Here is a 113,831-nt window from a genome sequence, read left to right as displayed (position 1 = left end):
ACTCGGACGTCGACCGAGCCTTCGAAGAGTTGGACCGTGACCCGCTCGTCGCGAGCCAGGCCAACGTCGAAGCTTGTTCCCAGCGCGGTTATGGTCCCATTTCCCGCTGCCACGACGAACGGCCGATTGTCCTTCTCTACATTGAACCGGGCACGACCGCGTACCAACCGAACATCACGCAGGTCCCGGTCAAATTTGGTCAGCACAAGGCTATCGGTATCGAGCGTCACGTGCGATCCGTCCGGCAACTGCACTTCCCGGATCTCACCGAGCTTGCTCTGCAGCTGGCTCGAGGTCCCACCGGTGGTACTGCTATTGGCGATCTCGGGACCGTCCTTCTTGAGCTTGCCGGGCGAAACCACGCCGAGATAGAGCGCCGCCGCCGCGCCGACGAGGCCCAGTGCAAGCCCGGCCATTTTCAGTTTTCCGGGCTTCTGACTGGTAGGACTCGGCGCGGCAGAGTCAGCGTCGTCCGGCGCATCCTCCTTCAGCCCCTTCCCGATACTGAACGTCTCCGCGATCTTGTTATAGGCTGTTCGATGCAGGGCACCTCGTGCGAGCCATGCTTCGAACTCTTCGCGGCGCGCATCGGCATCCGGGCCGCGCATGATCGCAAACCATTCAGCGGCCTCGTCCCTCAGATTACCGGGCCGCTTTGGCGTATCATTATCTTCGTTCATTCCCGCTCCAGGGCCGCGTCAATGTGGGCGAGAGCGCGTGCGACATGATATTGCACCGTGGGAATCGAAATCCCGAGCTTTTCCCCAATCTCTCTGTAGGCAAGCTCTTCAACACGGTGAAGCAGAAATACTTCTCGCGTGCGATCGGGCAGCTCGGCCAAGGCGCGGCGATAAGCGCGCATCACGTCCTCAGCTTCGATACCGTGATGCTGATCGGGCGAGACAGCCGGCTCGCATCCTTCGCCGATCGGCACATGAAACGATGCCAGTCGCACCTCCGCGCGCTTGCCGCGGTCGTAAAGCAAATTGCGGGCGATGCGTTGCAGGTAGGCACCGGGTGTCGGCATCGCCCGCTGCGCCAACGAGCCCACAAGACGAACGAAGGACTCCTGGACGAAATCGCCTGGGTCGTCGCCATCGCGAAGCCGCGCGCGGAAATACCGGGTGAGGCGCGGGGCTTCCTTCCGGAACAGGGACTCAATGTCTTCCTCGATCGCGGATTTGCCTTCGGCGATGGACGAGTCTTCTGCATTCAGCCCGCCCGTCGGGCTGCGGAAATCGCGGTTCGGTGGCATGAATGCACTTGGCCTCTCGGGCCGACAGATGTCGGGCGCCCGGGATAGCCGGTGCCAAACTGATGCAAGGTGCGTCGCCTCGATGATTTCGACCGCGACCGCTCGACGCGAACAACGAGCGTAGTGATACCCGGCAGGATAATCCTATGGAGCGATTGCCGGCTCTGTCCACCCCACAGCCATAATCATAATAGATCGGCGTGATGCTTCAAGGCCTTGGTTGATTGCGACCAGCACTGCCGACATGTGGATTCTGAGCAAAGGATAATGCCGCGACCCCGAGTCGCATTCAAAAAGATACGCAGATGCAAACGGAATACGCTCGCCTTATGAACCTGATAATAAGTTCAATTATCTCGTAATGAGATGATACATGTCAATGTGGGGATAATATTTATGTCCCGCAGACTTGAGGTTTAAGGGAGTTTACTGCAGCCTGTTACCGATTCTGAAGGCCTGAGGGGGAACGGGCATGAGAAGACACCTTGTGATTTCATCACTCCTGATCGCTGCCGCCTCTTGTCCGAGCCAGAGCAGTGCTCAATCGGCCAATGAAAATAGCGCGCAGGAGGTCGCCGAAACGGAAAAGGCGCGATCAGAGGCTCGCAAAGCGGCAGCCGACGCACGAAAGGCTGAAATCGAGGCCGAGATTGCCCTCGAGAAGGCTCGCTTTTCGTTTTTGCCGCAGTCGCCAGCAGAAGGAAAAGTGACCCTCGGAGATGGGGCAGGCAAAGCGGAAGCCGCGATGCTGACGACAAGCGCTATCCGCAAAGCCGCAGAAGAAATCGTAAAGAAGGCGAAGCCGCCTGCGAAAACAATCCTCATCGCTGGCAGCGACCAGTTCGACCTATCCGCGTTGCTGACCTTCCGGGCCGAAGCAATGGGCGTGGAAGCGCAATTGAAAAGCGCCTTAGCCGTCGGCGATCTTGCGTCATGCACAGACGGAACCATCGGAGTCGAAATTGTCGGTGCGGGCGTTAGTACGCTCATAACAGGCGTCGCCGGTATGCTGCGAACCGACACCGAACTACGGGGCATAAAGACCGAGCTCGATGCTCAACTTCTCGCGCGGGCCATTGCCGCCATCGAGCCTGGATTGGTAATACCAAAGTATCGGATTAACCCTGCCGTCAGCAAGAATAACAGCGTCCTGTGCCAATTAAATCGCCTCGACCTGGCACGTGGCACAGCGCAGGCGAAGCTCACGGCGGCGCCTCCTCCCTCGGCCGACAGTAAGGCACGCCTGGAAGGCGCCATCAAGCGGTTCGACGACTTTTATCAGAGCTGGACGAAGCCCGGGGAGGGTGGAACGGTTCGTCTTGCCGCCGCTATTGCTCAAGCAGAATTTCTCGGCGCAGACACTCGCGTCTTGCGCGTCCATCTCGACAGCCAAGGCGGGAGCTTGCTCACGCGCAGAAACCTCTGGACGGCTCTGGGGGCAAAGGCGATCGCTGTCTCGGGAGGTGTGGTTGCCAGCTTCACCCTGGACGACCCGGCAACCGGAGCAATCGAAAAGAGCGGCGTATATATTTGCGGTACTACGCTTACCGATTTCCGGAAAGTCCAGAAACTCAAAGGTCTGGAGGCATTCTGCGAGCCCACAGAGCCCACTGATCCCGCCGAACCGAAGGGAGGACAAGTTGCCGAGTGAAGCAGTGCTAGGGCAAGAGTTGCTCGATGAGCGTCGCACGGAAACCCGTCGGTACAAATTGCGCTTCCCCACGCGCGAAGCGCTTGAGGCATCGCTTGCGATCGAGGCGGTTGGGGGCGCCGTTGCCGTCGCCCTGCCCGAGCGCCGCGTTATCAGTCTTGATGTGCCTGCCGCGCAAGTCTCATTTATGGCGGAGAGCTTTGAGGCCGCTCGTCAGCACTATGGTGCCGAGATTGTCGAAGACTATCGTTACTCGCTCGAACAACTGGATTTCTATAATCCGTTGGCCTTCGCTCCCGAAGGCGAAGCGCAGCAATCGCTCGATGACGTCATCGAAGCGATTGGGGCCCCGCAAGCGTGGAGCCACTCTCGTGGAGAGGGTGTGGTCATAGCGATCGTCGACACCGGTATCGATGGTCTGCGTCCCGAATTTCCTCATTACAAGCGGCATCCGCGCTCTTGGGCAGCCAATGGTGAAGACCCCTGGACCGACTGGCAAGGGCATGGAAGCATGTGCGCGGCTATCGCGGCCGGTACCCGCAGTCAGGGCGGTGAGTTCGACGGGGTCGCGCCCGATGCGATGATTATGTCGTGTCGCACGCACTTCTACGATACCGAACTCGCGGCCATTTATGATGAGCTGACTTCGCTCGCTCGTGAAGGTGCCACTGTCATCGCGAGCAACAGCTTTGGTGTTCAGAGCGGGAGCCCGCCACCCGTCCCCGCCGACAGCGACTTCATCCCGGCGCTCGATGATGCGATCGCCGCAGGTGTTATCGTCTGCTTCAGCGCAGGCAATTATCACCATTTGGCAGGAGGAACTCCGGATGGCCACGAGCCGAACTCGATCTGGCTCCACAAGGGCCGTTCGGATCTATTGACGGTGGGTGCGGCCAAGCCAGACGGATCTATGTGGTATTATTCGAGCCGCGGGCCTGGCCAGTTTCCGGGACAGCCCCTTACGTCACCCAAACCCGATCTTGTTGGGATCACGCCCCCCTTCGGGCGCGTTGTCTATGGCAGCAATGTTTCCGTGTTGAAGGACGGATGGGGTACCAGTGGTTGTTGTCCCCAAGCCGCAGGTTTGATCGCTTTGCTGCAGTCGAAGCGCCACGCGGAGGATGAGCCGCCGCTCAGCCGAGACCAACTGTTTGATGTCATTCGCAAATCGTCTGTGAGTTTGGGCCATCACGGTCATTCTCAAGGCGCCGGACGTCTTGATTGCGAGGCGGCGGTCAATCGGATATAAGGCCCCAATGGATGCGTTAACCTTACGCTCAAAATTCGCCGCTACGATGGTGGGCGGAGACTGTCATGCGTTATAAGATCAAAGCGCCTTCATTGGTCAGCTTTCGCAAGGCTGAGAAAATCGCCCGTGCCGATACGCAGGTCTTTGTGGCGCTAACAGCGCGACGCGTCCTGTCGGTTGGCGATCTATCTGAGAGTGCACGCCTCCAGTTGATCGACTTGGGCGCAACCATTCTGCCGGATACGCAGTATAGTCTTGCATCATAACGCTTTTCGTCATTGCCGTCCCGCCAGGGAGATCGGGCCTAACTGAGCTGCCCGGAGTGCACGAGATACGGCAGTTTCTGTCATCGAAGCTGAGTTTGTCACCGCGGATGACATGGCGGAAGCCCCGATGATATCGGCGATCCAAATGTCGGATGGTCCTTAGCCTTCCCGCCTGATCAAAATCGAAATGGCGTAGTTCGGCATCGCGCTCACCCCGCTGTCCGTGGAACGAACAACAATACCATCAGCGGGCTCCTCATATGGGATTGATCCGATCGATTCGACACGGAACGGCTTGTCTTCCAGCCAGTCGGAATAGTCGAGGCGCATGGCATGAGCGACCTGATCGATGTCGATCGCACAAGCCCGAACCACGAGATGAAGGGCGCCACCGGGCCGCAATCGTTCGCCTGCGATGGCGAGCGCTCTGTTCTCAATCAAGGTACGGTGCTCAGCGTCACTCTTGATCTTGAAGTGTCGCACGATCTCTGTCGCGCTCCGTGCCTTGTGCACGCCGCTGAACCATAGGGTCAGCGCATCCAACGGTCCCAACGTGTCGAGAACTCGCTCAACCTCTGGGTCTTGAACGACGACATCCGATTGAATCAGCGTGATGCCGTTCGATCCGATTTGCACGGTACCACGATAGGTCGATACGTATCGACCGCCTGTCACAATCTCGTCGCGCCCCCGCCGGATGTTCGAACGCGGCGCCTTAATCGCGAGCAAGCTTGCGGCTGCCTCCAGACACTCGGGATTCTCGTCAACCCCAATCAGATGGGCCGCCGCAGGGAAGGCGCTGCGCAGGGCTGCGAGGCCATGCCCGCGGCCACAGCCGACATCGAGCAATGCTCGCACATCGCCCGCCTGGGCTAAATGCTCGGCGAGCATGCCGTAGAGCCCCTGCTCCTGGTAGGCAGATGCATTGCCGGCCCATTCCTCGGCGTAGACAGTTCGGGCGATTGCGAGCATTTCCCCCTCGGGCGCATCGACGATGCGTTGGTGACAATCGCGATATCGTCTGCCGTTGCCGCATCCACAGGGGTCGTCGGGCCCAAGATGGTGTTCGGGGTTCATCGTGCCAGCATAAATTCAGACCAGAATTGGGGCAATCTTGGATTTTCAGTAGTGCTGAAATAGCGCAGACGATGGTTGACACTGGCGCCCGATCAAACGACTCCGCTGGTCGACAATCCCACCCGAGTTGCTTTCGATGACCGCATCTGTTCCTGCCCCCCTCAAAAGTTCCGCCGCGCGTGAGGCCGTCGATTCATTACGTGGCTATTCGTACCAAATACTGCGCAGCATCGAGGCGTGGATTGATCTCCAGGAGGGAGCGGTCCTTGTTCTGGAAGGCGCCGAAGATCTTGATGTCATTGAGGAGACTGGTGCCGCCACAGTTGAGCAAATCAAGGATACCTCGGGTTCCGGTAACGTCACGTTGCGGTCGGGAAGCGTCCTCGAAGCCATCGGAAATTTCTGGGACCATCTCGGACGAAACCACGGCGTTGCGATCCAGTTCAGGTTCCTCACGACGTCCGGAATAGGACGCGAGAAGAACCAGCCATTCGGGTTCGATACTCCCGGGCTCGAAGCGTGGCAACGTATCCAGTTGGCTCCAACCGACCCCAAATCGCTCGAAATGGCGGCGGGAATAAAAGCCTTTCTGATGAGCAATGAAACGCTCAGCGAACCCTTCAGGCTGTGGCTCACCAACGCGTCGACGGAAGAATTCATCACTCGCATCGTCCTGCCGATGCAGTGGGTCGCCGGCTGGCCCACATCGACCGACCTCTATGATAGTATCACCGCCAAGCTCGTCGAGTTGGGCGAGACGCGCGGCGTCGGTTCCGCCGATGCGGTCAAGGCGCTCGACGCGCTGCACACCGAGGCGTGGCGCGTTGCAACGACCAAGGGCGGCCGCATGCTCAGGCGCGGCGATCTTCTCAGGATATTCGACCAGGCGGGCACGACTGCTGTTCCGAACAGTCAGCTGCTAGCGCTTCTCGGGGTTGTCACTGGCGCTCATGCCGGCACCACTGCCGTGGCGGTGGCCCCCGAGGCCTTCTCGCCGCCCCCAAGAGCAATAGCCGGACGGCACGCACGTCCCGAGTTCGAGGCTTCCATTCGTGAAGCGCTCGATACAGGAACCGTCCTCATTCATGGCGGTACCGGCATGGGCAAGACCGCCCTCGCGCTCGCGGTAATCGGGAACCCTGACCAGTGCGCATGGCTGGACCTGCGCGACACACCGACACCCGCCGCAACCTCGCGTATCGATGCTCTCGCCGCCCGGCTTGCCGAGACAGGCCGCGCATATGACGTCGTCTTGGACGACCTGCCCGCCGACGGCGACGCCCGCTCGCTTGAAGGCGCACTCGGCCGGCTGCGTGCTGTTCAGGACCGTCTCGCTGGCAAGCTGCTGGTGACATTCTCTGACCGCCTGCCAACCCGACTAGCAACTCAGCTCACCCTTGGACCAGATCATGTTTTCGCGGCTCCCGCGTTCGAGATCGAGGATATAGTCGGCTATCTGGCCGCCTGCGGCTGTCCGACCGCTCACGTCGAGACATGGGCGAAGCTTATCCACGCCTCCACGAGCGGACATCCTCAGCTTGTGGACGCCCGCGTCTCGGCCCTCACCGACGACGGGTTTCCCAAGCCTGACATATCTGAACTGCTGGTTGTGTCGGAGGGTGTACTCGATGTCCGATCCGAAGCACGTCGGCTGGTCGCCGCGCGGCCGGCAGACGACCGCGAACTCCTGGCCCGGACTAGCCTTCTTCTCGGAAGGGCGTCGCGGGAGAGGCTGATGACGATCGCGCAGATACGGCCATCCATCCTTGAACCTGGAGATGTTATCGACCGGCTCACCGGGCCTTGGCTCGAGCGCCTGGAGAGTGACAATCTCCGGGCGTCACCCTTGCTCCGCAATCTGGGCGTCGACACGCGCGGACAGGAGTGGGCCACCGGCATGCACCGGGAAATTGCAAACTCCTTTCTGGGGGGCGGCACGTTGCTCGCCACTGACATTTTCGAGATCGCGACCCATGCGATGCTGGGCGGCAGTGCCGCCGCCCTTATCTCGATCTTGCCCGGCCTCCTTCAGGCATCGCCCGAAGTATGGGAGCAGGTCGCTCAGACTGCCTCGATGCTGATCTACATGGGTCTTGATGGTGCCACGCTGCCTTTTTCCGACCCGGTAGACACAGCTGCGTTCCGCATCCTGCAGGTTCGGATTGCAATCGAGATGGGCGATCACGCCCGCGCATCTGACATCGTGGCGCAGGCTCTCGAAGAATTTGACGCTGCGGACAAGTCCGCCGTCCCGGGGCCGGGGCTGTTCGAGGTCGTATTCCTTTGGCAGGTCCTGCAGCGGCCGGGAAATGCTTCGCTCGAGGAGCTCCTTCGTCTCTCGCTCAGGCTTGTGAAGGCCGGTGCACGGACGACGGAGGTTCTCCGCAAGGCGGTGCCGCCAGCCGACCTGGATGCCGACGACCTGCATTTCCCCGATCTCTCGGCCTTCGTGCCCATGACGCTCGCTCCTGCGATCTCCGATGTCGAAGACTTCGCCAAGCTGCTGGATTTGATGGAAAGGCTGGACGAGGCCGACCGTGTCACCGCGCTCGGTGGCTACGCCGCCGATAGTGAGGCCGCCGCTCTTGCCCTCGATCGGATATGGCTCGGCGAAGCGTCGCGTCCCGATCCTCGCTGGCCGGAACTCGAACGCGAACTCAAGCGCGCGATAGCCCTCGCCGATGAGCTGTCGATCACGCAGCTCGGTGCGGCAGCCGCACCGCTCCTGATCCGCGTGATCGACGAAAACCTCAAGCAGCCCGAGGCGGCTCTGGCGCTTGCCGATGCTATGATCACCGATGTCGCTCGACCCGCACGGGTGCTGACAGCCAAGGCGAAGGTCTTGTGGCGAAGGGGGGAAGCCGCCCAGGCTCTGCCACTCTATGAGGAAGCGCTTCCGACCTTCCCGCTGGGCCTATCCTGGAAGACCGACGCACTGCGCGAAGCCGCAATGGCCGCCAGCAAGGTGAAGGACTGGCCGCTCGCCGCTCGCCGTCTCACCGAAGCCGTCGCAAGCCTCTCCGAAGACGAACCACTCGTACGGCACGTCGGATTTCGGTTCGATCTGGCGATCGCATTGCATCTCTCGTCCAGAACGAGAGAGGCCGTCAACCGACTGGGCGAGGCGATCGACCTGCTTGTCGACGATGGTCAGGAGACACCGCCGGAGCCGCTGCTCTCCGTCCGGCAGGTCGGCTCCCAGGCGATTAAATCCATCGGTTTCTCGCTCGGGTTGAAGGGGCTGGTCGGGGATCCGCAGATGCCGCTCGAGAGGCTTTTCGGTTCGACGAGCAGCCTTGAAGAGCTGCTTTGGGGAGATCAGCAGCCGGCGCCGCTTGACGTGGTGGCCCTGGTCATGGCCGATCTTGACGTCCAGCTTCCCGAATATCCGCAAATCGCCGAGAGGCTGGCGCGAAGGCTTCGTGAATCGCCTGATCTCCTTGCCCAGAGCACACAGGGTGATCTTTTGACGAAGCTCGCCGTCCGCACACTCGATGTCACTAGCGGGGCTGATGATGCGATCCGCGAAGTTCGCGCTCTGGGTTTTGCGGTTGCTGAGAGGGATGCAGGCCGTGACACGGCGGGTCAGAGATTCTCGTCGGCTTCAATCGTAGTCGAGCCGCGGTGGCAGGAGCTCGTCAAGTACCGGCTCCTCGCCCGCATCGTTGCGATGATCGCGGCGGGACGGGCGAACGCCATCCCGATCGATATCTGGCGAGCGGCCGCCGAAAAGGAGCAGCTGAGCGACGTCCTTGCAATGGTGGACGATCTTGGACGGATGATCGACGGATCTGAGGATGCATCACGCCGCATTATGGGCGGCAACATCAATTGGAATGGCCATCTGCTGGCAGCCTTGATGGCACCTGTCCAACGCCCGATCAGCCCGGAGCAGCAGTTGGTCTGTCATGCCGTCGCAGCGCGATATCTCAGTCAGGCGAAGCTTGGAGAGTTCTGCGCGCAGCCCTTTTCGTCCCTTGTAACCGAGGCATGGCTGGACCGCTGCGACAGCCCGGCCCAGCTTGTGACACCGCGCTTGACGGTTCCCGCAATCCAACGCGCAGTCACCAGTACGGCTACAGGTTGGCCGCGTGTTGTAGCAGTGCTGGAAGAAGCCAAGCATGCTGTATCGGCTTCAGCAGCATTGTCCGTGAATGAAGCGCTCCACGAGCTCCGGAAGGCCGTGGTCACTTGAGGCTGTTGCCGACGGGAATTTCGACACTGCGCCAGATGGCGGGTTTCCTGTCTTCTATCGTGATGCAAATCGGGACGATCTCATCGGTCATATAGCGTCGGGATCCTTAGCTGAAAGGACCAACGGTAAGCGTGATCAGGAAGCGGCGATCGATTAACTGTCGCGAGATTTGGCGTCGGCGTAGGCTGCTCTTCCTAGTGCCCGGCGCTTGGCGAGGATCGCCATCCGTGCGTTGACCTCGTCGGGGCTAGTATCGGCGGGATCGAATATGGCGCCATACCATTGGACCATGGACGCGCGCTCAGGATGGCGCGGCTTCGCCATAGCCTTAAGAAATTCTTCAAACCCCGGCGTGCCGCCGACATCTTCGGGCGGGGCTCGCCGTTCACCATCGACGAACCGCGGATAGTCCGTCGCGGGAATTGCTGACGTCACCTCTTCGATCTCCACACGATGGCGCCAATTATCCCCGAAGTCATAAGTGTAGGTGAAGCTGGTGACGCCGCACTCGACGAGCTTGCCGATACGCATATTGGCGGCGTCGCGGGTGCGGATCATGAAAGCATCATCATCGTCGAAGCGGATGCCATAGGCGGCATCGCCAATCTCGAACCGAAACAGATGGTAGTTCTCGAAGAGCATGCAGGCTTGGATCGCAAGATGCAGCGTCTTTAGGCTGTTGGTCACGGGCAGCTCGACACGGCGCCAGATGGCTGGCTTCATGTCTTCGAGCGTGATGCGAATCCGGGCGATTTGATCAGTCATATTGCTATCGAGCCAACCTTAGTCGAAGAATGCAGGCTTTGTCGTATCGGTGGCATAGGCAAAGGCGGCGTGAATGTCGGCCTCGATCGTCCGCCCTCTCGACAAGGGCGGCAAATCGTCGATCCCGAAGAAACGCGCCTCGATGGTTTCGAGACCCGGTTCGGGAAGCGCGTTATCAGTCCGGTCGCAGAGGAAAAACATTTTGTAAAAGTCGCGGACGTCGGCGGGATAGCCTGAACTGGCTTTGTGTCGAACGCCGAAGAGGCGCCGGGCTGAAACCTTCAACCCTGCCTCTTCTCTCATCTCCTTCTCGATATTGCGAGCAGGGGAGAGACCAACGTCGGCAAAGCCGCCCGGGAGCGTCCACAATCCATCGCACTCCTCGCGCACGAGAAGTATCATGTTCTCCTCGACGAGCGCCCCACGCACGTCCACCTTGGGCGTCGCATATCCACGCGCAAAATCCGGTATGAGGTCTGAGATGCGTTCGATCGGGACATCACCGAGAGCGGACAGCATTTCGTTGGCGATCGTGGCGATCTCTTCATATCGTTCCCGGTCGAACCGATCACGCGTGAAGTGAAGCCCCGTCGAAGCGATGCTCTGAAGCCGTTTCCCGTAGGTGAGCCATTGTGGTTCCAAGGACCGGTCCCCTTTTCTCCGCTAGGCAGAAATCTTGGCTAGGCTAGCGCCAACATGCCGAGCAGACAACGCCAAGTTGTGGAGCATTTCGGCAGATGTCTGCGTTCTCGACAATTCTCACGCGGAGCAGCGATGTTGGCTGGGGAGGGGCGCCTCCCTTCGGGATCGCCGCTCTATCTCCGCTTCGCTTCGACCGAGCCCCGTTCCGGGTCTCGTCCGTTCCGGCAACGATCGGCTGGCGGGGCACGGCGCTGACCCTATGCCTTCGCTTCGGCCTCCAGCGCGGCGATCCGTGCCGAGCAGATCTCATGAACGCGCTGACCGAGGGTCTCAACGCGACCCGACAGCCAGTCCAGCTCCTCGCGCGAAATCTTGTAGTGACGCGAATAGCGCGCCTTCCGATAGGCGTCCTTGAGCTTCTGGTACATCGCGCGCTCCGCGCGGGTGCCGCGGGGCCAGGCATCGTACAGATGGCGATCCAGCTGTTCGGCCATTTCCCGCAGGAACAGGATATTGTGGTCGTAGGGCGTGTAGAATTTGAGGACCAATAGCAGGCCCTGATAGAGGTTTTCGACGACCTGATGGAGGAGGAAGGCCGCTTCCTTATTGTATTCTTTCTCGACCGCTGTCCGGTAAAGATCGAAAAATCGTGTCGCATCGCCCATGTATTCCTCGAAATAGTCCTGCGCTGCCTGCAGGGCCATCTCGGGCGTCTTCGGCTTTGGCTTGCCAAGCTCCTTGTCGTCCGACTGGTAGAGGATGACGCCATCCTTCACGATCTCCATGAAGAAGACGCGGCCATGGGCGAGCGCGTCATTCACTTCCTGAAGCGAATGGACGATGAAATTCGCCGGCGTCTTGATCACCTTCTCGAGCAGATAGGCGTCGCTGATTCGGCGCTCGGCATCCTCCCAATAGGTCGCGCGGTCTGCGAGCTCATTCTGGTTGACGATGACGAGGATGTCATAGTCCGAGCGATACTGGTTGGCGTCCTGCGGCGCCTCGACCCAATCGCCGCGGGCATAGGAGCCGAACAGGATGACCTTGAGAATCCTGCCGTTGCGGCGCGCGCCAACGGCATTCTCCGTCGCGGCGCGCAAGCCCTGAAACAATATCTCGACGATAATATCCAGCTCGCGCTGCTTGCGATGCGGCAGGAAGTCGATCTCGGTACGCATCATGCGGTTCCGTGTGCGTTATAGGTGTGCTGCAGTCTCATCACCGGGCAACTTCGATGGCGACGCCGATTTCGAGATCCTTCCACGCCCGGTCCATGGTGATAGCCGTCGCCCCGAGGGAGTGTGCGAGTGCAAGGCAAGCCCGGTCGCCAAGCGAAAGGCCGGCGACCTTCGTGGATTGCCGCAGCTTGCCCATGAACACCGCACCATCCTTGTCCAAAATGCGTGTGTCGAGGTCGAGCAAGGCAATCAGTTCATCGATTTCGTTGTCGCCAAGCCCCCGATCTTGCAGCTTGCCCACAACTTCGGCCAGATTCACCGCGCTGATGCAGCCGGTGTCTAGATGCGCTTCGATCCGCTCCGCTCCAGGCTCTTCCTGAATCACGGCGAGAACGGCGGAGGCATCAAGCACATAATCAGTCACGCGCCGCCTCCGACCGGCGATCCGCGATCAATTCGTCGGCCAGCGAAGCGCTGGCCGGGACATGGTGGCGGACAAGAGCTCGCACACGGCCAAGCGCTGTCTGGAATGATCGGACGCGCAACTCTCCGTCGACAACCTCGAGGCGCACATCGTCCCCATCGGCGATCCCGAGCGCCTTACGCACGTCCGCCGGAATCTGAAGCCTGCCGCCCGACACGATACGAGCCTTGTGAACGCTCATGACGAAACCCCTAGACGATGTTCAAGGATGCCAACATTGTCGCTTAGCCGCAGCCTGTAGGCAAGCTAAAATAGTCCATATCTGGCCAATCATGTCTTAAACTTCCAAATTGGCACCATTAAGCCCCGACCGCCGGTTTGCGGATATGGCCTTCTTGCCCTATTAACAGAGATGTAGAGATGTCCGGATCAACCGCCTCGCGCGATGTTTCGGACCATAACGATCGAGTGTCGATCGAGGGGAGCGAGCGATGTTGCGCGCTAATGGTCCGTCCCATTCCGGTGGGGCGGCAACGCTGTGCCGTGGCGCGAGAGGGACCGTCGCGGGATGTCCGGCTCGCCAGGGTGCCGGGTGCTGTCGTGAGCGATGAGGCCGACTTCGAGCGCTGGTCGCGGTTGACGAGCAAGCACCGCGCCTGCCTCGACCCGCTGCTCGAACGAAAAACTTCGAAGGAGATCGCGCGCATGATCGGCCTGGCGAAGCCGACGGTCGACCAGCGCCTTACAAAGGCTCGATCCATCCTTGGTGTCGATACACGCGATCAGGCAGCAGTCGAATATGCGCGCCTCAAGAAAAAGTATGATCGGATCACATATGATCCAATGCACATTCCAGACAGCGCGGAAATCGTGCCATCTGACTTCGCGGAGGGAGACCCCTCGACCGTAATCCACCTGACCGACATGGCAGTCGCCGCTCGGAGCACGGATGGACCGGTGGAAGGGCTTTCTGATCCGCTCGGGCTCATCTGGAGACGGGATCATAAAGGTTTGGCGCGCCTCGCGCTCATGATGACAATGCTGGTCGCTTTGCTGCTTGTCGTTCATGCAAGTCTGGGAATTTCCGAGACTCTGACCCGGCTCGTCTCCGGCTGAACTTTTGAAAAGCAACGCCAACAAATGCTCGGAAGTCCTTCGCTTCCGGGGAAGGAGAAGTTATGCCTGAGAATCTCAATGCAATGACCCTGCGACTTCAGCAGGACGTTCCCCTTGCCGAAGCAAGCCTCGACAGCGCCCTCATCGCCGTCTCGACCCTTATGACGAGCGTCGTCACTGCCCGGCAGCGCGTTGGCGTGGCGCCCAAGACTGGCCAGGCATCGATCATGCGTCTCGCAAAGGCTCAGCTTTCGCTGGTCGAGGTAAGCGGTGACGTCTTGCGTGTCCATGGCGAGCTCGCGGACATCGCGCAGGAGACCGCGGGTCTCGATGTGCACCGATGCCCAAATCAGGCCAAAGCAACCGGCGCGCAGCTTGCCCTCGTCGCCTGAAACTTGACTGGGAGCCATCAGCATGATTTCGGGGAAGAATGTTGCGGATAGTCATATTCTTGATCTTGCTGCTGATGGCTTCGGCCTACGCGCTATGGAAGGGAGGGGGCCCCGAACGGATGATGGCGACAATCCTCCTGGGCATGCTCGTCGTCGACCAGCTGGTTCATCTTCTGATCCCTGCGCAGTTCGCGAGCGTCGATACCGCCCATCTGGCTCTCGACCTGATTGCGGCACTTTTGACCTTCATGTTGGCGATGACAGCACATCGCTTCTGGCCGATGGTGGCAGCTGTCCTGCAGACTTTGCCACTTCTGGCGCACTTCAGCCGGCTGGCGGACGTGGGGATGCATCCGATTGCCTATTTGACGATGCAGGTTGCTGCCTCCTGGCTTCTGCCGCCGCTCCTCGCCGCCGCAACCTGGAGGCATCAGACCCGGTTGCGGAGGAGCGGCAGCGATCAGTCCTGGCAGCCCTCATCGCTGCAGTCGCACCTTCCGAGAGTCTTCAGATAGCTGACCGGCTGCTCTGCGAATTCCGCAGCCTCGACCGCGTCCTGACACAGAAGCCCGAGGCTCTCCGGCGAACCCTGGGAGGCCGAGACAGCGTTGCGGCCCTCATATTCGCGGCACGCGCCGCCAGTGTCGAAGCACTACGCTCCAGCCTTATGGGCCGGACTATCACGCCGACTGATCCGAAACTCATTGCCTATCTCAAGACCTCGATGGGGAGCCTTCCCGAAGAAGTACTTCGGGTTCTGTTCCTCGACGGAGCCTGCCGTCTCATAACGGACGAGCAGCTGCAGCAGGGCAGCCTGGCCCAGCTCATCCTCTATCCACGCATCATATTCAAACGAGCATTGGAGCTCGATGCGGCATCGATTGTGCTTGTGCACAATCATCCCAGTGGTGATCCGACCCCAAGCGAAGCGGATATCTCGTCTACGGAAAGACTCGCGGCTCTCGCCAGCAACTTGGGAATCGAGCTCACCGAACACATCGTCGTCAGCCGATCGGGCCACGCTCTGATCGGACAGCGGCCACATGGTCGCGGCCTCCGGGAAATGGTCAAAAATCATCTTCTCCGGGATTCTGGTCGTTCGACCGGATTTCCCGATCGTGACCTGGCGCTGTCGAATGCACGGCGTACGGCACGTCGCCGGTTGCTCCGCAGGCATATTGTTGGATCAAAGAGATATTTGGGGGAGCCGGCTTGGGACATGCTGATCGATCTCTTCATTCAGCATTGCGAAGAGAAAAAGATCTCCACAGGCGATCTATGCGTTTCATCCCCATTGCCGCTGAGCACGGCTCTCCGCCTTGTTCAGCGAATGTGCGATGACGGCCTCATTCACAAAACAGCCGACGATACCGACGGGCGTCGACAGTTTGTCGAACTGAACCCTGACCTCGCGTGGCGTCTCCTTGCCTACTTTGGCACGCCCACGGATGACTGACGCCACACTGAGGCTGCAATGCCCGTCGTAAGGGAGTGAGAGAAGGGGAGGGGCTTTCGGGGCCAAGATTGGCCCGAAAGAGGAGACCCTTCCATGATCATCGAGACCGACCAGGCGCCTGCTGCGGCAGCGCGCCAATACGCTGCAGCGTGCCAGATTGCACAGTCGCTTCAGGATAATAATGCGCCGCTCCCGAGAAGCCTGGCGACGAAGGCAATGACCGCGGCATATGGCATCACCGCGGCCGACGGAACCTGGACGCAGCGCGATAGCTTCGTCGCGATTGAGGTCGGATCGGTACTCGCGCTCCGCTCGTTGATGCTTCCCGACACGCCAACCCGGATCGTCGAGGCGCTTGAGGAATTCGAGAAGCGGCTCCCCACGCAAACGGTCCGAAGCGAGGAGCAAATCTCGGCCCAGCATTTTTCCACTCCATTGGCGCTCGCATGGCTCGTGTCGCACCTCGCCGTGATCGGTGGCGACGATATCGTCCTTGAACCCAGCGCCGGGGTGGGAATGCTCGCCATGTGGGCGGAGCGCGCCAAAGCTCTCCATATCAATGAGCTCGACTCGGTCCGCGCAGGGTTGCTCCGGCACCTTTTTCCCGAAAGCAGCGTCACGTCATTTAACGCGGCGCAGATCAATCAGCACGTATCGGATACGCCGACCGTCGTGATCATGAATCCGCCGTTCGCCCGCAACGCCGCCGGCGCCGTGGACCCGTTCGCCGCTCACCGCCACTTCGCCGCGGCGCTTGCTGCACTTCAGCCCGGCGGCCGTATCGTCGCCATCATGCCGGACAGCTTCAAGCCCGGCGGAAAACACGGCTCGCTGTTCGATCGCGCAACTTCGGGCGCGAACATCCAGTTGATGCTCCGGCTCGACAAGGGCTTTGCAGGGAAGGGGACAGCCGTCGCCGTGCGGATTATCGTCGCCGACAAAGGACCCGCGAACAGACGTCCGCCATCGACAGTCAACAGGGCATCTGTGCGCAGCCTTCTTGAAGCCATTCGCGAAATCCCGCCTCGCTCGAACATTCCGCCAGCTCCCGTACCACCTACGCCGTGCGGATCGACAAGACCTGTGTCGCTATTCGGCGCATTCCGAGCAGTTCCAGCCAAGTCCTTCCCGCGGGCCGCGCGACCACTTCCGAGCTTCGAGTTCGCGACCGTCAACTATCGGGTTCGCGATCCCATTGCCGCAGCCCACGACGATACTGCGCTCTACGTTCCATGGCGCAGCCAGCGTCTCGAATTCGATAATCCTTCGGACCATCCGAGCCCGCTGGTCGAGTCCGCCGCGATGGCGGCCGTCGCGCTGCCGGCGCCGAACTATCGACCGCAGCTTCCCAAGCGGGTGCTCGACGACAAGATTTTGAGCACGGCCCAGCTCGAGACGATCGTCCATGCTCTCGCCGCGACGGAAATCGACCTCCCGGGCCGATATCGCCTGCCGGAGAAGGGCCTTGCTCTCGTTCCCCATCCCGAAGGCCAAAGTTACCGCCAAGGCTTCTTCCTTGGTGACGGAACCGGAGCAGGAAAGGGGCGTCAGATCGCCGGAATCATCATGGATCAATGGCTGCGCGGTAAAAGGCGCCATATCTGGTTGAGCGATAGCAGCGCCTTGATCGAAGATGCCCGTCGCGACTGGCAGGCGCTCGGTGGAACGCCGCTCGATATTCAACCCTTGGGCCGTGTCCGCGCGGGCGCGGGGATCGAGATCGGCGATTCCATCTTGTTCGCATCCTACGCCACCTTGCGGAGCGAAGCCGGTGGCGATCGCCGCCTTGATCAGATCCTGAATTGGCTCGGCGGCGAGTTCGACGGTTTGCTCCTGTTCGACGAAGCGCACGCCATGGGCGGGGTTGCCGGAGGAGAAGGGCGGTTCGGCGCGACATCGGGATCCCAGCAGGGCATTGCGGGCGTTGAACTTCAGAACCGCTTACCCCGCGCACGTGTCATCTATGCTTCCGCTACCGGCGCGTCCGATGTCAACAATCTGGCCTATGCGACCCGGCTTGGCCTCTGGGGCGAAGGCACAGCCTTTGTCGACCGGGAAGCATTCACCGCGCGTATTCGTGACGGCGGCGTCGCCGCAATGGAGCTTGTCGCGCGCGAACTGAAAGCAATGGGGGTCTATACCGCGCGCGCGCTTTCATACGCCGGCGTCGAATATGATATCCTCGAGCACGAGCTTACGCCCGCGCAGATCAAGGATTTCGACACCTATGCCGACGCTTGGGCGATCATTCATCGAAATATGGAGGATGCACTTGCCGCAGCCGGTGTCGTTGATAGGCTGACCGGCTCCACGCTCAACGGACAAGCCTTGTCGGCCGCGAGATCGCGTTTCGAAAGTGCGAAACAGCGTTTCTTTTCCGCGCTCCTTCTCGCGATGAAATTGCCAAGCCTGCTACCCGCGATCGATGTCGCTCTGCAATCAGACCAAAGCGCCGTCATCCAGCTCGTGACGACAAGCGAAGCCCTGCTCTCGCGCCGCCTCGCCGATCTCGATGCCGCTGATCGGGCGGAGCTGGCGCTCGACCTGTCGCCCCGAGAGTACGTGTAATGTTGAGCTCAACATTAGATGTATTCTTTGCAGTCGCAGTTTATGTCGAGCGTGGCGGCGCGAGGCGCAGGTTTCCTTCGGTTTTCCATGATTTCACTCCAGATAATTACGGTTCCCTCGACCTGAACAAGTCGAAGGAACCACCATGAGAACAAGATCATCAGAGCTGTTTTGTCCGGCACAGCTCCGGATCGAAGATCCGCCGAGCTCAGATGCCCTATTCAACGCCTTCCTCTCCTCTCTGTGGGTCAAGGAGGAAGCGGCCTGTTCGATCCTGTACAGTGCAGCGATCCGTCATTTCCTGCATTGGCTGGATGTGCATGCCATCCCGGTCAGTACGCTCGGCGATCAAGTCGTCCGACGGTTCGAGAAGCACCGTTGTCGGTGCCACGGATACTCGGCTCAGCAAGCCGCCTATAAGACTGATCAGGCTGCGCGGGTCCGGCGCTTTGTCCGGTTCCTCGAAGATCAAGGGTATATCGAAGTCGACGATGGGATCGACGATCTCCCCCGTCACCTCACCGACTACTCCGATGCAATCGACAGCCTGCAACTCGCCCCTGGAGTGGCACAGGGCTACCGGTCGGAAGCCGAGCATATTGTGGCTTGGCTTCGCATCAAGCGGCAGTCGTGGGCCGATGTCGATGACGCGATCCTCGACCAGTACGCGGCGCATGGTTGCCGCTGTCCGGTCTGGCGCAAGCGGGGCAAGCTCGTCGCCTCGGGCGCGAAGCGGCGGCGGCGTGGCGCTCGGCACTTCGTCGAGTTCTTGCGCGGCCGGGGTGTCATCCCTTCAGTCGAACCGGTGTCGGATGACGACCCGCACATGGCGGCATATCTGGCATGGCTCAAGCAACACCGCGGCGCGACCGATGAGACGATCCGGCGCTACCGGGCCGATATCAGGCGGCTCATGCCTATGCTCGGCGACCCTTCACAATGGGATGCAGCCGTCCTCAGGCGTGCGTTTCAACAACGAAGCAAGGAGACGCCGGGTTCTGCATCACTGCTCGTCACGATAATGAGGAGCTATATTCGGTTCCTGGTCGTGCAGGGTGTTTGCCGTCCAGCTTTGTTGCACGCGATCCCATCAGTGCAACGCTACCGTCTTTCGACGCTGCCCCGGCACGTCAACCCGGCAACGATCGAGCAGATCATCGGCGCATGTCCGACTGATCGCCCGGTGGAAGTTCGGGACAAGGCCATCATTCTCCTGCTCGCCCGGCTTGGCCTGCGTGCCGGTGATATTCGGGATATGCACCTCGACGATATCGACTGGCGCTCGGGCCACCTGACGGTCAAGGGCAAGGCGCGTCGGCCTGATCGCCTGCCATTGCCTCAGGACGTCGGTGACGCGATCCTGGACTACATTGCCACGGCGCGTCCCAAGACCGCCGATCCGCATCTGTTCGTGCGCGCGCAAGCCCCGTTCCGTTCGTTCCGCTCATCGGCGGAGATCGCCGGCATCGTTGCACGCACGCATGAGCGCGGCGGGATCGAAGGCGTGCCGACCGGATCGCACATTTTCCGGCATTCGCTTGCCACCAACTTGCTGCGCGCGGGCGCAGGGCTGGAGTCCGTTGGAACGATCCTGCGCCACAGCTCGCCCGAGACCACCGCCATCTACGCCAAGGTCGACCTGCCGATGCTCATGAAGATCGCGCAGCCATGGCCGGGAGAACCGTCATGCTGAACACGCACATTGCCAGATACGTCTCGCTGTATCGCGGCTTGGGGCGGAAGTTCTCGGAACAGGAACGACTGCTGCGCCAATACGCCGCTTTCGCCGAACGCTTCGGTGACCGGCACACCCGAGTGCAGCGCATCTACGACTGGTGCCACACGGCAAGCTCGCAGAACGTGGCTCGCCATAGGTACGACGCTGCTCGTAATTTCAGCCTTTTCGCTCACGCCGAGGACCCAGACCACGAAGTCCCGCCTGTCGGCGTTTTCGGCCGGGGGAAGCGGCCACGTCCCACTCCGACCATCATCGAACCGGACCAGGTGCGGGCGATCATGGCGGCGGCATTGAACGTTCCGCCCCATGGCACGATTAGCCCATACACGTACCATTACCTGTTCGGCCTGCTCGCGGCGACAGGTCTCCGGATTTCCGAGGCTCTCGCCCTACAGTGCGACGATCTGGTCGAGGATGGGCTGGTCGTCCGCAACGGCAAGTTCGGCAAGCAGCGGCTGATCGCCTTGCAGCCATCGACGCGCCAAGCACTCGAAGCCTACATTGCGATCCGCGCGAAGCACCCGGCCAAGTGTAATGACCTGTTCGTCACTATCCGGGGGCGGGCGCCGCACAAGGTGCGCGCCCACGTCGTGTTCGTCAGGTTGGCCCGGCTTCTCGGATATCGTGGAGCAACCGGTACGGCAGGCATGCGACTCCACGATCTGCGACATACGTTCGCTGTTCGCTCGCTTGAGTCCTGCCCGCGTGACAGGGAGGCCATTGCCCACCACATGGCCGGTCTCAGTGTCTACCTGGGGCACGCGTCGATCGCCAACACGTACTGGTATCTCGAAGCCACGCCAGTGCTGCTGCGCGACATTGCGGCTGCAAGCGAGCAACTTTTTCAAGGAGAAGCGGCATGACGGCGCTTGCTCCCCATCTCTCGGCATATCTGCGGGAACATCTGCCGCGCGAACGCGCCGTCAGCCCGCACACGGTGAAGACCTATGCCAACTGCTTCGTCCTCCTCGTCCAGTTCGCTGCCGATCGGCTGAAGCGCCGACCGACCGATCTAGAGGTTGAGGATCTCGACACAGACATGATCATGGCCTTCCTCGATCATGTCGAGATCGGCCGCGGCAGCTGCGTGCGGACCCGCAATGGCAGGCTCGCCGCGATCCGATCCTTCTTCCGATACATCGAGTACCGGATTCCAGCCTGCCTCGATCAGGCACTCCGTGTCAGAGCAATCCCGACCAAGAAGACAGACAAGGCGCTGATCGATTATCTCGACCGGGCCGAGATCAAGGCTTTGCTCGATACACCCGATCCCCGGACACGCCTCGGCACCCGTGATCGCGCGATGCTGCATCTTACCTATGCTGGCGGACTGAGGGTGTCGGAACTCGTAACGCTGCAACTGGGCGATTTCCCGGACCGCTCCCTGTCCACCATGCACATCATGGGCAAAGGGCGACGTGAACGGGTCCTGCCGCTGTGGAAGGAGACCCAGATCGCATTGCGCGCATGGCTTGCGATCCGGCCTCAAGTTGAGGTCACCGAGATATTCCTCAATGCCAACGGGCAGCCGATGACCCGCGACGGATTTGCGTTCCGATTGGCCGAGCACGTCAAGACGGCAGCGACGAAGCAGCCGTCGATCCTTGGGAAGCGCGTCACACCCCACGTGCTTCGTCATTCTTGCGCGATGCACACGCTCGCGGCGACGGGGGACATTCGCAAGGTCGCATTATGGCTCGGCCACGCCAGTATCCAGAGCACCGAGACCTACTTGCGCGCCGATCCCGAAGAGAAGCTGCAGATTCTCGCAGCCCACGGTGCCCCTGCGATCAAGCCGGGGCGCTTCAAGCCGCCTTCCGACGCCTTGATCACAATGCTCACTGACGTTCGAAGGCGGGCCTGACCCGTCTCCGAACACTCTCTCTAACCCTCATAATATCTGGAGTGAAATCATGGAAAACCGAAGGAAACCTGCGCCTCGCGCCGCCACGCTCGACATAAACTGCGACTGCAAAGAACTCGTGATGGACTATCTTCAGGCGGCGTTTCCCACACGGGCCATGGAAGTAGTCAGCGATGAGGATGGCAATGAACGCTCGCGCCCGCTATCCGACGCCGACGGGAATCCGGTACATAGTCAAGAGGCGTTGCGGATTCGCGAGGACACGCTCGAACTGCTTGGCGCGATGCCGCCGATCGCGCCCGCCCTCGATGCCGTTATCGAGCGATTTGGGACCGACGCGGTTGCCGAGGTGACCGGACGAACGAAACGCCTCGTGCGTCTGCCGGACGGCAGCCAGAAACTGCAGTCGCGTTCGCCTTCGGCCTGCATGGCCGATGCCGACGCGTTCATGAACGGCGCCAAGCGCATTCTCGTCTTCTCGGACGCCGGTGGAACGGGTCGATCCTATCACGCCAGCCTCGATCACCAAAACCAGCAGCGCCGCGTTCACTTCCTACTCGAACCAGGCTGGCGCGCCGATCGCGCGGTCCAAGGGCTCGGCCGAACCAATCGGACCAACCAGGCACAGCCTCCGATCTTTCGCCCGGTGACGACCGATTGCCGCGGAGAACGCCGTTTCATCTCGACGATCGCGCGTCGGCTCGATGCGCTCGGCGCGCTTACCCGGGGACAGCGCCAGACTGGCGGGCAAAATCTCTTCGATCCGATGGACAATCTCGAAAGCGACTATGCCAAAGATGCGCTGCTGACCTGGTATCGACTCTTGCATCACGGTAAGCTGAAGAGCGTCACATTCGGCGATTTCTGTCACCGTACCGGGCTGCGCCTCGAATATGAGGGTGAGCTGGTCGACAAGCTGCCGCCCATCCAGCGGTGGCTTAACCGCATTCTTGCCCTGCCGATTGCGATCCAGAATGCGATCTTTGACGAGTATCTCGGGCTTGTCGAAACTCGCATCGATACCGCGAAAAAGGCTGGCACCTTCGATGCCGGAGTCGAAACCATCCGCGCCGACAAGCTGACGATCGCCGACGAAATAATCCTCCGCGGCGGGGCGGACACCTCGACCTCGACACGGCTCCTCACTGTGGAGGCTGAGTGGCAGCGCGACGTGCGCTCGCTGGCGGATGTGTCCGCACTGGCCGATCGTTTCGGCAACCGGGCGCTGCGCTTGCGCAACGGCCGTTCGGGTAAGGTTGCGCTGCAGACGCCGGCACGGACGCGCGTTACCGATACGGGCGAGGCCGTGGCGACTTGGCAGCTCACACGGCCCGGGCATCGCCAATACATCACTGCCGGTGACCTCGAAGAGAGCATGTGGGAGCCCGCCGACTTCGGGACATTCGAAATATGCTGGAAGGCCGAGTGCGATGAACTCGTCCAGGAGCCGAACCGCGAACGCTTCTTCCTCGCGGTTGGCCGCTTGCTTCCAATCTGGAATCTGCTGGGCGATGATCCTGAAGTTCGTCGCCTCGTGACCGCCGACGGGCGTGCGCTGCTTGGGCGTATTGTCCCGCGCGGCGATGTGAATACATTGCTCGGCAAGCTCGGCATAACTGGCGCCATCAGTCTAACACCGGAAGAAATTGTTGCGGCCGCCTGGGAAGGCAAGACGGTGGCGATCGGCAACAACACCGGTTTGACGCTCCAGCGAAGACGCGTGAATGGGGAATCGCGCCTCGAGCTCAGCGGATTTGATCCCCGGTCTTTGCCGACGCTAAAGGCTCAAGGCTGTTTCACGGAGATCATCCAGTTCAAGACCCGAATGTTCATCCCGGTGTCACGAGCTGCCGACATTGTCTCGGCGCTCTCTGCTAAATGAACCAGCAATCCGAAGGTAGTCCAGGAAGCAGTGGCGGCCAACAATAGAGGCATATTGTCGGAGTCGTCCGCGGTAGTCCTTGAAATGTCAACGTGTCTTCATTTGATAGCATTATAGACTTACACCCCTGTAAATTGTTGAAGTGTCAAATCATGGCACTTTCCAGCAGGCTCTCTCGCAGGTATAATGCAAAAACTGCTTGCAGGACGGCTCGCCAGTGGGGATTAGGGCACCGGTCGCAACCTAACCAGGAAAAGTCAAATGAACGATGTTCCCCAGGACACGGGTGATCTTCTCACCCTCACCGCAGATATTGTTGCCGCGCATGTTGGGAACAATAGTGTCGCAATATCAGATCTTTCCCTTCTAATCACCAACGTGCATGCCGCACTCTCCGGACTATCGCATCCCGCTGAAAAGCCGGAAGAGCCGCTTGTGCCGGCGGTTTCAATTCGGTCGTCGGTGAAACCCGACTACATCGTATGTCTTGAAGACGGAAAGAAGCTTAAAATGCTTCGCCGACACCTTATGACTCATTATGGGCTGACGCCCGAAGACTATCGGGCAAAATGGGGCCTGCCTGCCGATTATCCGATGGTCGCACCAAGCTATGCCGAGAAGCGGCGGGTGCTGGCAAAAGAAATCGGGCTCGGCACGAAGGGACGGGGTGGCGGCCGTAAACCTGCGCGCGGTGCCGCCAAACCGGCTGCAAAGCGCGCCTGATCACCAATCTGGCTGGCGAGGCGGCCTATGGCGCAGCCTCGCCACCACTTCCTGCCATTCCGCCTCATCGCGCGGCCCAAATTCAACCGTCGGAGCTTCCGACGTTGCCCCGACCTCGACCGGTCGGCGCCGGCAGATAGTGCAGCGCATATGCTCGATGACGTCTGTCGGCCGACTATCCCATCGGTGAAGAGCAAACCAACGCCACAATATTCCGCCGTCCACGACGCCCTGATGGCCACAGAATCCGCATCGCACCGCGACATTTGAGCGGTTTCGCCTGATCTCTTCGAGCGATTCAAAACTCCCAGCCACACACTCTTCCATAGGGGGACAGCGCCAGCGCGCAATGACCCGCGCTGCGCGGAACTATGGCGCGCCTTTGGCACGCCAAGGATGAGAGGGGAGGGGGAAGGAAGGGGGCGAGGCCCCTTGGGAGTTAAGCCCATGAACCGGGTCTCGGTTGTCACCGGAGATTCATCATGCAGAACCAGCCGATTCCTTTCAACAAGCTCCGCCTCTCGCCGGCCAATGCCCGCAAAACCTTTACCCAAGCCGGTATCGATGCCCTCGCGGTTTCGATCGACGCATATGGACTTCTTCAACCGGTCATCGTCAGCCCGGCTACCGACAAGAAGTCGTTCTTCGACGTTCATGCGGGCGGCCGACGCTGGCGCGCGATCGCGCAGCTCATCAAGAGCGGCAAGCTGCCAAAGAATGCGATGGTCGATGCGCGTGTGTGCAATGACGAAGCCGCCGCGCTCGCCGAAGAGATCAGTTTGGCCGAGAACATCATCCGCGAAGCCATGTCTCCCGCCGATGAATGCCGCGGTTATCGAGCGGCCATGGACAAGGGCGAAAGCGAAGAAGAACTCGCGCGGCGCATGGGCGTCACGGTTCGTCACGTTCAGGGGCGCCTCCGCCTCGCCGATCTTGCAGAGCCGATCTTCGACGCCCTTGCCGAAGGGAAAATCACCCTCGACGTCGCCAAGGCTTACGGCAGCACCTCCGATCGGGACACCCAGCTCGCAGCCTGGAATGTTTTCAAGGATAGCTGGCAAGGCGACCAGCCGCACACGATCCGGCGCTATGTCAACGACAGCGCGATCGAGGCGAACAGCGCGGTTGCTAAACTGGTCGGTGAGGAGGAGTATCTCGCCGCCGGTGGCCGCATCGAACGTGACCTCTTCGCCGGCGAGGGCGAAGGTCAATGGCTTGATCGCCCGATCGCCGAAGACATCGCACGCAGGAAGCTCGAGCAAGCTGCAGACGCCATGGCCGTCGGCACACTGGGATGGGTTCGGGTTCTCCTAGCCCAGCATGTTCCCCATTCGGCGACCGAAGGCTTGCACGACTATTACATCCGGCGCGGCGAGCTGAGCGAAGAAGACCAGGCCCGCATGATCGCGATCGAAGAGCGTCTGCAGTCGATCGAAGAAGAACTGGAGGATGCAACCGATCCGGACGTGATTTCACGTCTCGAAGCGGAGAATGAAGCGCTGGACGCCGAGCACACCGAGATCGACAAACGCAGCTATGTCATTCCGGAAGACGAACGACCGCATGTTGGAAAGTTCGTGGTGCTCGCCAGCGATGGCACCCCGAAGGCGTCGCACCGCTACTTTTCGACGAAGGCCCTCAAGCGCGAAAAGCAGTCGCAAAAGGTCACCGGCGGCGGTGCTGACCGCGCTGCCCTGGAGGACGCTCTTCCCCGGTCGCTCGAGGAGCAGCTTGCCAAGGAACGGCGTGACGTGTTGGCGTTGCACATCGCCCATGATCCCGCACTCGCGCTCGATCTGACCATCTTCCGCCTCGCGCGGAAATTTACGGGCCACGCCGCTTACAACGACACGGGCGTCATGGTGACGATCGGCGAGCTCTTTGACCCCGCCGGCGTCCCCGCCGCCCATTCAACGGCCGCACAAGATGGCCTCGACGCGGTCCGCTCCGGTCTTCCGTGCGATTGGGCAGGCGCCGACGACAGTTTCAGCGCGTTCATGGCGTTCCGCGAACTCGACGAAACGGACAAGGCAGCATGGCTTGCGTTTGCCGTCAGTCAAAGCCTTCAGGCGAGCCTCGCCAGCGGCGATCGCGCTAACCGCTTCCAATCCGAGCTTGGCGCGCTGCTCGAAATCGATACCGCCGAACACTGGCGGCCGAGCGCGGATGTCTTCTTCGACAAGATCCGCAAGCCGCAGATTCTGTCGATCCTGGGCAAGCTCGATCCCGAGCTTCCGGGTCGCTACGCCAGCGAAAAGAAGGCCGCCCTATCGTCTGCGGCCGCAAAACTCTGCGCCGGCGAAGCCATCGTCACGCCTGAGGTGAAGGCGCGGGCGCAGAGCTGGATCCCGGACGTCATGATGTTTCGCGCTGCCGGGACCCCGGATGAACCGGAAGCGCCGCTGGTCGACGATGACAGCAGCGAAGAGCAACCTGCCATCGATGACGCTGATGACGAGCAAGCCGACGAGGCCAACCCTGCCGTGAACGAGGTCGACCAGACCGAGGCCATTTTGGCCGACGCAGCCTGAGGCATCGCTGGGCGGCGCGGAAGCAAGGGTCTCGACTTCCAGTTGGAAGCCTGCCTCCGCGCCGCTGTCGACATTCTGAAATTTCTCTATTGGAGTCAACAAGATGCCCGATTGTGCATTTGCATCGATCGTCATCGGCGGCCGCGTGTCCGCCGACGACTTTATCACGCTCTGTCATCTGATCGTCTGTGAGGGTCTTTCCCGCGAGGAGGATGGAGAGGAATTCTCGCCAGAACTTCGAAGTGAAGGCCAGCCACTTCGCCTGTTCGACCATCAAGCGATCGGCGGGCGTTTCGGCGCTCTGGAAGAATGGTGTGAGGATCGCGGCCTTCCGTTCACACGGACGTGCGCCGGCTATCCGGGAGGCTGGCGCGCCGAACGTGTCGTTTTCACGGGGCGCGGTCCCGTGGAAGATTATCCGGCGGACAACGATGGGAACGTCGTCGCTACCAGCGAGACTGTCAAAGCACATGAACACATCTCGACGCTGCGCGCCTGGTTCGCCGCCGCCGAATTCAAGATTCCCCCGCTGGTGATCACCTCCGAAGACGTCACGTCGCCCCGCGACATTTCCCGCGCGAGCGCGGGAAGGGAGGAAAGTGGGGGAGGAGGCGGCGAGCACCGCTCGCAGCTTCAGAAAGGACCAGCGACATGAAACCTCGTCACGATATCTATCAAACCATCACCGCCGAGCTAGCCGCTGCGATCGACGCCGGCGCCGGCCAGTGGCGTATGCCCTGGCACCATGACGGCGGGACGCTGATGCGGCCGACGAGTGCTGTCGGACGCGCTTATACCGGCATCAACCGCCTCGTCCTTTGGGCCTCTGCTGAAGCTCAAGGCTTTCAATCCGGCACCTGGGCAACCTACCGTCAGTGGACTGAGGTCGGCGCACAGGTGCGCCGCGGCGAAACCGGTACGCACGTCATTCTGTGGAAAAAGCAGGAGCGTGACGAACCCACGTCGGCGGATTCCGATGGCGAGGAACGCAGCGCCCGCTTCTTTGCTCGGAGCTTTGTCGTCTTCAACCAATCGCAGGTCGATGGCTCGCCCGAACGGACACTGGCAAGCGCACGGCCGATCGGCGAAACAGCCGCCTCTGCGAAACTGTTCCTCGAAAGCGTTGGCGTCCCTGTGCACTACGGCCCTTGGGACGCGTATTTTCGGCCCGATGAGGACCGCGTCTACATGCCCGACCGCGAAGCCTTCGACAGCGACGAAGGCTTCATTTCGACGCTCGGACATGAAATCGTTCATTCGACGGGAAGCGCGCAGCGCCTCGCCCGCGAAACGCTTCGGGACTATTTCAAGGATCGGACCATCCGGGCCCGCGAAGAGCTGGTTGCCGAGATCGGCGCCAGCTTCTTGATGGCCGACCTTGGTCTGGGCTATTCGCCAAGGGCGGATCACGCTGCTTATGTCTCGAGCTGGTTGACGGCGCTTGGCAACGACACGCGGGCGATCTTTCGCGCGGCCGCCGCGGCACAAGCGGCAACGGACTGGATCCACGCTCATGCCGCCTCAGCCCTCCCGATAGCGGCTTGATCGATGAGCGCGCCTTCACTTCGCACCCATCGGTTGCTCATCCTCGCCTGTTCCGCGACAAAGCGGCAAGATGACGGCTATATGCCCGCCATCGACCGCTATGACGGACCGCTTTGGCAAACGGTCCGTTGCCATGCGGGCGATCGCAAGATGCTGAAAATCACCGTGCTGTCCGCACGATATGGTTTCCTCGACTCCAGGTCGCCGATCCAGAACTACGGCACCCATTTTACTGGAGAGTTCGCGGATCGGATGATGGGCGGTGGACTGGGCCACGCTGGTCACGGCCGCCTCTTCCCTCAAGCCGGACAATTTCGGGATCGGCGCGGCTTGCGAGATGGCTTTGCTCAGGGCGCATGGCGATCGGCCTTTCACCGTTTTCCCCTTCGACTGGTATCAGTTTTAACACCAACTGCCGAACCTAACCTATGACCTAAAGCGTGGCGAGGCCATTGGAGGGTGTTTAGGCGTCGCGCACTCATGTCTGCCTATGACACAAAATCTACGGTTAGCGTTCAACGAACCGTAGATGCAGAGCGGGATAAACCCTATCCAAATAAGACGCCTACGCCGGGATCTCGACTCGTCACACGAGATGAGCAAGCGAATGGAATTGATGCTCAGCATAGCTGCTCATATTGGTATTGAAATGGTATATAACTGTGTTATTGTCGAGACAGGTTTGAAGAGGGGAGTGAGCAAAATGGGACGGATAAAAGGCGGATTCCTGCGTTGCGGGTCGGCGATAGCTTCAGCGATTGCGCTCATGTCAGCAAGTGCCGTGTTTGCGCAAGAAACCGATAGCACAACGAGCGAAGCGCGCGCGGAGACGGACATCATCGTCACCGGCACGCGTGTCCGTACGCCCGGCCTGACCTCCACCAGCCCGATCAGCGCGGTGGAGGGTGAGCAGATTTCGCTTCAACGGGCGGTCACGATCGAAGACTTCTCGGTCAAGATGCCGCAGCTCGCGGGCGGCGTGAACTCGACATCGGTGGGCAGCGACGCATTCGGCGCGCAGACCCTGGACCTGCGTAACCTCGGGCAGAACCGCACCCTCGTACTGATCAACGGAACGCGCGCCATTCCGTTCAGCTTCCGCAATGCGGTCGATGTCAACTCGATCCCGGCTCCCTTGCTCAAGCGCGTCGATGTGCTCACCGGCGGCGCTGCAGCGGTCTATGGCGCGGACGCCGTGGCAGGGGTCGTGAACTTCATCATCGATGATTCGTTTGAAGGGTGGCAGGCGAACGCAAATTATCGAGCGGTGTCGGGTGGAGCTTCGCAATTCGGTGGCCATGTGATGGGCGGCATGTCGCTCGGCGGCCGCGGCAATCTGGTGGTCTATGGCGAATACACCGAGCGCGACCCACTGCTGGCCGCGCACCGCGCCTTTGCGCGGCGCGGCGTGGCGACGTTGCCGATCGGCGGCAATTTCACCGACGTGGCGAGCGGTAGGACCTTTTCCTACGATGCGTTGGGCAATTTCACGCTGACGCCGCAATCGACCGACTACACCCCCGATTTCCTGCTCGTCCAGCCGTTGCGGCGCATCAACGCGAGCGCTTTTCTGAAATATGACGTGTTTGACAATGTCGAGCTCTATGGCCGCCTGATGTACTCCGACCTGCGGACGCGCGGCGGCAGCCGGTCGGGGCAGAATCCTCCGACCACAGGGGCCAATGGGATCAACGTCCAGATCGCCGAGAATAATCCATTCCTCGACCCCCAAGCGCGGGCGCGGCTGACCTTCGTCAACGGTTTCGCTACCGTCAACGTCCGGCGCTCGCTCGGCGAACTCGGTGTGACCTATGCGCAGAACAATCGCGAAACCATCCAGGGCCTGATCGGGCTACGTGGCAACATCACGCCTGCAATCAGCTGGGATGCCTATTATCAGCATGGCCAGTCCAAGGAATCGATCGTCGTCAAGGGCGACGGGACGCGGTCCGCCTTTGCCGGCCTAGCTAACACGACCGACATCTTCGGGCCGGGCGGTGACTTCACCAGCGTGCTGCGCGATTTCAATTTCGGCAACCGCAAACGCACGCAGCAGGTGGCATCCGCCTATGTTGCCGGCGATACGAGCGACTTCTTCGCTGGATGGGCAGGACCGATCGGCTTCACCGCAGGCTATGAATTCCGCCGAGAAACCGGCCGGTTTGTCTATGGCGCTGACCTCGGGACGTCGTTCAACCAGGGAACCGAATCGGCGCCGCTGGTTCCGCCCTTCGTCAAGGTGAACGAATTGTTCGGCGAACTAATCGTCCCCTTGCTGTCGGATTTACCGCTGGTCCAAAAGCTGACCGTCGAAGGCGCGTATCGTCGATCCTGGTATGAAAAATCGGTGGGCGCCGACCGGCGCTACGATACGAACAAGCTTGGCATCAACTGGATCGTCTCCGACGACCTACGGCTGCGCGGCACGCGCCAAACCGTCATTCGCGACGCCAATATTGGCGAATTCGCTAACCCAGTCTTTTCGATTCCCTTCGCTAATCTACGTACGGTTGCACGTCTTTTTCCGCGCTATGCCGGGGATCCGTGCGTGGGCGCGACCAATTCGGCGACGATCACGCAATGTACGGCGCAGGGATATCGGGGAGCCTATGATTCCAACAACCCCGCAAATCTGCAGGGCGGCTATTTCTTCGGTGGCAACGCGAACATCGAAGCCGAAAGGGGCAAAACTTACACGCTTGGCGGCGTCTTCACCCCGACCTTCCTGCGTGGTCTCAATCTTTCGGTGGACTGGTACAAGATCGATATTCGCAACGCGGTCGGCCAGATCCAACCCGTCGATGCGCTTACGAGCTGCTACATTACCGATCCAACGCCGGGCAATCCACTCTGCGCCGCAGTAACCAGGGATCCAACCACCGGTTACATCCTCAATGCCTTTGTCGATGATCGAAACCTTGCGCTTATCAAGCAGCAAGGCATCGACATCGACTTCCGTTATGGATTCGATCTCGATTTCGGTCCGCCGGAGAGCCGGCTCACCCTCGGCTATACGGCGAGCATCGTCACCAAATATTCGATCCAGCGTAACGCCGCGCTAACTCCCGTCGATTGCAAGGGAACCTATGGCGCTGCCTGTTCATCGGACCTTGTGACGCTGGTTGCACCAGATTTCCGGTCGCGCGCTACGATCACCTGGGACAGCAAGCCGTTGACGGTCCAGTTCGGATGGAAACGCATCGGATCGGTTCGCGATTCGACCGCGGGTAGCACCGGTCGGATTCCTGCTTATGATTATTTCGACCTGAACCTGGCGGTTCGTCCGCCCGTCGAGGGGCTGACCCTAGCCTTCGGGATCGACAATCTCTTTGACAAGAAGCCGCCGCTACCGGTCAATCCCGGGGCATACAATACATTCCCGGATACTTACGACGTGCTGGGAACCACCTTTGGCTTCTCCGTCACCCTAAGGCGGTGAGGGCGTGGAGTGGAGGCATTGTAGACACCTAGCCTCCATTCCACCAGGGCGAGTTGTCCAAGGCGCGGCGCATCAGACGATTTCTCAGGTCTGACGTCCGCGCCTCACCGCCATCCGGGGACATTATGCACACGTTACAATTTACTTCGCTGGATTGGTCGATTCTGATCGGATATGTCCTGATCCTCGCTATCGCCGGCTATGCCTCAACGCGGCGCAACATGCAGAATGCGGATGATTATTTTCTGGCCAGCCATCGCGCGCCAACATGGCTGGTTGCGGTGTCGGTTCTGTCGACCGTGCAATCGACAGCAACATTTCTGGGGGTCCCCGACAATAGCTTCAGGGGCAATTATACCTATCTGACGAGCGTGATCGGCGCGCTGATCGGCGCGTGGCTTGTTGCCGCCATCCTGATGCCGCGCTTTTATGCGATGGGCGCCACCACCGTCTATGAACTGCTCGAGGCCCGGTTCAGCCCGGCCGCTCGCCGAGCGGCAGGCGCCATGTATCTGGTCGGGCGGGTGTTTGCCAGTGGGGCGCGCCTCTATCTTGCTGCGATCGCCGTTTCGATGATCCTCTTCCTCGACGTCGCGCCCGAGCATATCATCATCGCCTCGTTTGTTTTGCTGGTCTTCGGCCTCGCCTTCACTTTTATGGGCGGCCTCAATTCTGTGATCTGGAGCGACCTGGTCCAAGTCGTGCTTTATGTCGGAGCGGCGATCTTCGTCGTCCTGTTCCTGCTGTCCAAGATTCCTGCGCCGGCCGCCGATATCTATACCGCGCTTGCGCATCCTCCCTCCGGAGCGAGCAAGTTGCAGGTCCTTGACTGGACGCTCGACCTCGGCACGCCCTTTTCGGTTCTGGCGGCAGTGACGGGGATGGTCCTGATCAACGCGGCGAATTCGGGTCTCGACCAAGATACGACGCAGCGCCTGCTCGCCTGCGATTCGGCGAAACAGGGCAGCCGCGCCCTCTACTGGTCCGTTCTGGCATCGATCCCCGTCATCCTGATCTTCCTCTTCATCGGCTCGCTGCTCTACATCTTCTATGAACGCCCCGACCTGATGGCGGCCATCCCGGGACAGATCGCGCCGACATTCCAGGGCGAAAAAATCACCGTTTTCATGAGCTTCATCCTGAGCGAAATCCCGCCCGGGTTGCGTGGGTTCGTAACGGTTGGCGTCATCGCCGCCGCCGCCATCAATTCGGGCCTGATCTCAATGGCCGCCGTAGCAATCAACGACTTCTACCGTCCTTTCATCGAGCGCAAGAGACCGCGCGACGAGCGTCACTTCATCCTCGCGGGGCGGCTTGCGACAGTTTTGCTGGGCGTCCTCCTCTTCCTGATGTCCATCGTCTGCTTCTATTGGCAGCGATACAGCGACATTCCCCTGCTCGAATTTGTCCTAGGAGTGATGGCATTCGCCTATTCAGGATTGCTAGGAGTCTATATAACAGCGGTGTTTTCAAAGCGCGGATCAACGGCGTCGGTCATCGCGGCCCTAGCGGTCGGCTTCATCGTCGTCATGCTGTTTCAACCGTTCACGATCGACGTGCTTGGCTTGCCCGAAGCACTAAAGAAAATCGCTTTCCCGTGGCACTTGTGCGTTGGCGTGACAGTTTCCACGCTGGTTTGCCTCATCGGCAACGCGAACAAGAAAGAGAGAAGCACAGATGCCGGGTACTGAAGCGATTGACCCACGTTATGCCGAAATCGACAATTGGCCGACGATCGACGCCGTGACCGCAATGATCGAGGGGCAACGAGAAGCGATCGAAGCCTTGAACAGCCAAGCGGATGCGATTGCCGCGGCGTGCGCAGCGGCCGCGCAGCGGCTTTTGTCTTCGCAAGGACGCCTGATCTATGTCGGCGCCGGGACATCCGGCCGCGTCGCGGTTCAGGACGGTGTCGAACTGACGCCTACCTTCGGCTGGCCGGAAGAGCGATTGCTGTATCTTCTGGCGGGCGGGCTCCCGGCACTCATCGAGAGCGCCGAAGGTGCCGAAGACGATGTTGCCGATGCCGAGAGGCAGATTGCCGAGCACGCCGTGAACGCGGCCGATGTCGTGGTAGCGGTGGCGGCGAGCGGGCGTACTCCGTTCACTTTGCGGGCAATCGAGGTTGCGCGGGCGCGCGGGGCGCTTACGATCGCGATCGCGAACAATGCATCGACGCCGATCCTCGAAGCCGCGCTGCACCCCATCTTGCTCGGCACCGGAAGCGAGATCATCAGCGGGTCGACGCGCATGAAGGCTGGCACGGCCCAGAAGGCCGCCGTCAACATCATCTCGACGACTATCATGCTGAAGCTCGGCAAGGTCTATCAGGGCCAGATGGTCGACATGATTGTCTCGAACGCGAAATTGCAGCGGCGGGCGGCCGGAATCGTACAGATGCTGACGAGTTGCTCCGAGGAAGAAGCCATGGCTGCCCTCAAACGGGGCGAAAACAGCATCTCCAAGGCGGTCCTCATCGCAAAAGGCAATACCCCCGAGGGGGCGGCAAAGCTTCTCGGAGACAACGGCGGAATATTGGGCAAGGCCATCGCAGCGCTCGGGGAGAAATGAAATGGCGCGATGTCGCAGAGCGATTTGACGGCATGCGCGGATCCTGACCGGCTGGTGCCATGACGCGATTGGCGCCCGCCCGCGACCTGCCGCTCGATTTCCTGCGGGGAGTCGATGTGATGCTGATGCTGCTGGTCAATTTCCTGGTGCCCGCGGCACCAGCGATCCTCCGGCACGCCGCCTGGCACGGCCTGACGCTAGCCGATATCGTCTTCCCGATATTTTTGTTCATTGTCGGCATCTCTGCATCGCTGGCTTTCGATGGACGTTTGCGGCGGCAGATGCCCTGGGGTGCGATTGCCCGGCGCGGGGCGTTGCTCTTCGCGATCGGCGTCGCGCTCAACTGGTGCCTGCGGCCTGGATTCGATTGGGATCAATTGCGGTGGGCAGGCGTGTTGCAGCGCATAGCCATCGTATATCTCGCTTGCGCGGTGATCGTCTCCGTCGGGCGCGGCGCGATCGTTCCGCTGGGACTGGGGCTGGCGATCATCGCCACTCACACATTCGTTCTGCTGAACATCGGTGCAGAAAATACTGTAGCCAGCCTCGCTCCCGGAGCGGGCATCAGCGGGTGGCTCGATCGGCAACTCCCGCCGGGATTGATATTGCGCGGCAGCTGGGATCCGGAGGGCATTTTGTCCACGCTGCCTTCCATGGCGAGCGGTTTCCTTGGCGTCGCGCTTGCGCGCTGGGCCAGCGCGCCGAGGCCCATCTGGCGCCTCGCGTTCGCCGGCATCCTCCTCGTGCTGACCGGGCTGCTGACGACGATCGTCATCCCGATCAACAAGGATTTGTGGACCGCGAGTTTCGTGCTTGTGACGTCGGGGATCGGCGCGTCGGGTTACGCTGCGGTTCGCGCCGCCTGGCCCGTGCTGCAGCCGCATGGGTGGGCGAAGCAGTTCGTCGCCGTGGGCCAGGCGGCGTTGACCATCTATGTGATCCATATGCTCCTGATCGCCCTGCTGCGCCTTCCGCCGGGCGGCGAGGACCGGCTCTGGGACAGCCTGCTCGCGGGGCTTCGGGCGTCCGGTCTGTCGGCCATGTGGGCGTCGGTGCTATTTGCCGTTCTTGCGGTAATTCTTTGCAGGTTGCTGCTGGCACCGCTTCAACGCCGCGGCCTTTTGCTGCGGGTGTAGGCGGGTCCGCATGACGCCGGCGTGGTCGTCGCGGGCCTGGCGGCTTTCGGCATCATGCTGCGAATATCTTGCCAGGATTGAAGATGCCCTCCGGATCGAGCGCCTGCTTGAGTTGCCGCATGATCTCGACGGAAGCCGTCCCGTTCTCGCGCAGCAGGGAGTCGCGCTTGCCCAAGCCGATCCCATGTTCACCCGTGCAGGTTCCGCCAACCGAGAGCGCGTGATCGATCATGGCATCGTTGATGACCGCCGCCTTTTGCCACGAGGGCTTGTCGTCGGGATGGAGAATGAAGAAGACGTGGAAATTCCCGTCGCCGACATGGCCCAGGATCGGAGCGAACAGCCCCGATGCTTCGATCATCGTTTCCGCACGCGAAATGGCTTCGGCCAATCGCGAAATGGGGACGCAAATGTCGGTGATCCAGGCTTGCGCCTCAGGAACCATTGACCGCGATGCCCAAAGCAGATGGTGCCGCGCCTTCCATAGCAAGTTCCGTTCCTCCGTCGCGGTCGCGGACCTGAGTGTCCCGCCGCCGTTGGCATCTCCCAGAACGCGAACGATTTCCAATTGCTCGGAGATGCTGGCGCCGGAACCGTGGAACTCCAGAAAGAGGGTTGGACATTCGGGGAGACCGAGATGGCTCTGGCGGTTGCACGCGATCATCGCGCGCGTGTCGAGAAGCTCCATGCGCGCGATGGCGATCCCAGATTGGATGGTCTGAATCACGGTATCGACCGCACCCTCTATGCTGGCGAAATCCCAGCTTGCGGAAACGATCTGTTCGGGTTGCCCATGAAGGCGCAGGGTCGCCTCCACGATTAGGCCCAAAGTGCCTTCGGATCCGGCGAAGAGATGAGTAAGGTCGTAGCCCGCCGCCGATTTGCGGGCCCGGGTCCCCGTCTGGATCAGATCGCCAGTTGCCGTAACGACCTTGAGGGCAAGCAGATTGTCGCGCATGTTGCCGTAACGTACAGTCGTCGTTCCGGACGCCCGGGTTGCGATCATCCCGCCGATGGTTGCGTTCGCCCCGGGATCGACCGGAAAAAAGAGACCTGTGGTGCGCAGCTCCTCGTTGAGCTGTTCGCGCGTTACGCCCGGCTGAACCACGACAAGTAGATCTTCCGGGGAAATCTCGACTATCTCGTTCATGCGCGAAAAATCTACGACGAGCGTGTCCGATGTGACGGCGGCCGCGTTCCCCTCGAGAGAAGTGCCGGCACCATAACCCACGATCGGGACGCCCTGCGCGGCAGCTGCGCGAACTAGCTGGCGAACCTCCTCGATCGACACGGGCTGTGCCACCAGTGCCGGAAGTTCGCCCGGATGGTGACCCTCGGTTTGCGTATAGGCGACGCGCGCGGTTTCAGCGGTGATCAGTCGGTCGCCAAGGAAATTCGAAAGCATGTCGCGCAGATGGGTCATGCCGCGAATATATCTGCCTTGCGGATCAAGGTAAACTGGTATTATACAGGTATTATAATGAACGCAGCCCGTCACCCCACCTCCACCCTGATGTTTTCCGAGGCCAGCGAGGCTGGCCAGATCGTGGCCAAGCAGTTGTCGGACAATGCTGTCTTGGCGAAGGAACTGGCGAAGCTGATACTGCGCCCCGCAACGCACACGATTTTCACCTGCGCCCGCGGCAGTTCGGATCACGCTGCCGCCTATGGGAAATTCCTGTTCGAGGCACATCTTCGCAAGACGGTATCGTCACACCCGCCATCGATGGGTTCGGTATACCGCGTACCGATGGAGCACATGGCGGGGCAGCCGTTTATCGTCGTGTCGCAGTCGGGTAAGAGCCCCGATCTGCTTGCGTCCGCCGAGGTGGCGCGAGAGGCCGGGGCGATCGTCATCGCGATGGTCAACGACGAAAGCGCACCGCTCGTACCTCTCGCCGACATCGTCATACCGCTCCGCGCGGGACCGGAGCGAAGCGTCGCAGCAACCAAAAGCTTCATTGCGACGCTTTCGGCCTTCGCCCAGATCATATCCGAATGCGCCGGCGGACAAGCCCTCGACCCCGTCATTGCTGCCCTGCCGGATCAGTTGTGCCAAGCTTGGGCCGTGTCATGGGACGAGGCTCTGGCACCTTTCTCGCAGGCACGCAGCCTCTTCGTCCTCGGGCGCGGCCCGTCATTCGGGATCGCACTCGAAGCGGCGTTGAAGTTCAAGGAAACATGCGGAATTCATGCAGAGGCTTTCAGCACGGCAGAGGTCGCGCACGGCCCGATGGCAGTGATCGATCGCAACTTCCCTATCCTGGTCTTCCCGCCGCTCGATGAAGCCCGGGCGGGGATGGACGCATTGCTTCGCCTGTTCCTCGAAAAAGAGGCAATCGTGGCTGGGGCCGGACCAGTCGGACATGGGGCCATCGAACTTCCCGTCGTCGCAGGCCTGCATCCTGTGACCGCGCCTATCACGATGATCCAGTCCTACTACCGCCTTGCCAACGCTCTTGCGATTGAACGAGGACTTGATCCCGACAGGCCGCCGTTGCTCAGGAAGGTTACCGAAACAATATGACTAGAAAGGCTTTGATCGGCGCGCGAATCCTCTCGGAAAGGGGATGGCGATCAGATCACGCATTGCTGATCGAGCGATCGGCGATCGTCGACATCGTACCCGATAGCGGCGTCCCGACCGACTTTGATCCAGTTCGCTTGGACGGCGGCATGCTCGTTCCCGGTTTTATCGATACGCAAGTGAACGGGGGTGGCGGCGTATTGTTCAACGAATCCCCGACGATCGACGGGATTAGGGCGATCACCGAGGCACACAGGGCATTCGGGACCACGGCCTTGCTTCCTACCCTCATCAGTGATGATTTCGACGTGATTGAGCGCGGGATAGCCGCAGTACGTGACGCTATCGCGATCGGGACCCCCGGCGTTCTGGGAATCCATATTGAAGGCCCCTTTCTGAACATTGAAAAGAAAGGCATTCACGACGCATCGAAAATCCGCAAGATGGATGAGCGGGCCGTGAATCTGCTTTCCTCGCTAGGTGCAGGAAAAACACTTGTGACCCTCGCGCCCGAAATGGTCGCTACCGGCCTGATCGCCGAATTGACGGCTCGGGGCGTCATTGTCTCTGCCGGACACACGCTGGCAACAAGCGAGGATATGGATCGCGCAATCAGCGAAGGGCTTCGGGCAATCACCCATTTGTTCAACGCTATGCCCCCGTTAGCTAGCCGGACGCCAGGAGTCGCAGGGGCTGGATTGGCGTCCCCGCTGATTTGTGGCGTGATAGTCGATGGCCACCATGTTCATCCGACCGCGCTGCGGGCCGCTTTCCGCGCGAAGGGTCCCGACGAATTGATGCTCGTAACGGACTCCATGCCGACGGTCGGCACCGATATCGATACATTCTTCCTTGGCGAGACCGAGATTTTTCGCAACGAAGGTGCACTGCGCTCGGCTGACGGAACCTTGGCCGGCTCCGACCTCGACATGGCTCGGGCCATTCGGAACGCTGTTTCGAACATGCACGTCGAACTTGCGGACGCTTGCAAGATGGCGAGCGCGACGCCGGCGGCTTTGCTGGGGCTGACCGGCACCTATGGATGCCTCGCGCCGCGCGCGCGCGCAGATATCGTGCACCTCTCCGAAGACATTGAGATCGTCCGGACCTGGATCGGCGGCGAGTAGCGAGCACCCTCCAGGCGGCCGACCTCACTTTAGGATTGCCAACGCCTCTTCCACTGCATCGGCAAGAGCGTCGACTTCATCCAGCGTGCTGTACATGGCGAACGATGCGCGGCAGGTCGAACTGAAGCCTAGCATTTGATGGAGCGGTTGAGTGCAGTGCGCGCCGGCACGGACGCAGATACCCTTGGCGTCCAGGATCGCCGCTATATCGTTCGCATGGGCGCCGGCAGAGGCGAACGTCAGAATTGGACCGGGCTTTTCGGCATCGCCGAAGACGGTGATGTTTGGAATAGCCGCGAATCGAGCCCGCGCGTGGCGACCAAGCGCTGCCTCGTGGGTAGCGATAGTCGTACGCCCCACGCCCTCGACATAGTCGAGGGCGGCGACAAGTCCGATCGCTTCCAGAATTGGCGGCGTCCCGGCCTCGAACTTGTGCGGCGCGGCAGCATATTCGACGTGATCGCGGCCGAAGGTTGCGACCATCTCGCCGCCGCCGAGCATCGGTGGCATGCGTTCGAGCCAGCCGGGCTTGGCATAGAGAGCCCCGATACCCGTCGGCCCATAAAGCTTGTGACCGGTGAGCGCATAGAAATCGACGTCGAGCGCCGAAACGTCGATTGCGTGATGTACCACGGCCTGGGTTCCATCTGCGAGCACAGGAACGCCCTTTTCATGGGCAAGCCGAACAATTGCCTCGAGCGGTGTCAATACCCCGAAAACATTCGACATGTGTGTGACCGCCACGAGCCGCGTGCGAGGCGTGATCGCGTCGGCGAAGGCGGTGGGATCGAGATTGCCGAAGGCGTCGGGATCGACCCAGCGCAAGACGATGCCGTGCCGCTCCCGAAGCAAATGCCACGGGACCAGATTGGCGTGATGGTCGAGCGAGGAAACAACGATCTCATCCCCCGGTGCAACGATAGCGGCAAAGGCTGACGCCACGAGATTGATCGCCTCGGTTGCAGATTTCGTAAAAATAATCTGCTCTGCGCCGGGAGCGTTCAAAAAGGACTGCAGCCGGGCCCGCGCGCCTTCGTAGCTCGCGGTCGCGAGGCCGCTAAGCCGGTGGGCTCCGCGATGGACATTGGCATAACGGGTGAAAGCGCCATCGGTCATGCTGTCCATCACGCAGCGCGGTTTTTGCGCCGACGCCGCATTGTCTAAATATATACCCGACAAACCCGCGATCAATGGGAAGTCGCTCCTGATCACATTGGGGTCCCAGACCTTCTGGACTGGCTCGGGGTGCAGCATCGCGAAACCTCCTTCAGATCCGTCCTTGCTCCACAAGCCTGTCGATGTCCCCCTTGGAATAGCCGAGCCACTCCTTTAGGATATCGCCACTATGCTCGCCGAGCCCAGGCGCACCGCGAATGATTTCGGTCGGCGTCCCCCACATTTTGAGAGCCGGCGCCTGAAATGGGACCGAGCCTGCGACGGCATGCGGCACGTCGACGATCTGCCGACGGTGAAGAACTTGGGGGTTCGTGACTGTCCGCCGTCAGCGCCAATGGCACAGATTTGAGGTTGTGATTTAAGGAGGATTTGGGCTTCGTCGTAGTGACGAAGGAACGAAGATGAAGCCCAAATCCTCCTTGAAAAAATCGGCGCCGAAGGCCCCAGCTGAGCGGGTGGTGAAGGACATACGGCGTGCGACGCGCCGGCACTTCTCTGCAGAGGACAAAATCAGGATCGTGCTGGAGGGGCTGCGCGGCGAAGACAGCATCGCCGAGCTGTGCCGCAAGGAAGGCATCGCCCAGAGCCTGTATTACACCTGGTCGAAGGAGTTCATGGAAGCGGGCAAGCGTCGTCTGGCCGGCGATACCGCCCGAGCTGCGACCACCGGCGAGGTGCACGACCTGCGCCGCGAAGCCCGTGCCCTGAAGGAATGCGTGGCCGACCTGACGCTGGAAAACCGTCTGCTCAAAAAAAGCATGATCGCGGATGGGGGCGACGAAGAATGAGGTATCCCGCATCTGAGAAGCTCGAGATCATCAGGATCGTCGAGCAGTCGCATCTGCCCGCCAAGCGGACGCTGGACCAGCTCGGCATCCCCCGCCGGACCTTCTATCGATGGTATGACCGCTACCTCGAAGGCGGGCCGGAGGCGCTGGAGGATCGGCCATCGGCGCCGAGCCGGGTGTGGAATCGCATCGGCAACGATATCCAGCAGCAGATCGTCGAGATGGCGCTGGACGAGTCCGAGCTATCGCCCCGCGAGTTGGCTGTGCGCTTTACCGACGAGAAGCGCTACTTCGTGTCGGAATCGACGGTTTACCGGCTTCTGAAAGCCCATGACCTGATCACCAGCCCGGCCTTCATCGTGATCAAGGCAGCCGATGCGTTCCACACCAAGACGACGCGGCCGAACGAGATGTGGCAGACCGACTTCACCTACTTCAAAATCATCGGTTGGGGCTGGGTGTATCTGTCGACCGTGCTCGACGACTTCTCCCGCTATGTCATCGCCTGGAAGCTTTGCACCACCATGCGCGCCGGGGACGTCACCGACACGCTGGAACTGGCGCTTGAAGCCTCGGGCTGTTCGTCAGCCAGGGTCGTGCAAAAGCCCAGGCTGCTCAGCGATAATGGTCCGAGCTACATCGCCGAGGAGCTGGCCCAATGGATCGGTGCCAACGGTATGAGCCATGTCCGCGGCGCCCCGATGCATCCCCAGACCCAAGGCAAGATCGAGCGCTGGCACCAGACCCTCAAGAACCGAATCCTGCTGGAAAATTACTTCCTGCCCGGCGATCTGGAGACCCGGATCGAGGCCTTCATCGACCACTATAATCACCGCCGATATCACGAAAGCCTCGGCAATGTGACGCCCGCCGACACCTACTTCGGCAGGGCTGACGCCATCATCCAACAGCGCGAAAGGATCAAACGGAAGACCATCGAACACCGACGCTTGCAGCACCGCAAGCTCGCCGCTTAATATCAACCCCAGGACGAGGCCCGCGCTCCGCTAATCTACGCCGCGATCTGCGCCAAATGTTCTGACGACGGACACTCCGTTCCGTCGCGCCGTTCGACTGCTTTCGCCCGTCGATCCGATGCGCCTAATACCAGATTGTAACCAATTTTGGTAGCAGCGCAATCCGACGGAAAAGCGGCGACATCGAGCGGGCCGCGATGGTCGCGCCCCGGGATAGATTCGACGCGCCAGAATGGCCGGAATGGAAGGCGGGTCGCATAATTGGCCCTTGTATTGCGATCTGGGGCCGGGCATCAGCATGGCAATGCGGGGCCCGAAAATTGATACAATAGTATTTGACCTTGACGGGACGCTTGTCGACACGGCTCCCGATCTCATTGCTGCGCTCAATCATTCGCTGGAAGTCCTTGGCCGGCCTACCGTCGAGCCGATGCTCGTGCGCCCCCTTGCCGGCCACGGCGCGCGCGCGCTGCTGGATGCAGGACTGACGCTTAGCGGAGATGCGCCGGAGGAACTGATCGCACGAGCCATTCCCGTATTCTTGGAACACTATGCCGACAATATTTGTACGTTTTCGGCACCCTATCCGGGACTGGAACTCGCGCTCGAAGAGTTGCGGATCGAGGGCTTCAGGCTCGCGATTTGCACCAATAAGCCGGAGGGACTTGCGAACCATCTGGTCGAAGCGCTCGGCTGGGCTGGTGTGTTCGACGCTATTATCGGTGGCGACACATTGCCTGTTCGAAAACCCGATCCACTACCGTTGCTCACCGCAATTACGCAGGCCAAAGGGGCCAAGGCCATCTATGTTGGAGATTCGGCGGTCGATGTAGCGACAGCGAGAGCCGCGGCGATGCCGTCGATTGCTGTCGGCTTCGGATTTTCCGACGTGTGCGCCAGCCAGCTTGGCGCGGATTTGCACATCGATCATTTCGACATGCTCCCCGCCGCCGTGCGGTCGATCATTGCACCCGCCACACTGATCGCACAGCGCGTGAGTCTCGACCTTGACTCCGGTCAGGCGACCGTCGCCGTCTGAGCCTTGTAGAGCTTTCCGGCCGTGGTGGGGCTGGGCGCGCCCGTCGTGTTCGGGAAGGTCACCGGCAACCCCCGAACCGAGCGCGCCGCGATAAATCCGATGGCTTCGGCTTCGATAAAATCTCCGCGCAACCCGAAATCGTCAGCGCTTTCACAAGCGCCAAGCACTTCTCGCAAGGCCTCCATTATGACGGGATTATGTCGCCCGCCACCGCAAATGATCCATAGTTCCGGTTGTTCGGGGAGCTGGCGTGCGCCCAGCGCCACGGAATTGGCGGTAAACGCGACCAACGTCGCCGCTGCGTCGGCGGCCGAGAGATCATCCACGATATCGAGCGGAAAGTCGTAGCGATCCAACGACTTCGGGCCTTCACGCTCGAAATAGGGATGCGCAAGTAAATGACTCAGCACTGCCTGATTGACCTCTCCGCTCGCGGCCAGCGCTCCGCCATCATCATATCGGCCAAGACCGCGCTTCTGGACCGTGAGATCGAGCATCCCATTGCCGGGCCCGGTATCGAGTGCGATGATTTGTTCATCGCTGCCAATGAACGTGAAATTCGCGACGCCGCCTACATTGAGAAAGGCGATTGGACCTGACTTCCCGATCTTCCGTGCCAGTGCGGCGTGATAGATGGGAACAAGAGGCGCGCCCTCTCCGCCAACGGCCATATCGGCCTGCCGAACGTCCGCGACAACGTCAACGCCGAGCGTATTGGCGATTCTTGCAGGGTCGCCAATCTGGATCGTCAACCCGCGGTCGGGCCGGTGAAGGACGGTTTGGCCGTGATAACCGATCAATTCGATCTTACCGGCCCCCGGTTTGGAGAGAAGTTCGCGCGCGCAGCGTACATGCGCGCTGACAATGATATCGTCAGCCTCCGCCAACAGTCTCGGTTCGGCCGTACCGGTCGCCACAAACTGTTCGGTGGCGTCTTTGACGATGGCGCGCTCTGCGGTCGAGAATGAGGTGAGGTGCGTCGGGCCGAAGTCGTCGATTGCTTCGCCATCGGAACTCAAAATGGCCGCATCAACGCCATCGAGCGATGTCCCGCTCATGAAACCAAGAATGCGCATCTCTCGTTCCCCTAACCGTAGTCGATGTTGCGCACCTGCTACCACTATGATACCACATCATCAAGCTGCGATATCGGTCGGCGCGCAGAAGGCCGGTCGCGCGTCTATTTAATGGAGCCGAGATGTTCAACGTCCGTTTGGCGGAGACTCGATCCGGAGCGGCAGCGAATGAGGATGTGGTCGGATATACGGACTTCGCGGCCTGGGTTATCGATGGCGCATCAGGCATTGGGGAGAACCTCGTCTCAGCTGTCAGCGATGCACAATGGTTCGCGCAGCGGGTCGATAGGGAACTCCGCGATCTACTGGCTAGCAAGCCGACGATGCCTTTCGAGGATTTGTTCGCGGCCGTCATACGTCACTGCCGGTCGTCCTATTCGACGCTGGCGCGGCGACCGCCCGCGGGGCGCCATGAACTGCCAAGCGCGGCGATAGCTTTTGTCCGCGCCCTGCCCGAAAAGGTTGAACTGGCAACACTCGGAGACTGCAGGATCGCCTACCGGTCCCTAGGCGGAGAAGAATTCGCCGAACATGGAGACGGCGGCAATATAGGCCCTTTCGAACACCGCACCAAGGCGTTGGCCCGATCGATCCTCGCCGAGCGACCTGAGATTTCGGCGGCCGAACTTTTCGAGGAATTGCGGCCACAACTCGTCCAAAATCGAGCCTTCATGAATGTCGATGGCGGCTATTGGGTGCTGGGTCTTCAAATGGAGGCAATCGAGCGCGCAGATCGCGCCGAACTGCCCGCCGGCGACTGGGCAATCGCGCTAGCAAGCGATGGTTTCCTGCGCCTCGCCGATATGTTCGCTCACCTTGGGGCCAGCGATCTGCTCTCAATCGAGAACCGCGCCGAATTCGAGAAATGCTATTCCGACCTTCGCAATCTCGAGCAAGTCGATGGGTCCCTTCGCCGCCACCCGCGCGCGAAAATTTCGGACGACGTCAGCTTCATAAGGATCGATGTGCATACCAATAGTGTGCCAAATGGTTGAAGCCGGCAACCTCAAGGTGCTATTGGACCTTTATCGGTCAGGCTGACGGGAACGAACAGGCGAAAATGCGATTGTTCCTCGGCCGCTTGCCGGATCGGAATATGTGCGGAAAGGACCAATAATGCGAGACAAGCTTGCCGGATTGAAGGAGAGCAACGCGCCTCTCTACCTTCAATTGGCGCGCAATCTTCGTGAGCACATCCAAAGCGGCGGCGTGGAACCGGGCGAGCCGCTCCCGTCCGAGCGCGAACTCTCGGAACGAATGGGCATGTCCCGGGTCACGATCCGAAAGGGCATCCAGAAGCTCATCGAGGAGGGCTTGCTCTTTCGTCGGCATGGTTCGGGAACATATGTCAGCGATCGTATCGAGGCGCGGGGTGCAATGCTAACGAGCTTTTCTGAAGATGCACGATCGAGAGGTGATGATCCTAGTGTCGTCTGGATGATGCGTAGCTACGCCAACGCCACCGACGAGGAGGCGGCCGCCTTGGAGATTCCGATCGCCACCAAGGTCGCAAGGCTCGCGCGTGTGCGCCTTGCGAATGGCGAACCGCTGGCGATAGAACATGCTGTCGTTCCCGCGGAGTTCCTCCCGGATTTGGATGCCGTGGGTGACTCGCTCTACGCAGCGCTTCAGAGTTCGGGGGTATTTCCTGTGTCCGGCACGCAGCGTATTCGGGCTGCCTTGGCCACTCCGACCGAAGCCGGGATGCTCTCGATTGCGCAGAGCTCGGAGATATTGCGCATTGAGCGCCTGACCCGTGATACGAAGGGTACGCCGGTTGAATTTACCAGGTCTGCGTATCGAGGCGATCGATATGAATTCGTCACTGACATCGCTGCCAGCACAGCGTCGGTGTCACGGCGCGATCCTGTTGGAATGCCGTGACGGAGTTTGAGGTGTGCCCACCACATCGCGCATATCTTGCTCGGTTCCGGGGCAGTTGATTCTCGATGGCGGCACGCCATCACCGGCCAGATGCTAAAGACCCGATGGGCAGGCCGGCGAGAATCAGGGCGCCGTCGAGCGCGTCGCCAAGCGGCGCACTCAGCTTCTCGACGACACGGGCGCGCAGCCATGGCTTGATCCGCGGTGCGAGTCCACCCATCAGCACGCAACGGCTCGCGCCCTTAGCGAATATCGTCTCGATGAAGCGCTCGATATGCTGCGCGGCGTCGCGAACGATCGACAGCGCAATCTCGTCACCTATCTCCGCATATTCCATCACCAGTGGGGCAAAGGCGGCATAATCGGCCGGCGCTGCATCGTCCATCCAAGCGATGACATTCGGGATAGCATGGTCGAACTGCTTGGTCACCGCCTGACTGAGCTGTGTCGGCCGTGTCCGTCCGTCGAGCGTGCGCAGGGCATGGCGGATTGCACTGAGACCCAACGCCGCACCGCTTCCTTCGTCTGAAATGGGAAAGCCGTAGCCGCCGATGCTTAAACTGTCCTCACCGCGCTTGATCAACCCGACGCTTCCGGTACCGAGGATCAAGATCGCACCATCGCCGCCCATATGTGCACCCAGATTGGCGATGATCGAGTCGCTGGTTAACTGAACATTGGCAAAGGGAAAATCGAGCGCCTGGATTTGCTGCTTCATCCCCATCCGATTGATGCCCGCAATTCCCATGCCGACCCGGACGCTCCCATAATCGCTGTCGGCGACACCACCATCCTTGAGCGCCTGGGTGCAGGCGTCGAGCAAGGATCTGTGCAGCGCGTCGAGCCCGATGCGCGTATTGGCGGGGCCGGCCTTCCCCGCACCCAATCGCAGGCCGTTCGCATCGACAAGCCTCGCTTTACTTGCGGTGCCGCCCGCGTCGATGCCTAGATATAAGACCATATTATCGACCCGCTGCCATTGTGATGGGAACCATGAAAGCTCAATCTAGCTACTGATAACAAATTCGCTACGTTATCTCCTGCTTTCCTCACTATGACTCCATGCGTGGATGGCCTCCTGGTCGCAAGAGCTTTTCTGCAGTGAAGACGGCGCGCACGCATCGACGAGGAGACCTGGGTCGGCATGGATGAACCCTGGCGGTGGAGTTCGCGGTTCAACCTGATAGTGCTCGATAGTCCTTTCTTTTCCATCTATATGACCTCGCGCACAAAACTACTGACAGGACCAAGCTCGGACGTCCTTCTTCGGCGTTGCGATCGCGATATCAGCCGCCAACTTCACACCCCGCGCCTCGGTACCTTCAACAATCTTGTCGACGATCGCTTCTATCTCGGCGGCCTCTGACATCCCGTTGGGAGTTCCTTCAGCTCGGCTTGCGGCTATCCTTGAGCACTCGAGGGGCATAACCGTCGCCCTGCCATGCCACCAACTCACGGAGGAGGCCCAGCGCCGATGAAGCCATGACATGCACCGCTAAGCACATCATCGTTTCGATTCAGCATCTCGACCGCAGCCTGCATAAGCCATTCTGCGGCCATCATCTTATCGACAATCGCCATCCAAGCCCCCTGGTGCGGAGTCTCAGTGGGCAGTTGATGTTCCCGCCACCTTTATTGGGGTCGAACCACTCTGCGCAATCTGCAGACAATCACCGGGTCGCCAAGTAAGATGCTCGACGCCTTGCGTCCGCATGAGCTGCTCGAGTGCCTCGTCATACCGCGGCTCAGGCAGGTTGTGTGCGAGATAGACCGCCGTTGCCTCCGCGCCGGTGTCGGTGAGGGTCAAGCTCGCGATCGGCATCTCGAGGCCGAGATTGACCCGCATCCCTTTCACGAAATGGCGCTTCTCTTCGATCGCTTGCGTGACCAGCATTCTCTCTTCGAGCCGCTCATAGGGGATCCATTCACGGGTGACCGGCATCACCGACATCTCGAATATCTGCGCGAGGCCTGACGCACCCATGGAAAAGCTCGCGGCCATGATCAAACTGCCGTCGCGATCGTCGGACCTCCAAAGCTCCTCTTCGGCCGCGAACCGCTTATGGAAGCGGCGCGCCATATCGGCATCCATGAGGAACGGTCGCTGAGGCATATGCTTGATCAGGATCTTCTCGCCATAGCGCGCACTCTCGATCGAACGGATCTCGCCGATCAGGATCATGATCCGGTCGGGCTCCGATCGGGCAATGGCCAGCTCCGCGTCCTGACGGCCCGCGATCGCGTCCTTGTCCTCAAGACGGAATGTCTCGGGCACGAACAGCCGCTGCGCGAGAGGGTCGCCCCGCACCTTGCAGCCGAGCGCTGCATTCAGGAGCTGCCGGCGAACAATGTACCAGTTGCGCTTGCCCGCCATGCGCGGATGCCAGTGGGTGAGCTGCGCTCGATCCCACAGGAAATGCAGCATCCCGCGCATCGACAGCCGCTGACCCGTCGCCTTCACATCGGGCTTGTCGTTCGTGAACGACGCCGGTGCCGCGCGCGCAGGACCCTTCGACAGCGGGAAGCCGAACTTGAGCGTTGTCACGCCATTGTCGATGTCGTCGACGATAGCGCTGCCGAGCACCTGGCCGAGCCCTGTCAGATGATCGGGCGCCTCATAATGATCGCAGTGCGGTGCGTGCCGCGGGCCCGTCCCGGGCCAGCGCGACAGCACATGCCCGCCATGTCGATGGGCAATATAGAGATCGAGCGCGATGTCGCGCCGGCAGAGGCAGCGTACCGCCTGCTTGAGCCTATAGGCTCGCGCCACCATCGCCTCGAACCCGTCTTCGCCTGCGGCCATTTCCCGGTCGAGTACATAGTAGCGCTGCATCGTCAGTCCTCCGGGAGCAATTCTGACGGCAGAAATGGCGTCCAATGTTCGCCGAGCTCGAAGTGATCGCTGAAAGTCGCCGGCGGTCCCTCTGGTCTTGTCGTCCAATAGGGATTGTCCGCCTTTGCCGGTGTCAGCCCTCGATCGTCAGCCTCGACCCAGAGCATCGCCCGAGCAGCCATCAACTTCTCGAGCTCGCCGAACGACGTCGCGACCGCGAGCGGATCGCGGCCCGCGACCGTATACCAGAGGCAGCGCTGGTAGTCGTCGCCGGCACGGCCGAGGATGCTCGCCAGTTGCGCCTTGCCGTCATTTTCGCCGCGAACGATCCGTTCCATTGCGGTGCTGAGCTCGATGACAGCGCGCAGTCCCGCGATCGGATCGATACCGATGCTCGCGCCCGCAAGCGCGCGCACTTCCCACGCCTGCGTGTCGTCATCGCGAATATCGTAAAGCGCCGCATCGACATCGATGCCTTCCAGCCATAGATCCTGCAGCGCCATAATATTCTCCTCGTTTCTCTGCCGAACACGATATGAAGATCGGCATCTTATCAATTGGATCGCATCTGCGAATCCCTAATTCGCATCCGGTCGCACTCGTTTTTTATCGTCCGCCTCCAGCCGCGCTCGCGCCCGTTCAAAGACCACCGGAATTTCGTTGAAGGCGTCCCAGCCCGCTAAACCGCAATAATCATAAAATGCCTGCTCAAGCGGTGTCACCAGTGCATGTCTGTCGTCGGCCGCAAAACCGATTACTGCGACCACCTCCGGGTCTCTGGCATCACTGCCCCCGATGTAGGGGTTCGGCGCATATGCGACGCGTGACTTCTCGATCACCTTCCGCCGAAAAATCTCGTAGACTGGCTCGATCGACTGTTCCCAATCCATATTCCCGATCTCGACCAGACGAGCCTCGAATGCCTTGCGTACCGTGTCCAGCTTGGCAACCTGGACACCAACGAGAGCTTCATAGGCGTCCTGTACAGCCGACCCATATTCGCTCCAATCGTCCTGGAGCGTTTCCCATCGCCTCTCGTCGTCGGCCATGTTCTTCAGGTGAGCCGAGATCGCGTCGCGCGCGATCTCGGATTTGCTGCGACCGGATTTTTTCGCGGCGGCGGCCAACTCCGCTTCATCCTCGCGCGAAAGCCGGACATTGAAAATCGTCATTCGCATCTCCCGATGACAAGTCGGCCATGCGTAAGACAGATTTGGAAGCCCTGCAAGTTTGTATTACGCCCTCCACGAATCGGCATCCGATGCACGGAAGGTGCGAAAATGACGGTGCGAATTTAGCCAGGGGCCTCGCCAAACTGGTCGCAGATCGTCCACATCGAGACGAGAGCGTCGGCAATGCACAATTCGACGGTGCTGACATCTACCCCGACGCATGTCGCAATCTGGCGATAACTCAAATCATGTACTCCGTTGAGGAGATAGACCGATCGCGCCAGCGGCCAAACGAGCTGGATCGCGAGCTTCACTTGGTCGCGGATGTCCGGCGCTGGGCCGATACTCTGCGCAAACGCGGGATAGTGCCTCAATCTGACGTGCAGCCAATAATTGCGCGCGATGCGGTGATGCAAGATCATCGACCTGCTGCCTTGCCTTCGCCGCCAACCAGGTGCGACCGAACCGCTATCAGCAACTGCGAGACCGCGGTTTTAGCCGCGCCGGCGTCAATCGTTCCGGCATCGATGTGACCACCCATCGCCGGCGATCGCCATCGTCCATATGGCGACAGCAACGGGACAATTCGCGCGAAGCTATCGGAATCGAATTGCAGCCCGCCGGCCTTCGCAAAGAAGTGAGCTTTGCCGACGTCCAGTCCGATCCGGCGGCGACAATCCTCGTCCGTCCAACCATCCGCCACGACACACGCCGTCAGGGCGAGCTGCGATGCAATGCCCAACTGATAGAGCAGGTCGCCGGCGCGAACGAATTCTCCCTTCGGGAAAAACGCTCTCGCATTCTGCAGCCGCCACCGCGCAGCTTTGTGTTTTTCATTGTCGAGCGAACTCGGTTCAGCCGAAAGAGAGATCACGCCGACCATACCCGCGGCGATCGGCAATCCGCCAACAAATGTCCGCCGTTCCATTTGGCGCCCTCCAAGCTACGCGCAAATCGTGCACAAAGGAACGATCAGGTTCGGGGCGGCGAAGTCACCCCCTGTAAATTGTTATTCGAATAAATGAGGGGTAACATGAGGGTGAAGTTACGTCGGTTTCGGGCCTTCATTCGAATTCCCGGCGGACCATTCTGACCGACCACAATGCATCAGCGACACAGCGTTCGACGGTCGCCACGTCGACGTCGACCGCGATCGCGATCACCCCATATGGCAGCTCGTCGACCCGGTGCATGAGAAACACACGCCGCGCGAACGGCCACAATAGATCCATCGCCAGATCCAGTTGATCCAGGACAGGCGGATCGGCGCCGAGCCGGCGAGCATATTGCGGATAGCGTTTCACGCGAATCCAGAGCCAATAGGCGCGCGACAAACTATGATGCCATTTCATCGCTCCGCCCCTTCGTTGCTTACCCCGGCGAGCCGGCGCCTCACCGTTCCTAGCAAGCCGTCAAGCGTAGCGGACACTCGAGACGTGTTGATCGTCTCGATCGCCGGTAGATCGGCCGCGAAAGGACCACGCCATTGCCCATAGGGCGAGAGCAGCCCGGCCAGCTCGAGCATGGCGGGATCACGATGATACAAGCCGGCCTCGTTCGCTATCGCCAATGCCTTGTCGACGAAGAGGCCGATCCGCTGCCGGCACCAATCGTCCGAAGCGCCAAGATCGAGCAAATATGCGCCGATGCCGAGCTGGGCCACGATCCCCGCCTGATAGAGAAGGTCGTGCGGATGCCGATATAGCCCCGCGGCTACGCCCCGGTAGAATTCCTCCGCTCGCTCGAAGCGATCGGCGCCGCGGCCTTGCAGTCCACGCCCCCCATCGCTCACACTGTCGTCGATCGGCAATATGCCGGTCAGCAAAAGTCCTCCGCCGGCGCGCACAAGGCCCCGGCGCGACAAGCTCGTTGTCACGATCATCGTCTTCATCCTGCTGTTGTTCGGCCGCTGCCCGGCGAGGGCCTCAAACGACCGAGGTCAATGAAATCAGACTTTTCGCTGTCGCGCTATACCCAGAAAGGGGGGTGTGTCTAACGTCAATAATACGGCTCCGCCGAAGCCTCACTGGCGCGAATATCCCCCGACATTTCGTCTGGAAAGTGCGGAATTCTGCGGCTGATGGATTGGGGGAGGGTGTTGATCGGAGAATTGGATCGCGGAAGTGCGGGCCACCGACCGGCATCCGCCGATCGGTAACCTGCTCTACTCGCTAGGGCCGCGATTCTGCGATCGCGACCAAGCTCGCCGTGCCCCTGCGGGTCTCGGCCCTTCGGGTAACGATCAGGGGCACGGGAAGATGGTCGGCCGCCTTTTGGCGCCCGCAGTCGTTTTCGAGGCCTCGCCACGCTATTCGCGTGCCGAGGCGCCAGGGTGCGCGCAAACCTGTCCCGCTCCCTTCTACGCCGCCTTTCAGGCTCCCGGCGTCGCATCCGGCGGCGCGCGGGGACGCGCCCTGCGGGCGCTCAAGCAGAAAACCGGCCCTGCGGGCCTACGGTTTCCACCGCTACGCGGCGGAGCCTCCGTTTTTCAGCTTGCCCCGCGTTATCCCCCGTCTGCTTCTTGGGGCCTGCGACGGCGGCTCCGAAGGGGATGGACAGGTGAGGGCATTGCATCGCTTCCCCCGACCATAGCGGAACCGGCCCTGGTCGGGCCGGGCGATCTTCGCTGTCCGCGCTCCCGCGCGTCTGTTTGTTGCTCCGGCTCACCAAAGAGGATCGCAATTTCGTCAAGAAAACAATGAGATAGACCGCTATCGATGCCGCCGTTATTAAGTAATTGTCAAGACGGCAACTCTGCTTTGACTTTCTGAAGAGGGGCATCGCCCTAAATTTATGGAGATACTTCATGGCTAATATTGGCAACCTCAAGAAGAATAGCGATGGCGTTTTCATCGGTCGTATCGATACCGTCGCCTTTTCCAACGTCGTCGCGCTGCGTCCGGTCATCAGCCAAAACGAAGCGGCGCCGAAATATGAGGTGATGGCGCTGACCCCGGCACGCACCTGGGCCAAGGTCGGCGCGATGTTCGAGCAGATCAAGAAGTCGACGGGAGAAGTCTTCTATCAGGGCCGCATCGACGATCCGAGCATGGCGAACCCGATGGACATTGCGCTGTGGCATGACCGCGAAGGGGGATTTGCCGTCCTTTGGAGCCGTCGCCGTCCGCGTCGTGAAATCCCCGCGGGTCAGGCCGAACAGGACCTGCCGCCCGTCGGGCAGAGTTCGGACGATGGGATCAGCGGCGACTCCGGTCTCGGCGACAGCACCGCACCCGACGCGCCGCAGGGAAGCAAGGGCAAGGGCGCAGCAGGGAAGGGGGGTGAAACCGCCGACAAGGCAACCGCCTAAATGAAGGAGGCCGGGAGAGGGTCTAGCTCTTCCGGCCTCTCATGGCTGAACATTGGTCAATGTCCGCTTCGATGCTTATCCATTTTCCGAAGCGGCGAACAGGAAATTTCATCATGGCCCGCTTCGATAACTTCGCCGACCTTGCAGAACATTACGCCAGCCTTACCAGCGCCGACGCCTTCGCGGGCGCTTTCACCAGCGAAATTGCCGCCAGCCAGCTTTCCATCCACGACGAACCCACGGCCGACGACTTGCCCGACGGCGATGCAGCGCGCGCCGTTGCTGCCCACGTCACCGGCGAGATTTTCAACCTCTTCGCCGATACGCGCCTTGCACCTGTCGCACCTCGCATCGCTTGGGGGATCGTCAACAGCTTCCACAAGGTGGCGCAGCAGCTTTCACGCCAAGAGGATGACGCCGCGCGCGAGCTTGGCGAGCTGGCGCGCATCATGGACCCTTCCGAAATCCACGCGGTGAAGGTCGAGGAGACGCAGCGCCTTTGCCAGTCGCTTCATGAAGCCGTCGCGGCGATCTGCGCGATGCGCGACCACGCCGCCGAGATTTACCGCGTCGAATGCGGCCAGCCTTGGTCCGCTACCACCGGCAGCCGAACGGGCCGCACCTTGACCGCCTCGCAGATCGACGCGCGCGACTTTCTCGCAGCGCGCGCGGTGGAAAAACGGGAAGCACACGCCCCGACTGGTCCGGTTGTCGTTTTGTCGGGCGGGCAGGACTGGACCGAGCATAAGGCGCTTTGGGATCGTCTGGACGCGATCAAGGCCCGCATTCCCGCGATGACGCTTGTCACGACTGCGCAGCACAAGGGCGCCGACGCCATCGGCGCCGCATGGGCCGCAGCGCGCGGGGTGCCGCTTGTCGCCTTCCGGCTCAATCGCCAGCTTGGCAACCGCGCCGCGTTCGAGCGTAACCGTTCTATTCAGCGATTGCTGCCAGTTGAAGCCGTTATTTGCGAAGGCAGCGGCGTCCAGATCAATCTCGCGCAGAATCTTCGCGCCGCTGGCGTCCCGCTCACCATCTTCAAACACGCAGATTTTGCGATCCGCGATCAGGCTCACGCCTGATCGCATTTCGCCCACCCGGAGAATTACGATGCGCCTCTATCTGACCAGCACTGGCGAATGGACGGGAAATCAAAGTGACGCAGCGGGCTTGGTCCGCGCGAACGGCGGGACCTGGGAACAGATCGACGTTCCGACCGACAAGCCGGGCCTGATTGCTTGGCTCACCCAGCAGTGGACGCGTTTTCCGACGATTGCGGCACCGTCGGCGCCGATAACGGCGCCGACCGAAACCGACGCGCAGCGAGCGGAAAGCCTCCGCCGGATCAGCATCGAGGAAGAGATTCAGAATTGCGACCTTCCCCACCTCGCAGTGCTCGCGGAAAATGTCGCTTGGCGCTTCCACGAACTGGCGCGGGCCTCGAAAGACGATTGACCCCAAAAACTGACGACATTCGATTTTCTTGATACACGGGCCGAAGGAGCCGAACCGATGAATGTAGAAATTCTCGCTCACCCCGAGTTGAAGTCCGCGCTTAACCGCCTGATAGACCTTGCGCGCGCCGACACCGGCCAATCGGCCCGCGTCACGAATTTTCTCCTCGCATGGTGGGACGGCGACCAGTGGGGAAACTTCCCGCTGACTGACCTGTTCGGCGTTGACCGGGACGTTGCCGCTGACATGGCTACCGTCTTTGCGTTTCTCGGTCAGCATGGCGGGGCCGTCTACATCGATGCTTTCGGCGACCAGTATCGCGGTCAGATGGCCGATCTGGTCGACCGTTGGCGCCCCGACTAGGGCGCCTGCCGTTCGCGGCGCCACTTCGTAATTTTCCCAGCCCTTATTGTCGCAGCAGCCGTGGGAGCATCCACCCCAGCGTGGCCGCGCTGCGTCGGATATCGTGTTATGCGCTTCACACCCCATCAGGGAATCTATGCCTACGAGCGGACGAACCGGAAATTGAAGGCGGCGGAACGCCGCCTGCGTCTGGATCGCGAGAAATTCCCGCTCTTCGCCGCCGAGATCGCCGAGAGCCAGCCCACACCGGAGGAATTGCTCGACGCGCGCGGCAGAGCATTCGTCGAGAACCAGCAAGCGAACCGCGATCGCGAGGCTCGAAACTGGTGGCGCGCGCGCGCCGAGCTGCGCGCGATCGCCGAACCGGATCGCGCCGCATTCATCCGCTATTGGGGTCGCTGCAAATGTCCCGGCAACGCGTGCTATTTGCTGACCTACATCAATATGTTTCGTGACGGCCGACTGATCGTTCACGAGGGCGAGGTACGTCCGCGTAGCGATGTCGAATGGGAGCGTGATCGCAAAGCCAAGATCGCGGCGATGTCGGACCTCGAACTGGACGTGATGATCCAGACGCACATCAGTCCGCTTCTTGCCGAATGGGGCCGCGAGGAACGTCGGCGCCGTGCGGAATTGAGCGCGGCCGTCCCGCCCGCGCGCTCCAGCTCGATGCGCCGCAAGCGGCGCGGCGTGCGGTGATGACCCCCCGCGCAGTTCCGCGATGTCATCTTGCTGAAGCACGACGGCGCCGAGCTGGTCGGGCGGCTGTTCGACTAGTCGTCGCCCGCAGTGGATCCCGGCGTAGAGGGCCGAGCCCTCATGCCGTGATCCAGCCCGCACACGGGCGGGGGTTGAATTCTCACATTCCGTAGATTACGTATGTTGGCGATTCCGATGATGATGATGACTTTCGAGACGATGAGAGCCGCAAGGTTCAGTTTGCCAGCATGACGATGAAGATGATGAGGGAATCATGGAACTGCCAATCGAAAAGGTCACTTCCAGTGAGGTTTCGAAGCGCTTCGGCTTCTATTACGACGAAGCCATGACGCACCCCATCGGGATCGAGCGCAACGGCGCCACCCGCGTCGTCATGTTGCCCGCGTCCGAATATGAACGCCTCGCGCGCCTCGACCATATCGCTGTCACGCCCGAGGAATTGAGTGATGAAGCAACCCGAAGCCTCCGGACCGCCACGGCGCGCCCCGAAGCCGTCGCCCTTAACGAGCTCATGGACTGAGCCGCTCCCCACTGACGTCATCCAGTACGTGTATCTCTGGCGCGCCGAAAAGGAGCGCGGGCTTGAGGACGGCCGCAAGATTCGGCCCTGCCTCGTTCTCAGCACGTTCCGGGCTCGGGGCCAGCTACGCGTCATCACCGCGCCGATAACGACGCGTAACTATGACCCTGGCCTCTCGATAGCGATCCCGCCCCGGGTGACGGAGCACCTGGGACTGGACGACCGTTCGCGGATCGTATGGAACGACCTCAACGAGTTCACCTGGGTTGGACCTGACGTACGAGGCGCAGCTGACGGCTCGCCCTTCATCGGCATCATGCCCGAGGCACTTTGGCGGCGGGTGCTCGATAATGTAATCAGCGCCCGCATCAATCCAACGCACCGCTCCGAATAGCCAGTCTGCCCGATACTGTCGAAGGCTGTCCGATGCGCTGCGTCGCGATCGGCGAAGATCAGCAATCCGGCCCGACGGGTTGGCCGCTGTGCCTCCGATGACCGTGCGGACCAAAGTGCGGCGGTTCCACTTTCGCCCCCATCGGGGATCGATGCGCCACCATAGGCAGGACCGTCCCGATCGATCTTCAGCGAGCGCGGCCAGCCTGAATGGCTCCCTGCAGCTCGCCTCCTTGGGCGGCCTCGTTGCTGTCTGACGCACGTAGACAGCTCGCCCGCCTTTCGCGGGACGGGTCTATCGACCCTCAAGCAGAAAACCAGCCCTTTGGGCCTACGGTTTCCACCGCTGCGCGGCGGAGCCTCCGTCTTTCAGCTTGCCCGCGGCGAGCGGCCGCCTCCTCGAAGTGCGTCAGCAACGACACCACCCAAGGAGACAAGCCATGAAACAGAAAGCCGACTTCATCATCACTGGCCGTATCGGAAAGATCGACGCCAAGGAGAAGGTCGCGCACATCGATGTCGCCACCAAATATCCCTACAAGGACAAGGATGACAACTGGAAGGATCGCACCGTCTGGAACCGCGTCACGCTCTTCAAGAAACAGCATGAACGCGTAACAGAAATCGGCGTCGGCGACCTGGTGACCTTCGAAGGTCGCGTTGGACAGAGCAGCTACGAGCGGAACGGCGTTCGCCACTATAACGTGGACCTGACCGTCAACGACTTCACCATCGAGCGCCGGAAGGGCGAACAGGCGACGACCACGAACGATACGCCGCCCGCTGAAGACGACGATCACGTTCCCTTCTGAACCTCTCGGGGCGGCTACGTCCGCCCCTTCAGTTTTCCCAGGAGACGCATCATGGAAACCGAACTCTACGACGATTATCGCGCGCTCGCATATGACGCAGGGATCAGATCGAGATGAATTTCGACGATCCCGACGAACAGCCAATGTTCGCCTTTGCCGAGAGTCTGGCAGTAAGGTCAGCCAACGGCGAAGATCTCCCGACGCCATTTAACGAACACCCATGTGTGGGCCGGCGACGACCGACCCTTTCGCTTTGCAAGCCGCGCGCCTGTGACCGCCTCGCTCACGGCGGGAAGGTGCCCGCCGGTTCGCATCGGCGGCACGCGGCCCTTCGCCATTTGCGCATCTCTCCGGGTATAGGCACGATCGCCTTCACTCGTTGCCTCGGTTTGCTCGCAACCAGCACATCGCCGATCGCCTCAGAGCGTGTCCAACTTCTCCGCGATCCTCTTTGCGCCATGCTTCTCGATCGCCTTCGCAATGGCCGTAGCTTCGCTTCGATCCATCCGGGCAATCTTCACCTTTCCCAGTGCGGCGAGAAGTACATCACGTCCCGCATCGCGCTCCGCTTCGCGGGCTCGGCGTTCCGCTTCCGTCACCCGCGCAAGTTCGGCTTCCAGCTCTGCGCGTCTCGCCGCAATCGCATCCAGATTGCCTTCGATTTTCTTCGCCCTTGGCATCGTTTTACTCCGCTTCAGCCTATCCAATCTTTGCGCACTGCTATCACGATACGGGCGATAATCCAGCACCGAAACAGGTACACGACGTCTGTCCGCGGCGTTACGAAATCGGACAGGGAATGGACACGGAAGGGTGCCGGTTTGACTCCCCGCCGGCGACAGAATGAGTTGCGTTTTGGGTTCACGCTTCGCGCTCCCAAAACGCAATGCGCTTGTTGGCGATCGGTCCAACAGGGCGTCGCGATCGATCGGTCATCCGACCAAGCGGATGATCCATATCGTGGTTCCAGCAGGCAACCTATTCGGCATCGTCAATCAAACGAGCGTTGCCGATTACGCTGCCCGCATGCGGACAAGCGATCAGCAAATGTCTGGCGGGGCTAGCGCCTCATGCAGGCCTGAACTCTCGTGCCCGAACCGGGCACGAATGTGCCCAGATTACAGGCAAGCTGACGGGCTATGCCCGGATTCCCTCCGATAAGCAGAATGAGAGACCCGCTTCGGGGATATCTCATTCTGAGATGCACACGGTATGCGGCAAGCCGCAATTCGCGAAGCTCAAAACCCAGCGGAAACGCAGGGAAATGTGAGGGTGCATAACGCACCCGAAGGGGTGCATGTGCCACCCTATATCGGGGTGCAATCGACACCCGCCAAAAGTGGCGAATTCCGGTCGGTTTGAAGACCTGATCGGGGTGCAAATTGCACCAGCAATTTCTGCGACTGTCGGCCAGCTTGACCCTAGTTCCGGTCGCTGATATCCGAGTTTCGCCTTTCGCAAGAACCCACCGCCTACCCCTGAGAGGGAGGGTGGTTTGGAATTTCATCGTCGTTCTGTTGCGCTCTCGCCTTCAGCTTGGCTTGCTCTAAACGAGCTCGCCAAGTCGGAAGGCATTACCAAGTCAGAGCTTGTCCGTCGCATCGTAAACAGCTTCCTGGCGGACCGGGATCGTCCCCAGTTCAATCCGCAACGGATGGCTATCATATGCGAGTATGTGCAGCTCGTTGCCGATGAATGGGTGAGGACGAACGCGCCTGATCGGCGTGACGAATTTCTCGCAATGGTGGATGCACGAATGGACCGTCACCATGACAGATAGGCCGTCACGCCCCCGCCATCCGCGCTCATGGTCAAGTCACGGCGAAGCCAATCGCAACTCTGGCAACTTCACCCGCGGTTCGCAGCTCATAGGGCATCAGTTCTCGATGTGGTGGCGCGGCGCGCGCGTGCCCTTGTTCGTCTGGTTCGGTCTGCTGGCCGCATTCACCTGGGTCAAACTGACACTCATTCTCGATGATTATGAGTTCCAGATGCTCGGCACCAAGGCGCTCGCGGCAACCTGGGACTTCATTGGCCTCGACGAAATGAAGCGCGCCAACGTCACGCTTCGTGACGGTAGCATCTATCCAACCTACATGGGCTATGTTCCCTATATCCCGGACGTGCAGGTTGCGTGGGCAAAGCTGATGAACGCCTTGTTCGGAAGCTTGTTCTTCGCGAGCGCCGGCGCCGGGGCTTTCGCGTTGTGGTTCATTCCGTGGGCACGCGATCGGGGAGAGTCCATTCTTGCCGATCACCACGAACGCGGCGTGGAGATCGTCGAGTATGACGTTCTCAAGATGATGCTCGATCGTCATAACCTTGACCGCGTTCGGACTCGCGCGAAGGAGGCGTTCCCCGATTTGACGCTCGCTCAGGTCGAAGCCTTGCCGCTTGCGGAGCGCAAGGCTGCGGGGGTCATCTTTCCGTACAAGATTGCGACGTTGCCGTTCCCTTATGGCTTCGAACAGAGCCATGTCATGCTCACGGGCACGACAGGCACGGGCAAGACCACGCTCATTCGCCAGCTCGTGGCGCAAGCGATAGAGCGGGGCGACCGGTGCGTGCTATTCGATCTTACCGGCCATTATATGGAAGCGTTCTACGACCCCGATCGGGACCATGTTCTGAACCTTAATGACGCGCGCTGCGAGTCATGGTCGCTGTTCAATGATTGCGAATCTCGCAGTGAATTCGTGAACGCCGCGACAGCACTTATTCCCGCCGACCATGGATCGGACGGAGGCTTTTGGGAGAAGGCCGCGCGTACCCTGTTTGTCGAAATGTGCGATAATCTGAAGAAGAAGGGGAAGGGAACGAACCGGCACCTCTCAGATGAACTGTTGAAGGCGAGCCTCAAGAAGATCTACGAAAGCCTAAAGGGCACGGTTGCCGATCCGCTCATTTCTCCCGACGCGGCAAAGATGGCGCAATCGATCCGGGCCGTGCTCAACGCCCATGCTGAAAGCATCCGCTTTCTGCCCGATAACGGTGAGCCGTTCTCCATCAAGAATTGGGTCGAACGCGACGATGGTAAAGCGTCGATCCTGTTCATCACGGCGCGATATGCCGATCTCGATATGTCGAAGTCGCTGCTGACGCTTTGGATGAATATCGCGATCAATACGATCATGACGCTCCCCCATTCGCGCCAACTTCGGACCTGGTACATCTTCGACGAATTGGCGGCGCTCCACAAGTTGCCGGCTCTTGAGCGCGGGCTTCAGACAGCACGCAGTTTCGGCGGCGCGTTCGTTCTTGGGCTCCACAATTTTGCCGGGCTCCGGGCCCCATATGGTGAGGATGGCGCCCGCAATATCATCAGTTTGACCAACACGAAGATCATGCTTCGCACCACCGATCGGGATACGGCCGAGGAATGCTCGCGCCTGATCGGGTTTCGCAAAGTTCGTACAATGGACGAATCCTACAGCTACGGCGCGCACCAAACTCGCGACGCGTCGACGATCTCGCCGACGACCAAAGAGGAAGCGCTGGTGATCGCCGATGACATCACCAGCCTTCCCAATCTCAACGCCTATGTTCGGTTTCCCGAGAAGTTTCCTGCGACTTTAGTGTCGTTCCCCTATGTCGGCTTTTCGCCGGTTGCCGAAGGGTTCATCAAGGCTCCGGCGCCGCCCGAGCTGGAGCCGATCGTAGAGGACGATAGTGAAGGCGATGGGGAAGAGGGGGGCGGTCAGGACATCGCGAACGACCGTCCCGAACCCGGAACCACTTTGGCGGCGGAATGGAGCGGCCGTCCCGAAGCCGCAGACCTGCAGGAGGGGCGCGGGATCCGCGCGCGCGACGTACTGGATGTTGGTCGTGGGAGTTCGGATAGTCGGTCGGATCTGATCGGGGAGCCAGTCAATCTGCATCCCGCCGGTTCATTGGCCAAGCGGTCGATCGACGACGTTGCGCCGAATGGTGCCATCCCTCGCAATGCGGCCACCGGCAGTAGCGGCCGGCAGGATGCGCTTTCCTATAAGGAGCGGCTTCGCGGCGCCAAGGATCCGACTGAAGAGCGAAGTGGCGAACTGGCCCGCCGCGAATCCCGGATGGACTTCGGGGAGAGTGAGCATCGCCGCGCCGGCGGTGCCGAGCTCGGCGCTGACGGCATGGCCCGCGGCAGCGACGACCTCGGCATGGACATGGATTGAGCGCGATGACGGTTTCGATCGGCAAAGTGCATTCCGCGGGAGGGGCCGCGGCCTACTTCGCGGCGGACAATTATTATACGGCCGAACAGTCGGAAGCCGTGTCAGCCTGGGCGGGGGAGGGGTCGAAGGATCTCGGACTGTCTGGGACCGTCGATACCGCCACGTTCGAACGCATCCTGAACGGCGAGCTGCCTGACGGAAAGCAGATCGGCGATCCAGCGACACGCGTCAGCGGTCGCGACTTCACATTTTCGATGCCGAAGTCAGCCTCGCTCCTTGCGCTGGTTTCGGGCGACAAGCGGATCCTCGCCGCGCATATGGAAACAGTCAAACAGACGATGGCCTGGGCAGAGAAGAACCTCGCCGAAGCTCGCGTTCATGTTGACGGCAAGGATGTCGCTGTCCGCACCGGCAACCTGGTCTACGCGCTATTTCCGCATGACACGAGCCGGGCCACCGACCCGCAGAGCCATATCCATGCCGTCATCGCCAATCTGTCCCGGCTTCCCGAGCGATTCCGGAATCCCGATCGCGTCGACGAAAAGACCGGCGAAGACATCCGCGACGATGGCTGGCGCGCCTGGCACAACGGGACGATGTACAAGGCCAGCGCAACGCTCACCTCGATGGCAAACGCCATCCTCCGTGAGAAAGTCGAGGCGCTGGGCTATAAAACCGAGATCACGGGTAAACATGGCGCTTTCGAGCTTCTTGGCCCCAATGGGGAGAAGATCAACAAGGAAGCTCTCGATGGCTTCTCCAAGCGCGGTAACGACATAAAGGCAAAGGCCGAGGAGCTCGGCGTACATAGTCCGGAAGGCCGACGCGCCATCACGCAGCGCACGCGCGATCCGAAGATGGATGCCGGCGATCGCGCGGAACTTGCCGAGCGTTGGCGCGCCGAGGCGCGAGACTATCGCTACAATGGCGACCAGATTTACGCCATGGCTCTCGAGAGGTCGCGGGATCGCAGCTCTCCGATCGAACGCGGAATATTGGCCGTCAGCACCGCCATTCGGGATAGTCGCGACCGCCTTGTCGACTATCTGAAGCGGCCCGAGGATCCATTGGTCGATTCCGGCCTCGCCAAACTGACACGCACGCCGGCGACCGCCCGAACCCAATATGCAACCGCGAGCGCCATTCGCATTTTGGGCGAACGCGAAGCCGTCTTCAGCACGGCCGACGTCATAAAGACGGCTGTGGATCTTGGCGAGAAGGGTGTGACGCCCGAACGCATCGAGCGCCGGATCGCCGAGCTCGTCGAAAAGGGCGAGATCGTCCCCGAAACTTCGCAACGGCTCGACAAAGCGATCGACATGATCACGACGCGGGAGGCGATCGAGCAAGAGCGCCGCATATTGAAGGCGATGGACACAGGCGCCGGTGAAGCGCGCCCGCTCATGTCGGCCGACGTCGCTCGCGACCGTCTGCAGGAGCTCGCGGTCCCGCGCGAGCTCAACACCGAACAGCTCGCGGCCGCGATCCAGATCGTCTCATCTCCAGACCGCATCGTGCTCGTCCAGGGCCGTGCCGGCGCGGGCAAGTCGACCATGCTTCAGCCCGTCGCCAAGGCTGAGGCCATCGATGCCACAGCGCGATTGATAGGCGCCGAAGACGCCAAATCGATCCTGCTAACCGCCGATATGCGCGGCGATGCGCAGGCCCTCGCTTTCCAGAACAAGATGGTCGCGGATCTGAGAACAGACACCGGAATGGAAGCGCGCACCGTCGACAGCTTCATCTATTCGAACGAGAAGTTTCTGAATGGCGAGGCGTCGGCCGAAGCCTTCGCCGCGCGTAAGGCCGACCTCGCCGGCACCTATCTTATCCTCGACGAAGCATCGATGATCTCGAACGAGCGGATGGACAAGCTAACCGCGATCGCGAACCTGATGGAGGTCGGCCGCCTCGCCATCATCGGCGACCGCAAACAGCTCAACCCGATCGACGCGGGCAAGAGTTTCTCGGTCATGCAGGCGCGCGCCATCCAGGACCAGCTTCCGGTCAGCGAGGTCAACATAAACATGCGCCAGAAAACCGAAGACATGCGCTTGGTTGCCGATCTCGCCGATGCCGGCAACGTGCGCGGCGCGATCGCGATCCTGCGGGATCGCGTCATCGAGAGCAAAACCCGGATCGCCGACGCCGCCGGCGCCTGGCTCGCGCTGCCGGCAGACGAGCGGAACAAGACCACGCTCCTGCCTTCGAGCCGCGATGGACGTGCGGAGGCCAACCAGATCATTCAGGAGGGGCTGAAAGCCGAAGGCACGCTGAAAGGGGACGGGCGCGTATTCAATGTTCGAGAGACTCTGCAGCTCACCCGCGAGGAGTATCGCTACGCCCGCAACTGGAAGGCAGCGCAGTTCCTCGAAGTCGGGAGTCGCGATAATGGGCTAGGTCTACCGAAGGGCGATTATTATATCGAGCGCGTCTTCGAAAACGGCCGCGTCGAACTCCGCGACATGCGCGGGCGCAAGCACCGTGTCGAACCGTCCAAGATCGACCCTGGCGGCAAGCTTAATCGTCTGAAGCTCAGCAACGAAAAGCGCATCGAGGTTCACGAGGGCGAGCGCATCCGCTGGACTGACAGTGATAAGCGCGATGGACGCGGCATGATCAACGCGACGATCGCCAGCATCGAAAAGGTCGACCGGGACGGAATCGTTGTGAAACTCGCCGACGGCGAGGTCCGCGAGCTGAAGAACGCCGACCCGATGCTCAAGCGCATGGATCTCGCCTATGCGATCAACACGCATATGGCACAGGGCATCACGAACGAGGCCGTATTCTCGGTTATGGGAGCGGGCGAGACGAACCTATCCAACGCTCGCGCCTTTCTCGTCAATCATACGCGGCAGCAAATGGATGTCAGGCTGTTCACCGACGACAAGGTCAAACTGATACGTCAGCTCGAGAGCAACCGCGGCGACAAGACCTCCGCACTCGAGGCGATCGGCGAGCTGGCGGTGGAACGCATCCTGTCTGGTAAAGACGGGGTACGCGACACATCGACCGGGGAGGAGGCGGACAAGCCGACTCTCGCTGACCTCGAGCGCAAACTCGATCTCGGCAACAGCCTTGATGTCGCTGCCGCCGCCACAGCGGAAAAACCCGAAACCAAGGAGACGGATATGGGCGGTCCCAGCCCCGCCGAAGGAAAGGGTGCCGGAAGGCCCGTGGCTCCAGCGCCGCGCGAAGAGCCTCAACTCGATCGGTCGAAAGGGCTTGAGCTGTAAATGCGCCGATCGCTCTGCCTTGGCCACGCTCAATAGAATGTCGGCAATGACACTTTACCCGCCGGCAAAGTGTCATTGATGACAAAGTGTTCGATTTCTTGGATTGGGGATTCACTTTTCGTTCTAGATATGCATGATTCTTACATGCTTCAGAACCTTGCGCAGCACGGCGATAATGGGCCGCCAGTGAACATGCCGACCATGATGGAAGCGTTGGCGCAAAACTCAGCCCGCCCGCGCTATGCCTTCATGGTTCTAAACCTCATTGCGAGTATCGCCGGCCCGGATGGAAGGGCGGGGCCGCTAGTTGTCACCGATGGCACTGCGGCGACCATTCGGGATTGGCTTTGCGACGCTTTGGCTCCCATGGGCTCTCGCGATCCGCGTCGTCAGGCGCTAGCTGCCCGCGTGAAATCTGAACTTTGGAGCACTGGGCGCCTCCCCACCGACGCTGTTGCCGCGAAAACCATCATCGACGACGAGCTGCGGCAGCGCATTCGTACGGCGGGAAAGGCCAACGTCAGCCGCGCAGTCTCGGACCTCGTGCGCGCGGGACTGCTGCACCGGCATTATCAAGGCTATCGCGTCGACCATTACAATCGCGGCGCGCGGCGCCAGGCGGTCTACACCCTGTCGCGGGTTGCACGCGAATTGCTGCAAACGGCGAGGGTCCGTCATTCGACGATCGGCGCGCCCCATCAAGACAGTTTGCCGCTTTTTTCGTACGCTCGCTAGTTGAGGTCGTGGCAATTGCTCCGGGACCAAAAAATGGCCCTTCGCACTTGCAACATAAACTGACGCTTCCCATATGCCATTCGCCTTTCAGGCATCCTCTCCCAAAACTTTTCAGGGCCGGCGTAAGCTGGCCCTTCTTTTATCCGCGTTCTGCTCGCATTTTGCCTGGGAACAGAGCGCTGCTATAATTGATCACAAGCTAGAAATTTAACATAATCTTTATTATCGAACAATTATTTATCCCACATTTGACAGACTTTGGAAATTGTGGGATAACTCCTCATGGACACCCTTCGCACCTTCAGCGATGAGCAATCCCGGCTTCTCGTCAACCTCCGGCAACGATATGAAGCCTGGGTCGTAACCGAACGCGCCCGGGCCGCGCTGCCTTATGATTTGCGCCGCAAGACAGTGGGCGAATATGAATATCTCTATCAGATCCATGATCGCAGCGGAAACGGCAAGTCGCTCGGTCGCATGGACGCTGCGCGGGAAGCCGAGTTCCAAAAATATCGCCAGCAAAAGGCGGAGCTGAAAGAACGTGGCGCACTACTGAGCGCCAAACTTGCCGAAAGCGCCGCTCTGTACCGGGCTCTGCGACTTCCCCTGCTTTCCAGCGATGCCGGTCCCATTCTTCGAGAATGCGATCGTCGCGATCTTCTTGGCTCGCACCTCCTCGTCGTCGGCACCAACGCGATCGCGGCCTATATGATAGAGGCCAATGGCTTCATTCTCTTGCCCGACGAAACCGAAGACTTCGATCTCGCCTGGGTCGCCGCCGAGCAAGACAATTCCGAACAAACCGTCTGGCAGATGCTGAAGACCGTCGACCCGACCTTCACAATCAACAGCGAGCGTGATTTCCAAGCACGGAATGCCCGGGCGTATGAGGTCGAGCTGCTCGTAGCGCCGTCTCGTGCCGAAACACTGAGCGACCGCGATCAACCGCGGCCGATTCCTTTGGAAGAGCAGGAGTGGCTGCTGCTTGGTCGACCGGTCGATCAAGTCGTCGGCTGCCGCGATGGGTCCCCTGCCCGGATCGTAGCGCCGGACCCTCGATGGTTTGCGCTCCACAAACTCTGGATGTCAGAGCAGGCCAAGCGCAACCCTCTTAAGCGTCCGAAGGACCGTAAGCAGGGGCTGGCGCTGCTCGACGCCGTCGTCGAGGCCATGCCACATTATCCGCTCGATGAGGCATTCGAAGCGGCGATCCCGCCCGATTTGCAAGAAATTTTCGAGAATTGGCAGAAAAATACCACGGCTGGACGCAAGTCCAATTGGTGATGTGAGAGCGCCTTTCGGAAGAGGTTATGCGGCTTTGTTTACGTCGTCGATCAGCGCCTGAACCTTCCCAATCGGTGTTTCGTCAATTGGCCGGATCGTCTCGCCGCAACCTTGGCATTCGACCGTTCGCCGCAAGCGCAACGTCTTGTAAGTGAGGTTCAGCACGAAACCGCATGCCGGGCAGTTCGCCTGCGCCCTGATGTCGTCCAGTTCGTTCGCCATAGGTCATAATACCACACTGATGGTGCCCCGGCTACGCAGCGATGTCCTCAGCCTTTGGTGATCTCGTTTAATTGCTTCTTTTCGTCGGGTGAAAGCTCCCAACGCTCAACCGTGTCAGGCTCGGAAAATTCTGCACCGATGCTGCACGTCGTGTTCGACCCGAGAACCATATAATGGGAAACTAGCAATATCCGACGCTTATCCGAGAGATTTTTCTGAAAACTGGCGATAAACGTCGTGCCGTCGAGATAGTAAGAATATTCACTACCCTTGGCTGTCTTGACGATTTCTACGCCCTTTTCCTTCTTCTGCTCGAAGGCTCCGAAGTCCTTCACGAGCCAATCAGCCGTCCGCTCATGGATGGCTCTACAATCTTCCAACGACATCTTCTGGTCCGGGTCGTCGATCATCTCGCGCTCGTATTTGAGCGAGATGTCGGTCAGTTTGTCAAACCGGTTGAAGGACAGCGCGAGCGTGTATGGGATGCCATCCACACTGGTGTAGGAGATAAGATTATTGTCGGGCGTAAGATAGCAGCCGCGCACGGCTAGTTCGAGCAAGCACCCTTTGACGGCTGCTGGATTGAAGCGGCTCAAGCCGGTCAGCCCGGTCGATTCTGCGAACGACATTCCAAACTTCAAATTGCCGTAGCCACCGATCCCGGAAGGTTTTGCGTTTTCCGATTGGGCGGCTGGTGCCGTGGACCCACAAGCTGCAAGAGCAAGTGCGATAGGTAACAGCCAACGAAAGCGGCGCGCAAAGCCCGTCACTTCCAATCCAAGCCTGCCGTGTCGAAGGCGAATTGCTGGTTACCCTGCTGGTAGAATTCGGCTTCGATGATGACCTTCTTCGACTTTTTCAGGTTGGCAAGAAATCCGGATTCGTTGCTGAGGAACGCGATGTCCGAACTCCCGTCGCTGGCACCGTCGCAAGCATAGCGCTTGATAGGCTGATCGTCGAACTTCACCGACACATGACCATCGCTGTAGCTACGGCAGAGGATTTGCCCTTTATCGACAAGGAACATCACGTTCAGTCCGTCAGTCGGGCGCTTGCGAACTTCAATATATCCGCTGACCGTTCCATACGGGAATTGAAGGTTCACTTCGTTCGAACTGGTCAGGCGCGCCGTTTTCGTGACGGTCCCGCGCATTTCGTCCATCTGTTCGTTGTAGGTCCACTTCGACGGCAGCGCAGAGGGCGCTGCGTCCTCACCCTTCGCGCTCGGCTCTGTCGTGCTGGCGACTGGATCACTTGCCGCCATTGTGGTGCTTGCCTTCGGATCAGCAAACGAGCCGACAAGGATCAGCGAGACGATCGCAGCTATGGCGAAATGCCAACGCTTGAGGCTCCCAATGTAGGGTTTGAAAACCCCGACGACAGCCGCCAAGAAAATGATCGCAAAAAGTCCTGACACATCCGCCCCCGCGTGTTGAATTCATCACGGAGCATTACCCGGACAGGCGTTAAAGGGCAATTACGTCGGCGACACAGATGCCGATGATCTTACAACCAGAATAGCTGTGTCCCGACGTTAAGGGAGGATCGGGAGGCACGAACGTTCCGGGCACGTATGTTTCTACCCGTGTACAATCGGATTACATCTTCAGCGACAGAAGCTGTTCACCAATTGCTGCTAGTGTGTGCCCATGATGGAACTTGCCGATCACGACCGAGCCTTTTGGGACGATGGCGAATGGGTCAGCTGGGACGAGATTAATCAGCAGATCGAATACAAGGAATGGCGGGCGAAATATCCAAACGCCGACATCTCCCTTGTCCCGATCTTCGAAAGCCTTCTCTCAACGGCATGTAGCTACAATGCCCACACCGGGAAGCATTTGCACGTCTACGGCGATATCGGCGAATTATACGGCGCGATCACCCACGGTATCCGGTTGAACCGAAACTACGCGCAAGGGTCCGACGGACGACTTGGCAACGACCTGATCGAAATCAAAACGATCACGCCGTTCAAGCGGACGGACACCGTTGAAATCAACATGGCGCGGAACTTCAGCAAGGTTCTGATCGTCCGCATCAACGACGAGTTCGATATCAGCGGGAAGCTGATCGACCGGAAATCACTCCCCAAGGCGAAGGGGAAAATCCGCGTAAGCTGGAGTGAGGTTTCCGGTCAAGCGATCATCTAGTCGAACACCATCTTCCGGGTGACAGACGTCGTTCCCAACGTCGCATAGGAACCGTCGTCCAATAGCTTGGCTAAGCCCACGCAGTTGAACCATTTGGCGCTGATGCCATTGTCCGCCAGATATTTGGTCACATACGCCTTCGACCAACCCTTGCTGGTCGATGCCAACCGGTTGCCGCGACCTACGATTGTCTCTTCCGGATTGCCGATGCCTATCGAAGAGCAACGGTAGGCGTCCGGTATGATCAACTTGTCGCCCTCGAAACCGATCCCGCTGATGTTGCCATCGTTCGGCAGGGTCTTCACTTCCCCCGCAGAGATGTCGATGGTCTGAGACATTTGCGCCGCATGAACGCATTCGTAGCCGTCTTTGATGGACCAGCAGCGGGTCAGCGCGTCAGAGAAGCCTCCGACGCCCGATTGCGCAACAAAGCTTCCATCCGCCATCTTCTCCCAAGTCACCTGCTTGCCAGCCGATGGCGGCATATCGACCGGGCGCGACAGGAAGTTCCAAGCGCCGTAACCGGTGGCGATGGTCGCGACGGCGGCTACGCCGATCCAAATCTTGCTCATTCAACTCCGTCCCTTTCCGAACCAACCATGGTGTCTTCTGCCGCTGTCGCCGCGATATTGTCCGCGCTTGCCAGCAACCCCAGTCTCATTCCGATCGAGCGATCCAAGCCAGCGCGAATGTCCGCGGCGGTGGTGCCAGTTAGTTCCGCAGCGGTAAGGCCGAGCAGTTTTATCATCAGCACCCGAAGTTTTGAGACATATGGCAGGAAGTCGCGATTTGCCCGATTGTTCGGCATCAGTGCTTCAATGGCGTCGAGCGCCCAAAGCGAGGTTACCCAGCATTCCATAAAGTCGACCGGCATTTCGCTATACTCTCGTGCCATCATGAGCCGCGAGATAGCTGGCGATTTACCGCCAAAGAATGCGACGAGCGCCCGTACGACCAGTCGGGGCCATGACTGGGGTGCGCTCGAGCAATCGAGCCCCTTGGGGAGATCGTTGCAGCGCGCCTTGAAGAGCAGGAGCAGGATCCAATAGCGAAGACGGAGGACCTCGGCTGATCCGATGGCATCCCCGTCATCTTCGATTTCCTCTGCATAGGCCCAGATATAATATTCGAACTCTTTGGCATCTATTTTCCGACGCTCGACGGGTTCCGGGTTGACCGAAGCTAGCGCTGCGGACTCGACGTCGGCATCCGGCACGTCATCTATATCATCCGTTTCTTCGCCCATATCGAGCCAGCCGTCATCGTCGCGATCGGCGCTGGGCTCACTGCGCCCGGTCAACAGATTGAGGAAATCGCGAATGCTGTCGGTGTAGGTGCCCGCGAGACTATTGGCTCCGTTCCCACTCCCCCGCGCACTGCCTGGGCGCGCTTCGGTGAATTCCTCATAGCTGAGATTTGTGGGGTCCGCCGCCGCCCCGACTTCTTTCGGTTCTCGCGGGCGGGCGCTTGCGATCGCGGCACCCTCTTTGCTCTGCGAGAAATCGGCCCGGACCAGCGTTTCGAATGCTTCGTGCATCCATAGCTCAAAATCGGTTCCATCGGTGAATTGAGAAAGCGCACGAGCAACGCGGCCGCTGGCTGCTTCCCGGCGACTTTCTCTCAGCGCCTGACGGTGCGAAACATGGGCCGTCGTTGACACAAATTCGCCGCGGACAATGCGCGCAAAGAACAGCTTCTGCTGAAGTTCCGAGGTGATCGGCACTGCTAGTCGAGAGCCCGCGCTTGCAAAGGACGCCGCTGGAATGTCGTCTAGCAGTGCGCCGGCACGGTCTAGGAGCTGGATGATACCGTCTCCCGCATCGCCGATAGGTGGCTGCCAGAACAGGGAACCTTGATCCGTTTCAAAGGAGCCAGGACGCCGCGCCTCCAAGATCGCCAGCGGGATTTCAGGCAGGTCTTCGCGGTCCGCCAATTGGGAAAGCTCAAGCCGATCAGCGTCGATCCAGCGATCGAGGCCCAATGCTTTGACTGCGGTCCCCGCGGGCAGCCGCCGATAGACGCAGGCCTCCGCGTTGCTGCCGGCGCTACTAAGCGCCGCAGTCGTGCAATTCGCGCTCCCAAAAAGGATATGGTCATGATGCTTCGTCAGCGCGACGAAGACTTTCGCATGAGTGAAGCGCGAGTTCGGGGAATTGAGATCTACGAGCCGAACCTTTTTTGCGAAGGCAGCTTCGGCGGGGAATTCGTGGTGTTCGCTGTCGATAGGAAGGATGATTTCTTTGGGCGAGAGCTCCGCCGCCAATTCAGAAAGGGCGCTGAGGTTGCTATCCCAATAAGGGCTGACAACGAGCAGCTTCCGCACCTTCTCGTTGCCGATCCATTCCACAAACTGGTTCGAAATTCCGCGATCGGTTGATGAAGGAAGAAAGCCAATCGCAGAGCCGTCGTCGAGTTCCTTGAGCGGCGCTCCGACCGGCCCTTCCAGCCACGGCGCCCGTTCGCGTGCCCAGCGCAGCGCATCTCGTGCGGGCGACGCTTCCTCTGAAACTAAGGAGTTCAGATACTGCCAGATGGCGCGTAGGATTTCACGTTCGGGTCCATCTTCATTGCCAGACTCGATCTCGATGGCGATTTCCACGTTTCCGCCGAGGCCGGCGCCGGTGGCGTTGGCCGAGCTGACAAATGCCCTTCCCGTTTCGCGACCGAGTTGCAGAATGATCTTCGGGTGGAAGATGCCGTCACTCGCTGGTGGGCTATGGAGTGCGTAATCGCGGCCGAGCGCGACGGGCAATCTCGAGCCGTCGGTAAGCGCCATAGCCGCCATGCGATCGTCGGCCACCAAGAGAAGATTGTTGGCGCCGCTGGCCCTAAGCTGCGGCAGCAGGATTTCTTCAACCGCCGCGAATTCGACCGCGAATGTGGTTGTGATGGCACTATGAAAAGGCTTGCGGGGTCGACGGCCCAACCGTTCAGGTAGTTTCATGCGGCTGCCTCCAGCAAGGGAAGCGCGCGCGAAGTCGGACCATCTTCATTCAAGAGGTGAATGTCTTCAAGAAACTGGATCGCAGGCATAAGGCGAGGTGTCGTCGCGACCGGCTGATAGTTTTTGAGATAGATCAGTCGGCCGTCCCGTACCTCGAACAGGAAGGTATAATCTCGCTGCCGGCGCAGCTTCTGCATCGCAACCCAGCTATGACGTCGAACTACACGTTCGATCATATAGTCGGCGATCTTCTCGATGACGGTCTGATCTTCCTCCGAGGCCAGCCAGTTTAGCTCGGTGCGCAGAGAATGCGCCATGCCGCGGAGAGGAAAGCCTCGATTGATCCGGTCAGCGAGATCGGGACGGTCCAAGGTCCGTTGATGGAGCGCCGCCATGAGCTGAACGGCCGCCATCGCCTTCTCATCAGGGGCGCCGCGCCAGTTTGTAATCTGGTTCCAGGTCTCTCTAAAGTCGTAGGTCTCGCGGACATTCCTAGACCGGAATTCACGCCATGATCCGGCGAATCCCAGCTCGGATTGCGACGTGAGCTCGTCGACGACTTGCGCGCGGATTTCGAGAATCGGCAATCCGCCGTCGGCGGAATTGAGCAGCGAGAGGGCCCAAGCCAGCAGGGACGCGGCCGCCACCTGCATCAGGTCCTGACAGTTGTAGACTTCCCAGTTCAGTCGTTGAGCCTCAAGCTCGGCGGGCAGAGGATCCGCGGGCACATCGAAGAGGTGCCATCGGACATCTTCCGGTCCGGGAGCCGCTTCGATGGCGCGCGCTGTATGGAGGACGAGCCGCAGCGATGCGCTTCGACTGTGCGCGTTCTCCGAGGCAGTGTCACCTTCGGCGAAAAGGAGCATTTCGTAAAATTCGCGCTCGGCGCCGTCTTCGTCGATTTCGGACGGAGCAATTGGGCTAAGGCGCTCGAGTTCGCGAGCACTCACGCTGGCGTCGGCGATCTTCTTCCTGAGCAGCTTTGCGACGTCTGGGCCGATCGCATCGGCGAATAGGGTCGCGGCTCGCTTGCCGAGTTCGCGTGTGGCGACTTGGATGCCATGCTTATTGTAGGTGAAGAGCCCCATCTCTTCCATCTGGGAAAAATATGCGCCTCCGAAGACGCCAAGCGCTTGGCGCAAATATAGCTTCTGCGATCGATCGGTTGAAGCGGCGGCGGCGAAGTCGATGACCTTCTTGTCTACGGCGAGCCGGCCATTTGCCCATTCCGTTCCGCCGACACCCGTCTCTTCGGCATATGCGGCGACGAGGGCGTAGAGCGCCTCAGCTTTGCGGAGCCAGGTTCGCCATGCCTCGAAATCGTCGGACGCTCCGCTACGCGCATAGGTTTCGCTGACCCAGCAATAATAGCAGTAATAGCGCATTCTGAGGGTAACATTGCTGATACCCGGCAAAAGGGCTTGGTAGAGCAGCACGCCGCTATTTTGGATGCCTAGGGGGTCTAGGCCGCGCTTGTCAGCCTTCTCCGTCCACTGCGGTAATAGGTCCAAAATTTCCCCCTATTGAGGGCTCCAAGACTTGGTCCCCCTTATCGTATAAGACGTCTCGCGCGCCGTTTTCCGGAAGTTAGATCGAGACTGTGTAATCTGGCGTAGCGCCCCCAGACGCTGCCTCGACATATCGAATTTGGATCGCAGCGCCATGAAGATTTGCGCCGTTGCGGAACGATATCGAGCGCGACGGTGCGGCCAAAAGGTAGTGCTAGCCCGAAGTGAGGTCAGTTGGTGATTGCAAGCTCAATCAGGTTTCGGCTGATATCCCTTGAATGCGCGACGAGGCTGCGCGTGTGTTCGCGCAGCATGAGCTGCCCGATGATCCCTTCGACATAGGCCGGGTTGGTCTTGTCGATGACTTCCAGCGCAGTCTTGCATTTGTCAGGCGGGCATTGCTTGAGGGCCGATAGCACGTAGTCGGACCCAAAATGCTCAGCGACCGCGGCGAGATCGAACATGTCTCGCGGTTGGAGACTCCAACCGCGATAGAACACCTTTTTTGCAATAATTTCTGCCGGAGTTTCAAGCGCGACAGCGTGACCTCGTACATCGGTCGCTGCGGTCGGGTCGAGCAGGATATTGTCGCAGCAAATGAAGTCGATTTCGCCCAACTCCTCATATGCGAGCTTTAAGACATCCGTGCCGGCCTGATAGCTATCGGGAGCCCGTTCGAGTTTGATACCCTGTGTTTCCGGGTTCAAAAACGGTAAATATTGTGGATCGTCCAGAAACAGATCGATGTCGTGACTCTCCCGATGGTCGATCTGCAGCATGAGCGCAGTCCCGCCGCCAAAACTCCAACTGGGTGAAAAGCCGTTCGCTTCGTTGAAGTGCTTCAGGATATCGATTGCGAGATCGAAAAGGGCCGGCCATTCGCTTGGCCGCTTCTCGGGCACGGCGTCAGGCCGCCAGCGGCAATGCGTAACCCGAAAGCTGGGAGACTTGCTCAGCGACTTGGCTCGCTAGTTGCTCATCCACATTCATGGCCCACATGAACTGCTTCTGGACCTGAAGCGGAACTTCGGAGAAGAATGCGAAAACTGGCGCATTAAAGCTAATCGCGCTATCGGAATCGACGATCATAGCGGCAAGCTGATGTGCAGAAACAGCCGCCCCGTAAGGGGCGTTCACCGTAGTAAGCACTTGAGTTACAGCGTTTGCCATCATCCGACTCTTAACGCGACCCTCTCTGGATCGTTGCTCCTATATAGCTCTGAGCTGTTATCAAAACAAGAATGGCGGCTTTCCTGGGCAAACCCGGCTCAAATTCCGCTGCGTCGGAGCTTATCTGTAACCGCAAAACATGCAGAAACTTGCCGTTCTTGGGTGTTTCCTGTATGTTCGCATCGAAGGATTGGCCCATGAATGACGACGACAATTTCGCGAGGCGACTCTACGATCCGTCGCACCCGCTGTACGTTTCGTCAGCAGCGGAGGATGGACTCGCACGACTAACCAAGAACCGTGGCGACATGAAGGAGCTTGGGCCTTGGGGTGCGCGCCTCTTGTATGCCGGGCTGGCGGTAGTTGCCGCCTATTTCGGGTTCATCCTTGTCTTCGGAACACATTGACCACGGCCAGCGGTTAATTCCGCTGGCCGCGGGCGTCAGCGCTTGCGACCCTTCCCGCCACGCGGCTTTGGATCATGTTCGATGTGAAGATGATTGTTCGCCGGATTGTCGCGGAACGTCTCAAAATTGACGTCATAGTCCGGTCCGAGGCGTTCGCGAACATCGCGAGCCCACTGGCGGCCCTGCGCAATGCTGATGTCATTCCCGCGCAGATCAAGCCCCTTCCCTTCGGGATGCAAACTACCGCGAGAATGCTGACTGTCGCGGGCAGACGTTACGATGCGCTGCGGCAACCCGAGCGCGTGAGCCGAGGCAGCAGCGGCGGTCAACGCCGGCGCCATGCTCGAGTCCATTGAATTGAGATTTGCCCCGCCCTTAACGCCGAGGCCGGCGGCGGCGGCTACTCCTCCCAGATTTACCCGGTGCCCGCCGAGAGGCGCGTCCGCCGCGTTATCGAGCCCGAGCGCCCTCATCGCCGACGCCACGCCTGGCATGGTGCGGATGACCCACGAATCGTTCCGAGCCTCCGCCGTTGCACCCAGGCTGTCTGCCTGCCGCCGATCGCCGAGCAAGGTTGCCCTCATGCCGTGACCATATTCATCGAGGCGCGCGACGCTCCCATCGAGTCGACCGCTCACATTATCCTCGAGCGCTACGTCACGTGCCGTACCGGAAACATCGACCGCAGGGCCGCGCGCTGCGATCTCGGCCATACCGGCAGCGCCGATCGCGCGTATGTCGTCGGCGGTAGAGAACGAGGGTCCCACAATCGTGCCGGCAGGAGCGTCCGGAACCACGCCGAGGTCGCGGTGCATCTGATCAACGCGATCGTCCATGAACTGCTTCAGCAAAGCGTCTTGCGTCATCGCCTGCGTCGTCGTCATGTTGACCAGGCCCGGGTGATAGCTCTGATCGAGATGACGATTTTGCGGGTCCATCATTGCAGTTTGAGCATAGCGGACGAATTCCTGGCTCAAATTCTTGTTCAAGGCATAGCCGTCGCGCTCGAACTGCGAGAATTCGCTCGACCAACGCTGATACCGTTCTTCCGCGCGCGAAGCTTCCTCGCTGAGGCTTTGTGAGTGCCTCAGATCCTGCGATACTTCCTGCCCCAGACCACGGACCTGACTGTCGGTCGACGACGTGGTTGCACGATAGAAGCTCTCGCGCGCTTGCCGAGCAGCCTCCGAATTCGATTCCCTTTCAAGCCACTGATAGGCGTCAGTGTTTGCGTTCTGAGTTGAAACGCCCTGTTCTGTGTTCCTTCTGTCGCTCGAATTGCCGTCGATGCCGATCTTCCCATCGACTTGACCTGAGAGCGGCCCGCGTTTTCCACTTACCGCACCCGACGCACCAACTCCCGCCCTTCCGGTCAACACCGTATCACGAGCCAATTTATCCGCTTCGCTTTTCGTCATGCCAAATTGGGTCTGAAGCGTATTCGACCACTGTGACGAAAGATCTTGGACCTGAGCGATCGACGACTGCAGCGAGCGACCTTCTTCGGTTGTTGAGCTCGCCGACGTCTGCGCCGTGTCGAACAGCCGCGCCGATTCCGTGCGCGTCGTCGCCCAGCTATCGTTCGCCGCAACGCGCTTCTGCTCGACGACACCCGACCCTTGGCTAAGCCCCTTCTGCAGCTGCGACCCATAATCCTTGCTCGCCGAGATCGCGAAGCCAAGGTTCGAAATGCCCTGACTAGTGTCGTAAGCGAAACTTCCATCTTCGTTATAACGCATGAACGCGCCATCCCCGGCGCGCTGCTGGATGGTCGCGGCGCCAGTGCTGAAGCTCGGGGCTGTCGTGTACTGGTCCCGCTGCAGCGTGTTGACTTGCCGGTTCATCAGCGAAGCGTTGCCGTACGAATAATTGCCCGTGGTCGCTTCGGCCGCGGCCTGCTCAGCCGCATTCTGGCTTGGCGAGAGAAAGCTCGCGGAATGCGACGCGATCGCCATTGCGCCTTTCGCCATGCCGGCAGCGATGAACGGCACGGACATGATCATATAGCCGGCGAGCGCGCCGACGTCCTGGTTGACAGCCGAGATGCCGGAGAAGTTGGCGGCCGTCATCCCACCATTCGCGCCCCACGATGCAAGAGAATCCTGCCAACGCGACATGAAGATCATGTTCAAAATGACGAACAGCGGCCCCCAGGCAGCCAGATAGAAGAAGCCCGTGATATAGCCTTTGGCAACGGTCATGCCGTTGGTGGGCAGCAGCATCAGCAGGAACAGGATTGGGAAGAGCGAGTAGAAAACGACCGTCAGAACGATGTTCAGCAAGGGAACCCATTTCATCGCGCCCGACGCGATCGTCGAATAGGTATTGCGGGTCTGAATGTCCGCGCGAGTCTGCGCGAACGCATCGATCGAACCCTGCGCGGATCCGCTAGCAAAGCTGTCGCGCGCCTCCGTCAGCGCATTGATGAACATCGCCTGCCGAACGAGCTGACCGCTGCTCGAGCCCATTCCTGCGGCGTTCATATTACTGATGTCGTTGTTCAGGCGGGTCGACGCTTGCGCAACCGGAATGCCGGGGAAGAACTGAGCTGCAATTTTGGGAGCTGCGATGGCGTAGTAGTTGCTCCAGCCATTGCGAATGAAATTGTAGGCCGTCTCGCAGGTGACGATGCCCGATGTGCCATCGGGATAGATATACTGCTGCGAAAGCGCGACCGACCCCGGCCCCATCGCAGTGAGCAGATCCGAGGACTTCAGGGTGTCGTCATAGGTTTTGCGGCCGAGCAGGATGTCATAAAAGACGCACTGCTTGAAATGCTCGTTCAGGTTGGTCGCATAGACCGGATCGTCGATCCTCAGGCCCTGCGTAGCATCGAGCAACTTCGCGCCATAGATCATGCCTCCGGTCGAATAATTGAGCACTTGGGGCATGGCGAACACGGTCTCGGCGGCTCGCGTGAGATAATCGCCGATCTGGCTGGTGAAGCCGGCGACCAGGCCGAGGCCGACCGGAACATTGTCGACGACCGCCGCCGTCACGCCTGGGTTGGTGCGATCGGTAACTTTTACCGAGATCGTGGGCACCATGACGACCAAATACATCAGGGTCGCCTGCATGAACCATTTGAGGAGCGCCCGCGGATCCATATTCCACGCCGTGACGAGGAGCGCCCAGGTGAACGCCATGACCATGACAACGCGAATGAGGCCACGGTAACCACCGGAGCCTGACCACGACGCCACCGCGTTGAAGACGTTGACGAGATACTCCCCGCCCCCGACCGTGAACACCTCGATCATCGCACGCGCTCCTTCAGCCCGGAATCAGGGCCGCAAACCTTGCGCCGACAAAGCGCGGGAGAAATTCAGGGATGCCGCCATCCCCGGCGCCATGCGCGTCTGCAGGGTGCTTTCGATCATCATCGCGCGATCGACGATCTCAAAGGTCCGCGTCACGCGCTGGTTCACCGTGCTTTCGCGCTCGAACAGCCGCTGGCGCACGCGCGCAAGCTGTTCGTTGAACTGGCGCAAATTTTCGGAATCGGCTTGATTGCTGTTGTTCGACTGGCCCGAGGCCACCTGATCGAGCATCCGCTGGACGATCGAGTTGAGCAGGTCGATCGCGGTGACTTCGGCGAGCGAGTTGAGCTCGCCCGGCGACAGGTTGAAGCCCGAGGCCGCCTGTACGGCAACAACCTTGTAAAGCGGGATGCTGGCAACGCCGAGGAGGTTCTTCTCTTCGGTCGTCAGTGCCGCATTGCTCCGCACCTTGTCGCTCATCGACTGGATCAACATTGCAACACGAGGCCGCAATGCCGTAGCCCCAAGCGCCGGGATCGTCCGCTTGCCCGGATTGAGGCACTTGTCGGTTTCGTCACAGCCGAGGACGTCGATCTCCTTGTCGCCGTCAAGCAGCGCATCGAGGATCGCGGGATCGCCCTCCCCCCTATAGATGATCGGGAGCGGGTCGTTGTCCGATGGACGCTTGCCCACGACGATCGTGCCCGTAAGCGTCATGACGAGCTCGCGCATCTGCCGATCCGAGCTTTCAAGCGGCGATTGCTTGATCATGTCCCAGGCGTAGTTTTTCGGGCCCGGGGTCATTGCCGCAAGCGCCAGGTCGGTATTCGAATTGATCGTCGACGATCGCTCGCCGCCATTACCGCATCCGCGACGCGACTTTGCCCAGTCGGAGAAGCGCCCTGCAGACGTGCCGATCGACTGGCAAATTCGATCCTCCGCCGCGTCGACCTTCGGCCATACGGCGCCGACGGCCGCGGCGGCTGCCTCGCAGCTCTGCATGTTGAACTGGTTCACTTTGTTGGCGATGTCCTGCATCTGGTCGATCACGCCGCCGATTTGCGGACTGATGCTGTCGATTGCGAGCTTGAAGGCAAAGCCGATGGCGTTATTCGCGATCGCCTTCAGGTTGGCGACGAATTCCGACATGTTGATGAAGGAGAAGGAGCCCGAGAAGATGTCGATGCCGCCGCAGCCAGCACGGACTTTCGGAAGCTGGATGTTGGCGGGATAGACGCTCTTTTGCGGGAACCGGGCCCATACGGAGCCGAGCGAGTAATAGCCCGCGGACTGGCCCTGATAGGCCGTCGCCCCGGTAGCATTAGCCGACGCGCCCATATCGTTGAAGAAGTCGCTCATCTCGTCGCCAACGCCCGCCTGTGCCGGCGCCGCGGCTACGGAAAGCGCAATGATGCCAATCCCGATCCGGGAAACGGCCACGCGGATCCGCGCGATGAATTTGATGTCGACCATCAGAAGTCGCTCCCCACTTTGGTGCTCGTGAGCATGAAAATGCGTTCGGTGATTTCGTCGGCCGACAAGATGCCGGTGCCGATCGGTATCGGGCGACGAGTCACGGTGTCATAGAGCACCAGCGTCGGGGTGGCCTTGGTGGTGAGGCCCATCTTGGCGTGCTGCCCGACGTCGACGACGTAATTCGGGAATTCGCGGTTCGGTCCGCCGTCCATCGAGACGGCAACGACATTGAAGCCGCTGTTCATCGAAAGCGATTTCAGAATGGGTGCAAAGATCTCGCACGCGCCACAGCTCTGCGCGTAGAAATAGAAGATCCCGTAGCGTTTCGAGAGATTCCGGAGCGCCTGCTCCTGTTCAGCCTTGCGATTGTCGATCCAGGCGCGCTTGGCGAGCGTCGAAACGGGACGCTGAAGCGTATAGTCGAGCTCTGGGTTCTGCCACATCGACCGCTGCCAGACATCGGAGAACATCGAGGCCCGATCGAGCTGCTCGCGCTGGAAACGAATATAGGCTGTCACATTCACTTCCGACGGCTCGAGGATTGCCCGCGCCTTCAGCTCGTCGAGCTCCTTGGCGATCGCAGCCAGCCGTTCGCTCGCGGCTGTCGACGGCGGCGGCGGGGCATTCGGATTGGGTCGCGGTTTCGGTTTGTCGCAATAGAACCAAGTTCCGAGTTTGCGGGCGCCGCAGTAGAAGTCTTGGCTGGGAGAGGGCCTAGTCGCATCAGGAGAGCGATCTTCGACCGAAGATTGTGCTCGAATAGGTACGCCGGAAACGACGAGCAGTGCGCCGGCAAGAGCAATCGCGCTACGGATCGCCGTCTTCATCATTCTTCTCCGTTTTGAAAGGCTGCTTTGCCGCGATCGCAGCGCCGCCTTGGCGAGCGACGATTTGTGCATTTCGAGAACTTCGCGCCCGAGCGGGGTTGTCTGAACCTCGCGCTCCTCGCCTATGTGATCCACCGCTCTGACGAGGACCGAAAGCCGTCGGGATGGAATCATCTCGTCAATTTCCTCCCGGTCCATGCTGCTTATAATAGGCATCGATCTTCGCCTGGATGTCGCTCGCCATCTGCGCTTCATCGGGAAGCTTCACGGCTTCGAGGAAGTCCGCATAGATGTCGGAGAAATCCATCTTGCTGAGGTCGAGGCGCGAGAATTCGTCGACCGTGAAACCGGCGCATTGTCCTTCCTTGGGCTTCCCCCACGGCTTGTTGATTTGCGGCCGCCCCTGCTCCTGCAGGATCCGCGTCAACTTCGATTCAAAGCAACAATAGGCCTTCCGCTTCGTCTGGCAGACGCCGAGGAAGCTCGATGAACAATAGCTGCCGATCGAGACGCAAAGACCGAGGCGATCCTTTACGTCGAGCTGCTTTTCTTCATTCGAGCAAAGGAACGTGGTGAGAAACTGGGTGGCGACGCCTGCGAGCGCTGCAGGTCCGCCACTGAGCCCCGCCCAGGCGGCCGCCGCGGCGACGCCGCCGGAGAACAGGCCCGACACCTTACCAGCGCAGCAGTTGACCAAACCGAATACGGGCTTGTGACACGTCTCGCGCGTGCCCTTGAAAAGCCCCATCGTATCGGGATCGAATTCCTTGCCGACCTGATCGATCGCGCCCATCGCAACGAGCGCATCCTTGAATTCGTTCGAGGCTTCCTCCTCGATCTCGCTGCAGCTCCCGTTGATGCAATACATCGACCCGCCGCAGACATATTCCTTCACATCGGTCGGCGGAGAATTCGGAATCGGGCATTTGAAGGTGCGCTCGGTGACCTTGCAGGGGCCGTTCGGCTCCTCATCAAGGCACGTGTCCCGCACGTGACTGCATTTGGGATTTGACTCGAGCTCGGCGCACTCGCTCTGCCCCGCGCTCTCGCCGTAGCAGGTGCCATTCTGTTCGGTGGCGCCGGGCGGGCAGACCATCGTGACCCTCGCCGGCAGCGAGAGGGTCATTGAACAGGTCGTACCCGACAGCGTGTAATTCGCCGGGCAGCTATAGTTGGGCTGCGCCGGATAGGTCTTGGTGCAGGTCGTGCCCGAAAGGGTGAAGTCGGTCGGGCAGCTATAATTCGGGGTCGCAGGCTGCGTTTCCGTCTTGCTGCACATGTTGCCGCTGAGGCTGTACCCAGACGGGCAGGAATAGATCGGCGTCGCCGGCTGCGAGAGGACCGACTTGCACTTGTCCCCCTGAACTTCCCATCCGGTCGGACAGCTATATGTCACCTCCGCAGGCTGCGCGAGGTCGATCGTGCAAACCGAACCGGACAGCGAGCCGCCATTGGGGCAGCTATAGGTAACCGGCGCGCTCGTCTCATCGGTCCGCGAGCACGTCGTTCCCGAAAGATTATAGCCAGACGGGCAATAATAGACCGGGGTAGCAGACGTCGACGTGACGATCGTGCACGTCGTACCGTTGAGCGTGCCGCCACTCGGGCAAGTATGCGTGACCGTCGCCGGCAGCGAGCTGCTCGTATTACAGATGCTTCCGGCGAGCGTGCCGCCACTCGGACAGCTGTAAGTGACCGTCGCTGGGCTGCTCGAGCTCGTCTGGCACTGCGTGCCGTTAAGCGTCCCTCCGTTCGGACAGCTATAGCTTACGGTCCCCGGCGTCGCGGTCACCATCGTGCACATCGATCCCTCGACGACATAAGCGCCAGGGCAGGTATAATTGACCTTCGGGTGGAAGAAGCACTTCGTCCCGCTGTAACCCTGCGCTTTTCCTTCCTTATAGAAGCCGGTCCAGGTAGTCGGGCAGGTCTTGCCCGTCTTGGCGAAGCCGCAGTAGGGCGCATTTTCGAAGGTATAGAGATCCATCGGCAACGCCCAGCCACTGCACTGATAGACCGGCGTCCCCGGCGTCTGAGTCGTCGTCATGCAGTTGGTGCCGTTCGGCGTACCCCCGTTCGGGCAGCTATAGCTCGCTGTTGCGGCATAGCTCCCGGAGGTAACGCATTCGGTGCCCTGCAGCGTACCGCCGTTCGGACAGCTATAATTGGGTGTCGCGCCATAGCTTCCGGTTGCCGTGCAAGTCGTTCCGACGAGGGTATAGCCTGATGGACAGCTATAATTCGGAATCGCCGTATAGGTCCCGGTCTGGGTGCAGGTCGTGCCATTCAGATCGTAACCGGCAGGGCAGGTATAATCGACGTCAGCCGGCTGCGAGAGCGTGCGCGAACAGGTGGTGCCCGAAAGATTATACCCGGCGGGACAGCTATAGCTTGCCGTGGCGGCATAGGTCGATTTCGAGCGACAGGTTGTCCCTTCAAGGACGTAACCGGTGGGGCAGTTATAGTTCGGCGTCGCCGACTGCTCGAGCGTCCGCACGCAGCGATCGCCTTCGAGCATATAGTCAGCCGGGCAGCTATAGCCGGTAATCACCGCGGGCTCAGTCGTCGTGCGCGTGCAGTTCGTGCCCTGCAGGGTGAACCCGGCGGGGCAACTGTGGCTGGATACCGAAGCGGGCTGAGTCACGACGCATGTCGTTCCCTGCAGCACACCGCCGTCGGGGCACGTATAGGTAACGTCCGCAGGCTGGGTCAGCGTCTTCGTGCAGGTCCGACCGACAAGGGTATAGCCATCGGGGCAGCTCAGCTCCTCGACGCGATCGGGCGTCGTGACGGTGACGCCAACGTCGCACGTCGCGTCATAATAGTCCTGCTTCTCACCAACCTTTACTTCCTCGCAAGTGCCAGGCGTGTTGCTGATGTTCTCGCCGAGCTCGGAGCTCCCGGCGTTCTGATTGATCTCCTCGCCCTTCTTCATGATGTCTTCGAACGACGAAGGATCAACGGTCGCGCGATTGGCGTCCGCGCCCATCATGAATTCCCAGGCTTCGTTACCGACCGCATTGCCGCCCGCGGAATTGAGCGCCCCATCGTCGGTGCCGAAAAGGCTCGAAAGATCGCTCGGCGCCGTCGAATAGCCCGGAATGACGTCGCCGGTGACTTCCTGATCGGGAATCGAGGCGGCTCCCTCTTTCCCTGATTTGGCGAACGCTTCGCCATCCTTGCCGGCAGCCGAAATCTCTCCGGATGGCTGCGATGTTTGCGCCTGAACAACCGGGATAGGACCGACCACCATGGCGACCGCCGCGACGATCGCGACGAGTGAACGGCCCAAGCGCCGAACGCCGGCGCCAGCGACGCCTTCAGGTTCGATCGAAGTTGCTGGTCCAGAGCTGGCGTCGATCATGACCCCTGCCCTTTTTTCAGGCGCGCCAGCGCTTGGCCCGCGATCGCCGAACCGGGGCCACGACCGTCGACGAATGTCTCGAGTGCATATTCGAGCGGCACATTGCCGCTCATCCGATCATAGGGCGGCACGGACGTCCGGCAGTTGAACCCGTCACAAAGTTCGAATTCCGATGTCACGACGACGATCGCCGGCACCGCCGTCACGTCGAATGCGCGAAACAATCGCGGATCGATGCCGATGCTGCCGTAAGCATCCTGGTTGTCGACAACCTTCATGATCCCCTGTTGAAACGCCTTCATGGAATTCCCGGGGAAACCATTAAACACGACAGTGCCGCCTGCTTTCGCCGTATCGCGAATGAGCTGCTTCAGGCTTTGCTCCGGCATCGACAGCGATGCGAAAACGATGAGCTGAGGCGCGCCCTTGTCGCTGGCCTCAAGCTCTTTGGAGGCGGCCAGCATCTCGTCGAAATCTATCGCCCCGGTTGGCGCTCCCCCGAGCACAGCCTTATTCTCGCTGAGGTTGCGGTTCCCGCCGTCGGCCGCCTCGCGCGCATCGGCGCGCATTTCATCACCCCGGCGCGCCACTTCGCGGATGAGCGCCTCCGCGTCGGGATCGGCCGCTTCACCGCGGCTCAGGATATGCTGAATATCGAGGCCATCGACATTCTGCGCCAGCGCGATGCTGCCGCCGCAAGCCGCCAGCAGCACGGCCGCGGAAACAAATTTCCCTTTTCTGGAAAGGTTTTTCAAAGGACGCAGCAATTTCGCTTCCTCCACACGAGATAGCCCATGTCTTCGCCAACGGCGGGATAGGTGTTGCCGGAACCCGGCTTCATGTCGGAGGCGCCGATCGGCGGGCACGCCCAGCGGCCCTTGACCATCGGCGACGGCACCGTGGCCTGGAAGCGATATTGCTGCTTCTTCATGATCGGCATGATGTATTTGCCGCAGAGGCCTTTCTTGCCCATCGTGCCCCAGGCAATGCCTTGCCGGTGAAGCTTGAAGGCGAAGCGCGAGAGGGCCAGCCGGCTCGACTGGACGTGGCCGATGTGCCCCGAGATGTTTCCGTTCATCGGGTACATTGGCCCTAGGCAGCCCGCGCACCAGAAGAGCGGATCGAGCGGCAGCTTGCCGGTGGCGGCACCGCAGTCCGCCGCGCACGCCGTCTGCGCGAGCGGATTGGCGAAGAGCGCCACTTCCGGATTGATCAGCGCTGTCAGCGTATCATCCTGCCAGAGCGGGTCGATTTCAGTGACATAGGCGATGTCGAACGACGACTGCTCGAGGCAGGCCATGTCCGTCAAAATCTCCATCCAGTAGAGGAGCGGATAGACGTACCAATGGACATGCCATTTCGCGCCGCGATCGTGACCGTCGACACTATCGGCCGCGCGGCCGTGCCCAATGTTGAATCCCGGCGAGATCTTCTTGCCGCCGAGGCTGGCGAAGCACCACGGCTTCATTGTGACGTCCGCGAGCCTCACCGGCTCCCAAAAACCCATCGCAACGCCGATGCGCGGAAGCGGCGAGCCGCAAGCGCAGATCGGCAGATCGGGATTGTCGGTGTCGGGCCGATCGGACGGAAAAATCTTCAGCCCGCCAACCGAAAGGGGAAAGAGGCAAGACCAGCACACGTCGGTCACGGGGTTCACGAACTTGCCCGTGCACTTCCCTGGCGTGCCATCGATGCCGGCAGCGCTGGCAATAGCCGGCGCCGCCATTGCCACACCAGCGGCCGCGAGCGTCATGAACGCGGCCGACCGAAGTCGCCGCAGGCCCGACCGGAGCGAGGTGCGAATAAGGCCGATCATTTCCGCCCGACCCCGAGCGGAATTTCGGAAACCTTCATCGTCCTGCCATTCGGTTCCACGACCGCCGGCACCGCGCGGATCCCGAACCGCCCGACAAGAAATCCGCCCTGGTCGAAATAGAAGCGGCGCTGATGCAAGGTCATCGCGTCGAGCGGAGCGCCCTTCACCATGATGAGCTTCGCGGACTGATCATCGAACCGGCGCAAGGCCCAGCTCATTTGATCCTTGTCGTCGCCGTCGATGAAGACGAGCTTCTGGCGCACGGTCACGAAATCGAGCGGATTCACCCGCTGGCCCGCGCGGGCGATCACATTGCCCTTGTGATCGAGAATGTCCTGTTCAACGCGCATCGCCGGATCGAAGATCCAGCTCCGATCGCGCACCGCGAGGCTTATACCGGCGACGGGGCGTGGCCGACGAACACCGGCTTCGGTTTTGCGGGTCAACTCGGCATTCATCCGCTCGATGCCGCCGCTTGCTTCCAGCGTTCGAAGCTTCTGCTCGATAGTCCGCAGAAGATCCGGCTCGGAGATCCGGAATACGGCGCCCTGCTGACCATAATCCTTGGCGCTGGCGATCGGCGCCATGCCGATGATCGCCATTGCCACGACGAACGAAAGAGCCACGCGGTTCACAGCAACGACCACTTCGATACGCCGACAATCTGCCTGGCGCAGACAAACCCGATTGCAGCATAACGGCTGTCAAATCCGTCAGGATGGGGACTACCCATATAATAGCAGTCGTTCGGGATCACGCCTGTCGGCCCGGGCTCCAGTTCTTCGCCGGCAGACGACACGGGCTTGAGCTTTGCGACCAGCTGTTCCGACGGAGCTTCGTTGCCGGCGCCGGCGGCCCAGCTCACAACCACATCCGCTCCGCGATGCGTCACAATATCACCGGGCAGACCATAAACGATCTTGCCGAACACGGGCGGCTCGGCTCCAAAATGGGCATGGACGAGGGCATTGGACGGCGGCGCAAAAAACGCCACTTCGCCGCGCTTCACAGCCTTCCCGCGCTCGAAATAATAGGCCCAGTTCGGCAAGGAGGGCGAACGATTAATGAAGAACCCATGGCTCTGCGCGTAGGCGTCGAGCGACAACCACGCGCTCGTTCCTGCTACCAGGCCGACAGCAAACAGCGAATTTCGCAGCATGGGCGAGCGAATGCGTCCCATGATCTCACTGCCCGCCGCCGGGCAGCAGACCGCCGCCACCGAACACCGGATTCGCCGCTGGCGGCGCCTGCACCGGCGCTGTCGGCATCATTCCGGGCATCGCCGGTGCAGGCGCCGGCGCAGCGGTCGCTACGCGCGGCGGCGGGTTGCGCTTGATGAACTCGCCGACCGCCGCGCGGATCTCCGGTGTGATGTCGGGCATCGAGGCCGCTACAACTGCCTCGCTCACGACGATCGTCTCGCCGGCGGCCGCGCGCTCCTGAAGGGTGCGCTGCATGGCGGCCATGAAATGGCGCGTATCGGAATCAACCTGCTCGGGGCTCGCGCCCGATCGGGCCTCCGCCATGATGAAATCATTCGCCATCCCGGCGAGGCTGATCGACACGATCCGTCGTTCCTTCAGGATCATGAGCTCGCGCGTGGCCCATCCACCCCAGAGCAGTGCCGCGACAAGGGCGGTGCCGCCCGCAATTTGCCCCCATGAGAAGCCGGCGAAACCGCGGCGACGGGAAGGGGGCGCCGCCGCGGCCTCAGTCGGAGGAACGAGCGGTTCCCCGCCGATGGTCAAAGCCAGTTGCTCAGTCATTGGACATGTCCCCCTTGGATGTTGCGGTGCCCGAGAGCAGCGCAGCGCGCCGCGTGATGCAGAAGAACAGCACCAGACCGCCGAAGAGATACAAAAGGATCTCGGAGAATTCGGAGCGGCGCTCGCTGTCGGCCGCGAGATAGTGATTGGAGAGATTGGCCGTTTCGGCGAAAAACTGGTCGACGCTGAGATTGGCCATCAAGGCGAAGAAACCGAGCATCACCCCTGCAGCAGCAAGGCAATTGATCGCCAGCCAGCAACTGACCGAAACGAGCGAATAGGCGATGTCCTGGAACAACCGCCGAGGCGCGATAGCGGGCTTCCGCATCCGCGAGGTTGCCAGCGCCGTCATTCTGCAGCTTCCGCATAATCGGCGCGGACGCCCCGCTGTTCCTGCACCGATCCGGGGAAGGCGACTTCCTCGATCGCCTCCGCCATGCTCATGCCGGCGGCGGTCTTCGCGTCGATCGCGGCGAAGACCTGAGGGCTCGAGGAATAGAGCGTCGCCGAATAGGGATCGAGCACCAGACGGCCCATCGCGAGCATCTCGGGCCCCTTGATGAGCACGTCCGAATATTCGGTGCCATTTCGTTTCAGCGACCGCATCATCGCTTCGACCGCATCATTCATGTCGAAGCGGTCGAGCTTCTTGAAGTCCGCGATGGTCTCGGGCTTCTGCTGAAGGATCAGGAACCAGTCGCTGTTCTCGAGCGCCGCGATCGATCCTTCCGACTTGTAATAGTCGTTGAGCGATTGGGTGGCGGTGATGAGCGACGCGCCATATTTGCGGCAGGTTCGGGCGTAGGTCTCGACGAAATCGGCCATCGACCCGCCCTTTAGGAGCTGCCAAGCCTCGTCGAGCAGCAGTGCCTTGCGGGTGCTGCGATCCTTCCGCATCGCCTGGCTCGACAGGAACATGATGGCCGTCAGGACCACCGAACGCAGCTCTTCGCGCGCCGACAGGTCCGAGAGCTCGAACACGGTCAGATCGGCGCCGATCTTCAAGGTCGATTGCCCTGTGAAGAAGCGGCCATAGGTTCCGGCGCTGGAAAATGGTCGCATCGCGATCGCGAGCTCTTCGCCCTGGATATGCTGCCTTGCGATCAAGGCTTCGATCACCCCGTCGATCGAACCTTCGGCGCCATTCTTTTCCCATTCGGCGTTGACCGCGGCGTCGATCAGGCCGCGCTCGGTATCGTTGAGGCGGTCGATATGGCGACCCATCTGACCGATGATCGCCTTCAGCATGGCGATGCAATCGAGCCGATAATCTTCGTCGCGCTCCGCCTCCGCCGCGTCGATCATCGAGAAGGGATTGAGGCAGAAACCAGAGCTCATCGTGAACTCGACGAATGCGCCACCCTGCAGCTTGCAGCTATGCTCGAAGCTGCGGCCGTCATCGATCACGATGACCTTCGCGCCGGCGCCGACCAGCGCCGAGGTGATTTCCTGCAGGGCCACGGACTTGCCCGAGCCGGACTTGCCGAAGACCGCGACATTATGGTTGCCGGCGCTGTTCTCGAATGGCGACCAGAAGAAGGGCTGACCGCGGCGACCTAGGAGCAACAAATGGGGGATCGGCCCGCCATTATATTCGCCCTGCAGCGGCGCAATATTGGCAACCGTCGTGGTCAGCATCGTGCGGAAGCGTTTCAGCCGCTCAAAGTCCTTCGCGAGGCCGTTGGCCATCGTGAGCGGCATGACCGAGATCAGCCCCGCCATCTGCAAATAGCGTTCGTCCTGAAGCTCCCAACCCGCCGCCTTGTAGACCGCCTTGAGATTGCGTTCGTGCCGATCGCCCTCACCGTAAGGCGAGACGCTCATCACGCTGTAGAAGACGCGCACGAGCTTCTGTCCCTGCCGGAGCTGGTCCTGGACATATTCCCACTCGCGAGACTGGTCGCGGATTTGCGGAGTAAACTTCGCGCTCTGCGAATTCGCGAGGCTGGTGGTCCGCATGAACTTGAACGCCGCGCGCGACGTCGCCGCCTGTTCGTCGGGATAGGTGATGGTGAGCATCGTCGCCACCGGACAGGGCATCCGAAGCTTGTCGAAATAGGGATCGCCGATGAGCTTTACCGTGTCCCAAGGCGCCCAGCGCGGCGGGAGGTTGCGGATCGCGTAACAGCGAATGTCGAAGCGATCGGGCACGATCTCGCCGATGTCCGGCACGCCGTCCTGCAGCGCGCCGAGCGCGCGAAAACGCTCCGTTCGGATCAGGATGCGATTGGGATCGGTGACGATCTCCATATCGCGGCGCACCGCTTGGTCCGCGATCGGATCGAAGCGATTGTAATCAACGACATCTTCCCCCGACACTGTGGTTGGCGACGTCAGATCGTCGACGAGCTTCAGAAGGCCAACGGGATCGAGAATCTGCGCCTCGACGTCGATCGAGCGAAGCATCGACGCCATCGACTCCCGAAGGGTGATCAGCTCCTCGTCGCTGACCTTCGCGCCCTCCGGAACGCCAAGCGAAACGAAAACGCGGTGCGAACGGAGATGAAAGGGCGCGTCCGCCGACAGACTCGACCACACGCCGCCCTCGAGATAATCGGCGCGGTGCTGAGCAATCCGCTCATAGACGCCCTTCGCCATCTGGCGCGGGATGAACCATTGGACCATCCGTTCCGCGATGCGCGGACTCATCCATTGCAGGATCTGGATCGACGTCTTGTCCGGGATGCCTTCGGACAGAAACTGCGAAATGATCTCGCTCGTCCTGTCGTCGGCACCGACCAGCGGAGACACCTCGAGGATCCAGCCCCGCGATGCGCTGTTGTAATATAGTCCGTTCTTCTGGTCGAAGCTCCGATAGGGCAGCCAATCGGCGAACATCGGGATCGACGTCGACGGGACGGCCTTGTCGACCTTGCGCGGCCCGCCGAGCAGATCACCGAGCAGCTTGTCGAACCACCCCGCCATTACTGGCCATCCGGAGCGGGTTGAGCAGCCAGTGCAGGCGCAGACACGACCGCATGGTCGGCGGCTGCAGCGGCGGCTTCGCTTTCGGAGGGCGGCACCGCCACCGGCTCGGGACCCTTGCGACCAGCAGCCAGCCGGCGTTCAACTTCGGCTCGGAAATTTTCGCCTGAAACCGGCTTGCCCGACGTCGGTACCGACGCGCTCGCTATCTCGGCGGGCGCCGGCGCGCCCGCCGCGAGCTCGACCAGCGACAAGCGTGCCGGGGCCGAGGAAACCGAGGCCGCCAATCGGCGATCGTCGCTTGCTGCGCCGGCAAGCTGCGGTTCGACGTACACGACCGTTTCATCGCGCCAGCGACCGAACCGGTCGGTTCGCGCCGGCAGCACGACCTTCAACGACCCCGCCGAACGCGGCGCAGCGGGATCGGCGGTTACTGCACCGGCAACCGCACCCGATGCCACGCCGCCGGTCATCGAGGCGATCGCCTGGTCATCGATGTTCGATGTGGGCGAACAAATCCCGTCGGGCGCACGGCAAATGAAATTGCCTTTGACGTTGCCCCCCAGCGAGGCACACCCGCCGAGGCAAATGAGGCAAGCACCTGCAAGCAGACCCAAGCTACGCATGTCGTCAGCTCCTTCCGTTGCCGATTTCGAAAATCTGAACGCGCCTCGACCGAAGGGCCCGCAGCGCCATCGCTCCACCCGCCATGCTGGCGAACAGGATCATGCAAATCGCCAAGGCCTTGAAAAAGGCGAACATGAGAGCAAAGCGGCCAGCGGGTCCGAACTCCGCGAAGTAGGAATTGACGATGATGATCATCCCGACCTGGCTCGCGAGGAAGAGGACAAAGATCGCGCCGCCCAATCGATCGACCGGAGCCATCACCGGCCTCCCTTCAGCCAGGTCTCGAGGACCGCTCGCGGGCGATAGCCCTCGAGAACCGTTCCATCGGACCGGACGAGGACGGGCGTGCCGCTGAACCCGTTCGATCGGGCAAAATTCTCATTCGCATCGAGGCCGCTGGTGTCGCAGCTCGCCGGGGCCACTTCCGCGCCTGCATAGGCTGCCCTCAGGGCACGCGGCTTGTCCTTGGCGCAATAGACGCGATTGGACAGATCGCGCGTCCCGAGGGTCGAAATCGGCCGTTCGATCACCCGGACATTCATTTGCTCGAGCTCGTTCGCGAGCGCACGGCAGAAACCGCAATGAAGATCGGTGAAGATGGTGACGGGCGTGCCCGATGGATTACCCCAGACGATCGCGCCCGAGGCAGGCAGTTTCGAGAGGTCTACCTTCTGCGCGGCAGCCGGCGGCTGGGCCGCCCGTCCTGCAGGACCAGCCGCCGCCATCTGCGGGACCGGCGTTTCGCTTTCCTCCTCGAGACCAGCTTTCGCCGCACCACCGAGCAGCATGTCCGGATTCATCTCGAGCAGCTTTGCCGCCGTCAGGTCCTGACGCGACTCCATATCGTAGACGCGGCCGACGATCAGATACCGCGCGGTCCCGTCGACGTAGAACAATGTCTTGCCGGCAACGACCTCGCAGAGCCCCGCAACCTTGTCGCAGTCGATCTGCGAGACCTGCGTTTTCGGGAGGCGAGTCTTGAGGAGCGCCGAAACGCGGGTCGGCTCAAGCCGATCGGCGGCATAGACTGCGGTCGCTGCGCCTCCGAGGAGCAATGCGGCGACCAAACCAACTTTGAGCTTCATGTTCAGCCCTTTCCTCAATTGCGAATGAAGGCGCCGTCGAGAAACACGATCTCGACTTCAACGCCGGTGGGCATCTCGATGACGGGCTGATATTGTTCAGCGCGCTCGATCAGATATTGGGAGAGCATGTCGCCGGCCTGGCTTACGCCTTCACCGATACCGCCCTTGGCGATGTCGCCGGTCGACAATTTCTGGCGCTCGCCGTTGACGACGGTCGTGGTCCCCGAGAGGAAGCTGTTCGAGTTGGCCGAGAAGCCGCGACCGATCCCGCCGACCAGACCGGCGAAGAATGCTTGCATCGTCAAACTGCCTTCGCGGCTCACCACGCGGCCACGGACCCCGGTCTTGCCGCCGAACGCGATGAAGCCCTTGACCTCGCTTTCGGCATAGCGGCCACCCGGTTGCGGGCAGGTCATCTTGGCGAGCTTCACATAGACTTTCTCGGATGAGAGATCGCCGCGCGCTGCGCCGTTGACCAGACACCCATCGATGCGCGTCGTCAGCACCTTGCCGTTCTGCGCAACCGACCGCGCGGGCCCCACGATACGGAGGACCACCGGAAGCGGATCCGACTGCGATTGAACATTCGACGCTGCATCGACCCCGACGATGACCCGGGCTTTCGCATAGCTATTCGCCGGGAGATAATTGGGGCTGTCGGACGCGAAGAGATTGCTGGTCGGCGCAGATTTGCTGCCGCCACCGGTCGCTGCCGGCGTCGCCGCGAAACTGATCACCTTGAGCTCGCGCCGCGCTTGCGCCCCCGCGATCGCACCGCCGCCGGCTGCATCATAGGCTGCAGGACCACCGGCACCATAGAGCGCCGTCGGGCCAGCGGAGGGCCGCGACGACGCTTGCGCCGCCGCGAGCTGTTCCTTCAGCTGGCGATTTTCATCGTCATAGGCCGAAAGGACCCGCGTACCTTCCGATGCCATGTTGGAATTTTCAGAGCGCAGCGCGTCAATCTGTGCCTGCATCTGCTCGAGCTGATCGCCCTGCCCTTGCATGCGGCGAAGCTGGTTATCCTGGCTGTTCAGCCGGTTCTCCGACATCGACAGCCATTCCTTTTCGGAAAGGTTGCGCGCCGCCAGATCGTCGGTCGAAACCTTGATATTCTCCGATGCCAGATCCTTGCCCGGCGCATTCGGACCCTCGTCCGTATTGCCGGTGAAGAACAACCAGTAGACCGCTGCGGTCAGGAGGAGACCGCCGACACCGAACAAAAGCATCCGCTGGCGCTTTTCGACGCCTTCGTTGACCGACAAGCTCGCGCCTTCGGGAACTGCCGGCGCTACGGCCGCCTCACCGCGCGGCGAACCGCGTTTCAGGAATGACCCCAGACCTGTCATGATTAGCTCCCTTGCTTCCGGGTGACGACGTAGGCCGACGTCGCCTGTCGCGGCGCCAGCTTCGGGTTGGCGATCGACACCGCGATCGCGTCGACGGGGGCTATCCGCCCCTCAGTGATTTCGACGGGAGCGGGCGAGCTGTTCTCGATCCGGACGACGCGGCCGACGACATCGAGGCCCTCATATTCGGCGACGAGCTGCACGGTGAGATCGCCGGCCTGGACGGGGACAAGAGCGGAGCGACGCATCCGATAGCCCGGGACGATTTCCTGCGACGCCATCGCCTGGATGAGGCGCACTGCCGTCTCGTCCGCGTCGGGCGCGTCCTCTTCTGATTCCGTGACCGCCTCCGCCTTTGCCAAGGCGAGCGGGTTCGACACGAATATCTGCTGGGCCTCGATCGCCTCGATCCGGCAGCCGAACTTGTAGACATAGCCCTTCTTCGTCGTCCCGAAGAACGACAGGACTTTCAGGCGAAAGCCCTCCGGGACCGACAAATAGATGTCGCCGCGCGTCGGCTCGTTGACGACCGAGAAATCATCCAGCGGGTTCGTCGGCTGTACCTTCGACACGCTCGCGAACTCGTCACCGATAAGGCTGATGCGCGTCAGATCCTTTTCCGACGCGACGCACGCGACACGGGAATTGTCCTCGACCATCACAGTCTCGTCCGCGCGGGCGCTTTGCGCGGTTAGGATAGCCGCGCCGATCATCGTCACGCCGAGAACGCGCTGGAGCCGATCCATTGGGCGCGACGTAAACAGCACGCCGCCGGTGCCGAGTGCCATAGGCATGAGCATCTCCATCATTGGGGAGCGGGTTCAGTGGCGCCAATGGGCGCGTCTTCACCCGGCTTGTTCGGGACCACGATGCCGAAGCCGATCAATCGGAGCTCGACGCCCGTGTAATTCCAGTCGAAACGGAAGGTGCGCTTGACCGCGCCAACCTCTTGACGGCCGACCATCGTGTGGAGCGTGCCCGTCGTCTCCGACATCAGGCTCTGCGGATCCACCCGCATCGATTCCATCGTGAAATATTGCGACACACTGGAGCCGCGCTGGTCGTTGACGATCTTGAGCAAATCGCCCTTGATCCGACCGTAGGCGGAGGGGTGAACGATCTTGAGGACCGAATCCATCCAGTAATCGAGGTTCTGCGGACTGCGATTGAGCATCATCACGGCCGCGTCGCGCGTCACCAGTTCCAGATACTCTCGGCTGACGCCCGCGCTGCTCAGCTCGAGCTGCCGCGTCAGGACCGGCTGCAGAACAATCGCCCGATCACGCTCGGAGGCCGCGATCAGCGAGAAGATGGTAACGATCGCAAGGCCCGCGCTCGCCATCACGAGCATATTGCGCTGTTTGAGAACGCGCTGCGCCTGCGCCTGGCTGAATCCCGCTTCCATCGCTTACCCCGCCATCAATCGAAGATATGAAGGCGGGACGGCCCGGATGCCCATGACACCGCTGGGAAGATACCAATAGGCCATATGGAGGAGCCACGAACCAGCACGGCCTGCTTTTGCCTTTCGCAAGACCCACCAACCCAGGATTCCGAAACATATGCCCCAGATGATATGCTGTGCGAGGATCCCGATAAAAAAGGGTCCGGCCATCGCGACGAACTCGTCCATGGTCCAGAGCCCGATCCGTTCGGGTTCATCCAGCTTCCCGGGAATCACATAGCGATCCATAACCGCCCCGCCCCAATTGCCCGGTTAAGCGCGCTTGGCGCACTCCCGGGACGCCCACATCAGATGATCGCAGTCACAGCCGAGGTGACGATCGGAACGCCCGTGCCGACACCGATGCCGACGCCGACGGGAAGAGCGATCTGACCGAGGCTGAAGCGGCCCGAGGCCATGCCGGCGAGGCCGAGCGCCAGCGAGATGATCGTGATGATCTTGCCGCCCGAGCCTTCGAGAAACGCGGTGAATTTGTTAAACGCGGTGTCGAAGGTCGTATCGGTGCCGGCGAACGCCGGCCCTGCGAGCAACACGAACGCAAGGAGCGTTACCGCGGCCAGAAGCGGAAGATGATCGCGACCGAACGCCCCCTCCCGGTCTTTCATCAGTGACATGGTTTGCATGATTTTTTCCCATCTTGTGAACGACGCCCGGAACGGGAGCCGCTCAGAAAGGGAAACCGTGGCAAATGCTGGTCAAGCCAGCGCTGACCGATTATTACCTGATTTGCGTGGATATGGGTATTTTTGCTTCAAAAATCTGTATAAATGCGAACGAAATATTCGTCAGTTTGACCATGAAATTCGTTACTCGGATGAAGTTTCTGCTCGCGGCAACGAAAATTTCAGGCACTTTGGACTCGAAGACTGTGTGTGAAGATCGAAGTGCATAGTTACGAGGCCATCGAAAGCTTATGGAATGCCAAAGACTCAAACAGTGACCCTGCGCTACAGGGCTAGCGAGGCGTTCTGGGAGATACAGTGTCGGGCGATATGCGAATTATCCATATGCGAACGACGGGCCTACTCCCTGCCAAGCCTGCTAGCGCACGTGGCCGAGAAAAAGCTCGGTGAATTGGGAAAACTAACCCCGAAGGACCTGCTATATTTTGCGAGCACGGACTCGGTTTGTGGTGATATCCCAATCAACATCGGGGTAGATAAATGGGTCAACGACCGGCTCAGGAGGGTCCGGTGGCGCCTCTCTGAATCGTCTGGCACCCGCGTTACCAATATTCAGCTACATCGACTCGCATTCTACATCATCACAGGGGCATAATATTCAAACCAGATTTGGGGCTTTCTCAACTTGACATTTCAGCGCTCTGTCGCTGCCCTATATAGGAACGAATTAGTTCATATGATGGAATTTATTCATTTCTCTGGGGCACCGAATGTCATTGTCAAATCTCTACCGTTCTCTTTGTCAGGAGCAACAATCGAGGACCGGTCTGTCGATCCGGCAGGTCGCCAGCACCGCAAGGTTGAGCCCTGGAACAATCGATCATTTTTTGGCGCACGGCGGAACGCCGAGTTATGATCGCCTGCTAGCGATCAGTGACGCTTTGCGGATTGATCGACTTAGAGCCCAGATCGCTCTCCAGGTGCTTGGTTGCCCGGGATCATATTACGCGCCAGGCACCATATTGGCTTCGCGCTTGGTAGCCAGACTAGCCGAAGCGATTTCTCACCCGGACAATGAACCCGAGGAAGAATTGAATAGCTGGCAGACGGAAGCAATTCTAAATCAGGCCGAGCAAGCGGTTTGCAAAGGCCTTGAGGCAAACAGACAGATTAAACAGCGCTTCCTGGCCCTCGGTCGATGAAACGATTTCTGCTTACTTCGACTGCATTGATCTTCGCCCTCCAAACAGGAGTGGCAGACGCGGAGGAAATGGTAGTCCGACAGGCCCAGCTGATCGACTTTGCTCGACCTCTGCCACAGAAAGAGAATATTCCCGCCGTCGAAAACGATATGCGGAACCAATTCGCAGCGATCGCCCCAGAGGAGATGAATCGTGACCCCGCCCGCCTGCGCCTTGGTCGGATCAAATATCTCCGGCCTTCGCGAGGAGCACCAAGAGCACCCACGCATACCCAGTCGCCGCCCCTAGGAATTTCAGATCGCTTCGCGGCCGGAGATTGCGCGGTCAAGCCGTACCGCCCATCTCCAATTCTGGGTCAACGCGCCGATCGACGTAGGGAGCTGCTCTACCCTTTAGTGCGGCGAGCAGCGTGCGAAGCACGCCTCCCGGTCGGACTGATAGACGCCCTCATCATGCAGGAGAGCCGTTACAATCCGTCAGCTCTAAGTCCGAAGGGTGCCTTTGGACTCGGTCAGCTCATGCCGGCGACAGCGCGGCAGCTTGGCGTTGACCGCTACGATCTGATGCAGAACCTTACCGGAACAGCAATGTATCTCGCGCAGCAGCTCGATGAGTTTGGCAGGGTCGACTTCGCGCTTGCAGCATACAATGCGGGGCCTGGCCGGGTACGATCAGTACGACGCATCCCAAGAATAGCAGAAACACAAAACTATGTTCGCCAAATCATGGCCAATTGGCGTTCCATTGAAGCTGGCGGCGCAATACCAAATCAGCCCTCCATCGTTCGGGCTGCGGGGATTCTCTCTTTTCTCTCAGCCCCGCAACTTGTCCAAAGTCATAGCATGTCTGGTCGCAGCACCGAATTCTCAGAAGGGACATAGCCTGTGCCGGCGAACACTTCGAGAAGAACGATGCGCGATCCCAGAAAGATCAGTTCCTGATCTTTCACCAGCGTAGACAAGCGGCCGCTTTCGATCGGATCGGTCTGCGAGCGCAGCGTCAGGTCTCGCACATCGCGCGCACCACTTGTCCTCGGCCACCAATGCCCGACGGTCGAGCCGATTCTCAGCGGTGAAGCGCTCAAACGCGCCGGCGCATCTGCCCAGCAATCCAGATCATACGGTTTTTCGAGATAGGAGCCCATCAAAGGCGTGTGATACCCACCGTCCAGCCGTAACCGGCTTGCTCGAACCGCCATTCCTCCCCGCTTGTCGAGTGTAGCCAGAAAATCAACCATCAGCGCCCGGGGGCCCACAAAATCCATGACGCCTACGTTTCGCCGGTCCTGCAAATATATGCCCCCGTCAAACTTCTTGCGAATCAACTCGAAAACCTCTTCGACTTTCCAGTCCGATTCCGAGAAGTCGATGCAGCATGCGCTAACCCCCTGCTCGCGATTCCGCAGAGCATGATTTGCGACTTCGAGATTCAGGTCGGCAACCTCGGCAGGGAAACTCGATGCCGTGAAAATCTCGGCTGCGAGCAACCCGGGCTGTATACCGCCCGAATATCCTAAGATGCCAGTGATATCGGGGCGCTTCAGCAGCAACGCGCGAGCGAGCATAGTGTAGAATGCATATTGGAAGTGGTAGATTTGGAGTGGGCTGCGCGCTTTTTGATGGCCGCCCGCGAGCATTTCAGTAACCCTGGTCCCGTATTTCGCGACCGTCGATGCATCGGAGGCCCGAATGACAGGGTCTCCTTCGTAGGCCGAGAGGCCGTCAATCCATTTCGGCGACGCCTGGATTGCTTCGCGTGGGCCAGCTGCGATGAAGCCGATGAACAGGATCATGTCGGTATCTTGTTTCGCCCCATAATATGTTCCGCATTCGCGATGGCCGCGGATACATAAGCTTCCGCGCCGGACTCACTGAGCATTGATGCCGCCGGTTCATAACCTCCCTCGCCATAATGCTCACGTGTGGGCAGATACCCGACATAGTCGTTGGCATAGCTCACGACCAGACAGTCTCCAACCGCGCTTTCGATTATTCGGGCGGTGTCGAAAAGACACTCTCCGCCCATCGCCACGAAAGGCATATTGCCCAGCCGGAGCACCTGACTTTCGACATACAAGCCCCCTTCCTCGCTGGTTCGCAGCCGCTGCTCCACGGTCAGGTAGGGGTGCGATCGCTCTTCATAGACTCCATCGAGAATTCGCGATCCCATAGTCTCGACTGCGAACGGACGCGCCGAATTCAAGGCTTGCTCAGCGCAGTCCGCCGCGGCGCGCGCAACGCTGCACATTGCGTCATAGTTGTTATGACCGCTCCATATCTTCGGGTTGTTGTCCCCTGCGGCGCCGTTCAAAAACAGCCAGATCCCACCCGCTCGCGTGCCAAGCTCTGCCATCGCGATACCGCACCAGTCGCCGCTAATCGCGTGGCTGTCCGCGCCGAGAACAACGGGGTGCATTGCTGCATGAACGATTCCTCCGAGGCTGCGATCTCCCGCAGAAAATTGGAGTATCGACAGGCGCTGGTCGGTATGACCCATTTCATATGGCAGGCGATAAATTTGTCCGTCCACCGGGCGCCGTCGATTGACAGCGAGATCGAATCTGGCCTGGCCTCTGACCGCAGTGCAATCGTCAACGTTGTTTAGGGCAAGGTACACGGTGCTCGCGACCATCTGCGCTAGCCATTCCATCCACCAGCCGGCTATCGGCGGCGCGAAGGCATACCAGTTAAGTGTGTCGGGCCCGGAATGTGTATGCGTGCATGCAATCATCACGTTCTCGGGACGAATGGCCGAGGAACGCGAAATTAGGTCCCGAACCTTGCGAATGAAGCGGCGCGGTAACCAGATGAGATCGAGCGAGACGATCGCGTAGAGGGTATCACGGTCGGAACAAACCAACGCTTTTGCTAACAAATCGTCGCCAATCGAAGTGGCCATGCGCGGCCCGCGATGTCCTGCCAATTGGATCGGCAGCGGCGGCGTGATTACTGATTGGGCAAATCCCGCCTTCATCTCCATATCCTATCGCTGAAGCTTACACGCTTTCGCTGTCCGGCAACCGAAGCGCTGCTCGAAATCTAATTTGCGATTTTGTCGGGGGTCAGTTGATCGCGCAAGTCGATCGGGGCGCGCGGGGGGCGCGGCTTTCCCGACACTTTGAAACAGGATGCGCACAGCGAAAATGATTGGCGCCCGTCGATTTCGAGCCGCTCTCTAAACGCGGACGCTCTGCCGATGATAGCATCCATGGAATCATTGCGGAGATTGCCAAGGAGCGCCTCCGGATTGGCAATTTGCGTGAGGATGCATGGCGACACGTCCCCCGTCGGCGACACGGATAAGCTGTAGCCGGCCCAAAAACAGGCTCCATTGGGCTGCGGGCCGCGCGCGTCCGCCTGCCAATGGAGCGTCGGATCGAGGCTGTCGTTGTAGGTGGGATCGGACCCATTTGCCACGATCGGGGTGACTCGCTGCCAAACGTCGCATTGCGCCGCTAGGTTCAGAAATTCCGCATCGTATGTAGCTTCGTCGACCCCGAGATCGAGCTGATAAAGGCTGACGTGCGGCCACGCGCTTTCGCCACGATGACGGAGAAGGCAGTGCCCCCCCCTTACGGCTCGCCGGAAACTGTCCTTTCCACGATTGCTGTCGTGCGCCTGCTCGTTGCCGCCGTCTATCGACAGATAGACATGGTAAGGCTGCCGAATTCTACATAGGCTTTCAGCCACTCGATTGCCGAGCAGCATGGCGTCACCTCAAGGTTTGTGCGCCAGACAACGATTTGGCGGACATAATGAGAACACTGGCTATGCCACGAGTTTGAGGCGGGCCATGGGATCGTTGAGGGTGCGGAACTCGCCAGGGGAGAGCCGGTTTGCCCTTTGCCACAGATAGTCGCCGGTCAAACTGATATGCACCCAGCCCATCGGCGAGAGATGGGCAAGCAGCGCATCATCGAAGGTGCCGCCGGATGATTGGAGATGCTGGGCGGCCCTGTCCATATAGACGGTGTTCCAGTAAGAAATCGCCGCGATCAGCAGATTGAGGCCCGATGCCCGATATTCCTGATTCTCGATCGAGCGATCGGTGAACCGCCCCTGTCGGTTGGTGTAGATCGCGGCGGCAAGGGTATGACGTGCTTCGCCTTTATTGAGGCCGGCCTGGCAGGCGCGACGCAAGTCGGGCTGTTCAAGCCAGTCGAGCGCAAATAGCGTCCGCTCGATGCGGCCGAGTTCGGCCAGCGCAAAATCCAGCCTGTTCTGGCGCTTGTAGGCGGCCAGCTTGCGCAGGATCGCGGAGGGCGCAACGGCTCCTTCCTTAATGGAGGCGACGATCCTGACGATGTCATCCCAATCGGCTTCGATCGCCGCCGTCTTGATCGTGCGGCCCATGAGGCTTTCGATGCCTTTGTAGGTCGAAGGCGCGGCGATCGAGCCGAGTTTCCGGTCGGCGATGTCGCGCAGACGGGGCACGAACCGGAAGCCGAGAAGATGGCAAAGGGCAAAGACATGGTCCGTCGCGCCGCCGGTATCAGTGTAATGCTCATGCAGCGGTAGCGCGCCGGCGCCGAGCATCAGGCCATCCAGCACGTAGGGGGCCTCGCCGGCGGTGGCCGACATGATCCGCGATCCGAACGAGGCAAAATGATCGGACAGGTGGGAGTAGATCTTCAGGCCCGGCTCGCTGCCATATTTCGCATTGATGTCGGCCGCCGCCGATCGGTTGCGGCCCGAGCGGAAGAACTGCCCATCGGAGGATGAACTAGTGCCGGCTCCCCAATGGCGCGTGAAAGGAAGATCATGGTGCGCGGCAACGATCATCCCCAACGCGGCCTGATAGTTTTCGGGCGACAAATACCAGTTGTGGGTCCAGGCAAGCTGGGCGTAGCTCACCCCGTCGCTGGCGTTGGCCATGCGCTCTAGACCCAGATTCGATCCATCAGCGAGAATGGCGGCGAGGATCGCGTGCGGGTTGTCATGCTCCTTGCCGGACCGAAGATCGCGAAATGCGCTCAGGAACCCGGTGCGCTCGGCCACCTCGACCAGGAGTTCGGTGATCCGCACGCGCGGAAGCAAGGCGTCGAGCCTGCGATCGAGAGCCTCCGCCTCGGGTGGAGTGATCGCCGGCATGGGTTGCAGCTTGAGCCGGTCGCGTTCGAGCGCCACGCCCGCGAGCCTGTTCGCCTTGAGTTGCTTGGCGAAACGGCGCAGCCGCCAGTCGAGCGTCCTTGCCCGCTCCTCCAGATAGGCGGCCGCATCGGTCTGGAATGGCAGGCTGTCGGCCACCTTATCGGCATCGCGTCGACTCAGCAAATAGGTGTCGAAGCGGCGATAATTGCGGGTTCCTTCGACCCATATGTCGCCGGCGCGCAACCGATCGCGCAGCGTGGCCATGATGGCCGTCTCGTATCGCCGGCGATCGACCTGGCCACCTTCGGTGATGAGGCGCTTCCACTGCCGGTTGGCGAATGGGAGCGGAACGCCCTCGGGCAGGCTGCGGGCCTTGCGGGCATTGGTATCGCGGATGACCTCGATGGCCTTGACCAGTTGCGATCCGCTCCCCGATGCCTTGAACGTGAATGTATCGAGGAAAGCCGGGCTGAACCGCCGCAGCGTCGCATAGCGACCAGTCGCCGCGACAAGCGCATCTTCGCCCGCCAGCTCGGCCAGCGCATCGACCTGCGATTTGGCTGCGACCAGTCTGTGCCAGCCTACCGCTTCGTCGATCAGTTCGAGCGGATTACCGCCATGTTCGACCGCCTCTCCCAGCGCGGCGATCGTCGCGCCGAACAGCCGCATAAGTTCGCCGACCGAGCGGATGCTGTCCTGATAGCGCCTTTCCCGCCCGCGCCGCGCCCGTGTGAACAGGCTTCCGACAAGCCTGTCGAACATCTGGATCGCACCATCGGCGAGCCTGGCATCGAGGTCGATGACCGCCGCGATCAGCGTCGCGCGGCGCCTGTTAAGGCTATAATCGGAGAGCAGGAACGCCGGCGCAACGCCACCTTCGCGCATGAACTGCGCGAACCGGAAGTCGGGGATTTTCGCGCCGATCGCCGGGTCGATGCCGATTCCGCGCACATAGCGTAGCCGTTCCAGCAGCCCGTTGATGTTCGCCGTGGTGGGCGCTTCCTCGAAATTGCGCAGCCAGGCCAGCGGCGTCATGCCGAAGTCGCTGTTGTTGACGATCAGATCATCGATCCGCGCCAGTTCGGCATGACCCAGGCTTTCGACAATGAGCGCCGCCGCGGCTTTGCGGGCGCGTGCCCTGCCGGCGAGGCCCGCACGTTCGAGCGTGTCTGCCGATGGAAGAATGAAGCGTTCCTGCTTCAGCCCCTCCATCAATGCGCGGACAATAGGTTCGCCCCGATCGGTCCGCTCCGCAGCTCTTGCGGCGAGATCGAGCGCGAGCGGTATATCCCCTCGCCGAAAAGGGTGTAGCCCCAGATGCCGTGCCGCAATGTCGGCATGATCGTTACGTGTTTGCGCGCGCTGGCCATAGTCGGCGAACGCATCAACATCGACGAAGAGCTGGGCGGCGAGATAGTGAAGGACCGCATCGGGGACGTCGACGTCGGGCTGCAAACCGAAGCCGGGATGCCGCATAAGCGCGATCTGCGTTGCCAGACCGAGGCGGTTGGCAGGGCGATAGCGGCGACCGACCAGTTCGAGATCCTCGGCGGCAAGGGTATAGTGGCCGACGATCGCGGTTTCGTCATGGGGGATATCGAACAGGCGACGCCTTTCTTCTCCGGTCAATAATCGCCGCCGCGCCATCCTGCCTCCATCCCGAGTCGAGAGCGACAGGCTAGCGTCAATCTGGAGTATAGCCTAACCGGACGTCAGGATGCAGCGGCGGTTTCTGTCAGGATAGGGTTATGGCAAGCATTTATTGACGCATGTTCCGCCGTGTCATAGAATTCAACCTGACATTTTGACCGGAGGCGGCGATGAAAGGCCAGAGGATCGGTTACGTCCGGGTGAGCACATTCGATCAGAATGTCGATCGCCAGTTGGACGGGCAGTCGCTCGACCGGATTTTCACCGACAAGGCATCGGGCAAGGACATCAACCGCCCCGAACTCGATGCCATGCTCGCCTTCGCCCGCGAGGGTGACACCGTCGTGGTCCACAGCATGGATCGATTGGCGCGTAATCTCGACGATCTGCGCAAACTGGTTCAGTCCCTCACCAAAAGAGGCGTCCGGATCGAGTTCGTTAAGGAAAGCCTGGCCTTCTCGGGCGAGGATTCCCCGATGGCCAACCTGATGCTCTCGGTCATGGGTGCGTTCGCCGAATTCGAGCGCGCCCTGATCCGGGAGCGGCAGCGCGAAGGCATTGCGGTCGCCAGACAACGCGGTGCTTATCGCGGGCGGAAACGTTCCCTCTCCGACGAAATGGTCGCCGAGCTGCACCGCCGTGTTGATGACGGCGAGCGCAAGGCCGTCATCGCCCGTGACCTGGGGATCAGTCGCGAAACCCTCTACCAGTATCTCCGCGCTGCCACCTGAGCCGGTTTCACCCAGCCTCGCTCACCCTTAGGCTTGTCTGATTGATACGACCAATGTCACGTCTCTTGAATTGCTTGAATCATATCAATGAGGATTGGAGGTCTCCTTCGTCAAACGAATGGCAAGAGCGCGACCGATTGCCGCTGCGGCGACTGGCTGGACGGCGCTTGGCGGAAATGGTGCAACCGAACTAGCATTGATCTCGCAAAGCGCATAGGAGCCATCGCTGATGGCTTCACCAGGGCGAAATAGGAAGTCGGCGTCCCAAAGAAGCGGAAGATCGTGGTCGGCGATCGACAGCAACCTTTGCATCTCTGGAATCCAGCGATCCTCCATCGCTTTCCGTAAGGCTACGAAGCGCGTCACCTCCGGTCCGAACATGGCGCGGCCCATCGGCTGTGGGGTTGACGACGTTGTATCAATGGCCGTTGGCGTCATCAGCGCAGTGATCAGGTTGTGCCCAAAGCCAACCACTCGGTGCCCGCACACGTAGCAGCGGACCATGCCCTCGGACGACTGCGGCTGATAAGCCTGATCGATCAGCACGCCGCCGTCGTTTAGAAACGGCACCCACCTTTCCAAGCACTCGGCTAGGCTGATGCGCTCCGATTTGCTTCCTTGGCGGGCCTCTTGAACTTTCACCGACGTTTTCAAAGCCGGAGCGTTTCCCGCTTCGTCTAGTTGGACACGCCATACATTCCTGCCGCCGTTGCCGTAGTTCGGCTTCAGCACGCGCGGGCCTGCGGCAAGATGTTCGGGGAAACGAGCGCGAAGGCCTTCAGCGTCCACGTATCGATCGACATCGCTGCCCCATTCCATGGATCGCGTTGTGTAGAGCACTTCCTTGACGCCGATTTTGGCGATCACGTCAGGATGCGCGCTGACGACAACGCCGCACCCCGCGACTTCGCGCAGCATTGGATCGAGCTGCGAGCGGTCGCCTGAAATGTCCAACGGATTCACCCAGACCAGCACTGCGTCGCACGACAGCAGCTCGTCCCGAATCTCGCGAACCGCCTCGTCCCTGTACAGTACAGGCCTTGCGGTCGCCCCGAGCGCCCGCAAGGCCTGCATTATCGGCCACTGCCGGGCTTCATGAAAGCGATGCGTCCACTCGGCTGCTTGCCCACGCCAAAGAAGAGCGATGTACGGGCCGGATGTCATTGTTGCATCTCCCCATCGGACCTGTCCCCTTTGTGGTCGCGAACTCAGGTGTCGCGCAGCAGTGGGTGTTAAGCCACGGCGGTCGGGTTCAGCCGCCGCCGCGCAAAGCCGCGGCATAGCGCCGGTCGACCACTTCCCAGTCGATGTTGCGGAAGAAGGCGTCGACATATTTGGCGGCGGCGGTGCCGTAATCCATGTGGAAACTGTGCTCGTACATATCGAGCGCGAGCAGCGGCACGCCGGCAATCGCACCGTGCATATGATCCCACGCCCAATGGTTGTGCAGCGAGCGCGTGTGGAGATTGTAGACGAGCACGCACCAGCCCGATCCGCCGGCAAGGCTCATCCCGGTACGGCGGAAGTCGGCTTCCCAGCGGTCGAACGAGCCGAACGCCGCGCCCAGCGCGTCGCGGATGGAACCGGCTGCCTGGCCGTTGCCGCCGAGCCCGTCGAAATAGACCTCATGGAGCACGACCGAGCCGGTGCGGTGCAGCTCCTCGCGCTTCAATCCGCCATAGACCACCGGCGGCAGGTCCGTGTCAGCGAGCGCGGCGGCAAGTCGTGTCTCGATCATATTCAGGGCCTTGACCGAGCCCGCATAATTGTTCTCGTGGTGCGATGTGATCAGCCTTTCGGAGAGGCCGTGAAGCCTGGCGGGATTGAACCTGAGCGGCTTGACCTGATGATTTCCGGCAAAGGCGGGGACAGCCGCCGGCGCTGCGGCCGGCGTCTGCGCAGAGGCTTCGTTGATAGTCATGGCGGCGGCTCCGATGCCAAGAGTTGCGATTGCACTGCGTCGGGAAAGATGGTCGATCGTCACGCGTCACTCCTTCAGATGATCATTACATATGCGGCCCCGAGGACCGAGCAGACGCCGAGCACCGGCAGCATGCCGGCCTTGAACCGGAACATGGCGAGTATCGCACCCACCGCGAGCGCCAGCGCCGGCCAGTTGACGGACGTTAGGACTGGGAGATCGATGGTGCCGGCTGCGAACGGCACTTCGCGGACTTGCTCGAACAGAGTGTGGATACCAAACCAGACCGCCAGATTGAGGATCACGCCGACCACTGCGGCGGTGATCGCCGAAAGCGCGGCCGACAATGCGCGGTTGCCGCGCAGCCGCTCGATGAATGGCGCGCCGGCGAAGATCCACAGGAAGCATGGCAGGAAGGTAACCCAGGTGGTGAGGATTGCGCCGAAGGTCGCGGCGACGAGCGGCGGCAGCCCGGTCGCTTCGCGGAAGGCCGCGAGGAAGCCGACGAACTGCGTCACCATGATCAGCGGCCCGGGCGTGGTCTCGGCCATGCCGAGCCCGTCGAGCATCTCGCCGGGCTGGAGCCAGCCATAGGTCTCGACTGCCTCCTGCGCGACATAGGCGAGCACCGCATAGGCGCCGCCGAAGGTCACCACCGCCATCTGGCTGAAGAAGGTGGCGATGCGGCTGAACACGTCGTCGGGGCCGAACGCGAACAGCAGCGCTGCGACCGGCCCGAGCCAGAGCAGCAGCAGGACGCCGGAGATGCGCAGCGACCAGGAAAGGTTCGGCCGCGCATGGTCGGGAAGGCCCTCGCCAAGAGCGGTGTCGCGGTCGTGGATTATCTCAGCGCCGGCGGGACCATGTCCGCCGCCGCCCTTGAATGCGGCGTAACCAGCGCGGCCACCGAAGAAGCCGATCAGCGCGGCGGCAAGCACGATCAGCGGGAAGGGCACGTCGAGCACGAAGATCGCGACGAACGCCAGCGCGGCAAAACCGCGCATGACGTTGTTCTTCAAGGCACGCGAACCCACCCGGACCACCGCCTGTAGCACCACCGCCAGCACGGCGGCCTTCAATCCGAAGAACAATCCCTCGACCAGCGGCACTTCGCCGAGCAGCACATAGACATAGCTGAGCCCTAAAATCGCGAGGAAGCCGGGCAGCACGAATAGCGCGCCCGCGACCAGGCCGCCCTTGGTCTTATGGAGCAACCAGCCAATATAGACAGCTAGCTGTTGCGCTTCAGGGCCGGGCAGCAGCATGCAATAGTTGAGCGCGTGGAGGAACCGCTCCTCGCCGATCCAGCGCTTCTCCTCGACCAGGATGCGATGCATCACCGCTATCTGGCCCGCCGGTCCGCCGAAGCTGAGCAGCGCGACCCTGATCCAGACGCGCACCGCCTCGCCAAAGCTGATGCCGTGCTCGTGCAGCGTCTCGACTGCGATTTCAGCGCGTGCGCTGGCCTCCATCTTTAGTCCTCTTTTCGCCGGGTGAAGTGAGCATAGAATCCGTCGAGCGCGGTCGATCCGCGCGCGATCCGCTCCTCGTCGTCGTCGGTGCCGGCACAGATGCCGGCGATAAGCGCGCTCACTCCCGGAGTTTCCGGGCGCTCGAACCGAGCATCGGCAATATCAAGGTCGTGAACAATTTCGCCGAGCGCCCGCAGCGCGGGGTCGGTCTCGAGACCGGTGAGGAACACCAAGGTCTCGAAGGAGCAGCGGTCGCCTTCGTGGGTGAACTCAGCGTCCGCCATGTCGAACCTCAGTTCGTCAGGCTCCGGCACATATCCTTTGCCCTCGACGAACTTGAAGCTCGCCTCGGGGTCGATGAAGCGGCGAATGAGCCAGGCGGACGCGATGCGATCGACATGGACATGGCGGCGCGTCACCCAAACGCGGCGCTTTAGCTCCGCCGGGGTCAGCTCGGGCGCACCGGGGCCGCTCACATCGGGATGTTGGTGAGAGCGGCGGTCCGCCTCGGTGATGGCGGCCTGTGCCGCCTGCCGACCATGCGCACCGAAAAAGTCGATCGCGGCGACCTCGTTCAGGCGTTTGCGCAGGCGGCCCACATCCGCCGCCGCGACATACTCGCCCTCACACAGCGCGCGCGCCTCGCGTGCCAACTCCTCATAGTCGGCGTCACGCGCAGCGTCGAACACTCCGCGCAGCTCCGCATCGCCCATGCCGCCGACAAGGCGCGCTTCGAGGATCAGCGCCTCGCCGCCATTTTCGGTGATCTCGCGATGCAGTTCTTCGAACAGCGCGCGCGTGTCCTCGCGATTGGGGAGCGCATGGACGGCGTTCTTGAGCGGCGCGGCCCCGATCGCCTGCAAACGCCGCCAGACCTTCACCCGCAAATAGGCAGGCTTAGCCGGAAGCTGCGGGATCAGGAGCAACCAAGGGGAAGCTTGTGTGTTTGTCATAGTTGTATCGTCACTAGCCTACAAGTGTAAGGGTTGCATCACAAGCCTCATGAGCATAGGACTGCTTATCCCGAAGAAAGAAACCGGAGCGCAATGTCGCGGCTCGCCGGCGGCGCGCTCGCATGACGTGAGGCTTTCCGTGTCGAGTGCGCTGATGAAGGATCAATTATGCTGAAAAAGACCATCGCCTTGGGATTCGCCAGCCTCCTGCTGGCAAGCCCGGCATGGGCAGCGCCGGACTGGTCGGCTGTCGACCGGGCGATAGGACGAGCGGGGGCCGAACAGCCGGGGGGCGTTCACCGCTACAGCTTCCCGCGTTCGGACCTGAGCGTCACGCTGGATGGGGTGACGATCAAGCCCTCCCTCGCGCTCGGCTCTTGGGCGGCGTTTCAGCCGATGGGCGACGAGGCGATGGTGATGGGCGATCTCGTGCTGACCCACGACGAGGTGAACCCCGTTTTGAGCCGCCTGCTCGCAAGCGGTTTTACGATCACCGCGCTCCACAATCACCTGCTCCGCTCTTCGCCTGCGACCATGTACATGCACATTGCCGGCCACGGCGACCCGGTGAAGCTCGCGGCCGCGCTCCGGCAAGCGCTATCAGCCAGTCGGACCCCGCTCGCCGCGCCGCAATCGCCTTCGGCCAGCGCAGCCGCATCGCGGCTCGACCTCGATGTGGCCGCGCTCAACCGGTTGATGGGCGGTGAGGGCAAGACGGCCGGTGGCATCCTCCAATACAGCTTTCCGCGCGCCGAGCGGCTGATGGACGGCGATATGGAGACTCCGCCGACGATGGGCACGGCGACCGCGATCAACTTTCAGCCAACCGGGGACGGCCGAGCCGCCATCACCGGCGATTTCGTACTTGTCGCAAACGAGGTCGATCCGGTCCTGCGCGTGCTGCGGACGAACGGGATCGAGGTCACGGCGCTGCATAATCATATGCTAAACGACGAGCCGCGGCTGTTCTTCATGCACTTCTGGGCCAACGACGACGCAGCCAAGCTCGCCCGTGGGCTGCGCGCGGCGCTCGACAGGATGAACAATCAGAGGAGTTGAACTCGGACGACGGCTCATTGGGCCGTAACCGCCGCCCGCCCGACCCCACGGCCCTTATGCAGGAAGTGGAATGGAACATGGCTAGCAAACGAACTCTCACTGTTGTCGCAGGCGTGGGCGCGGCCGCGCTGGCGATCGCGGGCGTGGCGATCGCGCAAAACCACGAGGCGAACGAAAACCGGATAATCGGCAAGCACAGCGAACGAGACATCCCGCTTGCTCAGGTGCCCGAGGCCGCGATGAACGCGGCACGCGCGCAACTCGCGTCAATAAGCAAAGCGGAGCAAGTCACCCGAAAGGCGGACGGAAGCACGCTCTATGAAATCAAGGGCAAGAACAGCGACGGAAAGACGATCGAACTGTTCGTCACGCCCGAAGGCCAGGTGCTCGGCCGCGAATGATGGATCAGCACGGGGCGCCGGCCGTCGAGGGCCGTGCGCCCCTTCCGAAATGATACTGCGGAATAGGAGACGAAAATGCGGCCAAGGCGATGGATATTGTTATGCGCCGCTTTGGCCGCCCTGCCTGATAGTGCGATCGGCCAAACCGAACCCGCGTCGGCGACGGGCTCGGCGTTGTTCGTAAGCTGTCAAGCGAATGAGCCGCGATGCGGCGCTTACCTCCAAGGCGTGCTCGACATGATGATCGTCGCGCGAAAAGCGGAATGCCGCGCTCCACGCTATGACCGATCGGCGCTGCGCGCGGCATATTTACGCTGGGCGGAGCAGAATAGCTATTTTATGAGTGTTCATATGGTGGCCGGAGCTGAACGCTCGTTAGCGAAGGCTTGGCCATGTCAGTAGCATCGTACCCCGCGGCGTAGCCTGCCCGGCGGCTGCCTTTGAGGGCAGGCGGAGCGTCCGCCTGGCGGTGAATTCCGCCAGCTCAACGATCCCATGTCGCGCCTCAAGCTCGCTAATTAGCCGATGTTCGCATTATGTCTGCCAAATCGTTGTCTGGCGCACAAACCTTGAGGTGACGCCGATTCCGCCCGAGGCCAACCTGTTGGGCGGCATTGGCGTCATCGCGCCGCTCTTTCTGCATTCGGCCTATGACATCATTCGCGACGCTCTTCGCCCGTTTGCGTCTAACAAACCGGGGCAGACCCCTGGGTAACGCAGAACTGGGAATCCGTCCTGTTCGGGCGATCACGCCATTTCTCGCTTAGTCAGCTAAGCCACGCCCGGTGCCCTCGCCCGGTTATACCAGAAGCCCGTGGCAAGGACCATCGCGGCCGCAAGCTGGGCCAGAACCGTCTGTATCGTCGGGTACACCCCCATCATCGGGATGCGCGGAAATCCGGCCAGCGGCGTAACTCCGATTAGGCCCGCTTCCTGAAGCCCGCCGATACCCTTCCCGGCCAGCACGACTGCCAAAATTGCGATAAGTGCCGCGCTCCAGGAAAAGAATTGCGTGATCGGCAATCGGGCGCTGTAGCGCAGCAAGGCCCAAGCGATCATGCCCAACAGAACCACGGCCGCCCCCGCCCCCGCCAGCAGGGCGCCGCCATTTCCCTGCGCCCATAAGGCGGCGTAAAAGAGGATCGTCTCGAAGACTTCGCGGTAGACCACAAGGAAGGTCAGCCCGAACAGGAACCACGCAGACCGGCGCGACAGGGCAGCGGAGATTTTCTCCTTGATGTAGCGCTGCCAGGCTTCGGCATTGCTTTTGCCATGCATCCAGATGCCGACGGAGATCAGGATGATCGCGGCGAAGAGCGAGCCAAATCCTTCGGTGAGCTCACGCGATGCGCCGCTGATCCCGATGAAATAAGTGGCTACAAACCAGGTCAAGGCGCCCGCCGCAAGAGCGGAAACCCATCCCCCGTGGACATATCCCATGACGTCGGTTCGCCCGGTTTTGCGAAGGAAGGCCATCATGGCAATGACGATTAGCAGCGCCTCGAGGCCTTCGCGCAGGAGGACCCCGAACGCGCCGAGGAAGCTCGACGAAGCGCTAGCCTGTTCGGGCGCAAGCGCCGCCTCGGCTTCGACAAACAGCCGGGCCACTTCGGCATTTGCGGCCTCTACCTCCGCGATCGGGCTGCCCTTTCCAATGGCCGAGCGCAAATTGCCCATCGCCATCTCGATTTCCGCCATGAGGTCGGAATCGCGCGCCGCAAGGACAGGCTCGACAGGCTCGAATCCGTCGAGATAGGCCGACAAGGCCAGGTCGGACGCCCGCTTCCGGTCCCCCGCGCTATAGGCCTTCATGCTCGCCTCGAGGCGCTGGCGCGCGAAGGCCAGGGATCCCGCAGGCTTGGCTTCCAGCGCCTGCGGCTGGCGGCGCAGATAGGCCGTCAGCGGCCCGGCCCGGCTGTCGCCGAGCGTGGCAGCGAGCTCGGCCGGCGTCGTGCCAACAAAAATGGTCATATTGGGCAGCGCCGCGCGGGTCGCAGCGTCCTTTTCCCAAATGTTGCGACCGTTCGGGGCGGAGGAGTCCGGATAGGCAAGGCTGCCGACGTAGAAGGCCAAGGCCCAGCGATCCGCCTCGGGGAGTGAGTCGAAGCTCGCCATCGAAGTTCCTTCGAGCCCCTGCGATATCACCTGGTACAGCGCAAACAGGCTCCGTTCCCTGGCACGCGACAAATCGGTAAAGGCAATCGGCGGCGGGTCGAGCTGTGCCGCGTTCGGGCCATCTCCGGCCCCGCCTGCTCCATGGCACACCGCGCAATTTTCCCGATACAGCGTTGCGCCGCGCGCGAGGTCGGGCGCAGATTTCGGAGCAAGCGGCACCGGGTAGCTCGCCAGCAGCGCGTCCGCGAGCTGGTGCGACTGCTCGGCCACCGCTGCCGGTGCCGACCTCGCGCCGATCGCAGCGCTTAGTTTCGCGGCGCGCGCGAGCAAGGCGGGCTTGGCGGTCTTCTGCGGGAGCCGTTTCAGCCGCGTTTCGACCTGCCCGGAAAATTCGACCATCTCGGCATATTCGGCTTCGCTGATGACGCGGCCGTTCGAGACCGCACCGGGGTAATCGACCGCGATATAGTCGAGAAGCCGCCACACCGTCTGCACTTCGGGTTCGCTCGCCCGGGCGGGCTGCAAGAAAAGCAAGGCGATCAGCAGCGCCGCGAGTATCGACCGCCCCAAGGCTTTCGCCCCCCGACTTGCACTGCCCTTCAAAAATGGCGGCATAAAATATCCTAATGAGAATGATTCGCACTGCCCGCATAGGCGTTGGGCTCCGTTGGCGGAAATCTTTTTTTGGCCGTTGTCGCTCTATTCGAAACAAGGGGCACAGAGGCAAACGCCGCCGCATCCGAGCCGGCAGAACTTTCGCAGACCAAACGAGTGCTTCGCCTCAAAAGACCGATCTGACGGGACCGCATGGCGCTGCCCTGCGGCTAGGAGGCAAAACGGTCGAAAAAGGCTCTGGCGTGCGAAATGTTCGGTTTTCTGAAGGCGACCCCCACATTGAACGCCCTCGCGGCAAATCGTTAGTTAGAGTTGCTGGCGACGGAATAACGGGAAGCCTCAACTCGACTCGGCAACGGGGTTTCGACTCATGGCAGCATAA

The 113,831-nt window shown here is 60.8% G+C and carries 109 protein-coding genes (1 of these 109 running past the window's edge); 50 read left to right on the top strand and 59 right to left on the bottom strand.

Translation table 11 applies throughout. From position 1 onward, the window contains the following. Nucleotides 1-680 carry the 5' portion of a FecR family protein gene (locus SKP52_RS23940; protein WP_037555873.1) on the bottom strand. The gene continues 394 nt to the left of window position 1, outside the view, so the window shows 680 of its 1,074 coding nt (coding positions 1-680); it begins with the start codon at nt 678-680; its stop codon lies beyond the left edge, outside the window. Further along, nucleotides 677-1,255, bottom strand: a complete 579-nt coding sequence (locus SKP52_RS23935) for an RNA polymerase sigma factor (protein ID WP_081933105.1) — start codon at nt 1,253-1,255, stop codon at nt 677-679. The genes SKP52_RS23940 and SKP52_RS23935 overlap by 4 nt, the downstream gene beginning before the upstream one ends. A 487-nt stretch (nt 1,256-1,742) precedes the next feature. Between SKP52_RS23935 and SKP52_RS23930 the strand changes: the two genes are divergently transcribed. The 3 genes from SKP52_RS23930 (at nt 1,743) to SKP52_RS23920 (ending at nt 4,421) form a co-directional block, all read left to right on the top strand. Further along, a complete protein-coding gene (locus SKP52_RS23930; protein ID WP_228383943.1) occupies nt 1,743-2,906 on the top strand; it encodes a hypothetical protein in 1,164 nt (387 codons plus the stop codon). Further along, the gene (locus SKP52_RS23925) at nt 2,896-4,155 is read left to right on the top strand and encodes a S8 family peptidase (RefSeq protein ID WP_148309300.1); all 1,260 of its coding nucleotides are present in this window, start codon (nt 2,896-2,898) and stop codon (nt 4,153-4,155) included. Before SKP52_RS23930 ends, SKP52_RS23925 begins: the two co-directional genes overlap by 11 nt. Before the next feature lie 65 nt (nt 4,156-4,220). Then, a complete protein-coding gene (locus SKP52_RS23920) occupies nt 4,221-4,421 on the top strand; it encodes a hypothetical protein (RefSeq protein ID WP_037514248.1) in 201 nt (66 codons plus the stop codon). Nucleotides 4,422-4,580: 159 nt separating this feature from the next. Here SKP52_RS23920 and SKP52_RS23915 read toward each other — a convergent pair whose 3' ends face one another. After that, nucleotides 4,581-5,498 (bottom strand): class I SAM-dependent methyltransferase, encoded by a 918-nt coding sequence (locus SKP52_RS23915; RefSeq protein WP_040110193.1) that lies wholly within the window; start codon nt 5,496-5,498, stop codon nt 4,581-4,583. Nucleotides 5,499-5,634: 136 nt separating this feature from the next. Here SKP52_RS23915 and SKP52_RS23910 point away from each other — a divergent pair, with 136 nt between their 5' ends. Continuing rightward, nucleotides 5,635-9,693 (top strand): hypothetical protein, encoded by a 4,059-nt coding sequence (locus SKP52_RS23910; protein ID WP_037555877.1) that lies wholly within the window; start codon nt 5,635-5,637, stop codon nt 9,691-9,693. Here SKP52_RS23910 and SKP52_RS27170 read toward each other — a convergent pair. The 6 genes from SKP52_RS27170 to SKP52_RS23885 all read right to left on the bottom strand — a co-directional run bounded on the left by SKP52_RS27170 (nt 9,686) and on the right by SKP52_RS23885 (nt 12,943). Then, nucleotides 9,686-9,784 carry a plasmid pRiA4b ORF-3 family protein gene (locus tag SKP52_RS27170; protein ID WP_148309299.1) on the bottom strand — a complete coding sequence of 33 codons (99 nt, stop codon included), beginning with the start codon at nt 9,782-9,784 and terminating at the stop codon, nt 9,686-9,688. The two genes, SKP52_RS23910 and SKP52_RS27170, sit on opposite strands and share 8 nt — an antisense overlap. Nucleotides 9,785-9,846: 62 nt before the next feature. Then, nucleotides 9,847-10,458, bottom strand: coding sequence for a plasmid pRiA4b ORF-3 family protein (locus SKP52_RS23905; protein ID WP_037555878.1), 612 nt, complete (start codon nt 10,456-10,458; stop codon nt 9,847-9,849). A gap of 18 nt (nt 10,459-10,476) precedes the next feature. Then, nucleotides 10,477-11,100, bottom strand: coding sequence for an NUDIX hydrolase (locus SKP52_RS23900; protein WP_037555879.1), 624 nt, complete (start codon nt 11,098-11,100; stop codon nt 10,477-10,479). Nucleotides 11,101-11,357: 257 nt separating this feature from the next. Continuing rightward, on the bottom strand, nt 11,358-12,278 hold the full coding sequence (locus SKP52_RS23895; RefSeq protein WP_037555892.1) for a nucleotidyltransferase and HEPN domain-containing protein: 921 nt from the start codon (nt 12,276-12,278) through the stop codon (nt 11,358-11,360). Between the two features lie 40 nt (nt 12,279-12,318). Continuing rightward, the gene (locus tag SKP52_RS23890) at nt 12,319-12,702 is read right to left on the bottom strand and encodes a type II toxin-antitoxin system VapC family toxin (RefSeq protein WP_037514234.1); all 384 of its coding nucleotides are present in this window, start codon (nt 12,700-12,702) and stop codon (nt 12,319-12,321) included. After that, entirely contained in the window at nt 12,695-12,943 is a 249-nt protein-coding gene (locus tag SKP52_RS23885) for an AbrB/MazE/SpoVT family DNA-binding domain-containing protein (protein WP_037514232.1), read from the bottom strand. Before SKP52_RS23885 ends, SKP52_RS23890 begins: the two co-directional genes overlap by 8 nt. A gap of 359 nt (nt 12,944-13,302) precedes the next feature. Between SKP52_RS23885 and SKP52_RS23880 the strand changes: the two genes are divergently transcribed. From SKP52_RS23880 to SKP52_RS24950, 18 genes are all read left to right on the top strand, one after another. Further along, nucleotides 13,303-13,818, top strand: coding sequence for a helix-turn-helix transcriptional regulator (locus tag SKP52_RS23880; protein ID WP_037514260.1), 516 nt, complete (start codon nt 13,303-13,305; stop codon nt 13,816-13,818). 62 nt (nt 13,819-13,880) lie between these two features. After that, the gene (locus SKP52_RS23875) at nt 13,881-14,210 is read left to right on the top strand and encodes a hypothetical protein (protein WP_037514230.1); all 330 of its coding nucleotides are present in this window, start codon (nt 13,881-13,883) and stop codon (nt 14,208-14,210) included. Nucleotides 14,211-14,269: 59 nt separating this feature from the next. Next, nucleotides 14,270-14,725: a hypothetical protein gene (locus tag SKP52_RS26600; RefSeq protein WP_160292469.1), complete on the top strand. Its 456-nt coding sequence runs from the start codon at nt 14,270-14,272 to the stop codon at nt 14,723-14,725. Nucleotides 14,726-14,877: 152 nt separating this feature from the next. After that, nucleotides 14,878-15,666, top strand: a complete 789-nt coding sequence (locus tag SKP52_RS26595) for a JAB domain-containing protein (protein WP_160292468.1) — start codon at nt 14,878-14,880, stop codon at nt 15,664-15,666. Between the two features lie 93 nt (nt 15,667-15,759). Beyond that, nucleotides 15,760-18,234, top strand: a complete 2,475-nt coding sequence (locus SKP52_RS23860) for a strawberry notch family protein (protein ID WP_052187432.1) — start codon at nt 15,760-15,762, stop codon at nt 18,232-18,234. 145 nt (nt 18,235-18,379) lie between these two features. Continuing rightward, the gene (locus SKP52_RS23855; protein ID WP_029548014.1) at nt 18,380-19,927 is read left to right on the top strand and encodes a tyrosine-type recombinase/integrase; all 1,548 of its coding nucleotides are present in this window, start codon (nt 18,380-18,382) and stop codon (nt 19,925-19,927) included. Then, the gene (locus tag SKP52_RS23850; protein ID WP_037517935.1) at nt 19,921-20,835 is read left to right on the top strand and encodes a tyrosine-type recombinase/integrase; all 915 of its coding nucleotides are present in this window, start codon (nt 19,921-19,923) and stop codon (nt 20,833-20,835) included. Before SKP52_RS23855 ends, SKP52_RS23850 begins: the two co-directional genes overlap by 7 nt. Further along, nucleotides 20,832-21,836 (top strand): tyrosine-type recombinase/integrase, encoded by a 1,005-nt coding sequence (locus SKP52_RS23845; RefSeq protein WP_010339697.1) that lies wholly within the window; start codon nt 20,832-20,834, stop codon nt 21,834-21,836. The genes SKP52_RS23850 and SKP52_RS23845 overlap by 4 nt, the downstream gene beginning before the upstream one ends. Nucleotides 21,837-21,993: 157 nt before the next feature. After that, nucleotides 21,994-23,718: a strawberry notch C-terminal domain-containing protein gene (locus tag SKP52_RS23840; RefSeq protein WP_321164084.1), complete on the top strand. Its 1,725-nt coding sequence runs from the start codon at nt 21,994-21,996 to the stop codon at nt 23,716-23,718. Nucleotides 23,719-23,979: 261 nt separating this feature from the next. After that, nucleotides 23,980-24,441 carry a MucR family transcriptional regulator gene (locus SKP52_RS23835; RefSeq protein WP_037511903.1) on the top strand — a complete coding sequence of 154 codons (462 nt, stop codon included), beginning with the start codon at nt 23,980-23,982 and terminating at the stop codon, nt 24,439-24,441. A 482-nt stretch (nt 24,442-24,923) separates the two neighbouring features. After that, the gene (locus tag SKP52_RS23830; RefSeq protein WP_052182079.1) at nt 24,924-26,972 is read left to right on the top strand and encodes a ParB/RepB/Spo0J family partition protein; all 2,049 of its coding nucleotides are present in this window, start codon (nt 24,924-24,926) and stop codon (nt 26,970-26,972) included. Nucleotides 26,973-27,117: 145 nt separating this feature from the next. Then, nucleotides 27,118-27,627 carry a hypothetical protein gene (locus SKP52_RS23825; protein ID WP_148309298.1) on the top strand — a complete coding sequence of 170 codons (510 nt, stop codon included), beginning with the start codon at nt 27,118-27,120 and terminating at the stop codon, nt 27,625-27,627. Then, nucleotides 27,624-28,517, top strand: coding sequence for an ArdC family protein (locus SKP52_RS23820; protein WP_037511914.1), 894 nt, complete (start codon nt 27,624-27,626; stop codon nt 28,515-28,517). Before SKP52_RS23825 ends, SKP52_RS23820 begins: the two co-directional genes overlap by 4 nt. Before the next feature lie 3 nt (nt 28,518-28,520). Next, a complete protein-coding gene (locus tag SKP52_RS26770; protein WP_187337307.1) occupies nt 28,521-28,949 on the top strand; it encodes a hypothetical protein in 429 nt (142 codons plus the stop codon). Nucleotides 28,950-29,298: 349 nt separating this feature from the next. Continuing rightward, nucleotides 29,299-31,956: a TonB-dependent receptor plug domain-containing protein gene (locus SKP52_RS23815; protein WP_052182081.1), complete on the top strand. Its 2,658-nt coding sequence runs from the start codon at nt 29,299-29,301 to the stop codon at nt 31,954-31,956. A gap of 125 nt (nt 31,957-32,081) precedes the next feature. Beyond that, entirely contained in the window at nt 32,082-33,647 is a 1,566-nt protein-coding gene (locus SKP52_RS23810; RefSeq protein WP_037511917.1) for a sodium:solute symporter, read from the top strand. Continuing rightward, nucleotides 33,634-34,527, top strand: a complete 894-nt coding sequence (locus SKP52_RS23805) for an N-acetylmuramic acid 6-phosphate etherase (protein WP_037511919.1) — start codon at nt 33,634-33,636, stop codon at nt 34,525-34,527. Before SKP52_RS23810 ends, SKP52_RS23805 begins: the two co-directional genes overlap by 14 nt. 59 nt (nt 34,528-34,586) lie before the next feature. Next, nucleotides 34,587-35,663 carry an acyltransferase family protein gene (locus SKP52_RS24950; RefSeq protein ID WP_052182082.1) on the top strand — a complete coding sequence of 359 codons (1,077 nt, stop codon included), beginning with the start codon at nt 34,587-34,589 and terminating at the stop codon, nt 35,661-35,663. A gap of 52 nt (nt 35,664-35,715) precedes the next feature. Here the strand turns inward: SKP52_RS24950 and SKP52_RS23795 are convergent, their stop codons facing one another. Continuing rightward, on the bottom strand, nt 35,716-37,161 hold the full coding sequence (locus tag SKP52_RS23795; protein ID WP_228383957.1) for an FAD-binding oxidoreductase: 1,446 nt from the start codon (nt 37,159-37,161) through the stop codon (nt 35,716-35,718). Between SKP52_RS23795 and SKP52_RS23790 the strand changes: the two genes are divergently transcribed. Together SKP52_RS23790 and nagA are read left to right on the top strand one after the other, a co-directional pair. Continuing rightward, nucleotides 37,144-38,190 (top strand): SIS domain-containing protein, encoded by a 1,047-nt coding sequence (locus SKP52_RS23790; RefSeq protein ID WP_037511924.1) that lies wholly within the window; start codon nt 37,144-37,146, stop codon nt 38,188-38,190. The genes SKP52_RS23795 and SKP52_RS23790 overlap by 18 nt on opposite strands. Then, nucleotides 38,187-39,317, top strand: a complete 1,131-nt coding sequence (gene nagA, locus SKP52_RS23785) for an N-acetylglucosamine-6-phosphate deacetylase (protein WP_037511927.1) — start codon at nt 38,187-38,189, stop codon at nt 39,315-39,317. Before SKP52_RS23790 ends, nagA begins: the two co-directional genes overlap by 4 nt. A 24-nt stretch (nt 39,318-39,341) precedes the next feature. Here nagA and SKP52_RS23780 read toward each other — a convergent pair whose 3' ends face one another. Further along, nucleotides 39,342-40,571 carry a cysteine desulfurase gene (locus SKP52_RS23780; protein WP_037511931.1) on the bottom strand — a complete coding sequence of 410 codons (1,230 nt, stop codon included), beginning with the start codon at nt 40,569-40,571 and terminating at the stop codon, nt 39,342-39,344. A 323-nt stretch (nt 40,572-40,894) separates the two neighbouring features. Here SKP52_RS23780 and SKP52_RS23770 point away from each other — a divergent pair. After that, nucleotides 40,895-42,258 (top strand): IS3 family transposase gene (locus SKP52_RS23770; RefSeq protein ID WP_407695120.1). Its coding sequence is split into 2 segments (ribosomal slippage): nt 40,895-41,242 and nt 41,245-42,258, totalling 1,362 coding nucleotides; the frame shifts between segments, so codons are not numbered across the junction. Nucleotides 42,259-42,556: 298 nt separating this feature from the next. Continuing rightward, a complete protein-coding gene (gene gph / locus SKP52_RS23765) occupies nt 42,557-43,297 on the top strand; it encodes a phosphoglycolate phosphatase (protein WP_228383956.1) in 741 nt (246 codons plus the stop codon). Here the strand turns inward: gph and SKP52_RS23760 are convergent. Continuing rightward, the gene (locus SKP52_RS23760; protein WP_037511939.1) at nt 43,276-44,373 is read right to left on the bottom strand and encodes an anhydro-N-acetylmuramic acid kinase; all 1,098 of its coding nucleotides are present in this window, start codon (nt 44,371-44,373) and stop codon (nt 43,276-43,278) included. The two genes, gph and SKP52_RS23760, sit on opposite strands and share 22 nt — an antisense overlap. Nucleotides 44,374-44,495: 122 nt before the next feature. Here SKP52_RS23760 and SKP52_RS23755 point away from each other — a divergent pair, with 122 nt between their 5' ends. Together SKP52_RS23755 and SKP52_RS23750 are read left to right on the top strand one after the other, a co-directional pair. Beyond that, nucleotides 44,496-45,368 carry a protein phosphatase 2C domain-containing protein gene (locus SKP52_RS23755; protein ID WP_040110192.1) on the top strand — a complete coding sequence of 291 codons (873 nt, stop codon included), beginning with the start codon at nt 44,496-44,498 and terminating at the stop codon, nt 45,366-45,368. 121 nt (nt 45,369-45,489) lie between these two features. After that, entirely contained in the window at nt 45,490-46,257 is a 768-nt protein-coding gene (locus SKP52_RS23750) for a GntR family transcriptional regulator (RefSeq protein WP_052182083.1), read from the top strand. Nucleotides 46,258-46,336: 79 nt separating this feature from the next. Here SKP52_RS23750 and SKP52_RS23745 read toward each other — a convergent pair whose 3' ends face one another. Beyond that, nucleotides 46,337-47,218 carry a BadF/BadG/BcrA/BcrD ATPase family protein gene (locus SKP52_RS23745; RefSeq protein ID WP_037511945.1) on the bottom strand — a complete coding sequence of 294 codons (882 nt, stop codon included), beginning with the start codon at nt 47,216-47,218 and terminating at the stop codon, nt 46,337-46,339. A gap of 183 nt (nt 47,219-47,401) precedes the next feature. Here SKP52_RS23745 and SKP52_RS23740 point away from each other — a divergent pair, with 183 nt between their 5' ends. Continuing rightward, complete coding sequence (locus tag SKP52_RS23740; protein WP_040110191.1) at nt 47,402-47,623, top strand: hypothetical protein; 222 nt, start codon at nt 47,402-47,404, stop codon at nt 47,621-47,623. 86 nt (nt 47,624-47,709) lie between these two features. Here SKP52_RS23740 and SKP52_RS27320 read toward each other — a convergent pair whose 3' ends face one another. The 8 genes from SKP52_RS27320 to SKP52_RS24945 all read right to left on the bottom strand — a co-directional run bounded on the left by SKP52_RS27320 (nt 47,710) and on the right by SKP52_RS24945 (nt 52,153). Continuing rightward, a complete protein-coding gene (locus SKP52_RS27320) occupies nt 47,710-47,838 on the bottom strand; it encodes a hypothetical protein (RefSeq protein WP_255247304.1) in 129 nt (42 codons plus the stop codon). A gap of 22 nt (nt 47,839-47,860) precedes the next feature. Further along, a complete protein-coding gene (locus SKP52_RS23735) occupies nt 47,861-49,090 on the bottom strand; it encodes a DUF1173 domain-containing protein (protein WP_052182084.1) in 1,230 nt (409 codons plus the stop codon). Between the two features lie 2 nt (nt 49,091-49,092). Next, nucleotides 49,093-49,593: a hypothetical protein gene (locus tag SKP52_RS23730; protein WP_052182085.1), complete on the bottom strand. Its 501-nt coding sequence runs from the start codon at nt 49,591-49,593 to the stop codon at nt 49,093-49,095. Between the two features lie 75 nt (nt 49,594-49,668). Continuing rightward, entirely contained in the window at nt 49,669-50,262 is a 594-nt protein-coding gene (locus SKP52_RS23725; protein ID WP_037511949.1) for a ribbon-helix-helix protein, CopG family, read from the bottom strand. Nucleotides 50,263-50,384: 122 nt separating this feature from the next. Next, entirely contained in the window at nt 50,385-50,684 is a 300-nt protein-coding gene (locus tag SKP52_RS23720) for an RNA polymerase sigma factor (protein ID WP_037511951.1), read from the bottom strand. Further along, the gene (locus SKP52_RS23715; protein WP_037511954.1) at nt 50,681-51,190 is read right to left on the bottom strand and encodes a hypothetical protein; all 510 of its coding nucleotides are present in this window, start codon (nt 51,188-51,190) and stop codon (nt 50,681-50,683) included. The genes SKP52_RS23720 and SKP52_RS23715 overlap by 4 nt, the downstream gene beginning before the upstream one ends. A 136-nt stretch (nt 51,191-51,326) precedes the next feature. Beyond that, nucleotides 51,327-51,566 carry a sigma factor-like helix-turn-helix DNA-binding protein gene (locus tag SKP52_RS23710; RefSeq protein WP_148309296.1) on the bottom strand — a complete coding sequence of 80 codons (240 nt, stop codon included), beginning with the start codon at nt 51,564-51,566 and terminating at the stop codon, nt 51,327-51,329. A gap of 44 nt (nt 51,567-51,610) precedes the next feature. Continuing rightward, nucleotides 51,611-52,153: a hypothetical protein gene (locus SKP52_RS24945; protein ID WP_052182086.1), complete on the bottom strand. Its 543-nt coding sequence runs from the start codon at nt 52,151-52,153 to the stop codon at nt 51,611-51,613. A gap of 915 nt (nt 52,154-53,068) precedes the next feature. Here SKP52_RS24945 and SKP52_RS23695 point away from each other — a divergent pair. The 8 genes from SKP52_RS23695 (at nt 53,069) to SKP52_RS23660 (ending at nt 57,835) form a co-directional block, all read left to right on the top strand. After that, nucleotides 53,069-53,572 (top strand): DUF736 domain-containing protein, encoded by a 504-nt coding sequence (locus tag SKP52_RS23695; protein ID WP_037554243.1) that lies wholly within the window; start codon nt 53,069-53,071, stop codon nt 53,570-53,572. A gap of 113 nt (nt 53,573-53,685) precedes the next feature. Next, nucleotides 53,686-54,654, top strand: coding sequence for an SLOG family protein (locus SKP52_RS23690; protein ID WP_037554245.1), 969 nt, complete (start codon nt 53,686-53,688; stop codon nt 54,652-54,654). A 28-nt stretch (nt 54,655-54,682) separates the two neighbouring features. Continuing rightward, nucleotides 54,683-55,027, top strand: a complete 345-nt coding sequence (locus SKP52_RS23685; RefSeq protein WP_037554247.1) for a hypothetical protein — start codon at nt 54,683-54,685, stop codon at nt 55,025-55,027. 57 nt (nt 55,028-55,084) lie between these two features. Beyond that, nucleotides 55,085-55,390, top strand: coding sequence for a DUF7673 family protein (locus tag SKP52_RS23680; RefSeq protein WP_052182087.1), 306 nt, complete (start codon nt 55,085-55,087; stop codon nt 55,388-55,390). A gap of 108 nt (nt 55,391-55,498) precedes the next feature. Then, entirely contained in the window at nt 55,499-56,089 is a 591-nt protein-coding gene (locus SKP52_RS23675) for a hypothetical protein (protein WP_037554248.1), read from the top strand. Nucleotides 56,090-56,363: 274 nt separating this feature from the next. After that, nucleotides 56,364-56,630: a type II toxin-antitoxin system Phd/YefM family antitoxin gene (locus tag SKP52_RS23670; protein ID WP_037554249.1), complete on the top strand. Its 267-nt coding sequence runs from the start codon at nt 56,364-56,366 to the stop codon at nt 56,628-56,630. After that, entirely contained in the window at nt 56,557-57,024 is a 468-nt protein-coding gene (locus SKP52_RS26345) for a type II toxin-antitoxin system PemK/MazF family toxin (RefSeq protein WP_141237237.1), read from the top strand. Before SKP52_RS23670 ends, SKP52_RS26345 begins: the two co-directional genes overlap by 74 nt. Before the next feature lie 439 nt (nt 57,025-57,463). Next, nucleotides 57,464-57,835 carry a single-stranded DNA-binding protein gene (locus tag SKP52_RS23660; RefSeq protein WP_081933004.1) on the top strand — a complete coding sequence of 124 codons (372 nt, stop codon included), beginning with the start codon at nt 57,464-57,466 and terminating at the stop codon, nt 57,833-57,835. A 419-nt stretch (nt 57,836-58,254) separates the two neighbouring features. Here SKP52_RS23660 and SKP52_RS23655 read toward each other — a convergent pair whose 3' ends face one another. Both SKP52_RS23655 and SKP52_RS27165 read right to left on the bottom strand, forming a co-directional pair. Continuing rightward, nucleotides 58,255-58,515 (bottom strand): hypothetical protein, encoded by a 261-nt coding sequence (locus tag SKP52_RS23655; RefSeq protein WP_037554250.1) that lies wholly within the window; start codon nt 58,513-58,515, stop codon nt 58,255-58,257. A gap of 1,131 nt (nt 58,516-59,646) precedes the next feature. Further along, nucleotides 59,647-60,312, bottom strand: coding sequence for a hypothetical protein (locus SKP52_RS27165; protein ID WP_228383962.1), 666 nt, complete (start codon nt 60,310-60,312; stop codon nt 59,647-59,649). A 3-nt stretch (nt 60,313-60,315) separates the two neighbouring features. Here SKP52_RS27165 and SKP52_RS23645 point away from each other — a divergent pair, with 3 nt between their 5' ends. The 4 genes from SKP52_RS23645 (at nt 60,316) to SKP52_RS23630 (ending at nt 67,253) form a co-directional block, all read left to right on the top strand. Beyond that, entirely contained in the window at nt 60,316-61,995 is a 1,680-nt protein-coding gene (locus tag SKP52_RS23645) for a type IV secretion system DNA-binding domain-containing protein (RefSeq protein WP_267128075.1), read from the top strand. A gap of 5 nt (nt 61,996-62,000) precedes the next feature. After that, entirely contained in the window at nt 62,001-65,234 is a 3,234-nt protein-coding gene (gene mobF / locus SKP52_RS23640) for a MobF family relaxase (RefSeq protein WP_037554295.1), read from the top strand. 129 nt (nt 65,235-65,363) lie between these two features. After that, entirely contained in the window at nt 65,364-65,969 is a 606-nt protein-coding gene (locus SKP52_RS23635) for a hypothetical protein (RefSeq protein WP_081933005.1), read from the top strand. A 282-nt stretch (nt 65,970-66,251) separates the two neighbouring features. Continuing rightward, nucleotides 66,252-67,253, top strand: coding sequence for a GSU2403 family nucleotidyltransferase fold protein (locus SKP52_RS23630; protein WP_037554251.1), 1,002 nt, complete (start codon nt 66,252-66,254; stop codon nt 67,251-67,253). A gap of 24 nt (nt 67,254-67,277) precedes the next feature. Here the strand turns inward: SKP52_RS23630 and SKP52_RS23625 are convergent, their stop codons facing one another. From SKP52_RS23625 to SKP52_RS23615, 3 genes are read right to left on the bottom strand one after another with little or no spacing between them, the layout of a single operon-like run. Beyond that, the gene (locus SKP52_RS23625; protein WP_037554252.1) at nt 67,278-67,475 is read right to left on the bottom strand and encodes a hypothetical protein; all 198 of its coding nucleotides are present in this window, start codon (nt 67,473-67,475) and stop codon (nt 67,278-67,280) included. A gap of 47 nt (nt 67,476-67,522) precedes the next feature. After that, nucleotides 67,523-68,245 carry a hypothetical protein gene (locus tag SKP52_RS23620; RefSeq protein ID WP_141237227.1) on the bottom strand — a complete coding sequence of 241 codons (723 nt, stop codon included), beginning with the start codon at nt 68,243-68,245 and terminating at the stop codon, nt 67,523-67,525. Next, nucleotides 68,242-68,865: a hypothetical protein gene (locus SKP52_RS23615; RefSeq protein ID WP_095389291.1), complete on the bottom strand. Its 624-nt coding sequence runs from the start codon at nt 68,863-68,865 to the stop codon at nt 68,242-68,244. The genes SKP52_RS23620 and SKP52_RS23615 overlap by 4 nt, the downstream gene beginning before the upstream one ends. Nucleotides 68,866-69,124: 259 nt before the next feature. Here SKP52_RS23615 and SKP52_RS23610 point away from each other — a divergent pair, with 259 nt between their 5' ends. Beyond that, nucleotides 69,125-69,628, top strand: coding sequence for a hypothetical protein (locus SKP52_RS23610; protein WP_037554255.1), 504 nt, complete (start codon nt 69,125-69,127; stop codon nt 69,626-69,628). On the opposite strand, the gene SKP52_RS23605 is transcribed toward SKP52_RS23610, so the two are convergent. The 5 genes from SKP52_RS23605 to SKP52_RS23585 form a co-directional block, all read right to left on the bottom strand. Next, entirely contained in the window at nt 69,625-70,200 is a 576-nt protein-coding gene (locus SKP52_RS23605) for a hypothetical protein (RefSeq protein ID WP_037554256.1), read from the bottom strand. The genes SKP52_RS23610 and SKP52_RS23605 overlap by 4 nt on opposite strands. Further along, nucleotides 70,197-72,572, bottom strand: coding sequence for a phospholipase D-like domain-containing protein (locus SKP52_RS23600; RefSeq protein ID WP_040110188.1), 2,376 nt, complete (start codon nt 72,570-72,572; stop codon nt 70,197-70,199). Before SKP52_RS23600 ends, SKP52_RS23605 begins: the two co-directional genes overlap by 4 nt. Next, on the bottom strand, nt 72,569-74,083 hold the full coding sequence (locus tag SKP52_RS23595) for a hypothetical protein (RefSeq protein WP_141237228.1): 1,515 nt from the start codon (nt 74,081-74,083) through the stop codon (nt 72,569-72,571). The genes SKP52_RS23600 and SKP52_RS23595 overlap by 4 nt, the downstream gene beginning before the upstream one ends. 227 nt (nt 74,084-74,310) lie before the next feature. Beyond that, complete coding sequence (locus tag SKP52_RS23590) at nt 74,311-74,982, bottom strand: nucleotidyl transferase AbiEii/AbiGii toxin family protein (RefSeq protein WP_037554259.1); 672 nt, start codon at nt 74,980-74,982, stop codon at nt 74,311-74,313. A 4-nt stretch (nt 74,983-74,986) separates the two neighbouring features. Beyond that, the gene (locus tag SKP52_RS23585) at nt 74,987-75,253 is read right to left on the bottom strand and encodes a hypothetical protein (RefSeq protein WP_228383955.1); all 267 of its coding nucleotides are present in this window, start codon (nt 75,251-75,253) and stop codon (nt 74,987-74,989) included. A 194-nt stretch (nt 75,254-75,447) separates the two neighbouring features. On the opposite strand from SKP52_RS23585, the gene SKP52_RS23575 reads away from it, so the two are divergent. After that, on the top strand, nt 75,448-75,657 hold the full coding sequence (locus SKP52_RS23575) for a hypothetical protein (protein ID WP_037554261.1): 210 nt from the start codon (nt 75,448-75,450) through the stop codon (nt 75,655-75,657). A 35-nt stretch (nt 75,658-75,692) separates the two neighbouring features. On the opposite strand, the gene SKP52_RS23570 is transcribed toward SKP52_RS23575, so the two are convergent. From SKP52_RS23570 to SKP52_RS23480, 19 genes are all read right to left on the bottom strand, one after another. Then, a complete protein-coding gene (locus tag SKP52_RS23570; protein ID WP_052182091.1) occupies nt 75,693-78,917 on the bottom strand; it encodes a conjugal transfer protein TraG N-terminal domain-containing protein in 3,225 nt (1,074 codons plus the stop codon). A gap of 24 nt (nt 78,918-78,941) precedes the next feature. Beyond that, nucleotides 78,942-80,390 (bottom strand): conjugal transfer protein TraH, encoded by a 1,449-nt coding sequence (locus SKP52_RS23565; protein ID WP_052182092.1) that lies wholly within the window; start codon nt 80,388-80,390, stop codon nt 78,942-78,944. After that, entirely contained in the window at nt 80,390-81,223 is an 834-nt protein-coding gene (locus tag SKP52_RS23560; RefSeq protein ID WP_037554262.1) for a conjugal transfer protein TraF, read from the bottom strand. The genes SKP52_RS23565 and SKP52_RS23560 overlap by 1 nt, the downstream gene beginning before the upstream one ends. Nucleotides 81,224-81,398: 175 nt before the next feature. Next, nucleotides 81,399-84,584, bottom strand: a complete 3,186-nt coding sequence (gene traN / locus SKP52_RS27520; protein WP_052182093.1) for a conjugal transfer protein TraN — start codon at nt 84,582-84,584, stop codon at nt 81,399-81,401. Next, complete coding sequence (gene trbC, locus SKP52_RS23550) at nt 84,581-85,366, bottom strand: type-F conjugative transfer system pilin assembly protein TrbC (RefSeq protein ID WP_228383954.1); 786 nt, start codon at nt 85,364-85,366, stop codon at nt 84,581-84,583. The genes traN and trbC overlap by 4 nt, the downstream gene beginning before the upstream one ends. After that, nucleotides 85,336-86,337 (bottom strand): conjugal transfer pilus assembly protein TraU, encoded by a 1,002-nt coding sequence (gene traU, locus SKP52_RS23545; protein WP_081933013.1) that lies wholly within the window; start codon nt 86,335-86,337, stop codon nt 85,336-85,338. Before traU ends, trbC begins: the two co-directional genes overlap by 31 nt. Nucleotides 86,338-86,396: 59 nt before the next feature. After that, on the bottom strand, nt 86,397-87,002 hold the full coding sequence (gene traW, locus SKP52_RS23540) for a type-F conjugative transfer system protein TraW (protein WP_081933006.1): 606 nt from the start codon (nt 87,000-87,002) through the stop codon (nt 86,397-86,399). Between the two features lie 29 nt (nt 87,003-87,031). Then, complete coding sequence (locus SKP52_RS23535) at nt 87,032-87,580, bottom strand: S26 family signal peptidase (RefSeq protein WP_037554305.1); 549 nt, start codon at nt 87,578-87,580, stop codon at nt 87,032-87,034. Nucleotides 87,581-87,584: 4 nt separating this feature from the next. Further along, nucleotides 87,585-88,166, bottom strand: coding sequence for a TrbI F-type domain-containing protein (locus SKP52_RS24935; RefSeq protein ID WP_052182094.1), 582 nt, complete (start codon nt 88,164-88,166; stop codon nt 87,585-87,587). Further along, nucleotides 88,159-88,518, bottom strand: a complete 360-nt coding sequence (locus SKP52_RS23525; RefSeq protein WP_040110187.1) for a hypothetical protein — start codon at nt 88,516-88,518, stop codon at nt 88,159-88,161. Before SKP52_RS23525 ends, SKP52_RS24935 begins: the two co-directional genes overlap by 8 nt. Beyond that, on the bottom strand, nt 88,515-91,091 hold the full coding sequence (traC, locus tag SKP52_RS23520; protein WP_037554269.1) for a type IV secretion system protein TraC: 2,577 nt from the start codon (nt 91,089-91,091) through the stop codon (nt 88,515-88,517). The genes SKP52_RS23525 and traC overlap by 4 nt, the downstream gene beginning before the upstream one ends. Continuing rightward, a complete protein-coding gene (locus SKP52_RS24930; protein ID WP_052209038.1) occupies nt 91,091-91,717 on the bottom strand; it encodes a hypothetical protein in 627 nt (208 codons plus the stop codon). The genes traC and SKP52_RS24930 overlap by 1 nt, the downstream gene beginning before the upstream one ends. A gap of 4 nt (nt 91,718-91,721) precedes the next feature. After that, complete coding sequence (locus tag SKP52_RS23510; protein WP_228383953.1) at nt 91,722-91,958, bottom strand: hypothetical protein; 237 nt, start codon at nt 91,956-91,958, stop codon at nt 91,722-91,724. Between the two features lie 17 nt (nt 91,959-91,975). Beyond that, entirely contained in the window at nt 91,976-92,803 is an 828-nt protein-coding gene (locus tag SKP52_RS23505) for a DsbC family protein (RefSeq protein ID WP_037554272.1), read from the bottom strand. Between the two features lie 14 nt (nt 92,804-92,817). Beyond that, a complete protein-coding gene (locus tag SKP52_RS23500) occupies nt 92,818-94,152 on the bottom strand; it encodes a TraB/VirB10 family protein (RefSeq protein WP_081933007.1) in 1,335 nt (444 codons plus the stop codon). 2 nt (nt 94,153-94,154) lie between these two features. Further along, nucleotides 94,155-94,946 carry a type-F conjugative transfer system secretin TraK gene (locus SKP52_RS23495; RefSeq protein ID WP_228383952.1) on the bottom strand — a complete coding sequence of 264 codons (792 nt, stop codon included), beginning with the start codon at nt 94,944-94,946 and terminating at the stop codon, nt 94,155-94,157. Between the two features lie 11 nt (nt 94,947-94,957). Beyond that, nucleotides 94,958-95,557, bottom strand: a complete 600-nt coding sequence (locus tag SKP52_RS23490) for a type IV conjugative transfer system protein TraE (RefSeq protein WP_052182096.1) — start codon at nt 95,555-95,557, stop codon at nt 94,958-94,960. Nucleotides 95,558-95,560: 3 nt separating this feature from the next. Continuing rightward, nucleotides 95,561-95,845 carry a type IV conjugative transfer system protein TraL gene (gene traL, locus SKP52_RS23485; RefSeq protein WP_037554274.1) on the bottom strand — a complete coding sequence of 95 codons (285 nt, stop codon included), beginning with the start codon at nt 95,843-95,845 and terminating at the stop codon, nt 95,561-95,563. Between the two features lie 59 nt (nt 95,846-95,904). Next, nucleotides 95,905-96,231, bottom strand: coding sequence for a TrbC/VirB2 family protein (locus tag SKP52_RS23480; RefSeq protein ID WP_167702750.1), 327 nt, complete (start codon nt 96,229-96,231; stop codon nt 95,905-95,907). A gap of 7 nt (nt 96,232-96,238) precedes the next feature. Between SKP52_RS23480 and SKP52_RS27155 the strand changes: the two genes are divergently transcribed. The 3 genes from SKP52_RS27155 (at nt 96,239) to SKP52_RS27400 (ending at nt 98,323) form a co-directional block, all read left to right on the top strand. Continuing rightward, nucleotides 96,239-96,493 (top strand): hypothetical protein, encoded by a 255-nt coding sequence (locus SKP52_RS27155; RefSeq protein WP_152567575.1) that lies wholly within the window; start codon nt 96,239-96,241, stop codon nt 96,491-96,493. Nucleotides 96,494-97,016: 523 nt separating this feature from the next. Further along, nucleotides 97,017-97,442, top strand: a complete 426-nt coding sequence (locus SKP52_RS26335; RefSeq protein ID WP_148309292.1) for a hypothetical protein — start codon at nt 97,017-97,019, stop codon at nt 97,440-97,442. Continuing rightward, a complete protein-coding gene (locus SKP52_RS27400) occupies nt 97,439-98,323 on the top strand; it encodes a lytic transglycosylase domain-containing protein (protein WP_148309291.1) in 885 nt (294 codons plus the stop codon). Before SKP52_RS26335 ends, SKP52_RS27400 begins: the two co-directional genes overlap by 4 nt. Here the strand turns inward: SKP52_RS27400 and SKP52_RS23470 are convergent. From SKP52_RS23470 to SKP52_RS23455, 4 genes are all read right to left on the bottom strand, one after another. Then, a complete protein-coding gene (locus SKP52_RS23470; RefSeq protein ID WP_037554281.1) occupies nt 98,278-99,234 on the bottom strand; it encodes a hypothetical protein in 957 nt (318 codons plus the stop codon). The two genes, SKP52_RS27400 and SKP52_RS23470, sit on opposite strands and share 46 nt — an antisense overlap. After that, nucleotides 99,231-100,415, bottom strand: coding sequence for a neutral/alkaline non-lysosomal ceramidase N-terminal domain-containing protein (locus tag SKP52_RS23465; RefSeq protein ID WP_160292465.1), 1,185 nt, complete (start codon nt 100,413-100,415; stop codon nt 99,231-99,233). Before SKP52_RS23465 ends, SKP52_RS23470 begins: the two co-directional genes overlap by 4 nt. Nucleotides 100,416-100,480: 65 nt before the next feature. After that, nucleotides 100,481-101,149 carry a radical SAM/SPASM domain-containing protein gene (locus SKP52_RS23460; protein WP_040110185.1) on the bottom strand — a complete coding sequence of 223 codons (669 nt, stop codon included), beginning with the start codon at nt 101,147-101,149 and terminating at the stop codon, nt 100,481-100,483. A 60-nt stretch (nt 101,150-101,209) separates the two neighbouring features. After that, nucleotides 101,210-104,179, bottom strand: coding sequence for a Tn3 family transposase (locus SKP52_RS23455; protein WP_008603805.1), 2,970 nt, complete (start codon nt 104,177-104,179; stop codon nt 101,210-101,212). 173 nt (nt 104,180-104,352) lie between these two features. Between SKP52_RS23455 and SKP52_RS23445 the strand changes: the two genes are divergently transcribed. Next, nucleotides 104,353-104,913, top strand: coding sequence for a recombinase family protein (locus SKP52_RS23445; protein WP_017184234.1), 561 nt, complete (start codon nt 104,353-104,355; stop codon nt 104,911-104,913). Nucleotides 104,914-104,997: 84 nt separating this feature from the next. On the opposite strand, the gene SKP52_RS23440 is transcribed toward SKP52_RS23445, so the two are convergent. The 4 genes from SKP52_RS23440 to SKP52_RS23425 all read right to left on the bottom strand — a co-directional run bounded on the left by SKP52_RS23440 (nt 104,998) and on the right by SKP52_RS23425 (nt 109,259). Next, nucleotides 104,998-106,077 (bottom strand): Cj0069 family protein, encoded by a 1,080-nt coding sequence (locus SKP52_RS23440; RefSeq protein WP_160292464.1) that lies wholly within the window; start codon nt 106,075-106,077, stop codon nt 104,998-105,000. An 88-nt stretch (nt 106,078-106,165) separates the two neighbouring features. Next, nucleotides 106,166-106,834 carry a superoxide dismutase gene (locus SKP52_RS23435; RefSeq protein WP_017184236.1) on the bottom strand — a complete coding sequence of 223 codons (669 nt, stop codon included), beginning with the start codon at nt 106,832-106,834 and terminating at the stop codon, nt 106,166-106,168. Nucleotides 106,835-106,908: 74 nt separating this feature from the next. After that, on the bottom strand, nt 106,909-108,306 hold the full coding sequence (gene chrA, locus SKP52_RS23430; RefSeq protein ID WP_040110184.1) for a chromate efflux transporter: 1,398 nt from the start codon (nt 108,304-108,306) through the stop codon (nt 106,909-106,911). 2 nt (nt 108,307-108,308) lie between these two features. Next, complete coding sequence (locus SKP52_RS23425; protein WP_025160483.1) at nt 108,309-109,259, bottom strand: chromate resistance protein ChrB domain-containing protein; 951 nt, start codon at nt 109,257-109,259, stop codon at nt 108,309-108,311. A gap of 168 nt (nt 109,260-109,427) precedes the next feature. Here SKP52_RS23425 and SKP52_RS23420 point away from each other — a divergent pair, with 168 nt between their 5' ends. The 3 genes from SKP52_RS23420 to SKP52_RS27515 all read left to right on the top strand — a co-directional run bounded on the left by SKP52_RS23420 (nt 109,428) and on the right by SKP52_RS27515 (nt 111,121). Further along, the gene (locus tag SKP52_RS23420; protein WP_008603797.1) at nt 109,428-110,318 is read left to right on the top strand and encodes a DUF1259 domain-containing protein; all 891 of its coding nucleotides are present in this window, start codon (nt 109,428-109,430) and stop codon (nt 110,316-110,318) included. Beyond that, nucleotides 110,315-110,719: a PepSY domain-containing protein gene (locus tag SKP52_RS23415; RefSeq protein ID WP_228165648.1), complete on the top strand. Its 405-nt coding sequence runs from the start codon at nt 110,315-110,317 to the stop codon at nt 110,717-110,719. The genes SKP52_RS23420 and SKP52_RS23415 overlap by 4 nt, the downstream gene beginning before the upstream one ends. 75 nt (nt 110,720-110,794) lie before the next feature. Beyond that, the gene (locus tag SKP52_RS27515) at nt 110,795-111,121 is read left to right on the top strand and encodes a Rap1a/Tai family immunity protein (protein ID WP_223178489.1); all 327 of its coding nucleotides are present in this window, start codon (nt 110,795-110,797) and stop codon (nt 111,119-111,121) included. Between the two features lie 369 nt (nt 111,122-111,490). On the opposite strand, the gene SKP52_RS23405 is transcribed toward SKP52_RS27515, so the two are convergent. Next, nucleotides 111,491-113,449, bottom strand: coding sequence for a cytochrome c/FTR1 family iron permease (locus tag SKP52_RS23405; protein ID WP_052209037.1), 1,959 nt, complete (start codon nt 113,447-113,449; stop codon nt 111,491-111,493). Between the last annotated feature and the right edge of the window lie 382 nt (nt 113,450-113,831).

The sequence above is a fragment of the Sphingopyxis fribergensis genome, from assembly GCF_000803645.1.
Lineage (GTDB): Bacteria > Pseudomonadota > Alphaproteobacteria > Sphingomonadales > Sphingomonadaceae > Sphingopyxis > Sphingopyxis fribergensis.
Note: the sequence above shows the minus strand (reverse complement) of the source record. Positions and strands in the feature narration are given on the sequence as shown.

What these genes read in the sequence shown, in the direction of transcription:
- SKP52_RS23935 (WP_081933105.1), bottom strand. Translation starts at nt 1,255, where the DNA reads ATGCCACCGAACCGCGATTTCCGCAGCCCGACGGGCGGGCTGAATGCA.
- SKP52_RS23920 (WP_037514248.1), top strand. Translation starts at nt 4,221, where the DNA reads ATGCGTTATAAGATCAAAGCGCCTTCATTGGTCAGCTTTCGCAAGGCT.
- SKP52_RS23915 (WP_040110193.1), bottom strand. Translation starts at nt 5,498, where the DNA reads ATGAACCCCGAACACCATCTTGGGCCCGACGACCCCTGTGGATGCGGC.
- SKP52_RS23910 (WP_037555877.1), top strand. Translation starts at nt 5,635, where the DNA reads ATGACCGCATCTGTTCCTGCCCCCCTCAAAAGTTCCGCCGCGCGTGAG.
- SKP52_RS27170 (WP_148309299.1), bottom strand. Translation starts at nt 9,784, where the DNA reads ATGACCGATGAGATCGTCCCGATTTGCATCACGATAGAAGACAGGAAA.
- SKP52_RS23905 (WP_037555878.1), bottom strand. Translation starts at nt 10,458, where the DNA reads ATGACTGATCAAATCGCCCGGATTCGCATCACGCTCGAAGACATGAAG.
- SKP52_RS23895 (WP_037555892.1), bottom strand. Translation starts at nt 12,278, where the DNA reads ATGCGTACCGAGATCGACTTCCTGCCGCATCGCAAGCAGCGCGAGCTG.
- SKP52_RS23885 (WP_037514232.1), bottom strand. Translation starts at nt 12,943, where the DNA reads ATGAGCGTTCACAAGGCTCGTATCGTGTCGGGCGGCAGGCTTCAGATT.
- SKP52_RS23875 (WP_037514230.1), top strand. Translation starts at nt 13,881, where the DNA reads ATGCCTGAGAATCTCAATGCAATGACCCTGCGACTTCAGCAGGACGTT.
- SKP52_RS26595 (WP_160292468.1), top strand. Translation starts at nt 14,878, where the DNA reads ATGGGCCGGACTATCACGCCGACTGATCCGAAACTCATTGCCTATCTC.
- SKP52_RS23860 (WP_052187432.1), top strand. Translation starts at nt 15,760, where the DNA reads ATGATCATCGAGACCGACCAGGCGCCTGCTGCGGCAGCGCGCCAATAC.
- SKP52_RS23855 (WP_029548014.1), top strand. Translation starts at nt 18,380, where the DNA reads ATGAGAACAAGATCATCAGAGCTGTTTTGTCCGGCACAGCTCCGGATC.
- SKP52_RS23850 (WP_037517935.1), top strand. Translation starts at nt 19,921, where the DNA reads ATGCTGAACACGCACATTGCCAGATACGTCTCGCTGTATCGCGGCTTG.
- SKP52_RS23845 (WP_010339697.1), top strand. Translation starts at nt 20,832, where the DNA reads ATGACGGCGCTTGCTCCCCATCTCTCGGCATATCTGCGGGAACATCTG.
- SKP52_RS23840 (WP_321164084.1), top strand. Translation starts at nt 21,994, where the DNA reads ATGGAAGTAGTCAGCGATGAGGATGGCAATGAACGCTCGCGCCCGCTA.
- SKP52_RS23835 (WP_037511903.1), top strand. Translation starts at nt 23,980, where the DNA reads ATGAACGATGTTCCCCAGGACACGGGTGATCTTCTCACCCTCACCGCA.
- SKP52_RS23830 (WP_052182079.1), top strand. Translation starts at nt 24,924, where the DNA reads ATGCAGAACCAGCCGATTCCTTTCAACAAGCTCCGCCTCTCGCCGGCC.
- SKP52_RS23820 (WP_037511914.1), top strand. Translation starts at nt 27,624, where the DNA reads ATGAAACCTCGTCACGATATCTATCAAACCATCACCGCCGAGCTAGCC.
- SKP52_RS26770 (WP_187337307.1), top strand. Translation starts at nt 28,521, where the DNA reads ATGAGCGCGCCTTCACTTCGCACCCATCGGTTGCTCATCCTCGCCTGT.
- SKP52_RS23810 (WP_037511917.1), top strand. Translation starts at nt 32,082, where the DNA reads ATGCACACGTTACAATTTACTTCGCTGGATTGGTCGATTCTGATCGGA.
- SKP52_RS23805 (WP_037511919.1), top strand. Translation starts at nt 33,634, where the DNA reads ATGCCGGGTACTGAAGCGATTGACCCACGTTATGCCGAAATCGACAAT.
- SKP52_RS24950 (WP_052182082.1), top strand. Translation starts at nt 34,587, where the DNA reads ATGACGCGATTGGCGCCCGCCCGCGACCTGCCGCTCGATTTCCTGCGG.
- SKP52_RS23790 (WP_037511924.1), top strand. Translation starts at nt 37,144, where the DNA reads ATGAACGCAGCCCGTCACCCCACCTCCACCCTGATGTTTTCCGAGGCC.
- nagA (WP_037511927.1), top strand. Translation starts at nt 38,187, where the DNA reads ATGACTAGAAAGGCTTTGATCGGCGCGCGAATCCTCTCGGAAAGGGGA.
- SKP52_RS23780 (WP_037511931.1), bottom strand. Translation starts at nt 40,571, where the DNA reads ATGCTGCACCCCGAGCCAGTCCAGAAGGTCTGGGACCCCAATGTGATC.
- gph (WP_228383956.1), top strand. Translation starts at nt 42,557, where the DNA reads ATGGCAATGCGGGGCCCGAAAATTGATACAATAGTATTTGACCTTGAC.
- SKP52_RS23760 (WP_037511939.1), bottom strand. Translation starts at nt 44,373, where the DNA reads ATGCGCATTCTTGGTTTCATGAGCGGGACATCGCTCGATGGCGTTGAT.
- SKP52_RS23755 (WP_040110192.1), top strand. Translation starts at nt 44,496, where the DNA reads ATGTTCAACGTCCGTTTGGCGGAGACTCGATCCGGAGCGGCAGCGAAT.
- SKP52_RS23750 (WP_052182083.1), top strand. Translation starts at nt 45,490, where the DNA reads ATGCGAGACAAGCTTGCCGGATTGAAGGAGAGCAACGCGCCTCTCTAC.
- SKP52_RS23745 (WP_037511945.1), bottom strand. Translation starts at nt 47,218, where the DNA reads ATGGTCTTATATCTAGGCATCGACGCGGGCGGCACCGCAAGTAAAGCG.
- SKP52_RS23740 (WP_040110191.1), top strand. Translation starts at nt 47,402, where the DNA reads ATGGATGAACCCTGGCGGTGGAGTTCGCGGTTCAACCTGATAGTGCTC.
- SKP52_RS27320 (WP_255247304.1), bottom strand. Translation starts at nt 47,838, where the DNA reads ATGGCGATTGTCGATAAGATGATGGCCGCAGAATGGCTTATGCAGGCT.
- SKP52_RS23735 (WP_052182084.1), bottom strand. Translation starts at nt 49,090, where the DNA reads ATGCAGCGCTACTATGTACTCGACCGGGAAATGGCCGCAGGCGAAGAC.
- SKP52_RS23730 (WP_052182085.1), bottom strand. Translation starts at nt 49,593, where the DNA reads ATGGCGCTGCAGGATCTATGGCTGGAAGGCATCGATGTCGATGCGGCG.
- SKP52_RS23725 (WP_037511949.1), bottom strand. Translation starts at nt 50,262, where the DNA reads ATGACGATTTTCAATGTCCGGCTTTCGCGCGAGGATGAAGCGGAGTTG.
- SKP52_RS23720 (WP_037511951.1), bottom strand. Translation starts at nt 50,684, where the DNA reads ATGATCTTGCATCACCGCATCGCGCGCAATTATTGGCTGCACGTCAGA.
- SKP52_RS23715 (WP_037511954.1), bottom strand. Translation starts at nt 51,190, where the DNA reads ATGGAACGGCGGACATTTGTTGGCGGATTGCCGATCGCCGCGGGTATG.
- SKP52_RS24945 (WP_052182086.1), bottom strand. Translation starts at nt 52,153, where the DNA reads ATGAAGACGATGATCGTGACAACGAGCTTGTCGCGCCGGGGCCTTGTG.
- SKP52_RS23695 (WP_037554243.1), top strand. Translation starts at nt 53,069, where the DNA reads ATGGCTAATATTGGCAACCTCAAGAAGAATAGCGATGGCGTTTTCATC.
- SKP52_RS23690 (WP_037554245.1), top strand. Translation starts at nt 53,686, where the DNA reads ATGGCCCGCTTCGATAACTTCGCCGACCTTGCAGAACATTACGCCAGC.
- SKP52_RS23685 (WP_037554247.1), top strand. Translation starts at nt 54,683, where the DNA reads ATGCGCCTCTATCTGACCAGCACTGGCGAATGGACGGGAAATCAAAGT.
- SKP52_RS23680 (WP_052182087.1), top strand. Translation starts at nt 55,085, where the DNA reads ATGAATGTAGAAATTCTCGCTCACCCCGAGTTGAAGTCCGCGCTTAAC.
- SKP52_RS23675 (WP_037554248.1), top strand. Translation starts at nt 55,499, where the DNA reads ATGCGCTTCACACCCCATCAGGGAATCTATGCCTACGAGCGGACGAAC.
- SKP52_RS23670 (WP_037554249.1), top strand. Translation starts at nt 56,364, where the DNA reads ATGGAACTGCCAATCGAAAAGGTCACTTCCAGTGAGGTTTCGAAGCGC.
- SKP52_RS26345 (WP_141237237.1), top strand. Translation starts at nt 56,557, where the DNA reads ATGAAGCAACCCGAAGCCTCCGGACCGCCACGGCGCGCCCCGAAGCCG.
- SKP52_RS23660 (WP_081933004.1), top strand. Translation starts at nt 57,464, where the DNA reads ATGAAACAGAAAGCCGACTTCATCATCACTGGCCGTATCGGAAAGATC.
- SKP52_RS23655 (WP_037554250.1), bottom strand. Translation starts at nt 58,515, where the DNA reads ATGCCAAGGGCGAAGAAAATCGAAGGCAATCTGGATGCGATTGCGGCG.
- SKP52_RS27165 (WP_228383962.1), bottom strand. Translation starts at nt 60,312, where the DNA reads ATGGCTCTGTTCGAAGCCATAAGGGAACGGCAACGTCGCAATCTTGTA.
- SKP52_RS23645 (WP_267128075.1), top strand. Translation starts at nt 60,316, where the DNA reads ATGCTCACGGGCACGACAGGCACGGGCAAGACCACGCTCATTCGCCAG.
- mobF (WP_037554295.1), top strand. Translation starts at nt 62,001, where the DNA reads ATGACGGTTTCGATCGGCAAAGTGCATTCCGCGGGAGGGGCCGCGGCC.
- SKP52_RS23635 (WP_081933005.1), top strand. Translation starts at nt 65,364, where the DNA reads ATGCATGATTCTTACATGCTTCAGAACCTTGCGCAGCACGGCGATAAT.
- SKP52_RS23630 (WP_037554251.1), top strand. Translation starts at nt 66,252, where the DNA reads ATGGACACCCTTCGCACCTTCAGCGATGAGCAATCCCGGCTTCTCGTC.
- SKP52_RS23625 (WP_037554252.1), bottom strand. Translation starts at nt 67,475, where the DNA reads ATGGCGAACGAACTGGACGACATCAGGGCGCAGGCGAACTGCCCGGCA.
- SKP52_RS23610 (WP_037554255.1), top strand. Translation starts at nt 69,125, where the DNA reads ATGATGGAACTTGCCGATCACGACCGAGCCTTTTGGGACGATGGCGAA.
- SKP52_RS23605 (WP_037554256.1), bottom strand. Translation starts at nt 70,200, where the DNA reads ATGAGCAAGATTTGGATCGGCGTAGCCGCCGTCGCGACCATCGCCACC.
- SKP52_RS23600 (WP_040110188.1), bottom strand. Translation starts at nt 72,572, where the DNA reads ATGAAACTACCTGAACGGTTGGGCCGTCGACCCCGCAAGCCTTTTCAT.
- SKP52_RS23585 (WP_228383955.1), bottom strand. Translation starts at nt 75,253, where the DNA reads ATGATGGCAAACGCTGTAACTCAAGTGCTTACTACGGTGAACGCCCCT.
- SKP52_RS23575 (WP_037554261.1), top strand. Translation starts at nt 75,448, where the DNA reads ATGAATGACGACGACAATTTCGCGAGGCGACTCTACGATCCGTCGCAC.
- SKP52_RS23570 (WP_052182091.1), bottom strand. Translation starts at nt 78,917, where the DNA reads ATGATCGAGGTGTTCACGGTCGGGGGCGGGGAGTATCTCGTCAACGTC.
- SKP52_RS23565 (WP_052182092.1), bottom strand. Translation starts at nt 80,390, where the DNA reads ATGGTCGACATCAAATTCATCGCGCGGATCCGCGTGGCCGTTTCCCGG.
- SKP52_RS23560 (WP_037554262.1), bottom strand. Translation starts at nt 81,223, where the DNA reads ATGATGAAGACGGCGATCCGTAGCGCGATTGCTCTTGCCGGCGCACTG.
- traN (WP_052182093.1), bottom strand. Translation starts at nt 84,584, where the DNA reads ATGATCGACGCCAGCTCTGGACCAGCAACTTCGATCGAACCTGAAGGC.
- traU (WP_081933013.1), bottom strand. Translation starts at nt 86,337, where the DNA reads ATGACGCTCGCGGCCGCTGGTGTGGCAATGGCGGCGCCGGCTATTGCC.
- traW (WP_081933006.1), bottom strand. Translation starts at nt 87,002, where the DNA reads ATGGCGATCATCGGCATGGCGCCGATCGCCAGCGCCAAGGATTATGGT.
- SKP52_RS23535 (WP_037554305.1), bottom strand. Translation starts at nt 87,580, where the DNA reads ATGGGACGCATTCGCTCGCCCATGCTGCGAAATTCGCTGTTTGCTGTC.
- SKP52_RS24935 (WP_052182094.1), bottom strand. Translation starts at nt 88,166, where the DNA reads ATGACTGAGCAACTGGCTTTGACCATCGGCGGGGAACCGCTCGTTCCT.
- SKP52_RS23525 (WP_040110187.1), bottom strand. Translation starts at nt 88,518, where the DNA reads ATGACGGCGCTGGCAACCTCGCGGATGCGGAAGCCCGCTATCGCGCCT.
- traC (WP_037554269.1), bottom strand. Translation starts at nt 91,091, where the DNA reads ATGGCGGGGTGGTTCGACAAGCTGCTCGGTGATCTGCTCGGCGGGCCG.
- SKP52_RS24930 (WP_052209038.1), bottom strand. Translation starts at nt 91,717, where the DNA reads ATGCGTAGCTTGGGTCTGCTTGCAGGTGCTTGCCTCATTTGCCTCGGC.
- SKP52_RS23505 (WP_037554272.1), bottom strand. Translation starts at nt 92,803, where the DNA reads ATGAAGCTCAAAGTTGGTTTGGTCGCCGCATTGCTCCTCGGAGGCGCA.
- SKP52_RS23500 (WP_081933007.1), bottom strand. Translation starts at nt 94,152, where the DNA reads ATGACAGGTCTGGGGTCATTCCTGAAACGCGGTTCGCCGCGCGGTGAG.
- SKP52_RS23495 (WP_228383952.1), bottom strand. Translation starts at nt 94,946, where the DNA reads ATGCCTATGGCACTCGGCACCGGCGGCGTGCTGTTTACGTCGCGCCCA.
- SKP52_RS23490 (WP_052182096.1), bottom strand. Translation starts at nt 95,557, where the DNA reads ATGGAAGCGGGATTCAGCCAGGCGCAGGCGCAGCGCGTTCTCAAACAG.
- traL (WP_037554274.1), bottom strand. Translation starts at nt 95,845, where the DNA reads ATGGATCGCTATGTGATTCCCGGGAAGCTGGATGAACCCGAACGGATC.
- SKP52_RS23480 (WP_167702750.1), bottom strand. Translation starts at nt 96,231, where the DNA reads ATGTCACTGATGAAAGACCGGGAGGGGGCGTTCGGTCGCGATCATCTT.
- SKP52_RS27155 (WP_152567575.1), top strand. Translation starts at nt 96,239, where the DNA reads ATGATTTTTTCCCATCTTGTGAACGACGCCCGGAACGGGAGCCGCTCA.
- SKP52_RS27400 (WP_148309291.1), top strand. Translation starts at nt 97,439, where the DNA reads ATGAAACGATTTCTGCTTACTTCGACTGCATTGATCTTCGCCCTCCAA.
- SKP52_RS23470 (WP_037554281.1), bottom strand. Translation starts at nt 99,234, where the DNA reads ATGATCCTGTTCATCGGCTTCATCGCAGCTGGCCCACGCGAAGCAATC.
- SKP52_RS23465 (WP_160292465.1), bottom strand. Translation starts at nt 100,415, where the DNA reads ATGAAGGCGGGATTTGCCCAATCAGTAATCACGCCGCCGCTGCCGATC.
- SKP52_RS23460 (WP_040110185.1), bottom strand. Translation starts at nt 101,149, where the DNA reads ATGCTGCTCGGCAATCGAGTGGCTGAAAGCCTATGTAGAATTCGGCAG.
- SKP52_RS23455 (WP_008603805.1), bottom strand. Translation starts at nt 104,179, where the DNA reads ATGGCGCGGCGGCGATTATTGACCGGAGAAGAAAGGCGTCGCCTGTTC.
- SKP52_RS23445 (WP_017184234.1), top strand. Translation starts at nt 104,353, where the DNA reads ATGAAAGGCCAGAGGATCGGTTACGTCCGGGTGAGCACATTCGATCAG.
- SKP52_RS23440 (WP_160292464.1), bottom strand. Translation starts at nt 106,077, where the DNA reads ATGACATCCGGCCCGTACATCGCTCTTCTTTGGCGTGGGCAAGCAGCC.
- SKP52_RS23435 (WP_017184236.1), bottom strand. Translation starts at nt 106,834, where the DNA reads ATGACTATCAACGAAGCCTCTGCGCAGACGCCGGCCGCAGCGCCGGCG.
- chrA (WP_040110184.1), bottom strand. Translation starts at nt 108,306, where the DNA reads ATGGAGGCCAGCGCACGCGCTGAAATCGCAGTCGAGACGCTGCACGAG.
- SKP52_RS23425 (WP_025160483.1), bottom strand. Translation starts at nt 109,259, where the DNA reads ATGACAAACACACAAGCTTCCCCTTGGTTGCTCCTGATCCCGCAGCTT.
- SKP52_RS23420 (WP_008603797.1), top strand. Translation starts at nt 109,428, where the DNA reads ATGCTGAAAAAGACCATCGCCTTGGGATTCGCCAGCCTCCTGCTGGCA.
- SKP52_RS27515 (WP_223178489.1), top strand. Translation starts at nt 110,795, where the DNA reads ATGCGGCCAAGGCGATGGATATTGTTATGCGCCGCTTTGGCCGCCCTG.
- SKP52_RS23405 (WP_052209037.1), bottom strand. Translation starts at nt 113,449, where the DNA reads ATGCCGCCATTTTTGAAGGGCAGTGCAAGTCGGGGGGCGAAAGCCTTG.